Annotated in this window: 82 protein-coding genes, 3 pseudogenes and 1 riboswitch; of the genes and pseudogenes, 41 read left to right on the top strand and 44 right to left on the bottom strand. The window is 68.3% G+C overall.

The annotated features are described in order from the left end of the window. The 8 genes and pseudogenes from ABL57_RS18315 to ABL57_RS18275 form a co-directional block, all read right to left on the bottom strand. A partial coding sequence (locus ABL57_RS18315; RefSeq protein ID WP_047804922.1) for an IS3 family transposase occupies positions 1-436 on the bottom strand: 436 nt, incomplete at its 3' end. 58 nt (positions 437-494) lie between these two features. Beyond that, positions 495-1,574 (bottom strand): IS110 family transposase, encoded by a 1,080-nt coding sequence (locus ABL57_RS18310; RefSeq protein WP_047804921.1) that lies wholly within the window; start codon positions 1,572-1,574, stop codon positions 495-497. A gap of 233 nt (positions 1,575-1,807) precedes the next feature. Continuing rightward, a pseudogene (locus ABL57_RS18305) lies at positions 1,808-2,107 on the bottom strand (transposase); the annotation flags it as partial. Between the two features lie 519 nt (positions 2,108-2,626). Beyond that, positions 2,627-2,959 (bottom strand): helix-turn-helix domain-containing protein, encoded by a 333-nt coding sequence (locus ABL57_RS18295; RefSeq protein WP_047804898.1) that lies wholly within the window; start codon positions 2,957-2,959, stop codon positions 2,627-2,629. Positions 2,960-2,962: 3 nt separating this feature from the next. Next, a complete protein-coding gene (locus tag ABL57_RS18290; protein WP_082157560.1) occupies positions 2,963-4,099 on the bottom strand; it encodes a tyrosine-type recombinase/integrase in 1,137 nt (378 codons plus the stop codon). Between the two features lie 246 nt (positions 4,100-4,345). Further along, positions 4,346-5,902 (bottom strand): hypothetical protein, encoded by a 1,557-nt coding sequence (locus ABL57_RS18285; protein ID WP_047804897.1) that lies wholly within the window; start codon positions 5,900-5,902, stop codon positions 4,346-4,348. After that, complete coding sequence (locus tag ABL57_RS18280; protein ID WP_047804896.1) at positions 5,895-6,242, bottom strand: helix-turn-helix transcriptional regulator; 348 nt, start codon at positions 6,240-6,242, stop codon at positions 5,895-5,897. Before ABL57_RS18280 ends, ABL57_RS18285 begins: the two co-directional genes overlap by 8 nt. Then, positions 6,239-7,351, bottom strand: a complete 1,113-nt coding sequence (locus tag ABL57_RS18275) for a site-specific integrase (protein ID WP_053005145.1) — start codon at positions 7,349-7,351, stop codon at positions 6,239-6,241. Before ABL57_RS18275 ends, ABL57_RS18280 begins: the two co-directional genes overlap by 4 nt. Before the next feature lie 503 nt (positions 7,352-7,854). On the opposite strand from ABL57_RS18275, the gene ABL57_RS18270 reads away from it, so the two are divergent. From ABL57_RS18270 to ABL57_RS18260, 3 genes are read left to right on the top strand one after another with little or no spacing between them, the layout of a single operon-like run. Next, positions 7,855-8,961 carry a tyrosine-type recombinase/integrase gene (locus ABL57_RS18270; protein WP_238986122.1) on the top strand — a complete coding sequence of 369 codons (1,107 nt, stop codon included), beginning with the start codon at positions 7,855-7,857 and terminating at the stop codon, positions 8,959-8,961. Continuing rightward, on the top strand, positions 8,954-9,313 hold the full coding sequence (locus ABL57_RS18265; RefSeq protein ID WP_047804893.1) for a helix-turn-helix transcriptional regulator: 360 nt from the start codon (positions 8,954-8,956) through the stop codon (positions 9,311-9,313). The genes ABL57_RS18270 and ABL57_RS18265 overlap by 8 nt, the downstream gene beginning before the upstream one ends. Continuing rightward, positions 9,310-10,764, top strand: a complete 1,455-nt coding sequence (locus ABL57_RS18260; RefSeq protein WP_047804892.1) for a Fis family transcriptional regulator — start codon at positions 9,310-9,312, stop codon at positions 10,762-10,764. Before ABL57_RS18265 ends, ABL57_RS18260 begins: the two co-directional genes overlap by 4 nt. A 156-nt stretch (positions 10,765-10,920) precedes the next feature. Here the strand turns inward: ABL57_RS18260 and ABL57_RS18255 are convergent, their stop codons facing one another. Then, positions 10,921-11,613, bottom strand: coding sequence for an RES family NAD+ phosphorylase (locus ABL57_RS18255; RefSeq protein WP_053005143.1), 693 nt, complete (start codon positions 11,611-11,613; stop codon positions 10,921-10,923). 2 nt (positions 11,614-11,615) lie between these two features. Further along, entirely contained in the window at positions 11,616-12,017 is a 402-nt protein-coding gene (locus ABL57_RS18250; protein WP_047804891.1) for a hypothetical protein, read from the bottom strand. 411 nt (positions 12,018-12,428) lie between these two features. Between ABL57_RS18250 and ABL57_RS21480 the strand changes: the two genes are divergently transcribed. The 3 genes from ABL57_RS21480 to ABL57_RS18240 are packed head-to-tail and all read left to right on the top strand — an operon-like array spanning position 12,429 to position 13,642. Then, positions 12,429-12,665, top strand: coding sequence for a hypothetical protein (locus ABL57_RS21480; protein WP_062737338.1), 237 nt, complete (start codon positions 12,429-12,431; stop codon positions 12,663-12,665). Next, complete coding sequence (locus ABL57_RS18245; RefSeq protein WP_256363824.1) at positions 12,662-13,231, top strand: TraG/TraD/VirD4 family protein; 570 nt, start codon at positions 12,662-12,664, stop codon at positions 13,229-13,231. The genes ABL57_RS21480 and ABL57_RS18245 overlap by 4 nt, the downstream gene beginning before the upstream one ends. A 3-nt stretch (positions 13,232-13,234) precedes the next feature. Beyond that, complete coding sequence (locus tag ABL57_RS18240; RefSeq protein WP_047804889.1) at positions 13,235-13,642, top strand: DUF4913 domain-containing protein; 408 nt, start codon at positions 13,235-13,237, stop codon at positions 13,640-13,642. 65 nt (positions 13,643-13,707) lie between these two features. Here the strand turns inward: ABL57_RS18240 and ABL57_RS18235 are convergent, their stop codons facing one another. Genes ABL57_RS18235 through mobC form a run of 3 tightly spaced genes read right to left on the bottom strand, consistent with a single transcriptional unit; the run spans position 13,708 to position 16,381 of the window. After that, a complete protein-coding gene (locus ABL57_RS18235; RefSeq protein ID WP_047804888.1) occupies positions 13,708-14,478 on the bottom strand; it encodes a hypothetical protein in 771 nt (256 codons plus the stop codon). Between the two features lie 2 nt (positions 14,479-14,480). After that, entirely contained in the window at positions 14,481-15,995 is a 1,515-nt protein-coding gene (locus ABL57_RS18230) for a relaxase/mobilization nuclease domain-containing protein (RefSeq protein ID WP_053005140.1), read from the bottom strand. Next, positions 15,992-16,381, bottom strand: a complete 390-nt coding sequence (mobC, locus tag ABL57_RS18225) for a plasmid mobilization relaxosome protein MobC (protein WP_047804887.1) — start codon at positions 16,379-16,381, stop codon at positions 15,992-15,994. Before mobC ends, ABL57_RS18230 begins: the two co-directional genes overlap by 4 nt. A gap of 214 nt (positions 16,382-16,595) precedes the next feature. Here mobC and ABL57_RS18220 point away from each other — a divergent pair, with 214 nt between their 5' ends. After that, complete coding sequence (locus tag ABL57_RS18220) at positions 16,596-16,928, top strand: hypothetical protein (RefSeq protein WP_053005138.1); 333 nt, start codon at positions 16,596-16,598, stop codon at positions 16,926-16,928. A 279-nt stretch (positions 16,929-17,207) separates the two neighbouring features. Here ABL57_RS18220 and ABL57_RS18215 read toward each other — a convergent pair whose 3' ends face one another. The 5 genes from ABL57_RS18215 to ABL57_RS18195 all read right to left on the bottom strand — a co-directional run bounded on the left by ABL57_RS18215 (position 17,208) and on the right by ABL57_RS18195 (position 25,056). Next, positions 17,208-22,247 (bottom strand): helicase-related protein, encoded by a 5,040-nt coding sequence (locus ABL57_RS18215; protein ID WP_238986121.1) that lies wholly within the window; start codon positions 22,245-22,247, stop codon positions 17,208-17,210. A 56-nt stretch (positions 22,248-22,303) separates the two neighbouring features. Further along, positions 22,304-22,693: a hypothetical protein gene (locus tag ABL57_RS23205; protein WP_047804886.1), complete on the bottom strand. Its 390-nt coding sequence runs from the start codon at positions 22,691-22,693 to the stop codon at positions 22,304-22,306. A gap of 320 nt (positions 22,694-23,013) precedes the next feature. After that, positions 23,014-23,652 carry an Abi family protein gene (locus tag ABL57_RS18205; protein WP_047804915.1) on the bottom strand — a complete coding sequence of 213 codons (639 nt, stop codon included), beginning with the start codon at positions 23,650-23,652 and terminating at the stop codon, positions 23,014-23,016. Positions 23,653-23,899: 247 nt separating this feature from the next. Next, positions 23,900-24,436, bottom strand: a complete 537-nt coding sequence (locus ABL57_RS18200) for a DinB family protein (protein ID WP_047804885.1) — start codon at positions 24,434-24,436, stop codon at positions 23,900-23,902. Continuing rightward, positions 24,433-25,056, bottom strand: a complete 624-nt coding sequence (locus ABL57_RS18195; RefSeq protein ID WP_238986125.1) for a class I SAM-dependent methyltransferase — start codon at positions 25,054-25,056, stop codon at positions 24,433-24,435. The genes ABL57_RS18200 and ABL57_RS18195 overlap by 4 nt, the downstream gene beginning before the upstream one ends. Before the next feature lie 225 nt (positions 25,057-25,281). Between ABL57_RS18195 and ABL57_RS18190 the strand changes: the two genes are divergently transcribed. The 3 genes from ABL57_RS18190 (at position 25,282) to ABL57_RS18180 (ending at position 27,911) form a co-directional block, all read left to right on the top strand. Next, the gene (locus ABL57_RS18190) at positions 25,282-25,701 is read left to right on the top strand and encodes an isoprenylcysteine carboxylmethyltransferase family protein (RefSeq protein ID WP_238986120.1); all 420 of its coding nucleotides are present in this window, start codon (positions 25,282-25,284) and stop codon (positions 25,699-25,701) included. Between the two features lie 189 nt (positions 25,702-25,890). Next, the gene (locus ABL57_RS18185; RefSeq protein WP_203225684.1) at positions 25,891-27,171 is read left to right on the top strand and encodes an Nramp family divalent metal transporter; all 1,281 of its coding nucleotides are present in this window, start codon (positions 25,891-25,893) and stop codon (positions 27,169-27,171) included. Positions 27,172-27,215: 44 nt separating this feature from the next. Next, positions 27,216-27,911 (top strand): metal-dependent transcriptional regulator, encoded by a 696-nt coding sequence (locus tag ABL57_RS18180; protein ID WP_047804882.1) that lies wholly within the window; start codon positions 27,216-27,218, stop codon positions 27,909-27,911. Between the two features lie 39 nt (positions 27,912-27,950). On the opposite strand, the gene ABL57_RS18175 is transcribed toward ABL57_RS18180, so the two are convergent. Beyond that, positions 27,951-28,499, bottom strand: coding sequence for a DUF3093 domain-containing protein (locus tag ABL57_RS18175; RefSeq protein ID WP_238986119.1), 549 nt, complete (start codon positions 28,497-28,499; stop codon positions 27,951-27,953). Between the two features lie 14 nt (positions 28,500-28,513). Between ABL57_RS18175 and ABL57_RS22495 the strand changes: the two genes are divergently transcribed. The 4 genes from ABL57_RS22495 to ABL57_RS18160 all read left to right on the top strand — a co-directional run bounded on the left by ABL57_RS22495 (position 28,514) and on the right by ABL57_RS18160 (position 35,037). Next, on the top strand, positions 28,514-28,678 hold the full coding sequence (locus ABL57_RS22495; RefSeq protein ID WP_158041147.1) for a hypothetical protein: 165 nt from the start codon (positions 28,514-28,516) through the stop codon (positions 28,676-28,678). Between the two features lie 395 nt (positions 28,679-29,073). Then, positions 29,074-31,131: a cytochrome c oxidase assembly protein gene (locus ABL57_RS18170; RefSeq protein WP_238986124.1), complete on the top strand. Its 2,058-nt coding sequence runs from the start codon at positions 29,074-29,076 to the stop codon at positions 31,129-31,131. A 536-nt stretch (positions 31,132-31,667) separates the two neighbouring features. Then, a complete protein-coding gene (locus ABL57_RS23605; RefSeq protein ID WP_053005133.1) occupies positions 31,668-32,102 on the top strand; it encodes an integrase core domain-containing protein in 435 nt (144 codons plus the stop codon). 583 nt (positions 32,103-32,685) lie between these two features. After that, entirely contained in the window at positions 32,686-35,037 is a 2,352-nt protein-coding gene (locus tag ABL57_RS18160; RefSeq protein WP_238986118.1) for a bifunctional polysaccharide deacetylase/glycosyltransferase family 2 protein, read from the top strand. A 45-nt stretch (positions 35,038-35,082) separates the two neighbouring features. Here ABL57_RS18160 and ABL57_RS18155 read toward each other — a convergent pair whose 3' ends face one another. The 3 genes from ABL57_RS18155 to ABL57_RS18150 form a co-directional block, all read right to left on the bottom strand. Continuing rightward, the gene (locus ABL57_RS18155; RefSeq protein ID WP_053005131.1) at positions 35,083-36,069 is read right to left on the bottom strand and encodes a chitinase; all 987 of its coding nucleotides are present in this window, start codon (positions 36,067-36,069) and stop codon (positions 35,083-35,085) included. Between the two features lie 905 nt (positions 36,070-36,974). After that, positions 36,975-37,118, bottom strand: a complete 144-nt coding sequence (locus tag ABL57_RS22485) for a hypothetical protein (RefSeq protein ID WP_158041319.1) — start codon at positions 37,116-37,118, stop codon at positions 36,975-36,977. A gap of 279 nt (positions 37,119-37,397) precedes the next feature. Continuing rightward, positions 37,398-37,736, bottom strand: a complete 339-nt coding sequence (locus tag ABL57_RS18150) for a hypothetical protein (protein ID WP_139318648.1) — start codon at positions 37,734-37,736, stop codon at positions 37,398-37,400. 194 nt (positions 37,737-37,930) lie between these two features. Between ABL57_RS18150 and ABL57_RS18145 the strand changes: the two genes are divergently transcribed. Both ABL57_RS18145 and ABL57_RS18140 read left to right on the top strand, forming a co-directional pair. Next, entirely contained in the window at positions 37,931-38,209 is a 279-nt protein-coding gene (locus ABL57_RS18145; protein WP_082157557.1) for a hypothetical protein, read from the top strand. Further along, positions 38,206-39,228 (top strand): SURF1 family protein, encoded by a 1,023-nt coding sequence (locus tag ABL57_RS18140; RefSeq protein ID WP_047804879.1) that lies wholly within the window; start codon positions 38,206-38,208, stop codon positions 39,226-39,228. Before ABL57_RS18145 ends, ABL57_RS18140 begins: the two co-directional genes overlap by 4 nt. A 233-nt stretch (positions 39,229-39,461) precedes the next feature. Here the strand turns inward: ABL57_RS18140 and ABL57_RS18135 are convergent, their stop codons facing one another. The 3 genes from ABL57_RS18135 to ABL57_RS18125 form a co-directional block, all read right to left on the bottom strand. Next, positions 39,462-40,058, bottom strand: coding sequence for a copper resistance CopC family protein (locus ABL57_RS18135; protein WP_101851591.1), 597 nt, complete (start codon positions 40,056-40,058; stop codon positions 39,462-39,464). Between the two features lie 267 nt (positions 40,059-40,325). Next, positions 40,326-41,261 (bottom strand): cysteine synthase A, encoded by a 936-nt coding sequence (gene cysK / locus ABL57_RS18130; RefSeq protein WP_047804878.1) that lies wholly within the window; start codon positions 41,259-41,261, stop codon positions 40,326-40,328. A gap of 82 nt (positions 41,262-41,343) precedes the next feature. Beyond that, entirely contained in the window at positions 41,344-42,093 is a 750-nt protein-coding gene (locus tag ABL57_RS18125; protein ID WP_047804877.1) for a cytochrome c biogenesis CcdA family protein, read from the bottom strand. A gap of 81 nt (positions 42,094-42,174) precedes the next feature. On the opposite strand from ABL57_RS18125, the gene ABL57_RS18120 reads away from it, so the two are divergent. The 7 genes from ABL57_RS18120 to ABL57_RS22770 all read left to right on the top strand — a co-directional run bounded on the left by ABL57_RS18120 (position 42,175) and on the right by ABL57_RS22770 (position 49,242). Continuing rightward, positions 42,175-42,561 (top strand): helix-turn-helix transcriptional regulator, encoded by a 387-nt coding sequence (locus tag ABL57_RS18120; protein ID WP_047804876.1) that lies wholly within the window; start codon positions 42,175-42,177, stop codon positions 42,559-42,561. Beyond that, entirely contained in the window at positions 42,558-44,501 is a 1,944-nt protein-coding gene (locus ABL57_RS18115) for a cation-translocating P-type ATPase (RefSeq protein ID WP_047804875.1), read from the top strand. The genes ABL57_RS18120 and ABL57_RS18115 overlap by 4 nt, the downstream gene beginning before the upstream one ends. Next, complete coding sequence (lspA, locus tag ABL57_RS18110) at positions 44,498-45,010, top strand: signal peptidase II (protein ID WP_047804874.1); 513 nt, start codon at positions 44,498-44,500, stop codon at positions 45,008-45,010. Before ABL57_RS18115 ends, lspA begins: the two co-directional genes overlap by 4 nt. Positions 45,011-45,343: 333 nt before the next feature. After that, the gene (locus tag ABL57_RS18105) at positions 45,344-45,883 is read left to right on the top strand and encodes a TlpA disulfide reductase family protein (RefSeq protein WP_308216846.1); all 540 of its coding nucleotides are present in this window, start codon (positions 45,344-45,346) and stop codon (positions 45,881-45,883) included. Between the two features lie 176 nt (positions 45,884-46,059). Then, positions 46,060-47,706 carry a cytochrome c biogenesis protein ResB gene (locus ABL57_RS18100; protein ID WP_238986123.1) on the top strand — a complete coding sequence of 549 codons (1,647 nt, stop codon included), beginning with the start codon at positions 46,060-46,062 and terminating at the stop codon, positions 47,704-47,706. A gap of 12 nt (positions 47,707-47,718) precedes the next feature. Beyond that, positions 47,719-48,807 (top strand): c-type cytochrome biogenesis protein CcsB, encoded by a 1,089-nt coding sequence (ccsB, locus tag ABL57_RS18095; protein WP_047804872.1) that lies wholly within the window; start codon positions 47,719-47,721, stop codon positions 48,805-48,807. Between the two features lie 222 nt (positions 48,808-49,029). Further along, entirely contained in the window at positions 49,030-49,242 is a 213-nt protein-coding gene (locus tag ABL57_RS22770) for a hypothetical protein (RefSeq protein WP_047804871.1), read from the top strand. Positions 49,243-49,339: 97 nt separating this feature from the next. Here the strand turns inward: ABL57_RS22770 and ABL57_RS18085 are convergent, their stop codons facing one another. From ABL57_RS18085 to ABL57_RS18060, 6 genes are all read right to left on the bottom strand, one after another. Then, on the bottom strand, positions 49,340-49,987 hold the full coding sequence (locus tag ABL57_RS18085; RefSeq protein WP_047804870.1) for a vitamin K epoxide reductase family protein: 648 nt from the start codon (positions 49,985-49,987) through the stop codon (positions 49,340-49,342). Continuing rightward, positions 49,980-52,001, bottom strand: a complete 2,022-nt coding sequence (locus ABL57_RS18080; protein WP_053005126.1) for a cytochrome c oxidase assembly protein — start codon at positions 51,999-52,001, stop codon at positions 49,980-49,982. The genes ABL57_RS18085 and ABL57_RS18080 overlap by 8 nt, the downstream gene beginning before the upstream one ends. 5 nt (positions 52,002-52,006) lie before the next feature. Further along, positions 52,007-52,690, bottom strand: a complete 684-nt coding sequence (locus ABL57_RS18075; RefSeq protein ID WP_047804869.1) for a thioredoxin domain-containing protein — start codon at positions 52,688-52,690, stop codon at positions 52,007-52,009. 69 nt (positions 52,691-52,759) lie between these two features. Further along, complete coding sequence (locus tag ABL57_RS18070; protein WP_238986117.1) at positions 52,760-53,566, bottom strand: cation diffusion facilitator family transporter; 807 nt, start codon at positions 53,564-53,566, stop codon at positions 52,760-52,762. Continuing rightward, on the bottom strand, positions 53,563-53,931 hold the full coding sequence (locus tag ABL57_RS18065) for a helix-turn-helix transcriptional regulator (protein ID WP_047804868.1): 369 nt from the start codon (positions 53,929-53,931) through the stop codon (positions 53,563-53,565). Before ABL57_RS18065 ends, ABL57_RS18070 begins: the two co-directional genes overlap by 4 nt. 434 nt (positions 53,932-54,365) lie before the next feature. Next, complete coding sequence (locus tag ABL57_RS18060; protein WP_047804867.1) at positions 54,366-55,016, bottom strand: C40 family peptidase; 651 nt, start codon at positions 55,014-55,016, stop codon at positions 54,366-54,368. Positions 55,017-55,021: 5 nt separating this feature from the next. Continuing rightward, a riboswitch (cyclic di-AMP (ydaO/yuaA leader) is annotated at positions 55,022-55,214 on the bottom strand. A gap of 391 nt (positions 55,215-55,605) precedes the next feature. On the opposite strand from ABL57_RS18060, the gene ctaD reads away from it, so the two are divergent. The 3 genes from ctaD to ABL57_RS18045 all read left to right on the top strand — a co-directional run bounded on the left by ctaD (position 55,606) and on the right by ABL57_RS18045 (position 59,661). Beyond that, on the top strand, positions 55,606-57,318 hold the full coding sequence (gene ctaD / locus ABL57_RS18055) for a cytochrome c oxidase subunit I (protein WP_047804866.1): 1,713 nt from the start codon (positions 55,606-55,608) through the stop codon (positions 57,316-57,318). A 487-nt stretch (positions 57,319-57,805) separates the two neighbouring features. After that, positions 57,806-58,525: a response regulator transcription factor gene (locus ABL57_RS18050; RefSeq protein WP_047804865.1), complete on the top strand. Its 720-nt coding sequence runs from the start codon at positions 57,806-57,808 to the stop codon at positions 58,523-58,525. Further along, the gene (locus ABL57_RS18045; RefSeq protein WP_047804864.1) at positions 58,522-59,661 is read left to right on the top strand and encodes a cell wall metabolism sensor histidine kinase WalK; all 1,140 of its coding nucleotides are present in this window, start codon (positions 58,522-58,524) and stop codon (positions 59,659-59,661) included. The genes ABL57_RS18050 and ABL57_RS18045 overlap by 4 nt, the downstream gene beginning before the upstream one ends. A gap of 113 nt (positions 59,662-59,774) precedes the next feature. Here ABL57_RS18045 and ABL57_RS18040 read toward each other — a convergent pair whose 3' ends face one another. Together ABL57_RS18040 and ABL57_RS18035 are read right to left on the bottom strand one after the other, a co-directional pair. Then, on the bottom strand, positions 59,775-61,004 hold the full coding sequence (locus ABL57_RS18040; protein WP_238986116.1) for a heparan-alpha-glucosaminide N-acetyltransferase domain-containing protein: 1,230 nt from the start codon (positions 61,002-61,004) through the stop codon (positions 59,775-59,777). Between the two features lie 586 nt (positions 61,005-61,590). After that, a complete protein-coding gene (locus tag ABL57_RS18035) occupies positions 61,591-62,328 on the bottom strand; it encodes a thymidylate kinase (protein ID WP_238986115.1) in 738 nt (245 codons plus the stop codon). Positions 62,329-62,385: 57 nt separating this feature from the next. Here ABL57_RS18035 and ABL57_RS18030 point away from each other — a divergent pair, with 57 nt between their 5' ends. The 8 genes from ABL57_RS18030 to ABL57_RS18000 all read left to right on the top strand — a co-directional run bounded on the left by ABL57_RS18030 (position 62,386) and on the right by ABL57_RS18000 (position 69,991). Beyond that, positions 62,386-62,913, top strand: a complete 528-nt coding sequence (locus ABL57_RS18030) for a DUF3105 domain-containing protein (protein WP_238986114.1) — start codon at positions 62,386-62,388, stop codon at positions 62,911-62,913. Next, the gene (locus ABL57_RS18025; RefSeq protein ID WP_238986113.1) at positions 62,910-63,590 is read left to right on the top strand and encodes a DUF305 domain-containing protein; all 681 of its coding nucleotides are present in this window, start codon (positions 62,910-62,912) and stop codon (positions 63,588-63,590) included. The genes ABL57_RS18030 and ABL57_RS18025 overlap by 4 nt, the downstream gene beginning before the upstream one ends. A 285-nt stretch (positions 63,591-63,875) precedes the next feature. Further along, a complete protein-coding gene (locus ABL57_RS18020) occupies positions 63,876-64,841 on the top strand; it encodes a cytochrome c oxidase assembly protein (RefSeq protein ID WP_047804905.1) in 966 nt (321 codons plus the stop codon). 466 nt (positions 64,842-65,307) lie between these two features. After that, complete coding sequence (locus tag ABL57_RS18015; protein ID WP_238986112.1) at positions 65,308-66,477, top strand: heparan-alpha-glucosaminide N-acetyltransferase domain-containing protein; 1,170 nt, start codon at positions 65,308-65,310, stop codon at positions 66,475-66,477. 677 nt (positions 66,478-67,154) lie between these two features. Beyond that, positions 67,155-67,532 carry a helix-turn-helix transcriptional regulator gene (locus tag ABL57_RS18010; RefSeq protein WP_047804859.1) on the top strand — a complete coding sequence of 126 codons (378 nt, stop codon included), beginning with the start codon at positions 67,155-67,157 and terminating at the stop codon, positions 67,530-67,532. After that, a complete protein-coding gene (locus ABL57_RS18005) occupies positions 67,532-68,452 on the top strand; it encodes a cation diffusion facilitator family transporter (protein WP_047804858.1) in 921 nt (306 codons plus the stop codon). Before ABL57_RS18010 ends, ABL57_RS18005 begins: the two co-directional genes overlap by 1 nt. Before the next feature lie 61 nt (positions 68,453-68,513). Then, positions 68,514-68,675 (top strand): hypothetical protein, encoded by a 162-nt coding sequence (locus tag ABL57_RS22480; RefSeq protein WP_158041128.1) that lies wholly within the window; start codon positions 68,514-68,516, stop codon positions 68,673-68,675. 401 nt (positions 68,676-69,076) lie between these two features. Continuing rightward, positions 69,077-69,991, top strand: coding sequence for an aquaporin (locus ABL57_RS18000; protein WP_160310813.1), 915 nt, complete (start codon positions 69,077-69,079; stop codon positions 69,989-69,991). Between the two features lie 185 nt (positions 69,992-70,176). Here ABL57_RS18000 and cydD read toward each other — a convergent pair whose 3' ends face one another. The 3 genes from cydD to ABL57_RS17985 are packed head-to-tail and all read right to left on the bottom strand — an operon-like array spanning position 70,177 to position 76,308. Next, the gene (gene cydD / locus ABL57_RS17995) at positions 70,177-73,605 is read right to left on the bottom strand and encodes a thiol reductant ABC exporter subunit CydD (protein ID WP_047804857.1); all 3,429 of its coding nucleotides are present in this window, start codon (positions 73,603-73,605) and stop codon (positions 70,177-70,179) included. Further along, positions 73,602-74,696, bottom strand: a complete 1,095-nt coding sequence (gene cydB, locus ABL57_RS17990) for a cytochrome d ubiquinol oxidase subunit II (RefSeq protein WP_047804856.1) — start codon at positions 74,694-74,696, stop codon at positions 73,602-73,604. Before cydB ends, cydD begins: the two co-directional genes overlap by 4 nt. Before the next feature lie 28 nt (positions 74,697-74,724). Further along, positions 74,725-76,308, bottom strand: a complete 1,584-nt coding sequence (locus ABL57_RS17985; protein ID WP_047804855.1) for a cytochrome ubiquinol oxidase subunit I — start codon at positions 76,306-76,308, stop codon at positions 74,725-74,727. A gap of 108 nt (positions 76,309-76,416) precedes the next feature. Here ABL57_RS17985 and ABL57_RS17980 point away from each other — a divergent pair, with 108 nt between their 5' ends. The 3 genes from ABL57_RS17980 to ABL57_RS17970 all read left to right on the top strand — a co-directional run bounded on the left by ABL57_RS17980 (position 76,417) and on the right by ABL57_RS17970 (position 79,684). After that, positions 76,417-76,803, top strand: a complete 387-nt coding sequence (locus tag ABL57_RS17980) for a BlaI/MecI/CopY family transcriptional regulator (RefSeq protein ID WP_255396363.1) — start codon at positions 76,417-76,419, stop codon at positions 76,801-76,803. Positions 76,804-76,809: 6 nt separating this feature from the next. Continuing rightward, on the top strand, positions 76,810-77,760 hold the full coding sequence (locus ABL57_RS17975) for a M56 family metallopeptidase (protein ID WP_047804853.1): 951 nt from the start codon (positions 76,810-76,812) through the stop codon (positions 77,758-77,760). A 571-nt stretch (positions 77,761-78,331) separates the two neighbouring features. Then, positions 78,332-79,684 (top strand): M23 family metallopeptidase, encoded by a 1,353-nt coding sequence (locus ABL57_RS17970; protein WP_152683456.1) that lies wholly within the window; start codon positions 78,332-78,334, stop codon positions 79,682-79,684. Here the strand turns inward: ABL57_RS17970 and ABL57_RS20925 are convergent. The 3 genes and pseudogenes from ABL57_RS20925 to ABL57_RS17955 form a co-directional block, all read right to left on the bottom strand. Beyond that, a pseudogene (locus ABL57_RS20925) lies at positions 79,684-79,875 on the bottom strand (IS1380 family transposase); the annotation flags it as partial. The gene ABL57_RS17970 and the pseudogene ABL57_RS20925 overlap by 1 nt on opposite strands. Positions 79,876-79,973: 98 nt before the next feature. Beyond that, the gene (locus ABL57_RS17960; RefSeq protein ID WP_047804851.1) at positions 79,974-80,210 is read right to left on the bottom strand and encodes a cold shock domain-containing protein; all 237 of its coding nucleotides are present in this window, start codon (positions 80,208-80,210) and stop codon (positions 79,974-79,976) included. 128 nt (positions 80,211-80,338) lie between these two features. Next, positions 80,339-80,860, bottom strand: a complete 522-nt coding sequence (locus tag ABL57_RS17955) for a hypothetical protein (protein ID WP_047804850.1) — start codon at positions 80,858-80,860, stop codon at positions 80,339-80,341. Between the two features lie 41 nt (positions 80,861-80,901). On the opposite strand from ABL57_RS17955, the gene ABL57_RS17950 reads away from it, so the two are divergent. Then, positions 80,902-81,399: a DUF1990 family protein gene (locus tag ABL57_RS17950; RefSeq protein ID WP_047804849.1), complete on the top strand. Its 498-nt coding sequence runs from the start codon at positions 80,902-80,904 to the stop codon at positions 81,397-81,399. Positions 81,400-81,508: 109 nt separating this feature from the next. On the opposite strand, the gene ABL57_RS17945 is transcribed toward ABL57_RS17950, so the two are convergent. The 4 genes from ABL57_RS17945 to ABL57_RS17930 form a co-directional block, all read right to left on the bottom strand. After that, positions 81,509-81,997, bottom strand: coding sequence for a GNAT family N-acetyltransferase (locus ABL57_RS17945; RefSeq protein ID WP_047804848.1), 489 nt, complete (start codon positions 81,995-81,997; stop codon positions 81,509-81,511). A 313-nt stretch (positions 81,998-82,310) separates the two neighbouring features. Then, positions 82,311-82,655: a hypothetical protein gene (locus ABL57_RS17940; RefSeq protein ID WP_047804847.1), complete on the bottom strand. Its 345-nt coding sequence runs from the start codon at positions 82,653-82,655 to the stop codon at positions 82,311-82,313. A 134-nt stretch (positions 82,656-82,789) separates the two neighbouring features. After that, positions 82,790-83,272 carry a hypothetical protein gene (locus tag ABL57_RS17935; protein ID WP_047804846.1) on the bottom strand — a complete coding sequence of 161 codons (483 nt, stop codon included), beginning with the start codon at positions 83,270-83,272 and terminating at the stop codon, positions 82,790-82,792. Between the two features lie 164 nt (positions 83,273-83,436). Continuing rightward, positions 83,437-84,030 (bottom strand): recombinase family protein, encoded by a 594-nt coding sequence (locus ABL57_RS17930; protein ID WP_047804902.1) that lies wholly within the window; start codon positions 84,028-84,030, stop codon positions 83,437-83,439. A gap of 252 nt (positions 84,031-84,282) precedes the next feature. Between ABL57_RS17930 and ABL57_RS17925 the strand changes: the two genes are divergently transcribed. Both ABL57_RS17925 and ABL57_RS17920 read left to right on the top strand, forming a co-directional pair. Then, on the top strand, positions 84,283-84,771 hold the full coding sequence (locus tag ABL57_RS17925) for a hypothetical protein (RefSeq protein WP_047804845.1): 489 nt from the start codon (positions 84,283-84,285) through the stop codon (positions 84,769-84,771). A 61-nt stretch (positions 84,772-84,832) separates the two neighbouring features. Next, entirely contained in the window at positions 84,833-85,162 is a 330-nt protein-coding gene (locus ABL57_RS17920) for an Lsr2 family protein (protein WP_047804844.1), read from the top strand. Positions 85,163-86,261: 1,099 nt separating this feature from the next. Here ABL57_RS17920 and ABL57_RS17915 read toward each other — a convergent pair. Beyond that, complete coding sequence (locus tag ABL57_RS17915; RefSeq protein ID WP_047804843.1) at positions 86,262-86,669, bottom strand: hypothetical protein; 408 nt, start codon at positions 86,667-86,669, stop codon at positions 86,262-86,264. A 470-nt stretch (positions 86,670-87,139) separates the two neighbouring features. On the opposite strand from ABL57_RS17915, the pseudogene ABL57_RS22475 reads away from it, so the two are divergent. After that, positions 87,140-88,757 (top strand): annotated as a pseudogene (locus tag ABL57_RS22475) (hypothetical protein); the annotation flags it as partial.

The following is an 88,757-nucleotide window of genomic DNA, read 5'->3' as shown; positions in this document are numbered from 1 at the left end:
CGTAGACGAATCCGGCCCACGTGCGCACGTACGTGAAGTCGGCGACCCACACGGTGTTCGGGGCCGCGGCGGTGAAGTCGCGGTTGAGCAGGTCCGACGCCCGCGTCCCATCCTTGGCCGGGATCGTGGTGCGCACCCGCTTGCCGCGCACCACCCCGGCCAGCCCGAGGGAGCGCATCAGTCGACCCACCGTGCAGTGAGCCACCGCCAGCCCACACCGGTGCAGGTACGCGGTCATCTTCCGCCGGCCGTAGAGGCCCTCCGGGGTGCCCACAGTCGCCAGTAGAGCATCCATGACCGTCGTGTCGCTGACCGTGCGCGCGGCGATCCGCCGGCCCGGTTGCTTCCAGGAGCGGTAGGTTCTCGCGGCGATCGGCACGCCCTGCTCGCGCAGAACCGCGCAGACCGACTCGACCGCGTAGCCTTCGGACCTCATCTGGTCGATGAACCCGGCGATCAACGATTGCGGGGGTCGAGTTCCCGATGCTCCTATGTCAAGCCGCAACCTCGAGAACTGGTTCCGGACCAGGGCGATGCCTGAGGTCGATTGGTGACTCCTTGGCCTTCTCATCGGCGCGCAGAGCGGCGAAGACTCGGTCCGTGATCCTCCGTCGTAGCAGTCGCATTGCTTCGGTGTGGGTCTTGCCGCGGGCCAATTGCTTGGCCACGTAGTCCGCTCCTTCGTAGCCCAGCCTCTGCTGAGTCACCGCGGCCATGTGCAGGGCAGTGTTGATCGTACGAGTTGATGCACGCGCAGAAGGCCAACGCTCGTGGTTGCCGGACCACACCGGGATCGGGGCGGTGCCGTTGAACCGGGCGAAGGCGTCCTTGGAGTGGAAGCGCGCCGCCCCGGCAGTCTCCCCGACAATCGTCGCCGCGCCCAGCACCCCGAGACCGTCCACGGCCAACAGGTGCGGGTACTCGGTGCGCACCAGCCGCCCCAGCCGCGCCTCGAGCTCGTTGATCCGCCGGGTCAGGCTGACGATCTCGGCGATCATGTCCCCGGCGATCTCGACGACCACCCCGTCCCTGCCGGCCAGCTGCTCTTGCAGGGAGTCCAGGACGCAGTAACGGCGCAAAGCCCGGGAAGGAACCTCGATGGCCGGATCAATCTCGTGCAGGAACCACCGCAGTTTCGACTGCAGGGCCGAGCGCCGGGCGACCATGGACCGACGGTGGTCGGCCAGCAGCTTCAGATCGCGTTCCGAGCCGGCCAGCACCGCGGTCGGCAGCTCGTCCTCGCGCAGTGCGACGCGGGCGACGGCCTCAGCGTCGATCGGGTCGGACTTGCCGCGTTCCCTGGCCCCGCGGCGCATGCCGGCCATCAACCGGGTGTGCACCCGCACGACCTGGTGGCCGGCCAGCAGCAAGTCGACCTCCAAAGCGCGGGAGAGATGTCGGCAGTCCTCCACCGCTACCTTCACCGCGCCCTGGGAGCTCAACCATGCCAGGACCTTCTCGTGGCCGCTGGGCCGGGCCTCGACGGTGAGCTCCTGGAGTCTTCGCCCGAGCCCGTCCACGGCGACCAGGGTGTGGGTGTTCTTGTGGGTGTCGATACCCACGACGGTGACCATGGCTACCTCCGTGTGCTCCTCGTGCCTGATCGAAAGGCCGGACGAGCCCCCGGCGGGCACGCCTCAATCGGACGCCGAACAGCGCACGCTCCTATCAGGCCACACCCGGACCTCGCCCGGCCGGACCGGCGGGGCGGCACATCGCGGACAAGCCCACCAGGATCGAGGGCAGCGAATAAACGAGCCAACCCCGCCGGCACTTCCTACGATGACATTGACGCGAAGAAGGCTGCTGCTTTTCCCAGGAACTCGTTGTCCAGCTTCAGCTCGCTCACCTCGCGGCGCAGCCGGTCCAACTCGGCCCGCTCATCGGCCGTCAACGGCTCCTGCGCCCCGGTAGCGCCGGTGCGTTCCCGCTCAGCTCTCACCCACCGGCCCAGCAGCTGCTCCCCGACCCCCAGCTCCCGAGCGACCTCGGCGATCGAGCGCCCGGTGTCGATCACCAGCCTGGCCGCCTCGAGGCGGTACTCCGGGGTGTACTTCTTCCTCTGTCCCACGCGGGCATCCTCCCTGGCAGGCAACAATCCCGCCATCCTGGTGTCCACGAAAGGAGGCTAACCCCACTGACGGGTGGTTACGGAAGGTCTCGTGCGTCAGGGGGACATGTCCCTGGGCGATGTCCCGCAACAGCTGTTCGGCCTGTGGGTTGACGGTGAGCCAGATCCGGGCGCTGCGTGCGTTCTTCTGGCAGGTCAGGGCGGTGAACAAGGGCCGTAGCGGTGCGGCGATGGTCCCGGTGCCGTCATCGAGCACGGTGGTGAGGTCATCGGCGAGGCAGCAGTGCGCGCAGAGTCCGGTGCGCACGGGTTCGTCCTCGCGCCCGCACCGGGTGCAGCGGAAGTTGCTCGGGATCCCGGTGCAGTCGGTGCAGGCCGGGGTGCCGTCCAGGAGGCCGGGTAACAGCCGGTGCTGGGCGCAGCCGGGGCAGGTGCCGTGGATGCGGGTGGCGCGTTCGTAGCAGCGCCGGCAGATCCGCCCCTCGGGCCAGATGATGACGATCCTGACCCCGGTGCGGTGGCAGCGAACGCAGCCACCGCCGTGGGCGGGCCTGCTCATTCGGGTCGGTGGATCCGGGCCCGGATCGGGCGGATGGCGTCCTTCTTCGCGATGCCCGCCTCGGTGCCGGTCAGGCGGTGGCGGGTCTCGGTGGCGACGACGGTGGTGGGGCAGAGTTCTTCGAAGGTGCAGTCCAGGGCATCGAGCAACGCCGCCAGCAAAGTCAGGTTCATCCGCTCGGGCGTGGACCCGATCAGCCGGTAGATCTGGGAGGCCGACAGACTCACCCCGCGGTCCTGCAGGTGGGGGATCAGTTCGGAGAGGTTGTTCATCCCGCGCGCGGCCATGATCTCTCGTAGCCGCCAGGTGTACTCCACGTGCCGCTTCATCGTTCAGGACTCCTTGTCAGTGCCAGTGCTCGTCGCCGCCGCGGCCATACGTGCGATGGCCCGGTCCACGACCCGGGCCCGGTAGTCGGGGGACAGGCCGGTGTAGATGGAGGTCGTCGAGGCGTGGGCGTGGCCGACCTGCTGCTGGATGAAGAACGCGTCATAGCCGATCTCCACCAGATGGGTGACGTAGGAGCGGCGCAACGAGTGGAAGTCCAGATCCTCGTCCAAGCCGGCCTCGCGCCTGACCTCGGTGAACGCCCGGCTCAGCGAATCCGCCGTGATCGCAGCCCGGCCACGCTCACTGGGCCACATGCCCGTCGACCCGGCCGGGGCGTAGAGGGGACGGACGTCCTGCCTCCACTGCGCCACGCAGTCAACCGCCCAGCCGAACTCCGGCACGGTCAGCACGGCCCGGCGCTTGGGCGGGGACCCGCGCATGGCCTTGCCATGGCGGACGTAGACGATCCCGGCCCCGCCGAACTGCCTCGCCTGCGGATTGGTGGCGAAGTCGACCAGATCCAGGCTGCGCACCTCATTGCGGCGCAGCCCCCAGGCGTAGGCGACCTTCATGATCGTCGCCGTGCGGAACGCCGGAATCCAGCCCTTGGCCCCGGCCCGACGGATGCGCAGCACCCGCTCGTCGGCGCAGTCGAAGAGGTCCTCGAGCTCATCCCGGGTGTAGGGGCGCTTGCCCGGGGACCCGACCGTGTCCTGGGCATGCCGGGCGGTGTTCCACTCGTGGAAGACCTGCGCGGGGTGGTCACCGAAGCGGTCCCAGCACTGCTCAGCCCACCCGTAGGCCGGATCCGTCAGGTACTCCAAGAACATCCGCAGCGCGTTCTGATAGCCCAGAACCGTCGAACGGGCCGCGCCCTTGAGGGCCCGCAGCTCCAGGAAAAACTCGTCCACAATCCCCGCCGTCCACTCCCACGGATAGCAGTCGGCGAACTGACGAAACCGCAGCACCGTCGACCGCCGCGCCTCGACCGTGCCAGGGGAAAGATTCCGCGCGAACTGCTGAGCCGCCCAGCCATCCAACATCGCGACCCACACCGTCTCGGCCTCGTGGAGCACACCCGTCCCGGAGCGCAGCACACCCGGCACAGCACCGGCCGGACCCCGCGGATCGTCTCGCATAATACGCGAAAGTCTCGCATGAAACGCGAAACCCGGTCAATCGTCCACCGAAACTCCAAGTCAGAGGGCCGTTCACCGCTCGTCTTCTCCAGCTCGAGGCTTCCGTCGGGACCGCCCCCGTCTCCAAAGACACATCACAGTGGCCCGATGACGGGGGAGTCGTCCACGCTGGCGTATTCGCACTTTCCGGCAACATGACGGCCTCTGATGGGAAATCGCGTTATCCGTTTCTTCGGTGATCGCAGGTCACTGGGGCTGGTGGTGCTTCAGGTCGATGTAGTCGGACATGGGTGTGGCTGATCGGGCGGCGTGCTGGGCGATGACGCCGGGGCCGTAGCCGAGGAGGTCGATCAGGGTTCGTGCGTCGACTTCTTGGGTGAGGTCGCGCAGGGTGGCGTTGCGGGCGCGTTGGGCGTCGATGCCGAGGACTTTGAGCCTGCCGGAGAGGGTGTTCGGGTGCAGGTGCCGGCCGGCTCGGGTGCCGGGGAACAGCCACGTCGTGCCGGTATTGATGGTGTTCTGGTGCCCGGGGTCCTGCAGGTGCTGCCAGAACACCTCGGTGAGCGCTTCGGGAATGGCTGTCGGGGTGGTCCCGAGGGTGAGGAGCATGCCGTCCGGGGTGGCCGTGAGGTGTTCCCTGCGGAGCAGGACGATCTTGTTCAGGGGATGGGCCCACAGCAGCAGGATCAGCCCGGCCAGGCGGGTGGAGCTGGTGACCTGGCGGTGTTCAAGGCAGTTCCGGAGGAGCTCGAGGCGCTGCGTCTGGGTGATCATGGGCGTGGAGTGGGCGTTGCGGAAGGGCACCTGAAGTGCCCCGGTGCGGCGGTCCTGGTCGTGGTTGAGCCAGCGGATGAAGGCGCGGATGTGCTTGCGGGTGCTGGGGCCCTCGCTGAGGTAGTCGTCGATGTGGAGTTGCCGCAGTTCATCCGCGGTGACGTGGTGGTGTGCCCGGAGCCAGACGAGGAACTTCCCGGCTTCGGTGATCTCTTGTTTGGCCGTATGGGTGCTGGCCTGGAGATCGGTGTCGGGCTCGGCCGCCTGGGCGCGGATGCGCTGGAGGTGGTGCTCGGTGGCGAAGCGTTCGATGAGGTGGGCGGTGCCGTCGTCGGGGAGGCCGGCGATCCTGGTGGTGAGCCAGTGTTCGAAGCGTGCGAGGGTCTCGTTGCCGCGGGCGTCCATCATGCGGTGGTGGACGAGCAGAGCCCGGAGGTGTTCGGTTGCGTTCGAGCGGGGGAGACGGTCGAAGGCTTCGTGGGTGAGCGCCAGCTCGCGGGCACCGATGGCTTCCAGCAGGGTCCTGGCCCGGGTGCCTGGGCGCATGTAGGTGTAGACGCTCTCGGGCCGTTGGGAACCGGTGAGCACTTTGATGAGCCGGTGCAGGCGGAGGTCGTTGCCGGGGGCGAGCACGGTGGTGAGGTCGTCGGCGAGGGCGCAGCGGATGCAGCGCCCGGCCCGGAATCTCTCGGCTTCGCGAAGGCAGCGGGTGCAGGTCAGGGCGGTGGTGATGCCGGCGCAGTCACGGCAGATGGGCTCTCGTTCGGTGGAGCGGCCCGGGAGCATGCGGTGTTCCCGGCAGTGCGGGCAGATTCCGTAGGTGTGGGTAGCTTCGGTGAAGCAGGCCCCGCAGATGGCTCCGTCGGGCCAGTGGAGGCGGATCTTGGCGACCTGCTGGTGGCAGCGGTCGCAGGCGTGGGGCCCGGTCGAGCGGGGTCGGCCGCGTTTGTTCGGGGTGGGGAGGCCGGTGAGCGTGGGCGGCCGGGCGGATCCGTTGCCGTCGGTGGCCGGGCGCCAGGGGTCAGTCATCGTCGTCGTCGTCGATGATCCGGGCGCGCACGGGGCGGTAGTGGCGAAGGTCGGGGAGGTCTTCACCGGTCCCCGCACGGTGTTGCCGGACGGTCTTGGCGTCGGTGGCCGTGTAGGTGATCAGGTCGTTGGGCGTGACCTCGAGGGCGTCGCAGAGGGCGACGAGGACCTTGAAGGAGATCCGCTCCGGCTGCTGGGTCACGATGCGCCACACGGCATTGGCGGTGAGGGTGATGCCACGCTCGTGCAGCAGCTCGGCGAGGTCCTTGGCGGTGTGCACGCCGCGGCGTGCCATGATCTCGCGGACCCGCCACGTGTAGGTGATCTCGCGTGTGCTCATGGGGCTCTCCTGGGTGCGGGCAGCCCGAGGGCTGCCTCGATGGTGCGGTCGTGGGCCCGTTCCAGGGCCAGTCGCTGGTAGTCGGGGGAGGGCAGGGAGTAGATCGAGGTCGTCGCGGCGTGCTCGTGGCCCAGCTGGAGTTGGACGAAGGTGACGTCGAAGCCCGCCCCGGTGATCAGCTGCGTCGCGTAGGAACGACGGAAGGAATGCAGATCGAGACCGGACGGGAAACCGAGCTCATCGATGAAGCCTCGCAGCCGCCCGAGCAGGTGGGATTCGCCCACGATCGCCCCGGTGCTGGTGGGGAAGAGATCGCTCACCGGGTGCCCGTAGCGGGGCAGCCCGTTGCGGATCCAGTCCTGGATCATTTCCGCTGACCAGGGCCAGACGGTCAACACGGAGCGGACCTTCTTCGCCGAGCCGCGGTGGGATTTCCCCCAGCGCACGCGCAGCACGCCGTGGCCGCCGAGATAGGGCGCCCGGTTGTTGGACGAGAAGTCCACGACCTGCAGGTGCCGCAGTTCGTTGGAGCGCAGCCCCCAGCTGTAGGCCGTCTTGAACGCGATCGCGTCCCGCCAGGCGGCCACCGCACCCTTGCGCCCGGAGATCAGGATCCGCTCGACCTCCAGATCGGCCAGATCGAACAACTCCTGCAGCTCGGCCTGGGTGAAAGGACGTTTGGCCGGGCGCGCCTCGGTGGGCTGGGCGTGAGTGAGACGGTTGAGCTCGGTCACGACCTGGGCGAAGACCTGCCCGAACGACCTCGCGGCCTGCTCGCACCAGTCGTAGTGCGGATCGCAGGCGTAGTCGCAGAACAGCTTGATCGCCCCCTGGTAGGAGCGCACGGTCCCGTGGGAGAGGTTACGCACCGCACGGGCGTGGGAGAAGAAGTCGTCAGCGTCTGACATCGTCCACTCCCATGGATAGCGCCCCGAGAAGTCCTCCAGGTTCATCACGACGCTGCGCCGGGTGCGAATCGTGGCCGGCGCAAAGTCCTTCGCCCGCTGCTGAGCACCCCACCCATCCAAGACACTGGCCAGGAAGACGTCCGGATCGGGGGCTTGCCCACCGAAGGGAACGAACCGCACGTTCTCGCCGTCGTGGCCCATGAGTCGTCCTTGGGTGTCAGAAGATGCTTGCGATAGTCGCACACAGATTGCGTGTACCGCAATCATCGTCGAAAAAGTCCAGGCCAGAAGCCGAACGGGCATGGTGGGGACAGGCGCCATTCGCGTCACGCACGGCACGTCACCCTGCGGCGATCAAGCAGGGTAAGCCCTGGTCAGAAGGCAGTTGGAAGAGCGTTTGAGCTGTTACCCGGAACCTCACGATGTGCAGAAACCGCGAATAAAGTCGTTGTGACTTTACATAATCATTCTTATCGGACATAAACCCACGGGAGTTCTCGCAGCTGTTGGAACTCCCGTCTGGCCGATTTCACCCCGGTTCCGCGGCGTTGCGCGGCTGGCGGGACTGCGCCGGACGTCGGATGGTTCCCGAGGGTGTTGCCGCGGCGCTGGTGAGCGTAGATTTCCTGCATCAGATGCACGATTCCACGGTGAGGTGGGATTCGGATGGACGTGGGATTCGGATGGACGCTGTACCGGGTCAAGTGCCTGCCGTCCTAACCGACGGCAACGTGGGATTGTTCCGCGCCGACGAGCGGGTGTTCGAGGCGATGCTGGACGGGTGGCGGGCGCAGATGCTGGCCCGCGGGCTGACCTCGACGACGATCACGGCCCGGTGCGGTGTCGTGGCCCGGTTTCAGCGCTTCACCGGCACCTTCCCCTGGCACTGGGGCCCGGCGGATTTGGAGGACTTTCAGGCGCAGCGGCGCTCCGGTCCCAGGCCGATCAGTCTCACGACCTTGCGCGCGGACTCCAGCGCGGTCGCGGCGTTCTGCACCTACCTCACGACCCCGGTCTACGGATGGGCGGCCTTCTGCCAGCAGGCGTTCGGGGACGTGCCCGCCCAGGTGGTCTTCGAGTGGAACACGCCCCGGCACTCGAGCGATGACGCCATCACCCCGGGGCGCCGGGCGTTCACCCGGGCCGAGCTGCAGCGGCTGTTCGACCATCTCGACGACCACATCGACCGTGAGCACGCCGCCGGGAGCAAGCGCTGGTTGCCGGCCCTGCGGGACTCGATCGCGTTCAAGACCTGCTACGCCTACGGGCTGCGGCGCCGGGAGCTGACGATGCTCGAGGTGGGCGACTTCGGGCCCAACCCGCACGTGCCCGCCTACGGGCGCTTCGGCGCCGTACAGGTGCGCTGGGCCAAGGGCACCACCGGCTCGGGGCCGCGCCGGCGCACCGTGCTCACCGTCCCGGAGTTCGACTGGGTCGTGGGCCTGCTGCAGTTCTGGACCGGCCCCGGCGGACGGGCCCGCTTCCCCACCGCCGAGTCCTCGGAGGCGCTGTGGCCCAGTGAACGCGGCGGCCGCCTGCGCCTGGGCAGCCTCGGGGACGCCTTCGCGGGACTGCGCGAGGAGGTCGGGCTACCCCCGGAGCTGGGCCTGCACTGCCTGCGCCACTCCTACGTCACCCACCTGATCGAGGCCGGCTACGACCCGGCGTTCGTGCAGACCCAGGTCGGCCACGCCCACGCCTCGACCACGGGGCTGTACACCTCGGTCTCATCCGACTTCAAGCAGAAGACCATCCAGCAGATGATCGCCGCCCGCCTGGCCACCGGACGCGAGGAGAATCCTGATGCCTGAACAGCGCCGCATCGGCTACCGCTGGCACCTTCGCACCGTGATGGCTCAGCGCAATCTGTGGAAGAGCACCGAGCTGCTGCCGCTGCTGCGCGCCCGCGGGATCACCCTGTCGGAGAGCCAGGTCTACCGGCTGGTGACCGGCACCCCCGAACGCATCCCGGGGCGCACCCTCGCGGCGTTGTGCGACATCCTGGACTGCTCCCCCAACGACCTCTTCGAGCCCTACCTCGAACTGCGCGCCGCGGCCACCGCCAACGCCCCGACCCGCCCGCAGGACATCGGCCTCACCCCGGGCCAGCCGATCGCCCGCCGCATCCACCTGGTGCCCGAGGAGACCGACGAGTCCTCGTGAGCAGACCCCGCCCACCCAGCGACCCGGAGACCTGGCCGACCCCGTGCACCCGCTGCCGGGACCACCACGAGATCGCCGCCACCTGGCCCGACGGGCCCGTGTGCCGCTACTGCTACCAACAGGCCAAGCGCACCACCGGCACCTGCGCCTGCGGCCACACGGGCATCCTGCCCGGCCGCCTCGACGGGCGCCCCGCCTGCCGAACCTGCACCGGGATCACCCTGAACCTCGACTGCCGCACCTGCAGGACCGAGGCCGAACTGCACTCCGGCGGCCAGTGCTGGTCCTGCGTGCTGGCCGCCACCGTCGACCGGCTGCTCACCAACCCGCACACCCAGCAAATGCACCCAGGCCTGGCCCCGGTGGCCACCGCGCTGAAAGCAATGGACCGCCCCAACAGCGGCCTGACCTGGCTCCACCAGCCCCACGTCACCGCCTTCCTCACCGACCTGGCCACCACGGCGACCATCAACCACGAGACCCTCGACGCGCTGCCACCCAGCCGCACCCGCGACTACGTCCGGGCCCTGCTGGTGGCCCACGGCGCCCTTCCGCCCCGGGACGAGCAGCTGGCCCGGTTCACCGCCTGGAACCGGGACGCCATCCAGCGCCTACCCGCCGGCGAGCACCGCGAAGCCCGACGACGCTTCATCCGCTGGCACCAGACCCGGCGGATGACCACCACCGACGGCGAAACCACCCAGGGCACCTTCCTCACCGCCAAACAGACCACCACCGTGGCCATCGACTTCCTGACCTGGCTCACCAACCGGGGCACCACCCTCAGCGAGCTCGCCCAGGCCGACCTCGACGACTGGCAGGCCGGCGGGCCCACCACCCGAGAACGGGCCGACCGCTTCCTGCGATGGGCGGCCACCGCCCAGCTCGTGGACCCCCGCCTGCGCCTGCAACCCCACCGGCACGGCACCGCGGCCCACATGTCTCACACCGACCAGACCCGCGCCCTGGCACGGGTCGTCGACCACGAAGAGCTCAGCCCCAGAGACCGCCTCGCCGCCATCCTCGTGCTCGTCCTGGCCCAACAGATCGAAGACGTCGTCGGCCTGACCTGGGACCAGGTCACCATCAACGACGACCGGGTCACCATCACCGTCGGGGCCCACCCCGTCGAACTCCCGCCACCACTGGATGAACCCCTGCGGCACCTGGTCGCCGAGCCCGGCCACGACCGGACGGCCGCGCACCCCCACAGCCGGTGGATCTTCAGGGGCAACTCCCCCGGCCAGCACCTCGACGCAAGCCACCTGCGGCGACGGCTGAAGACCGTGTGCGCACCCCGAGCCGCCCGCCTGGGCACCCTCGAGGAGCTCACCAAGCTCAGCCCCATCCCGGTCCTCGCCGAGATCCTCGGCTACCACCCCAACACCATCGAACGCCACGCCACCCATGCGGCCAGCACCTACGCCCGCTACATCGCCGCACGCCAATAGCACCGTCAGAGCGGAACTCCCGCCTCATCAACATCCGTGCCTACCGGTTGGTCAGAGGGGAGTTCTCGCATCTAATGCAACTACTCGTCCCACTCCGCCTATGGGCGTCCGTCGATGCCGTGTCCTCGTATGCCGCGTCTATGCAATCTGTGCTGTCTATGCCCAGCTCAGACCGAGCAGCTCGAGGGCCTGCTGCAGCTCCGGGGTGTCCGGATGCAGGGTGACTTCATGGAGTCGAAGCAGGTGTGAGCTGATCCGTGAGTCGTGGGGTTGTTCGTAGAGGCACCACAGGGCCAGTTCGTCCCCGTGCCGGGAGGCGAACTCGATGCCGTCGATGCCTTCCTGCAGGTACAGGTGGGCGGAGACAGCCTGGGTGATGGCCCGGGCGGCACCGTTCTTGAGCAGCCCGGCGTCGAAGTCGTCGTAGCCGGCGTCCAGGGCGTCGCCGATGAACCGCGGGTAGAGGGTGGCGACGGTGTCAGCCGCACTCACCCGGCAGTACTGTCCGCTCAGCACAGCGGAGGCAGCGCAACGGGGCTCCAACCACGCGGGATCCAGGGTCCCGGGGGCCGCGGTGGAGTGATCCTGAGCGTCTTCGGGGTCTTCGTCGATCTCCGCCAAGGCCGCGGCCAGGTGCTTGTCCTTACGTGCAAAGGCCAGGACCTCGAGCAGGCACGCCAGCAGGGACTCGCCCAGGTACAGAGTGCGGAACGTCCCGTGCGGGTCGTCCCAGCGGCCGTGGAAGCGCCCGTCGGTGGCGTGCTCCCACCCACTCCAGGCCAGCGGCTCGGGTCGGTACCCGACTCGCCAGACCGGTTCCTGCGGGGCGTCGGTGATGACCAGGCTCACCACTATCCCGCCGAGGCGACGAAGGCCCGGGCCGCGGCGGTGACCTCGGCGACCGCGCGCTCCGGGTCGCCTTCTCGCAGCAGCCGGGCCGGGGCGCGGTCCCCCAGCTGCGGATTCATGCCGGTGAACCAGGCCTGAACCACCCCGGGGGCTTCGCGTTCGGCCAGTAGGGCGGCGATGTAGTAGGCATCGCGCAGTCGCTGCTTCACGGCCTCGGAGCCGGGCTCGCGGCTGCCGTCGACCCACTCTCGGACCGCTCGGGTCTCTTTCACCCCGCCGAGATAAGCCACCAGGCGCGCGCCCAGGATTTCGCGTAGCCCCTCGACGACCTGCGGGATCGACCACCGTTGCGAATCAACGTGGGCCTGAAGACCGGTGCGGCGTGCCGTGGGAGCGGTGGACATACCCCCATCATGCCCGCTCCCAGTCCAAATCCCCAGCACAATCACATATCGAATGCCACCTCACGCAGCACCTCTCGCCCCACTGCCCACGACCGTCACAGCGAAGCAGGACCGGCCAGGATCCGCCGTCGGGTCCCTCGTCCGGGTCGGGCGCCACTCGAGACGGTGCGGTCGCGGCTCTTGTCACGACCACTCGGGCCACGATAGGAACGACAGCAGGGAAGCTCCTCGAGGAGCTTCCGGAAAGAAGAGACCACGATCCTTCCGCCCCCGACTGGCGATTCGGGTCGATCACGATGACTCCCCCCCCCCCCGCGGTGTTCTAGCACCGAGAGATGATCCCGCCTCACGACCCGCGCTCTCCGGCGGTGAGCCGGCGTGGATCTGCCCCGCCGAGACGAAAGGCAATCGATGAACCCCAATGCCCGTAACCCCCGCACCTCCGCGCCAGAGGAAGAGAACGCCCAGGACCTATCCAACCCGGCCGCAGACATCTCGGACGGGTTAGTCGATGCGCAAACAGCTGAGAAGTTCCAGCAAGCCGTTGAGCAGCGTCTGAGCGAGCCGCCCCTTGCGGAAGCCGGCGCCGAGGAGCAGGCCACTGATGCTGACGGCGATAATCCGGTAACCATGGACAGTCCCGAGTGAGGCCCCGCGCCTCTGCCCTCACGTCCTTGTGCCGGTGGGCGAGTCTGCCCAACCTTTACAGCCACTACGGGTCTCGCGGCATCGTGGTCTCCACGTTCTTGCAGTCCTGGTCCCAGGGCGTGGACGTGTGGGGCGAATCCGGGATGCGCAAGCTGTTCTCCACCGCCAACGTCGTCACCTACGGCGGCAACGTCAAGGAGGAGGGCTACTTGAAGATGCTCTCGGAGCTGATCGGCAAGTACACCTACACCTCCGTCTCCTCCTCGAGGCAGAAGGACTCCGGGTCCACCTCCCGCCAGGACGCCACCGACGACATCCTGTCGGTGGCTGACCTGTCCGCCCTGCCCAAGGGTCGGGCCGTGATGTTCGGCTCCGGGGCGAAGGCCGTGCTGCTGCGCACCATCCCGATTGACCACCGCCCCTACGCGCAAGCGTCCAGGGCCTCCGAAGAGGCCCACAACCGCCCCACAGTGGACACCGTCGATCACGAGCCCACAGCGCCGGCCGCCGAGCCAGTGGTGCCTGAGCCTGCCGGGAACCGGTGGGCGGCGCTGGTGAAGGAGTAGGTCATGGACTGGGAAGAAAAATCGTCCAGTGAGGGCAACGAGGACGTGGAAGAGCAGCCTCCTGCGGAGCTGGTCTACGCGAACGTGGCGGAGTTCGTCACCGAGATGTTGGCGCCGATGTACCGGCGTCAGCTGGACCCAGCTGGTCGCTCGAACACGTTCACCTGGTGTGCCCAGTGGTGGCGGCATGATGAAGCGGTGAGCCGTCTGACGGGGCTGTGGAGGGCGTGGGAAAACCTGCGCCTGGATCCCGCTACCGGGCTGGCGGTGTGGTGGCAGAACTACGCCGACCCGACCATGCGGGTCCTCTTTGAGGAGAAGGGTCCTTTCCACGGCTGCACTCCCCGGGAGCACAGCCCCAAGGGAGTTCCACTGACTTTGGAGCCACCTCCAGAGGGCCTGTTCGACTGAACCTCACAGCGAGAGGGGCGCAACCCGTCACGGGTTGCGCCCCTCTCGCTGTTGCCCTCATGGCATCAGCCGAGTTCCAAGCCTCTTTCTCGTCCTGCTGGGCGCCCGGTGTTCTTGCGGGCCTTGGGGCCACGCTTGGTGGAGCGCACGGCCTCAATGGGAGGCGTGCCCTGGTCCCGGTCGGCGGCCAGACGTGCCCGTACCCCATCGCGGCCCTCCTCGGTGCCACCAAAGGCCGCCATGAGCTTTTTGGCCAGGTTCGCCCGCCGGTCTCCGGAGTCCCAGAGCTCCTCGGCTTCGGCAGCCGAGTGGCGGGTGTCGGCGTCGTTTTGCAGATCCCCCCGGCTGGCCTCTGCGGCGTTGAGGGCGGCCTCGGCGTGGTCACGTTGGGCGTCCACGGCTTCGCGGGCCGCGGTTCCCTGCTCGACGGTCTCAGTGCGCTGTTGCTGCGGGATGCGATCTTCCAGGTAGTCCTCCACGGCCAGCCCGTAGCGGTCCTTTACCTGAGACTCGATCCGTCCTCGCGCGGTGCGGGCGACCTCGTCGTGCTGTTCCCACTGCCGGGCCAGCCCGTAGTGGGCAGCGATGTCTTCCGGCTTGGCGTACTCCCAGAAACGGTCCTGGTCCACGGGGGCGAGCTCGGTGCGCATCACTGCTCGTTCGGCTTCGAACCGGTCTTCCAGCTCCCGTCGCCGTTGCTGCTGCTCCATCAGGCGTTGGCGCACTTGCTCGGCGCGCTGACGGGCCATCATCTCGCCCCAGCGCCCGGCCACGGCCATCACCGCCTGGAGGTCACGGCCGATCAGATCGTTCACGCCATCGGGTTGTGTGCTCATCTCTACAGCTCCATTCCGTAGTCCGTGCGGGGGGTGTGATCTACGTAAGGGTGCTCAACCGTGGGCCCCTTGGTCTCGCGCAGCGCACCACGGGCACGGGCGGGTCCGGCGTGGGAGGCACTGCGCTTAGGAGAAGAAGGCTCGACTTCCGGTAGTGGCTCCGCCACCACCGAGAGGTGCTGCCGGAAGGTGTCCACGATCAACTGGGTCTCGCGCAGTTCTTTGTTGGCCTGATGCATGTCCTGGAACGCCCGAGTCATCCGCAGCATCTGGTTCATGATCAATGCCTGGGCCATCGGGGAGGGCGCTTTCGTGACCGCCAGCAGGAACGCCGTGGTGCCACTGGTACGCAGTGGGGCTTCCAACGGGGTGGTGATCTTCAGCCCCGACCGGTGCGCCGAGCGTGCCAGCGTCCTGGCGGTGCGCCCCAGGGGTCCTTGCCCGTCCTCGGTGGCGTGCGACCACGCCGCGAACACCCCGGAGGCTTCACGAGCCGCATGCGCCCACGCCTGGTGGTCGTCCGGTGCGAGCTTGACCAGGCGCCGGCGAACCTCTTTCAGTTCATCCGCCAACCGTCGGGCGGTCACCTCGTCCAGGGCCGCACCGGGGGCGTCGGGGTGGACGATGCGGCGGTGCCGCTTGGCAGCCATCCACTCCTCGGATGCCTCTTGGGCGGACTCGGGGGTGTCGGGCCAGCGGGTCCGCAACGAGGGAAGGGTGAGGTCCTGGGCGAGCTTGCCGCCACCGAACCACAGCGGCCGCATCCCCTTCGGCGGACGCTCCGCCACGGAGTACCCGGTCACCACCGAATCAGTGCCAGCGGCGAAGCGGGGGTGCACGAGCAGGTTCGCCCGGCGCATCTGCCGCACGAACTGGGCCTCGGTGTCGGCTGCCACCGCGCACGCCCGCACGGTGCGCTCCAACGCGAATCGGGCCGGCTCCCTAGTGCTGTCCCGCCGCACCTCGCCCTGCTGCAACCACCGTTCGGAGTGGTTTCCGAGCTGGATGAGATTGAAGTCCTTCTCGATCCCACGCGCAGCCTTCTGCGCCCGGGAGAAGTCGTTGCCCCAGTTCCACTTGGTGCCGTCCCCACGGATGGTGGAGGCGACGATGTGGATGTGGTCGTTGCCCTTGGTGGAGCGCCCGTGGTGCACCGCAACCCACTGGCACGAAGCCTTGGCCCCCGCGTCGGTGAAGTCCATCTCGTCCATGAACCGCTGGGCGATGTCCGACCATTCCTGATCGGTGACCTCCCGGTCCTGGTACGGAATCGACAACGAGCAGTGCCAGATGTGCTTGGCGTCAGCGTCCACCCCGAAGGACCGCCGGTTCAGGTCGATCTCGCGGGCGATGGACACCGCGGCTTCCTCGTTGAGCTGCACGTCGTCGTGCCAGGCCATGATGAGCGGGGAGCCGTTGATCAGGTGCGGGTCGGTGTGCTCGTTAGCCCTTCCCGGACCCACGAGATACTTCATCAGCCCGACCGGCTTGTCGCCCTTGGTGATGTTCGGGATCACGGGATCAACTCTTCGATCTTGGCCAGCACGTCCGCTCCAAAGCGGCGAGCTTCCTGCAAGGTCTCGACCGTTTCGGGCAGCACCTCTCCGGTGCTGTTGGCGTGCCGAGCAATCTGGTTCACGTTGTTGGCGATCGTGGCCATTAAGTGCCGCATCTGGATCAGCTCGGCCAGCTGATTCCGCCGCAACTGCACCGCTACCGGATCGGCTGACCCGAACACCGCCTCGACCATCAGCGCCGAGGGCGAGAGCCCGGTCTGCTGCTCCAGCACCATCAACTGAGCACGCTCCGACTCGGACATCGACACCCGGACGTACTGGGTCTTGCCCTCGATCCGCTTCCGCCTCGACTTCCACACGTGGCGCGGATTCTCGCCCTCCACCACAGCACCTCCTCTCCTTGCCGGCCCAGCGCAGCGCCCCCACTTTGTGGGCCCCACACGACCAGTGTGCCACCGCAAAGGCCGCGAGGCCAGCAGCGCTGCCCTTTTATGGCACATAAAAGATAGCTTTGCTCCGCTGGGGCACCACGGGTACGAAGCGCGAGCGGAGCGTCCGTGGACAGTGGAACGCACGATGTGCGTCCGTTAACGTGGGGGCATGGCGAAGCTCACTGACCCCCAGCAGGCAGAAGAAGCAGCACAGCGGCTGCTCAACGACCGGATGGACTATGTCCGCCGGGCGATTACCGCACGAGGCGCTCTCGACGAGGCCCGCGAGGCCCTCAAAGAGGCCGAGAAGAACGATGCCCAGGCGTTCCAGGCCGCCGTCAACAACGGCGGATGGACCGCCGAGGAGCTACGCAAAATCGGGCTCGCTGCACCCGAAAAGGTACAGCGCGTGCAGCGGCGTAAGGCGGCTAAAAATGGTGCCAGTCCTTCGTCGGACAGTGCTCCCGAGGAGCTGGCGGAGTCGGCTGACACTGCCTCCTGACGGAGTGAATCGTGGCTGAGGCACTGGCCCCGTGCCCACATGGGCACGGCAAAAGCTCCCATCGCTCCGCGGCTTTTCCCGCACCCATGATGGACAGCGAGGACCCCATCCGACCACCCGACCACAGCCGGCAGGTCACCTCACGCCCGACCGTGGCACTTCCGTAGCCGCCAGCTGTGGACGGCTTCCCGAGCACGTGGTCACCACGCAACGACGGTGCCCGCTCCCCCAGTGGGGAGCGGGCACCGTTCATCTGAATAGACCTAGCAGAGCGAGTATTTACAGCTCCAAGCCGCCCTGCTGGGGACGCTGCTCGTCGTGCCGCCGCGCCACCTCGAGCGGACGCCCGGGGCCGTTTCCACCATGCCCGCCACTGCTGCGACCCGCGGTGGGAGCGTCGGGGAAGTTAATGCGCATCCGCTTCTTCAACGCCTCCAGCTCCGGATCCAAAGTCGGTTGCGGCGTCTCTTCTCCGCGCATGGCGCGCCCAATCCGTTCGACCTCCCAGCGGGCGGCTTCCAGTGCGTCCTGGTGCTTGAACGGGACACCCAAAGCTTCCCGGGCGTCGACGGCTTCCTGCCGGGCGGACTCCAGGCCCGCTTCACGCTTGGTGACTTCTTCCGGCAATGCCCGCACCTGGTTCTCCAGCCGTTGGATCATTCCGACACTTGGGTTCAGCGACGTCGCGCGGGTGACTTCAACGGCTACACCGGGGGCATCGTCGATGCGCAGCTCCACCGGTGAGGCGCTCAAGTCGGCCAGGTTCCCCGGCCGCTGCACGACCCGGATGTCGTGGCCACCGATCGCACCGACGACACCGAGGTCCGTCTCCCCGGCCCTCGGCGGGCGCGAGGTGGCGTGCGCCCCGGCCCACCGCTGCCAGGCTTCCGCCGCCTCGGTGCGCTTGTCGTAGGTGGCCCCGTTGATGGTCATCCGGAACTTCGCACCGCCGAGCTCATCAGTGGTCCGCTCGGCCGCTGCTCGGATCGCGGGGATCTCCTGCTCCAGCGCATCCGCGCGCGCCTGGGCGGCGTCCTTGCGGAATACCAGCGAGGACTGGTTGCGGTGCCAGGCCCGGTTCAACCGCTCCAACCGGGCCAGCTCCTGATCGGCCTTCGACTTCTCCAAGATCAACGGATTGCCACTGGAGATCGCCTTCACCTCGGCGAAGGACAGCGTGTTGTCCCCGACGTCCTCGATCTCACGCACGTCCAACCGGCCGCGCATGATCTGGTCGATGAACTTCGACTTCCGCTCCAGCGTCTGCCACATGAAGGTGTCGAACGACCCCTTCGTCACCACCTGGGAGATGGCGACCTCCAGGTTCTGGTTGCCTTGGCGGATGATCCGCCCGTGGCGTTGGGCGATGTCAGCCGGGCGCCACGGGGCGTCCAGGTCCACCAAGTGCACCGCCCGCGCCTGGATGTTGGTCCCCACCCCCATCCTCTGCGTGGAGCCGATCAGCACGGCGATGTCACCAGCGCGGGCGGCGGAGAACAGCCGGCCCTTCTCAGCGTCGTTCTTCGCCTCGTGCATGAACCGGATCTTCTCCGCCGGGATACCCCGCTGGACCAGCTGGTCCTTGAGCTCGTCGTAGACGTTCCACTTCTCCGTCGACGGGGTGCTCTGATCGCAAAACACGATCTGCAGCCCACCCCGGGTGGGGTGTTCCTCGCCGCTGGCCGGATCCAGGAACACGTCGTCCCGGTGCTCCTCGTGCACCTGGGCGATCAGGTCCGCAGTCACACTGACCTTGGTCTCCGAGACGATCGACCCCAGCTCCGGATCGACCAGGCGCATGTCCAAGGCGGCCTTGCGCCCATCGGAGCTGACCTTGAGCATGTTGTCCTCGGTCCGGTCCACTAGACGCGCCTGGATCGCCTCGGCCCGCCGGCCGATCTCTTCGATGTACGCCTCGAGCTCCGCAGAGGCCTCTACCGGGACCATGCGTGGCAGACGTTTCCCGTCCTCCCGCTCCACCAGATCTGGAGTAGGGAGTTTGAGGTCCTCGGCGGTCTTCACGTCGGCGAAGGTGTGGAACATCTTCAGCAGCTCCGGGACGTTCTGGAACTTCGCGAAACGCTCCTTGAGCTTGAAATGGTCTCCGCCGGCCACCGAGAGCTCCATCTCGGTCACCACCTGACCGAAGGTCGCCGCCCAGGTGTCGAAGTCGTGGATCCCGGCCCGCTCCAGCAGCTCCGGGCCGAGGTAGCGCTGCATCACGTACATCTCGGTCACCGAATTGGCGATCGGGGTGGCCGTGGCCCCGGTCATCACGCGGTCCCCGTGCTGGGATCGTAGGTACTCGACCTTCATGTGCAGGTCGGTGGCCCGGCCTGATCCTGGATCGATAGCCGCGTCTTGGATGTTCGAGGGTGTCGAGAGATTCTTGAAATCGTGTAGCTCGTCGACCACCAGGTAGTCGATGCCGGTCTGCTCGAAGGTGATGCCGGGGTCGGTCGACCGGTCCATCTTCTTCTTGAGCTTTTCCTCCGTAGCTTGGAGGCGCGCTTCCATGCGCTTGATCGACATGGTGTCCGCCCCGCTGGCTGTGGCCCGTTCGTTGGCCGCCTCTAGTTCGGCGCGCTGGCGCCCCACTTCGGAGAGGTTGTAAGCGTTCTTCGACTCCTCGGAGAGCTCGATGCGCTCAAACGCTGTACGGGTCATGATGATTCCGTCCCAGTCGCTGGCCGCCGCACGGGCGACAAAGGTGCGCCGCTTCTCGCCCTTCAAATCGGCCGAGGAAGCGGCCAGGATCTGCGCCTGGGGGTAGAGCTGCAACCACTCCCGGGTGAACTGCTCGAGCATGTGATTGGGCACTACCACCACTGGTTTGCGCGCCATGCCCAACCGGCGCAGCTCCATCGCCCCCATGACCATCTCAGCGGTCTTGCCCGCCCCCACCTCGTGGAAGAGCCCCACCGAGGGCTCCGAGAGCATCCGGGCGACGGCCGCGCGCTGATGCGGGCGCGGGGTGAAGTTCTTCACCAGCCCCGGGAAGCTCAGCCGCTCTCCCTCGGCGGTGTAGTCGCGCAGCACGATGGAGTTGAACCGCCGGTTGTACTCATCCACCAGCCCCGCCGCCCGAGCAGGGTCCTCCCACACCCACTCGCTGAAACGCTCCTGCATCAGCGCCGCCTTCTCCTGTGCAGCGGTGGTCTCGGTGGCGTTGACCACCCGGCGGTTGCCCTCGGGGTCGGTGGGGTCTGGGTCGGTGACCTGGATGCGGCGCTGCTCGGTCAGGTTCTTGAAGATGTCCCCGGCGGCCATCCGTTCGGTGCCCCAGTCGTTGCGGGCGGCGAAGACATGGCGGCTGGCTTTCACGTCCCAGGTGGCCCCGCTGATCCGGTCCACCCGCGCCGCCGGGTCTTTGATGATGTGGCGCAGGAACTGCTCGTGGATTTCCGGGGCCACCCACACGGCCCCGATGCGGGCCTCGATCTCATCGGCTCCCAGTGGGGCCGGCAGTACGGCCTCCAGGGCCGCGACGTTGGTCTGGAACCGCGCCTCGGCAGCCGAAGCGGCTCGGGCCGTGTCGAGCTTCTCCCGCACGTCCCCGGACAGGTACTCCGCCCGGGTCTCATAGACCCCCGGTTCCCCGGGCATCTCGTAGACCAGCTCCCCGAGGGACTCCCGCGCCGACGCCTCGTCGGTGCCCAGCAGCCCGGCGATGTTGGCCAGCTCCACCGCACCGAGCGTGTCGAGGGTGACGGCCAGGGCCTCATCGGGGGTGTCCACCCCGAGCACGGGCCGGCGCGGTTGTACCTGACGCTGAGACAGCAGACCGGCCGGGGCCGCGGTGCGGGTGCCCTCGTCGAAGTGCTCCAGGGCCAGCACCAGCGGTCCGAACGGGTCGTCGCCCAGCAGGGCCACCGCCGGCGGGGTGACGCGGGCCAGGATGTCCGCCCCCGCCTCGTCGTATTTACCGGTGCGGCGTTCGGTGAACCGGTTGATCGGCCCGTAGCGGTCGTAGTAGTCCAGGTAACTGTCCCGCAGCTGCTCGCGCATCGCGTCGAGCTCCGGGGTGTCCTCGACGTTGGCGGCCTCCAGGCTCAGCACGGCCCGTGCGGCATCGCGCAATCCCAGGAGGGCACGCAGTTCGGAGTGGCGGGTGCGGGCCACTTTCAATGGTGCGTGCATCCCGTCCACGGTGACCTGGGTGAATCCCTCGGCCCCGCGGTCGGTGATGTGCCCGATCTGCTCCTGCTCACCGGCCGGGATCAGAGCCGCCGCCTCGAGCTCCTGCTTCCCCGTGCGTTCGGCCATCCCGCGCCCAGCCGCCACCGCCTGCCCGGTGATCTCCGCCAACTGCTCGTGCAGCCGGTCCCCGGTGACAGTCAGGTCCTCAGCGCGCACGGTGAGCGTGGCGGAGCCGTACATCCCGTTGCCGATGGTGGGCTGCCCGAGTACCCGCTGAGGGTTCTCGAGGAAGTAGGCGTTCATCCGCCCCCGTTGCCCATCCAGCTCCACCGGGGCGGTGTCCACCCAGGACTGATCCAGCGGCTCCTCCCCGGCCAGGCGGCGGCGGAAGATCAGCACATCGGTCAGCGCGTCCGTGCCAGCAGCCCGGCGGTGGGCCCCTGTCGGCAGGCGCACCGCGCCCAGCAGATCGGCGGTCGCCGCCATCTCCCGGCGGGCCGCAGGGTTCTGCGCATCCAGGGTGAACGCGCTGGAAAGCACCCCGACCACCCCACCAGGCCGGGTGAGGGCCAGGGACTTGAGGATGAAGTGGTTGTGCATCGAATGCCCGCCCGCGTTGTGCCGGGCATCGTGCAGAGAGTTCCGGGAGAACGGGACGTTGCCCACCGCCGCGTCGAAGACCCCGCTGGGCATCCGGGTGTCGGCGAAGGACTCGGTGCGGATGGTGGCTTCTGGGTAGATGGCCTGGGAGATCGCCGCGGTCACCGGGTCCAGCTCCACCCCGGTCATCTGCGTCCCCTCAGGCGCCAGGCCGATGAAGGTGCCGACACCAGAGCCCGGCTCCAGCACCGCCCCGCCCTGGAACCCCAGCCCGCTCAGGGCGCCCCAGACCTCGGTGGCGATCGCCGGGTCGGTGTAGTGGGCATTGATCACCGTCCGCCGTGCGGCCGTGTACTCGGCCTCATCCAGCAGCTCGCGCAGTTCGGCCCGCTCGACCTCGTACTCGGTGCGGGACTCGTCGAAGACTTCCGCGACCCCACTGGCACCCCAGGACCCCCACCGGGCCAAGGTGACCCGCTCAGTCTCGGTGACTGCCCGCTCCTCGGCCTGCAAAGCACGTAGTACGCGCAGGGCTGCGAGGTTGGCCCTGAACCTCGCCTGCGCACCAGAGGGGGCCAAGTCGTCCTGGGTGCGCGGGACGAAGCGCCCAGCCGCAAGCTCAGGGCCGCCCAGGGTCAGTCCTGCTCGGCCTCCTGCCGGGCCACCTCGTCCCAGTACGCCCGGTCCTCCCGATTGATCTGCTCCACGACCCGCAGCATCTGCGTCACTCCGGACTCCTCCTCGTCCTCCTCCGGCTCCTGCTGCACCGACGGGTCCGGGGTCAGCATCTCCGCGCGCACGATCTCCTCGGCCTGCATCTTCGACGCGTTCAACCGCCCCACCTTCTCCAGGTAGGCCTCCCCCGCCGGATCCGGGCCAGCCAGCTCCATCATCAGCTCGCCCACCCGCTGCGCCGCCTCCTCCCCCAGCGCCTCGAACCACTGAACCGGATCCGGGATCAGGGCGTACTCCGCCGGCGCGGTCGTCTTCCACGCTTCCTGCGCGAACTTGCCGTACGTGTTCATCACGAACCTCCTCGGGTTCCGGGAAGAGAAAGGCATCAATGCTCAGCTGCCCCTCGACTTGTGTCCTCTTGCGGGCTCGGGCCATGGGGGATCTCCTGAGTGCTATCGGGAATCTCCCCCTCACGCTACCCAGCCATTCCATGGCCGGCTTGTAGAACACGCACCAGCAAACCCCTATTATGTTGATATGTCAACATTAAGACGTTGTGTGCTCCGCTCCTTCACACCAGCAATGGCAGCTAGGGGCGTTTCCAACGATCGAGACGGCCGAAAGCGGGATGCCGTACGGCAGCAGAGGATCACTGGTAGGACGAACGGGCTCATGGCCGTCCGGGGCGAGAGACCATCAGGGCGTGCACCCGCGAGGTCTCCCACAGCCATTGAGGGGCTTGGGCGTCGACGTAGCCGGCGATGAAGGTGAGATCGGCGAAGTGCTGGGCCACGTTGGTGTGGAAGATCGGTTCGTGATGAGCCACCCTGTTTCGCAGGTCGTGCACCCGGGCCACCACCGTCTCCAGCTCCTGCCGGCTCCGTTCATGGCGAGGCACCCCTTGGAAGCCGGCCTGGACGCGGGGCCACACGGTGGACTGATGGTGACTGGTGAGCAGGTAGCGCCAGAAGCCGAAGGTCAGTTCGGCCACGACCCGGCCAGATGTGACCTGGCGGCCACCGCGGCCGGCACGTCCTTTCGCGGTGGCGATCTCTCGCTGAGATCGTGTGTTGAACCGGTAGTACGGGTCGTCGTACCAGGCGCCGTGGGTGGAGTGTGGTGCCAGTTGGGCGTGGACGACGTTGCGCAACAGCACCTCGACATGTCCGATGAGTTCGAAGAACGCCCCCGTCAGTTCCGCGTTCCACATGTAGAGCGCCACCGTGTCCTCGGGAGCGGCGGCGTACTTGGACAGCCGATCGGTACTGACCCACCCCTCGAGCTGAGCCTGACTGGGAACGAAGGGCACTTGATGCCTCACTTCACGGTGGATAGACTGGATGGCGAAGACCCCAGAACGATCCCTGCTCTGAAAGATCGAGCACATCGCTGGGGTTTCAGCTTTTAATCCAGGCTATCGAGGTGCCGGCACATCTCTGGGATCAGGATGGCCCTACCAGCGCCTTCCTCGGTTCCCGCGGTGACGTGGAGCAGACGTGCACGATGTCCACGCTGGAACCGCAGTTGCATCACCAGGTCCGTGCATCGGAGCGGGTTCACGGTGCTCGGCTGAGCGTCAGCTGCTGGCGGTGGTGGTCGTAGTGCTGGGTGCCGTAGTGGTAGATCTCGGCCAGGCTCATCCAGTCTCGGAAGTAGGGATCCCAGTGCACCGGCATGTGCATCCCGCGGGCCAGCGCATCCTCCGACTCGGTTTTGAGCCGGGCCTGGAGAATGTCGAGGGTGCGGTCGAACCACCGGATCAGCCGCGGGCCGTGGATCACCCGGGCCGCACCCCGGTCGCTCTGGTAGTTGATGACGTGGAAAGCTCCGGTGCCGGCCTCCAGTGCTCGGGCGAAGCTGCGGCTGACCTGATCGGGCAGCCGGCCCATCAGACGCACCAGGGGCAGCAGGCGGCGCACGATGAGGTAGCCGAAGAACATGTGGAACAGCAGCTGCCCGTTGGTCCACCGGGTGCCCGACGAGGGCCGGCGCAGATCCGCAGGGGTCGCTTCGGTGACCAGGGCGTGGAAGTCCGCGCGAACCCGCTCCAGCTCCGCATGGATGGCCTCGGAGGTGAGGGGCGCGCTGTTCATCGACTCCTCCTGGAAGTGATGTCGTTGCCGGAAGCGTCCTGGGCATTGCCCGGCTTGTGAGCGATAAAGCGCAGAACCCGACCACCGAAGGACAGCCGGAGGGCGAGTGGGCCCAGGCCAGCATGGTCGAGGACTGGCCCGAAGGCTTCCGGTTCGATGAGCCGGTGCGGTGACCGGTCGGCACGGTGCACCAGAGATGCCATCGGTGAGGCCAGCAGGTCGTATCCCACGAACGCCCCGCCCGATCGCAGCACCCGGGCCGCCTCGGCCACCGCGCGTTCCCACTCGATGACGTGGTGGAGCATCAGGAAGCTCAGAACCGTGTCGAACGACTCGTCCTCGAAGGGCAACCGAGTGGCATCGGCCTGACGCGCCTGAGCCAGGGGGAACCCGGCCAGACGGTCCCGCGCGGCCTCGACCATCACCGGATCGGCATCGGTCGTGGTGAGCCGCACCCGGGGGTTGGCTCGGGCGATGGCCTCGGCCATCGCACCGCTGCCTCCACCGATCTCCAGCACATTCCCAGTGACGGGGAACCCCTGGGTCGCCCACGGAACCATCCGCCGAGCGACAAGACCCCATGGCGCGCTGCGACAGAAGGAGGCTTCCAGGGCGGACATCTTTGGCATGGTCTCCACCTTTCGGCGCACGCATCGTGTCCGCCGAGCCTAGTTCCACGATCGACGGCAGTGAACCGTCCAGGCAGGAGGTGGGGCAATCTGGCCGTTCACTCCTCCCGGGGCGGGGCGCGAGGGAGCCGGGGTCCCGTCGTGGGGCTGAGCTCAGCCGGTGGGTGAGCCCTGGTCCTCGGCGCGGCCGGACCCGCCTTTGCCCTCACCGGCACCGTGGCCGCACCCCGGCTCCCGCAGGTTTTCCCCTGGGCCGGGGCGGTCGTCACCGTGGTGGGTTTCCTCGGTGTGCTGGCCGCCCAGGCCGGCATGGGCGCCTCCTGGCGGGGGGGTGTAGATGCCACCGAGCGGACCGAGCTGGTCGCCACCGGGGCTTTCGCCGTGGTCCGCAACCCGATTTTCGCCGCGATGCTCACCACCCTGGCCGGCCTGACCCTCCTGGTGCCCACTGCGGTCACGGCAGCGGCGTGGCTGTGCCTGCTGGTGGCCGTGGAGCTGCAGGTCCGTCTCGTCGAAGAGCCCTACCTGCTGAGCACCCACCGACAGGCCTACGCCTCCTACGCCGCTCATGTCGGCCGGTTTATGCCCGGTCTCGGCCGACTCCGCCGCATATCCCTGGGCGAGCAGATCTCCTGAACCCAAGACACCCCCACTGGCTGACAGTTCCCCCACCCCAGGAGGCCAGCACCGTCCGGAGTTCCATGCCCCTGTGATCGGCTGTCGAGGCGCCCAGCCCCTCCTGCGCGCACGTCTGGGGGCATGACCAAGCCCTCGAGGCCAGGCCCCCATTCCCCGCGCCGGAAAGTTCGTATAGCTTAACTTTCTATGAGGACCGGGACCGGGCGCACCGGCTCAACAGGTGTTGCCGCCACTTCCCCAGGAGAGCGGTGGGTGCGCCGCCAACCGCTGCCCTGGTTGTTGGGTCCAGCCTTCGTGGCCGCGGTCGCCTACGTGGACCCGGGCAACGTCGCGGCGAACCTCACCGCCGGCGCCCAGTACGGGTACCTGTTGGTGTGGGTGCTGGTGGCCGCCAACATCATGGCCGTGCTCATCCAGTACCTCTCGGCCAAGGTCGGGCTGGTCACCGGATCGAGCCTGCCCGAGCTGCTGGGCGACCGCCTGCCCCGAGGCCGGCGGCTGGCCTACTGGGTCCAGGCCGAGCTGGTGGCCGCGGCCACGGACCTGGCCGAGGTGATCGGCGGGGCGATCGCCCTGCACATCCTTTTCGGGATTCCCCTGCTGGCCGGGGGCGTGATCGTCGGGGTGATCTCGATGCTGCTGCTGCTCCTCCAGACCCACCGAGGTCCCCGGTTCTTCGAGTTCGTCGTGACCGGCCTACTGGCGATCGTCACCGCCGGTTTCGTCACCGGCTTGTTCTTCGGTCCCGTGTCCTGGGATGAAGCCGTCGCCGGGATCGTCCCACGATTCGACGGCACCCCGACGGTCCTGCTAGCCGCCAGCATGCTCGGAGCCACCGTGATGCCCCATGCCATCTACGCTCACTCCGCTCTGGCCCGTGATCGCCATGGGCACTCGGTGCCTACCGAGGCCCTGCCGCGGCTGTTGACTGCCACCCGGTGGGACGTGCTGCTGTCCCTGCTCGTGGCCGGGTCGGTGAACATCGCGATGCTGCTCCTGGCCGCGGGCAACCTCGCCGGAGTGCCGGGCACCGACAGCATCGAAGGAGCCCATGCGGCGATCACCGCCGCCCTGGGCCCGGCCGTCGGGGTCGCCTTCGGCATCGGGTTACTGGCCTCCGGGCTGGCCTCGACCTCGGTGGGCTCCTACGCCGGATCAGCGATCATGGGCGGGTTGCTGCACGTGCGCATCCCGGTGTTCACCCGCCGGCTGATCACCCTGATCCCGGCCCTGGTCATCATCGCCGTCGGGGTGGACCCGACCTGGGCGCTGGTGCTGTCCCAGGTGCTTCTGAGCCTGGGTATCCCCTTCGCCCTGATCCCGTTGGTGCGACTGAGCAGCAACCGGGATCTGATGGGCGCCTTCGTGAACAAGGTGGCCTTGACTGTCGCCGCCTGGGTGGTCGTGGCCCTGATCGTGTCGTTGAATCTGGCGCTGATCATCCTGACCGCCACCGGGGCCGATTGAGTGGGCCCGGCAGCTCCGGCGCGGCACTCGGTAGCGTGGATCCCATGGACTTAAGTGAGATCACCCCGGTCGCCCAGGACTATCTCAAGGCGATCTGGTCGGCCACCGAATGGGGCGACCCGCCGATCACCACCACAGCCCTGGCGGCGCGGATGGGGACCTCCGCCCCCAACGTCACCGACACGGTCAAGCGACTGGCCGCCCAGGGGCTCGTCGAGTACCAGCCCTACAAGCCCGTCACCCTCACCCCGCAGGGGCGCGCGTACGCGGTCGCGATGGTGCGCCGGCACCGACTGCTGGAGACCTTCCTCGTCACCACCCTGGGGTATCCGTGGGAGGAGGTCCACGACGAGGCCGAACGTCTCGAGCACGCCGTCTCCGACGCGATGATCGAGCGCATCGACGCCCAGCTGGGAGAGCCTACGGCCGATCCGCACGGGGACCCGATCCCCACCGCGCAGGGACGCACCCGCCGCCCACGCAACACCACCCGGCTCACCAGGGCGAGGCCGGGACGATACGAGATCGTTCGTCTCTCTGATGCCGACCCGCAACGCCTGACCCGGTTCCGCGCCTGCGGCCTCGTGCCGGGCGGGCCTTTTCGTGTCATCGCCCAGGGAGCCAGCGGAACCACCGGTGTACCGGGGAACCAGCACACCGCGATCGATCTGGCACCGGTGGAAGCCGAGGCCATCTGGGTGACACCCATCCCCATCCTCAATACTCTCCGGAGCCACTGAGAGCTGGTCACCGGACGAGCCCCTCACAGGACGCCGGTCTCAGCCGGCGGAGAGGATCTCGACGATGCGCTCCGGATGACGGGTCGAGGTCAACCAATAAGGGGTGGGATCCACGGGATCGGTGATCTGGATGCGGACCACCGGTCCCACGGAGACGCGGAAGTTCATGTAGGCGCGGGCGTCAAGCTCGGGGCCCCGCACCCGTTGCACGGCGCTGCCGCGAAACGCTTCGGCCTCGCCCACAAACCGGCGCTCGATACGGGCCCGCCCCACCTGCAACGACTCCCCGGTGATCACGATCCCGGTGCTCGAAACAATCAACGCCACCGCAGTGCCGCCGGCGACCACGGCCCCGACAGCGGCCCCGACCCACATGTTGATCGGGGCCAGGGCGATGAGACCCACCAGACCCGCGAAGAGCACGAGCAACCACATCCACCACGCGGCCGACAGCCTCTCCTCGTACAGAACCGCTTGAGGCTCGGCCTTCGCGGGAAGGTTCTCGACCCTGGATCCGTCCGGGGAAGATCCCTGGTCGCTGCTGGGTTCATCGGGTGGGAAGGCGCCGGAGGACGCATGATGGGACATGCTGCAACCCTCTCATGACAGCGATCCCGGGGACCGGCTGTTCCATCACCCCCGGGGAGCAGAACCAGTGCGATCTGCGGTTCCTGCACCGGCCGGGCAGTCCGGCCGTGACCTCCGTGGCGCAGTCGATAGTCACCCACCGGCAGTCCGAGGTCGGCGAGGTGGAAGACCTGCTGTAGTAACTCGCCCCGCACGGTCCTGCACTCGGGAGGGCCGGCGTGTAATGGCCTTGGCTGGTGGCGCTACTACGAGGCATCCTCTGGCGGGGTGTCCCATGGCCGCTGAGATCCCCGGAGGCCATGGGGAAGAGGATCCGGGAGGTTGCCGGTTCCCGCTTGGCGGGCACTGCTGGCAAGGCCCGGTACTGGCGATTCTTGCCTGTGATCACGGGTGGCCCGGCCGGGGTACCCCGCCAGGGGAGAATGGACGCAACCCGTCGCGTCATCCAGAGGCAGGTGAAGGAGATCAGCTCATGAGTATGAGAACGCCCGAGCACACCGGGCAGGCGCGCACCGGGCAGGCGAAGCCTGGTAGTCACAGGGTGAGGCCGGGGCAGCTCGCTGCTGCCTTGGTGGTGGCCTTGGCGGTGTTGATTCTGGCGATGCTCTACAGCGGCTCGGGGGCCGCTCGTCTGGCGGCTGACCCGGGGGCGCTGGTGCGCTGGGGTCTGCCCGTGGTCGAGGTGGTGCACAACAGTGCCCTGGTCGTGGTGCTGGGTTCCCTGCTCTTCGCTCTGGGCGTCGTACCAAAAACCCGTGGTGGGTTCCGCCGCCGCACAGACGGGCGGAACGGGGGCCAGGAAGCGGAGCACCCCTTGTTCACGGCCACCATGGGTCTGGCCGAGGTGGCGTCGGTGGTGTGGACGGTGGCTGCCGTCGTGGTGCTGGTGCTGTCCTACTCCGATGTGGCGGGGGTGCCGGTGGGCGGGGACGAGGCCTACGCGCAGCAGCTGCTGTACTACGCCACGGATCTTTCCCTGGGGCAGTCTCAGGCGGCGACCGTGGTGGCCGCTGCCGTGGTCACCACCCTGGTCTTCGGCGTCCGGGCCCTGATGGGGCTGTTGCTCACCTTCGTGTTGGCGTGCACGGCCCTGGTGGCGATGGCCCTCACCGGTCACGCTGCCGGGGGCGCGGACCACATGGGGGCGGTGAACTCCTTGGGCCTGCACCTGCTGGGCGTGTGCCTGTGGACCGGTGGGCTGGTGGTGCTCGCCTGGCTCTCTCCGCAGCTGAGCGGGTCTGACGCGGGCACCGGCACGCTGCCCGCGGGGGCCGGCCGCGGCGCCGGCGTCCGGGGCCAGGTGCCGATGGCCGCGGTGGTGCTGCGCCGCTTCTCGGTGGTCGCCTTCGGGGCCTTCTTGTTGGTGTTCCTCTCCGGGAGCATCAATGCGGCGGTGCGCATCGGCTCCTGGGAGCAGCTGTTCAGCCCTTACGGGCAGTTGGTGCTCCTCAAGGCCGCCCTGACCCTGGGGCTGGGCCTGGCGGGGATGGCCCACCGCCGCTGGTTGATCCCCGGTGTGGAGGCCGGCCGTCTCACCGCCCGGCGCGCGGTGTGGCAGCTGGTGGCCGGGGAGGTGCTGGTGATGGGCGCGGTCATGGGCGTGGCCGTGGCCCTGTCGCGCACCGCCCCACCGGTGCCCGAGGAGATCGCCCCGGATGCCACCCCGGCCGAGATCCTCACCTGGTACCCGCTGCCTCCCGAGCCCACCGCCGCCTCCTGGTTCACCACCTGGCGGGTGGATCCGCTGTGGCTGGCGGTGGTGGCCTTCCTCGCCGCCGTCTACCTGTGGGCGTTCGTACAGGTCCGCCGCCGCGGGGACTCCTGGTCGGTGCTGCGCAGCCTCTCCTGGCTGACCGGGCTGGCGGTGCTGTTCTACGTCACCTCCGGCGGGGTGGCCGTCTACGGCCTGGTGCTGTTCTCCGCACACATGGTGGAGCACATGATGTTGACGATGGTGGTGCCGATCTTCCTGGTCCTGGGTGCGCCAGTGACGCTGGTACTCAAGGCGCTGGAGCCCCGGCAGGACGGTTCCCGCGGGCCGCGCGAGTGGATCCTGGCCCTGGTGCACTCCACGTTCTCCAAGATCGTGACGCACCCGATCTTCGCCGCGGTGAACTTCGCCGCCTCGATCGTGATCTTCTACTTCACCCCACTGTTCGGGTTCACCCTGCAGTACCACGTGGGGCACGTGTTCATGATCACCCACTTCTTGATCACCGGGTACCTGTTCATGCTCGTGCTGATCGGCACCGACCCGATCCCCTACCGTCCCGGCCACATGATGCGCCTGATTCTGCTGCTGGCCACAATGGTCTACCACGCCTTCGTCGGGGTGGCCCTAATGGGCTCGGACACCCTGCTGCAAGCATGGTGGTTCGCGAACATGGGCCGTGATTGGGGCCGTAGTCCGATCGAGGACCAGCAGTTCGGCGGGGCGCTGATGTGGGGGATCGGGGAGTTCCCCACCGTCGTCGTCGCCGTGGTCGTGGCAATCATGTGGGCGATCGAAGGCAAGAAGGAGAACCGTCGGGTCGACCGAGCGGCGGATCGCACCGATGATGCCGAGCTCAAGGCCTACAACGCGATGATGGCCGGCCTCGCAGAGCGGGACGAGCCCACGAGGCGCCCCTGAGCATCCGGATTTCCCCACCCCCGTACCCCCTGAGCGGAAACGCAGCAGAGCCGCGCAGAAGACAGGCACCACCCATTCGCCAGTGATGCACCCACCGGAGCACGGACCCAGCCCGTCGTTGACCCGTCGTCGACACCGGGGCTGCGGAAATTTTCAGGATGTTTGAGGCCAGCGGGTGTCAGGCGGCGGCTGGTTCTGCGGCCGGTGGTCGGTTGATCCAGGCGTCGGTGGGTTCACCCTGACCTCGAGTGGCGGCTCACGCAGATCTGCCGTTGATCTGATTCGTCCACATTCCTGGCGGCGGGGACCGGAAGTGAGGCAAGAAGGGCGCACCCCTCGGCGAAGAGGATCGGCGCGCCCTTAGCCGAGGAGCACTCCACCGCGCAGTCTGCGGTGCGTGCAGGGTGGTTGTCCCCGACTCTTGACGTTGCCCTTGAGCGGGAGCAATTCCGCTCTGGACCCTTGCCCGATCCATCCCGGGAATACGCCAAGCTTGCCCCTCGATTTTACTTCTCGTTCCAGCTGGCAAGCCAGGCATGTCCCCTCACCGCTGGGCCAAGTGGTGGTGCCCGAACGACTACTACTCAGAAGCGGCGTTCAAGACGCTGAAGTACCGTCCCGACTTCCCCGACGCGTTCGGCTCCCTCGAGGACGCCCGGGCATTCTGCGCGGCCTTCTACCGCTGGTACAACACCGAGCACCGCCATTCCGGGATCGGGATGCACACCCCCTACGACGTCCACCACGGCCGGGCCGGCGCCGTGCGAGCAGCGCGCCCAGTGTCCCTGTCCCAGGCCTACGCGGCCACCCCGGAGAGGTTTGACCGCAAGCACACCGAGCCCCCTGAGCCTGCCCGGGACCGCCTGGATCAACCGACCCGAACCGAACACAGCAATCCAACCGACGAGATGAATCAAAAGGTTGGCAGATTCCGTGGCGAATGGCCCCCGAAGGAGACAAGAGGCTGGTAGCGCCTCAGATACCGGCTACGCCGAGGCGCTCTGTGAGCTGGACGCGGGGTCACCGCCTCTCGGGTTCTGGACCCCCCCCTTCGAGGAGGGTGTGGAGAAGGTGTCTGTGGACTTCACCCAGCCCACCGAAGGCTTCTACTTCCAGGAGAGCAACCTCGACCTGCCCCTGGCCCGGCCACTGCCGTATGCGCTGCTGTCATGGTGGGCGGGGACCCGGAGAGTGGGTCGACCACGCATGGGGTGTCGGGGACTTTGCGGATTCGGACCCGGACCGCTGTCACGCATCTGCATAATCCTTGACTTTTGTGTCACCACATCGGCGGACAGATCTATCCGGTCCTGTCCCCCGATCCGGTGATGTTCTCAAAACATCAATTACACGGTAGTACATATCTCCTCTGCAAGATTCCGCTTTAGCAATCACATACTAATGCTTTTCGATGTATTTGGTGTGCATTCATACATATTCGCACTTGTGACACGATCCGTTGGACCTGGCACGCTGATCCCGTCGGGCCGTCCGGGGGGACGAGCCGATCGATTCGTCGGGGGACGAATCGCCGTCCGGGGGAATGAGTTTGCTGTGCGCCACAGGTGGGACGATCAGGATTTTCCGCGCCGTCGACAAGTCGACCGCTCGGGCAGCACCGCGGCGCCGCCGGTGTTCTACGACCCCAGCGGCAAGCGATGGTACCGCATCCTGGCCACCTTGATGGTGCTGCTCGTCCTCGTCGTCGGTATGGTGTCCTGGGTCCTGCCTCAGGCACTGGCTCAGCCCTGGGACCAGCCGCTGAACCAGGACCCCGGTTATCCGCGCGAGTTGATCGCCACCGGGGACACGGAGGACATCCCGTTGCTCGGGGACGCGTCGAATCCGTTCTCGCGGATCGGCCTGATCGAGGAGCTCGACGGGCAAACCGTGCTGGCGGATCCGTTCAGCGACGAGGTCCTCCGCACGCTCAGTGAGGAGGAAGCCCAGCTCGTCGGCGACCGCCCGTACGCCATGGAGCGGTTCGGTGAGATTCCCGACCGCCAGCTGATCATCACTTTCGACGACGGCCCCGATGCCGAGTTCACCTCCGAGATCCTCGACGTGCTCTCCGCCGAGGGGGTGCCGGCCACGTTCTTCACCGTCGGGACCAACGTGGTGAAGAACCCCGAGCTCTTCGAGCGCGTAATCCGTGAGGGGCACATGGTGGGCAATCACACCATGACCCACTTCACCTCGTGGGAGGACGGTTTCCGCAACCGTGAGGAGCTCATCGGCACCGACCGGGCCATGCGTTCCGTCGGTGGCTACGCGACTCCGTTGTTCCGTCTTCCGACCGGTGACCCGGACAACAAGGCCCTGCCCGTGCTGGAGGCCCAGCAGATGGGTTATCTGCACGTGGACTTCAACCTCGACACCCGGGACTGGGCCTACAGCCCCGGGCAGGACATCGATCTGCCCGCGCTCGACGGCGAGGGCCGCGTCGTGCTCATGCACGACGGCGGCGGGGACCGCACCGCCACCGTGGCCGCGCTCAAGGAGCTGATCACCGAGGCCAAGGCCGCCGGTTACACCTTCTCCACTTTCGCCCCCATCGTCCCCGAGGGCTACCTGCCGGTGGCCGGCACCGAACCTGCCCTGGCCGACGACGCCACCGCCTTCGCCCTGACCACCCTCATGGTCACTCCGGACGTGGTCATGGGCTGGCTCTTCTGGTTCGGCATCGGGTCTCTGACCTTAATGTCCGCCCTCTACGTGGTGCTGGCGCTGATCGGCCACCGCCGCCAGAAGCACCGGGTGTGGCGGGACATCCCCGAGGCCGACCTGCCCCTGGTTTCGGTGATCCTGCCCGTGTTCAACGAAGAACCCGTGGTCGAGCGCACCCTGGCCGCCCTGGCCGCAAGCGACTACCCGAACCTCGAAGTCATCGCTGTCGACGACGGCTCCACCGACAACACCCTGGCGATCATGCGCGACTACGCCGCACGATGGCCGGCGCTGCGGGTGCTCACCCAGCCCAACGGTGGCAAGTCCATCGCCTCCAACCACGGCATCATGGCCGCCCGGGGAGAGATCGTGGTGACCCTCGACGGGGACACGCTCTTCGAACCCCAGACCGTCCGGATGTTCGCCCGCCACTTCTACGACCAGGACACCAAGCACCCGGTCGGGGCCGTGGCCGGGCACGTGAAGGTCGGCAACCGCCGCGGAATCCTCACCATGTGGCAGTCCCTGGAGTACATCTCCGGGATCTGCGTGACCCGCATGGGCGAAGGCGTGGCCGGGGCGATCTCCATCGTCCCCGGCGCCTGCGCGGCCTGGCGCAAAGACGCCCTGCAGGCCGCCGGCGGCTACTCCCACGACACTCTCGCCGAGGACGCCGACCTCACCATGACCCTGCAAAAGCTGGGCTGGGCCGTGATCCAGGAGAATCAGGCCGTGGCCTGGACCGAAGCCCCGATGACCGTGCGCGGGCTGGCCAAGCAGCGGCTGCGCTGGACCTACGGCAACCTCCAGGCCCTGTGGAAGCACGCCGGGATGCTGTTCAACCCCCGCTACGGCTTCCTCGGCATGGTCGCCCTGCCCTACACCATGCTCGCCACCCTCATCCCGCTGGTCTTCCTGCCCCTGACCGTGCTCATGGCCGGCATCAACATCGCCGCCGGCAACTGGCAGCCCATCGCCGCCTTCGCCGGATTCGTGCTGGCCATCCACGCCATCATCTGCGTCATCGCCATCCGCATGGTCGGCGAGTCCTGGACCCATCTGCTGGTCGTGCCCGTCTACCGGATCATCTACGAGCCCCTGCGCGCCTACCTCCTCTACGCCTCCCTGCTCCAGGCGCTCAAGGGCAAGATGATCGGCTGGTATAAGCCCGAACGCACCAACAGCGTGCTGGACATCGAGTCGGTGTCGAACCGCAGCGCGGACGCGCAGCGCATCTGAGCCCGCCACGCGCGGGTCGCCGCTACTCGCTGTCCGGTGATCCGGCTATTCGTCGAAGCCTTCGCCGAGGACCCGGGTGAACTCCCCGGTCTCCTGCTCGAGTCCGCTGCAGAAGTCGTTGGCCTCGGCCGGGTCGCCGTCCTCGGGGTCGCAGGACCGGTCTCGGTTCAAAGACCAGTAGGAGATCCGCCCCACGCCCTGGTCCCGGGCGAAGCGGTTGAGTTCGGCCGCCGCCTCCAAATCGACGACCTCCCCGGGGGCGTCGTTGACCCCGATCATCGGGGTCAGGCCGATGCGGTGCCACACCTGCTCCGCGGAGAGGTTGTGGCCCGCCGCCTCCCACAGCGCGGTGAGCTGGCCGTGCGCGGATCGGGCCGCCTCCTGCGAGGCCGCCACCATGGACTGCCCCGCAGGCTTGCTCTCGCTGTAGTTCATGGTCATCAGGTTGACCCCGGCGAGATTCACCTCGGCCGCGAGCAGCTGCGCCACGACCTCCACCGGGTCCTCGTCCAGACCGTGCGGTGCCACCGGCAGCGTGACCCACACCTCCAGGGGCTCGTCCCGCTCCTCCTGCAGCCGCGCCAGGACCTCGGCCCGCCGCTGATTGGCCTCCTGGTCCTCGAGGTCGTCCATCTCGATGTCGAAGTCCACGATGCTCGCGTCGTAGCGCTCGAGCACCGCCCGGTACGCCGTGAGCAGCCGGTCCGGATCGGTGCAGGCGGTGGCCAGCTCGTTGCCGGCCGCACCGCCGAAGGAGACCACCACGTCGCCGCCGGCCTCCCGCAGCCCCGCGATCTGCTGCTCCATCCGCAGGGTCTCCTGCGCCTCGTCGAGCCCGTAGTAGCCGCCCCAGGACGGGGAGCAAGGATCCTCGGGATCGGCCACCACGAACCCCAGCACCGTATGGGACTGCCCCGCGGCTTCCGTCCCGAAGTCGAAGTACGGGTAGGACGTGGCGTTGACGTAGCCACCGAACCACGGATCGTGCTGGGCACCGCAGCCGGTCAGGGCCAGGCCTGCGGCGCCGAGCAACCCCAGAGTCAGCCTGCGCCGCAGACCCCGCCCCGAACAGCCCCCCGCGGGGCGGCGAAAAGCTGCGCCGTCATCGTTCATGTCGCGGAGCGGATCAGCGTGCAACTGACGGAGGCTGGTGACCGTGGGCCTTGGATCCTCTGTCGGCGGCATTCGAAGGGTGCCCGTCCGCCGAAGGCTCCGTGGGGCCCTCGGTGGTAATAGCAGTAGCCCTCCCACTCCGAGAGCTTCTCGGTGAACAGTTGTGTGTCGTCAATGACCCGGCCCACGAGCAGTTGATAGAACCCCTCGGAGTCGATTCGGTAAGAACGTCCCAACCTCCCGTTGAGCAGGGGTGCGCGGGGTTTGGTGTACCCATGGCCGGTGGCCTCGTCGAGGATGTGCCAGTGCAGCGCCGAGCCGAGCTTCTCACCATTGGAGGTCTGGACACGATCCACGGCGAAGGACGGCTGGGCCAGAACGTAGTCGATGAACTGGATGACGGTCTCCTGGTCGTTGCGCGGATAGGCAGGTAAGGCCCGCAGGCGGGTGCAGTCGTCGATGGCGATGTACGGGTATTACTTTTTGGCCTGTCCGGCCCGATCAGCGGCTCGATGAACTTCACGTCCATTCGCAGTTGCTGGCCGGGGCGCCGTTTCGCGTAGCGCTTCCACCGGGTGGTGTCTGTGCGCTTGTAGCGTCGAGAGGCCAGCAGACGGCTGATGCCGGCCTTGTGCAGTAACCACCAGACTCCGGAGGCGCTGAAGGTCACGTCGTGGTAGCGCAGCAGATACATCACGATCTTTTCCGGGTCGAAATGGTACTACGGGCGCAGCCACAGGATCTTCTCCGCGACTTCCACCGAGGTGGCGGTGGGCATGTGGTGTGGTGCGCTGGAACGGTCCCCTAACCCCTCCATGCCTTCTTCACTCGCAACGGCGCAACCACTTGCCGCAGCAGTGTCGGCTGGTGCCATCGTAGCGGCAGGTGGCAGAAACGGTGCCCACGATGATGATCAACGACGGACCGTGCCCGCCGCCGCAGCCAGTGGCGGCAAGCGATGCGCTCATTCCTCGAGTGTCCCGGCCTGATTCGGGCGCTGGGGGTGGTGCAGGTCGCCGCGGGCGTGGTCTGGGTGGCGAGCCTGCCTCCGGCCGCCCAGTGATCGACGCCCTGCTGTGCGCTCGACTTCACGGGGCCGAGGGGCGCCAGGTTGAAAACCCGCCCCCGGACCCGGTGGTGGCATCGAGGCGGTGGATGAATGCTCACAGGCCAGAGGAAGCGGTGAAGAAGCGGATGAACACCGAGGCCGCCACAACCACGTAGGTGATGGCCAGGAGGGTTCAGGCTTACTCGTCAGCAAACCGCATCAGGGCGACGGGGGCAGCAATGATGCCGTGGACGAGGTTGCGCACGCTCAGCAATAGGATCACTGGGAGCATCCCTGCCCACACGCTCATGCAGTACAGGCACAGGATGGAGATGGCGGAGAGCGCCTGTGGCCACCACCAGCTCACGAACACCACTCCGCCGGCTGTAACGACCACGGTGGAGTCCGCCTGTAGCTTTATCACCTCGCCGGCAAGCTCCGACACCAATCCGCCGTCTATCTTCAGCAGTCGCGCCCGCCCGCGCTGTTCTCCTGGGACATGGACCTCGTGTTGGAGGGTGAGATCATCACCGATCACGGCGACAACGGGGAGGGCCGCGACGGGGGCCCGCAGGCCGCGAGGTCGGGCTCTGGGGCACAGCTGCTCCCAGCGGGGACCCGGCTTCCTCCGCTACTGTCGAGGACGACACCTCCCGGAGCCGCGGCGCGGCCTGAGCCCGCCGCGGGGCTGTTCCGGAAGCCTGACCGAGCACCCCGAGGAGCACGACTGCCGTGGAGTCCGACCGGCTCAGATCGCTGTCCCTGCACGAATCCGAGGCACCACCGGGCGGCCCCGACAACCCGCAGTGCTCCCGCAAGGGCTGCCGCGCCGACGCCGCGTGGCGGATCCGCTGGAACAACCCGCGCATCCACACCCCCCAGCACCGCAAGAGCTGGCTGGCGTGCCCCGACCACCGCGAGGACCTCGAGAAGTTCCTCCGCGCCCAGGGCTTCTGGAAGAACACCGTCCCGCTCGGCCACGACGGGCCCACCGGGGAGGACCGGCCGTGAGCGACTACCGGTTCCTGCTCAGCGGGAAGTGGCTCGGCTTCTTCGCCCTGGCCTGCGCCGCCGCGGCGGTCTCCGTGTACCTGGCCGGGTGGCAGATGGACCGCAACGACCACCTGGTCGGGGAGAACGCCAAGATCACCCGCAACTACCGGGCCGAGCCGCTGACCGGCAACGAGGCGGCCGCGCAGTTCGCCGCCCACGACCCCACCCTCACCTGGCACCCGGTGGAGCTGACCGGCGAGTACCTGGCCGAGGACCAGGTCCTCGTGCGCAACCGTCCCCAGGACGGGCGCGTGGGCTACGAGGTCCTCGTGCCCTTCCGCACGCAAGCCGGGGACGTGGTCGTGCTGGACCGCGGCTGGATCCCCACGGGCTCGGCCGCCAACGGGATGCCCGACGAGGTCCCGGCCCCGCCCACCGGGCAGGTGAGCGTCACCGCGCGGCTGCGTCCCGGGGAGCCGGCTGTGGACCGCGGCGCCCCGGAGGGCCAGATCGCCACCATCCAGCTCCAGGAGCTCCAGGAGCGGTGGGATCGGCCGATCGGCACGGCCGCCTACGCCGAGGTCTTCGCCGAGGACCCGGCCCCGGCCGTGGCTCCCGCACCCGCGCCCGAGCCCGAGATCGACTCCGGACCGCACCTGTCCTACTCCCTGCAGTGGTACGCCTTCGCCGCCCTGTTCTTCGTGGCCTACGGCTACGCCGCCCGGCAGCAGGCCCGCAACGACGCCTGGGACCGCCAGTACGCCGCAGAGATGGAACGCCACCTCTCCCAGTTCTACGACGAGGACGGCAACTACGTGGGCGAGGGCGAGGAGGAGCTCGTCATCCGCCAGATGGAGATGGCCGACGACATGCCGGCCCACTTGAAGTCCCTGATGCGACCCAAGCCGCAGCGCCGGCGCCACCGGCCGACGTGGGAGGAGGAGGAAGACGCCCTGCTGGACGCCTTCGAGGACGGGGTCATGGACGGGACCGAGAATCGGACCATGAGCCCAGCTGCGGTCCGCGCCATGGACTAGTGCTCCGTTCCTCCAAGAAGAGAGTCAATACGTCCTGTGACCCGGTCGCGCTGTCGAGCGGTTGCTGAAGCGATGGGCTTCACGCAGTCATCCGTGCGGCAGCGGTGTGATTTCGGGGACTGGCACCTACCCCGCGTCGAGCATCAGCAAGGCCCAGGAGGACCACCACAGTCGCGGCGCCCGCCCCCAGGTCCTTCCGCGCAGGGCTCCTGCGCCAGCCCGGCTGCAGGGGTTCAGCTCTTGCGGCGGCGAGAGACCAAGACCAGAAGCCCGATCACGGCCAGGGCCGGCACCACCACGGCGGCGCCGAGGGCCCACCCGGACAGACCCTCGGAGCTCTCCTGTGCGGCCGCGTCCTGGGCTGGGGCGGAGCTGTCCGAGCTGTCAGCGGGGGCCTCGGTCGGGGTGCTGCTGAGGCTGGGGGCCGGGGTCGCGGTGTCCGCGCCGTCACCCACCTCGTAGGTGTAGGTGCCTTCGATGGGGTGGCCGTCGCTGGAGACCACCCGCCAAACCACCTGGTAGGTCCCTTCCTCGGACCCGGCCGCGGCCAGGGGCTGGACCACTTGGGAACCGTCGCGCTCGAGCGGGCCCTCGGTCACGGACTGGCCCTCGGGGCCGGTCACCAGCACCTGGTGACCGATGTCCATGATCTCCCCGCTGTAGGAGAGCTCGATCTGTTCGGGGGCGGTCTCCAGCACGGCGCCCTGTTCGGGGGAGGTACTCAGCACCTCGTCATGAGCGGCGGCGGGGACCAGCCCCAGGGCGGTCAGGGCGCCGACCGCGCTCACGGTGGCGGCGGTACGGCGCAGGGCAGAAGTGGTGGTCAGCATGGCACTGGGGTCCCTTCGGGGGTGAGGAGTGGGTGCGTCAGGCTGCGCCGCCGCACCTGGGGGGTGCGGCGGGAGATAGAGATCCGGTGCCAGGCGCGGGGAGCCATCCCGCCCGCCACCGGAGGCGTCCAGCCGAGACCGGCTCTTGGAGTCGGATCCGAGACCGGTGAGCGCCACCAGCTGTAGCAACCGGCGTCCGGCACCGGAATGCGTCATGGCGTCCCGGACGCGCAATGCTGAACGTAGCGCGGCAACCCGGGCAGGGCCTCAGCCGCGGATGTCCTCGTAGAGCAGGGTGGAGATGTAGCGCTCCCCGAAGTCGCACACGATGGCCACGATCAGCTTGTCCCGGTTCTCCTCCTTGGCGGCCTCCTGCAGGGCGGCCCACACGATGGCCCCCGAGGAGATCCCGCCGAGGATGCCCTCCTGGGTGGCCAGCTCGCGGGCGACCCGCACCGAGTCCTCCACGGTCACGTCGTAGACGTCGTCGTAGATCTCGCGGTCGAGGTTGTCGGGGACGAAGTTCGCCCCGAGGCCCTGGATCTTGTGGGGCCCGGCCTTGCCCTCGGTGAGCAGCGGGGAGTCGGCCGGCTCGACCACGATCAGGCGGATGTCCGGCTTCTGCTCGCGCAGGTAGCGGCCCGCGCCCGTGATGGTGCCGCCGGTGCCCACGCCGGAGACGAACACGTCGACCTCGCCGTCGGTGTCCTCCCAGATCTCCGGGCCGGTGGTGGCGTAGTGGATCGCCGGGTTGGCCTCGTTGGCGAACTGCTTGGCCAGCACGGCGTTCTCGGTGGACTCGACGATCTCCTGGGCCTTGTCGACCGCGCCGCGCATGCCCTCGGCGCCGGGGGTGAGCACGATCTGGGCGCCGTAGGCGCGGAGCATGACCCGCCGCTCCGTGGACATGGTCTCGGGCATGGTCAGGATGACCTTGTAGCCGCGGGCGGCGCCGACCATGGCCAGGGCGATGCCGGTGTTGCCGGAGGTGCCCTCGACGATCGTGCCGCCGGGCTTGAGCTGCCCGGACTTCTCCGCGGCGTCGACGATGGCCACGCCGATCCGGTCCTTGACGGAGTTGGCGGGGCTGTAGAACTCCAGCTTCACGGCGACGTTGCCGGGCAGGCCCTCATCCAGATGGTTCAGCCGGACGAGCGGGGTGCGGCCTACGATCTCGGTGACGTCGTGGTAGATCTTCGCCATGTGTGCTCCTCGGTGATGGTGTGGTGAATCGTTGGGTGTTGGGGGTTCGGTGCGTCACAAATTGGGGATGTTCTCCGGGGACTCAGACGGGGGTGATGAAGGTGCCGGCGAGGCTTTGGAGCTGGTAGATCCACTGCATCCAGATCCCGGTCACCATCAGCAGCCCCACGGCGATCAGCACGGAGCCGCCGGCGAGGTTGAAGGTGCGGATGTTGCGGCGGATGTAGCTCAGGGTCGTGGTGACCCAGTTGAGCCCGGCCGCGACCAGGACGAAAGGGATGCCCAGGCCCAGGCAGTAGGTGAAGCCCAGCAGGGCCCCGCGCCAGGCCCCTCCGGTGGTGGTGCTCAGCGCCAGCACGGCACTGAGGGTCGGGCCCATGCACGGTGTCCAGCCCAGGCCGAAGACCACCCCGAGCAGCGGGGCGCCGGCGATGCCGGTGCGGGGTTGGAAGGACAGCTTCTTGGTCTGCTGCAGGAAGGAGAACTTCCCGACCAGCACCAGTCCCATGAGCACCACGAACACCCCCAAGGCCCGCATCAGCGGATCCTGCCACCGCACCAGCCAGCCCCCGATGGCGCCGAAGGCCGCCCCGTAGAGAGTGAACACCGCCGCGAAGCCCAGGATGAACAGCCCCACCCCAGCCAGCACCCGCCGGCGGTTGTCCGCCCGAGTCGGATCGGCCAGCCCGGAGACATAGCCGAGGTAGCCGGGCACCAGCGGCAGAATGCACGGGGAGATGAAAGAGACAATCCCGGCGATCATCGCCAGGGGCACAGCGATGAGCAGGGCCCCGGAGTTCACCGTCTCGGCAAAGTAGCCGCCAATCGTCATCACAGTCTCCTCGGGCCAGGGGGCGCCCCGAGACTACCGCACATGACCACTGTCAACCCAAAATGAGGCTATCATCGGCCCATGACGATTTCTGAGTATGTTCCGCAGGCCCCCTGCGGGGCGTTGGATCCGGCGGCGGCATTGTTCCACTCCCTGTCCGATCCGACCCGGCTGGCCATCGTGCAACGAATGGCCGTCGGGGAGGTGCGGGTACGTGATCTCACCAGCGAACTGGGGTTGGCCCAGTCCACCGTGTCAGGCCATGTGGCGTGCCTGCGCGGTTGCGGGCTGGTGCAGGGTCGGGCGCAGGGGCGCAGCGTGTACTACTCGCTGACCCGCCCGGAGCTGCTGGACATGCTCGCTGCCGCCGAGGTGCTGTTGTCGGCCACTGGCAACGCCGTGAGCCTGTGCCCGAACTACGGTCTGGACGCCCAGCAGACCCGACAGGCCCCGGAGGTTGTGCGATGAGTGATGCCTGCTGCGCCCACGATGAGCCTGCCCACCACGAGGAAGCGGGGCCGGCCGGTTTCTGGCAGGTGAGCGAGGTGCGGTTCGCCTCCGCGGCCGGCGTGCTGCTGGCAGTCGGGTGGGCCACCCACCTGATGGACGGCCCCGAGTGGCTGGTCACCGCCGTGAGCGTGGTGGCGCTGGGGTTGGCGGGGTGGACGTTCGTGCCCTCCACGCTGCGCCGACTGGCCAAGGGCCGCATCGGGGTCGGGACCTTGATGACGATCGCCGCCGTCGGGGCGGTAGCCCTGGGCGCGATCGAGGAGGCGGCGGCGCTGGCCTTCCTCTACGCGATCGCCGAGGCGCTGGAGGAGTACTCGGTGGCGCGGACCCGGCGCGGGTTGCGCGCGCTGCTGGACCTGGTCCCGGATCAGGCCACGGTGCTCCGGGGCGGGGTGCCGGCCACCGTGTCCCCGGCCGAGCTGGTGCCGGGGGACCGGATGGTGGTCCGTCCCGGGGAGCGGGTGGCCACCGACGGGCGGATCCTCACCGGGCGCACCTCGGTGGACACCTCGGCGCTGACCGGGGAGTCCGTGCCGGTGGAGGTCGGACCGGGTTCGGAGGTCTACGCCGGGTCCATCAACGGCACCGGCCCGCTGGAGGTCGAGGTCACCAGCACCGCCGAGGACAACTCTCTGGCGAAGATCGTGCACATCGTCGAGACCGAGCAGTCCCGCAAGGGCCCCGGCCAACGGCTGGCCGATGCCATCGCCAGCAAGCTAGTGCCGGGGATCCTCATCGCCGCGGCCCTGATCGTGGCCTACGGGTTCATCGTCGGGGAGCCGCTGCTGTGGTTCGAACGCGCCCTGGTCGTGCTGGTGGCGGCCTCACCGTGTGCGCTGGCGATCTCGGTGCCCGTGACCGTGGTGGCCTCGGTGGGGGCGGCCAGCCGCATCGGGGTGCTGATCAAGGGCGGTGCCGCGGTGGAGACCCTGGGCAAGATCGGCACCATCGCCCTGGACAAGACCGGCACCCTCACCCGCAACAACCCGGCCGTCATCGAGGTCGCCACCAGTCCCGGGGTGACCCGGGAACGGGTGATGTCGCTGGCGGCCGGGCTGGAGGCCCGCAGCGAACACCCCCTGGCCCGGGCCATCCTCGCCGCCACACCTGAGCAGGCCGAGGTGACCCAGGTGGACACCGTTCCCGGGGCCGGGCTGTTCGGCACCTTCGAGGGTGCGCGCCTGCGCCTGGGCCGCCCGGGGTGGATCACCCCCGGGCCCCTGGCCGGAGACATCGAGCGGATGCAGCGCGCCGGTGCCACGGCCGTGCTCATCGAGCAGGACGGGGATGTCATCGGGGCAGTCGCGGTGCGTGATGAGCTGCGCCCGGAAGCCCGAGAGGTGATCACCCGGCTCAACCGCGCCGGGTACACCACCGCGATGCTCACCGGGGACAACACCCTCACCGCCACCGCCCTGGCCCAGGCCGCCGGCATCACCCAGGTCCACGCCGACCTGCGCCCACAGGACAAGGCGGAGATCATCCGCACCCTCAAGGAGCAGCGCCCCACGGCGATGGTCGGTGACGGCGTCAACGACGCCCCGGCCCTGGCCACCGCCGACATCGGCATCGCCATGGGCGCGATGGGCACCGACGTGGCCATCGAGACCGCCGACATCGCCTTGATGGGCGAGGACCTCCAGCACCTGCCCCAGGCCCTCGGCCACGCCCGGCGGACCCGGTCGATCATGCTGCAGAACGTCGGGGTGTCCCTGGCGCTGATCGCGGTGCTGATCCCCCTGGCACTGTTCGGCATCCTGGGGCTGGCCGCGGTGGTGCTGGTGCACGAGGTGGCCGAGATCCTGATCATCGCCAACGGGGTGCGCGCCGGCCGGATCCGCCGTGACACTGCGCGCCCGGCCGCCCAGCCCGCACCGTCCCTGGAACCGGCCGCATGAGCGACGCTCCCCCGCCCCGCACCGGCGCCTCGAGCAGGCCGGAGACCCGCCGCAGGACAGTTGTTCTGCTGGTCGGGGCGGCAGGGCTGGCCGCCGTCGACCTGATCGTCAAAGCCGTGGCCGAAGCCCGGCTTGCGAGCGGCGAGGCGGTGGATCTGGGGCTGCTCATGCTGCGCCTGCACCACAATCCCGGGGTGGCTTTCAGCCTCGGGGCGGCCCTGCCCTCCTGGGTCGTCATCGCCGCGACCGGGGCGATCATCGCCGGGCTGACCTGGTACCTGCTCATTGCGGTACCCACCCTCACCCGGCTCACCCGCGTCGGAGCGACCCTGCTGCTCGGGGGCGCTATCGGGAACTTCCTCGACCGCCTCGACGGGGACGGGGTGGTGGACTATTTGCACACCGGGTGGTTCCCCACCTTCAACCTCGCCGACGTTTTCGTCACCACCGGGGTGGTTGCCCTCCTGGTGGGCACGATGGTGCCACCGCGCACCGAGGACCACGCATAAGAGGTGGCCGGTCACCCGTCACAGCTTTTCCTACCGTTCCATGTCGGCGGGAACGGATCCCATGGCCATGAGGTGCCTACCGCATGAGCACGCCGGTGGGGGTGCCCCCCGGGCCTGGGCGAGCTCCGTCCCGGAGCGCCGACAGGAGGGGCGTCCAGGGGCTCATCAGTTTCGCTGGCCATAGTGAGTGGGGTTCGACCCGGTCATCTCCTGCCCACCTCGATCTGATCCCCTGGTGAAATGTTCGCGACCTCCCGCCTCATCCTCCCCACGGCCACGCTGTCCCGACGCCGTGTGCTTTCCCTGACCGCTCTGGGTGCCCTTGGAGCGAGCTTGACTGGTTGCGGTGCCGAGGAGGACTCGCTGGCCCAGCAGGCCAATGCCGGAGATGGGAAGGGCTACATCGGCGGGGACGGCACGGTCTCCGCATACGCCCCGGACCAGCGCGGGGAACCGGTGCAGTTCACCGGCACCTTCTTCGACGCCACCCAGGCCTCGGCCGCGGACCTGCGCGGGACCCCCGTCCTGCTGAACTTCTGGTACGCCGGGTGCGCCCCGTGCCGGGTGGAGGCCCCCGATCTGAAGGAGCTCGCCCAGCGCTTCGCGGGGCAGGTCACCTTCTACGGGGTGAACCTGCGCGACGAGCGAGCCACCGCGCAAGCCTTCGAGCGCACCTTCGAGATCCCTTACCCCTCCTTCGAAGACAAGGACGGGGACGTGCTGATGGCCCTGAGCGCCTACGTGCCCCCGCAGGCGGTGCCCACCACGCTGGTGCTCGACGCCCAAGGTCGGGTGGCGGCCCGCATCCTGGGCCTGGCCGATCGCTCGATCCTCGAAACGCTCCTGGCCGACGTGGCGGCTGAGACGGCATGAGCACCGGCACTCCACCCGGTCCCCGCCCCGGGGACGAAGAGGTCACCGTGAGCGCCACCGGCGACGCCGAGAACACTCCCGAGGACACCACCAGCAGAAATGCCCGGAGTGCTCCCTCCGGCGGGTCCGGCCAGGGTCCCGGCGATGTCGAGGTTCCGGTTCTGGGACCAGTGGGCATGGCCCGGTGGGCCTGGACCCAGCTGACGAAGATGAATACCGCCCTGTTCCTGCTGCTGCTGCTGGCCGTCGCGGCTGTGCCCGGGTCGATCTTCCCCCAGCGCATCCAGGACCCCGCTCGGGTGAGCGACTACATCGACAACAACCCGACCCTGGGACCGTGGCTGGACCGGTTGCAGCTTTTCGATGTTTTCTCCTCGGCGTGGTTCTCCGCGATCTACATCCTGCTGTTCGTCTCCCTGGTGGGCTGCGTGCTCCCGCGGGCGGGCAAGCACTGGCGGGCGTGGCGGGCCGAGCCTCCGCGCACCCCACGTCGGCTGGAGCGGCTGCCCGAACACCGGTCCCTGACCCTGGGCGGGTGCGACAGCGCGGCGGCACCGGCCCCGGACGAGGTCGTGGCTGAGGCCGCCCGGCTGCTCAAAAGGCGCGGCTATCGGGTGGCCGTACGCGAGACCGGCACGGCCGCCCCGTCGGTGGCCGCCGAGCGGGGGATGTGGAAGGAGGTCGGCAACGTCGTCTTCCACCTGGCCCTGCTGGGGGTGCTGATCTCCGTGGCCGTGGGCTCTTTGTTCGGCTACAAGGGGCAGAAAATCTTGGTGGAGGACGAGTCCTTCGTGAACACCCTGATCGGCTATGACTCCTTCACCCCGGGCACCAATTACAACCCCGATTGGCTGCCCCCTTTCTCGTTGCGCCTGGACGACTTCTCCTCCGAGTTCTACCGCGACACCACCAACCCTCGGAACTACGGGGCCCCGATCGACTTCACCGCCGAGGTCACCATCGAGGACGCCCCCGGTGCGGCCCCGCGGCAGGAGACGTTGAAAGTCAATGCACCGGTCAACGTCGACGGGGTGAAGTCCTACCTGGTGGGCAACGGCTACGCCCCGGTGATCCGGGTGACCGACGGCAACGGGGAGGTGGCGTTCGAGGGCCCGGTGGTGACGATCCCGGTCGATGGGGTCTACACCTCCAACCTGACCCTCAAGGTCCCCGACGCGCGCCCCGACCAGCTGGGCTTCACCGGGTTGCTGCTGCCCACCGCGGTCACCGGCCCGGACGGGATGCCGCGCTCGGGCGATCCGGGTCTGGCCAACCCCCGCCTGATCCTGTCCTCCTACTACGGGGATCTGGGCCTGGACACCGGTAAGCCGCAGAACGTGTACGTCCTCGACGTGGCACCGCTCACCGAGCTCAACTCGATGATGAGTGACAACGGGGCGATCACCCTGGACGCCGCGAACCCCGTGCACGAGCTGCCCGAGGGCAAGGGCACGATCGAGTTTCTGGACGTGAAGCGCTACGTGGGCCTGGACATCGTCTACGACCCGGGACGCACCGGGGCCTTCATCTCCTTCGTGGCCGCCTTCGCCGGGCTGCTGATGTCGATGTTCATCTCCCGCCGCCGCGTCTGGGTGCGCGCCACCACCGACCTCGACGATCAGGGCCGTCCGGCCACCGTGGTGGAGTACGGGCTGCTGGCCCGCGGCGAGGACCCCCGACTGCGTACGGAGGCCGAGTCGCTGGGCGAGCTGTTCACCACCCACTGGAAGGCGATCGGGGTGCGCGATGACGCCGGTGACCGCACAGAGTCTGCCCCCGAGAAGACCACGGACCGGGCCCGCCGCGGCCCCACCACCAACTGAGAGGAAGTGCCCATGCCCGTCAACGAGACCCTGGGCACCTGGAGCGAACTGTTCATGCTCCTGGCCGCCATGACCTACCTGGTCAGCTTCATCGCCTTCGCCTGGGACATGGCCCCCCACGCCAAGACCCTCCACGCACCCGGACAGACCGGCCGCCACACCGAGGCCGACCGTGCGCTGATCGGCGCCGCGTCGGCCGGCGCCGGGAACGCGCGCCCCCTGGAGGCCACCGACCCGCGGGCCGGTCTGGGCGCCGGGGACCGCGGGCGCGGCTACCGCGCCGCTGCCCGCTCTGTGCTGGCCGAGCACGTGGCCGATGCGCAGATGCGCTACACCGGGGAACGCCGCCCGGCCGCGCGGGTGGCTGTGACGGTCATGGTCCTGGGCTTCGCCCTCCACACGGCAGCTGTAGTGACCCGCGCGATCGCCGCGGCGCGGGTGCCGTGGGGCAACATGTACGAGTTCTCCACCACCGGGGCCCTGGTCGTGGCCGGTGTCTACCTCGTCTCCTTGTGGCGGCGTGACCTGCGCTTCGTGGGGGTCCTCGTGTCCGGGCTCGTGGTGATCATGCTGACCGCGGCCACCATCGGGTTCCCCACCCCGGTGGGCCCGCTGGTCCCGGCCCTGCAGTCCTGGTGGCTGGTGATCCACGTGTCCATCGCGGTGGCCGCCTCCGGGATCTTCACCATCACCTTCGCCATGGCGGTCCTGCAGCTGCTGCAGGCCCGGCGGGAGCGGACGATCCTCGCCGGGGAGGCCCCCGGTATGGGCTTCCTGGCCATGGTCCCCTCCTCCCAGGCGCTCGAGAACCTGTCCTTCCGGCTCAACGCGGTCGGCTTCGCGTTCTGGACCTTCACCCTGGCCGCCGGCGCGATCTGGGCCGAGCAGGCCTGGGGGCGCTACTGGGGCTGGGACGTCAAAGAAGTGTGGACGTTCGTGATCTGGGTGGTCTACGCCGCCTACATGCACGCCCGCGCCACCCGCGGTTGGACCGGCACCCGCTCGGCGTGGCTGTCGATCGCGGGTTACCTCTGCGTCATTTTCAACTTCGTCGTGGTGAACACGGTGTTCACCGGACTGCACTCCTATTCCGGGCTGTAAGCCCCGCGGAGCGGGCCTCCGGCTCAGCGCAGGGTGGGCCGATCGTGGCCCCCGGCCAGCACCGTGATGAACTCCCGATGCCAAGAGCAGTCCTTTCACGGTGGTTGTCCCGGCGCCGCCACGGCCCGGCGGATATCTTTTTGACGTCGCGAGCAGGATGCGCAGTTGCCCGGTCCTCACCAACTCGCGAAGGTCCCCCGTGCGGTGCGCTGCCGTGGCGTGATGGACATGGGGCTGTGGCTCCTGTTGCTAATAGTGGTGGTGCTGCTGATCGGCGTACTGGCATTCGGGGCGCTGGGCGATCGCTCGATCATCGATGGCCTCAGCGGAAGTGGATCCCGCGGCGACGGCCGACGCACCCAGTCGATCCCGCCGGAGCGCTATGCCCGCGCAGAGATCTCACCGAGGACCACCAGGAACAGCTGCACCCCCTGACGCTGAGGGGGCGGTCCCCTCCTTTGATCCCGGACAGATTTCGGCCCCGGCGCCTCTCCATCGAGAGACGCCGGAGCCGAGGTCGCTCAGGGGCTGGTCAGAGACCGGTGAAGATAGAAAAGAAGCGGAAGAACACCGAGGCCGCCACGGCCACGTAGGCGATGACCACCAGAGTCCAGGCCCACTCGGAGGCAAACCGCACCAACCGGGGCGGGGCGGGGATGATGCCGTGGGCGAGGTTGCGCACGGTGAGCAGGAGAAACAGCGGGATCATCGCCGCCCACACGATCATGCAGTACAGGCACAGGATGTAGATGGTGAACAGCGCCTGGGACCACAGCCAGATCACGAACACCGCCCCGAGAGTGACCCCTGCCTGCAGGCCGATCCAGTACCAGCGTCCGAACTGTGCCCCGGCCAGGGCGGCCATGGCGGTGGTGATCACCACCGCGAAGGCGACGATGCCGATCAGCGGGTTGGGGAAGCCGAAGAGTTCCGACTGCCAGGTGCCCATGACGCGCCCGCAGGACACCCAGGGGTTGATGTCACAACTGGTGACGTGGCCCGGGTCCTTGTAGAGCTGAAGGCGCTCGAGCACCAGGATCGCCGAGGCGACCCACCCGATCACCCCGGTCACCAACAGGACCAGGGCGAAGGGGCGGTGGCGGGCGAAGCCGGGCAGGTGCTCTTCGGCGACCGGGCCGGCGCCTGGGTGAGGGTGGGCGCTGGTGGTGGTTTCAGCCATGGTGGATGTCCTTGGGGGTTCCTCGATCAACGGTGGCGTCGGTGGTGCCGTGCTGGTGTCCTCGGGCCAGGACGGCCAGGGCCGCGGCCAGCAGGGGCAGGACCCCGGCCAGGATGATCCTGGTGGCTGCGGATTGTTGATCCGCCAGCGGGGAGGGCCCCCAGTCTCGGCCGAGTCCGGAGAACCACTCTGGTTGGATCACCGTCGGTGACAGGGCCGTGAACACCGCCCAGATCCCCAGCACGGTGGCCACCGCGAGCAGCACCAAGGCCTGCGTGCGCACCGCTCTGCGGTCCGGTGGGGCGGCCAGCGCGGCGGTAGCGAAGATCAGGCCCAGGGCCACGGCGGTGGTGTTCATCAGTTCGTGGCCGACGTGGGTGTGCAGGGCCAGGGCGAAGGCGGGGGTGTAGTAGAAGACACCCAGCCCTGCCAGGACCAGGATCCCGGCCGGGGCCGGGTGAGCCAGCAGGGCCCCGGCCCGGGAGGTGCGCCATGCGGCGGCGAGCTCGCGCGCCCCGGTGCTGCCGTCGGTGCGGGTCGGCACCAGGGCCGCGGCCAGGCGGCCGGGGGCCCCGGCGATCAGCAGCAGCGGCACCGGGAAGCTCAGCAGCAGGTGAGCGGTGGTGTGGACGCTGAACAGGATCGGGGCGTAGAGGGCCATCGCCCCACAGGTGACGTAGACCAGCAGCACCAGACCGGCCATAAACGCGGCCGTGCGCGCCACCGGCCATGGTGCGCCGGTGCGGCGCAGGTGTCGTACCCCGCCCAGGTAGAGACAGGCGGCGAGGATCGCCACGGCGATCCACAGCCAGTCGACGCGCCACTGGGTGAACCAGCCGGAGAAGCTCAGGGGCGGGGGCAGGAGGTAGCCGGTGAGGATCTCCGCGGGGGTGATGTCCGGTTGCCGCTCTAGGGGCACCGGAGTGGGAGTGCGCCCTAGGGCCACGCCCAGGGCCATCACGGCGCAGAGGATGAAGACTTCCACGGTGATCAGTCGCCACACCCGGCCCAGCCTCGGGGTGCCGGCGGTGATCGCCCGGCGGTTGAGGTACCCCAGCACGCCCAGGGCCACGGTGGCGATCGTCTTGGCGATCACCAGTGCCCCGTAGCCGGAGTTCAGCCCGTCCCAGCCACCGATCCGGTAGATGGTGTTGATGACCCCCGAGACGGCGACCAGGACGAAGGCCACCCCGGCCAGGGTCGAGAAGCGTTCCAGCACGGTCCGAGCCGTCTGGTGGCCTGCGGCCGGAATGGTCAGCAGCGGGGCGAGCAGGGCGAGCACGATGATCCCGCCGGTCCAGATCCCGGCACCGAGCAGGTGCAGGGCCAGAGCGTTGACGGCCCCGTTGTGGTCATCGACCCCGGCCACGTGTCCCAGTTGGGACAGCGGGATGACGGCGGCCAGGGCCACCAGGGCGGTGGCGGCCACCGGCACCGGGGAGCGGGCGAGCACGGCCAGGGTGGTGGTCAGGGCCGCGGTCACAGCGGTCACCGCCCACGCCTGGCCAGGGATCAGACGGGTCACGTAGTAGCCCAGCTGCCCGGTGAACTCGGCCGAGCCGGAGACCGGGGTCCCGATGGTGTCGGCGTAGCTGAGCACGATGATCGCGACCGCGGCCAGGGTCCACACCCCGGCGGCGGCCGCGGCCACCGTCATGGCCCGGGCGAAGGCCGGGTGTTCGGCCCCGGCCTGCCCCGCCCCGGTGACCGGAGTGGATCGGGGCACTACGGTGGTGGCGAAGACCAGCCCGGCCCAGGTGATGCCCATGGCCAGGTGATGCACGGTCGTGGCCAGCGGCAGCCCCCAGCGCACCAGGGCCCCGGGGTCGAGCACCTCCCGGGGCGCGGTGGCCCCGGAGGAGCCCAGGGCCATCCACAGCACGGCCAGGGTCACCAGCCCGACACCGATGCAGACGGCAGCGACGGCGCGCCGGCGCCGCCCAGCCGGCGCCGGCCTGGGAATCGTGCGGAGGGGCAGCGGCGGGGTGGACGTGTGGGGTGAGGAGGCCTTCATCACTGTCAGTCGGTGGCCGCGGTCTCGACGGCGTCCCGGAAGGCTTCCAGGGACTCGGGGTTGAGCACCTCCCCATTGAGGAAGAACGTCGGGGTCCCGCCCACCCCCAGAGCCTCACCGTCGGCGACGTCGAGCTCGATGCGCTCTTGGGTGGCCGGATCGGCCACCGCGGCATCGAAGGCGGCCATGTCCAAGCCGAGGTCTTCGGCGAAGCCGCGGAAGACCGCGCTCTGGTCCTCGCCCGACTCTCCCCACTGTTCCTGGGTCTCGAACATGCGCTGGTACATCGCCTCGTACTGTCCCTGCTGGGCCGCGGCCTCCACCGCGAGGGCGGCGTTCATGGAGTTGCGGTGGCCCGGCAACGGGAAGTAGCGGTGGACGAAGGTGACGGTGTCGGCGTATTCGGCCCGCAGCTCCTCGACGAACGGGTAGGCGGCCCGGCACCCTTCACACTCATAGTCCAGGAACTCCACCAGCACGGCTTGTTCGTTGGGGGCCTTCGAGAGCACCCGGCTGTTCTCCCGCACGAGTTGCCCCGCGTCGTCGGGCACCGCCGGGGTGGAATTGGCCCGGGCGATGAGGATCGGGATGGCCACGGCCGCCACGACGGCAGCCAGGAGGACCCACACGATGATCTTGGCCTTCGAGGGCTTCTGCTGTGGGGTGGGCGTGCTGGCGGTAGTGCTCACAGGGGGTTTCCGTTCAGTCTCGGGCAGCAGGGTGTACCAGGGATGGGAGGGGGTCAGGGGTGGAGGGTCTCACACCACCCCGGTGTGCTCAGCACTCAGGCAGCCGTCGTGAACGGTGACGTGGGCCGAGAGCACCGGGGTGTCGGAGTCGATCCTTGAGGCGTGCAGGTCGTGCACACCCACCACGTGCGGCAGGGCTTCCAGGCGGGTGCGGACCTGCTCGAGGTCCAGGCCCTTCGGGGTGGTTTCCATCAGGACCTCAATGGTGTCGCGCAGCAGGATCAGAGCCCGGGGCACGATCAGGGCGGCAATCAACAAGGACACGATCGCATCCGCCCGGGTCCACCCGGTGGTGGCGATGACGATCGCGGAGACGATCACCGCCACCGAGCCCAGGGCGTCGTTGGCCACCTCCAGAAACGCGGCCTTCATGTTCAGGTTCTCCCCCCGCCCGGAGGCGAGGATGGCCAGGCCGATGACGTTGCCGACCAGGCCGATCACTCCGAACCAGAGCATGGCCGTGGACTCGACCTCCGGTGGCTCCAACAGCCGGCGCACCCCTTCGACGGCGATGAATCCGCCCACGGCCAGCAGCACGGACGCTTGGGCGGCCGCGGCGACGATCTCAGCGCGCTGGTAACCCCAGGTGTGTTTCTCCGTGGCCGGTCGCAGAGCCAAGGTCGCAGCGGTGAAGGCGATCAGCAGTCCGGCCGAGTCAGTGAGCATGTGTCCGGCATCGGCCAGCAGCGCTAGGCTGCCCGAGATCACCGCGCCGATGATCTCGGCGACCATGATCGTGGCGGTGATGGCGAAGACCACCGCCAGCTTGCCCCGCCGCCCGATGGTGGCGTGGGCGTGGTGGTGCTCCGCGCTCATGCCGGGATCTCCTGGGTGGTGGCGTCATCGGTGCGGTCCGCAGCGGCGCACTCGGGCGTCCTGCATTGGCACACCGACTCGACGGTGAGGATGGTGCCCAGCAGATCTTCCAGCGCGTGGGTCAGCTTCGGGTCCGAGAGTTCATAGCGCACGTTGCGCCCGGCCGGCACGCCCACGACCAGCCCGCAGTCACGCAAACAGGCCAGATGGTTGGACAGGGTCTGACGGCTCACCCCGATCCGGTCCGCCAGTTCCGAAGGCACCGCCGGGCCCTGCTGCAGCTGCAGCAGCACCGCGGCCCGGGTGGGATCGGCCAGTGCTTTGCCGAAGCGAGACATCACCTCGACCGGGGACAAGATCCTCATGCACTAACCGTACAGTAGAAGCTGTATCAAATGAGATGGGGCTCCCCTGGATGATCGGGCAATGTCCAGCTTGCATTCTTACGGTGAGAGCGGACGGGGGTGCCGTCCGCCACTGCGACATCCCCGTCCCCCGAGCCATCACCGCACCCCGGGCGGCCGTCGCTCCAATGCCCCTGCCGGGCGGGAAGAGTGCTGCCCGTATCCAGCGGGAGGTGAGGCAAGGCCATGCGTACTTTCCGGGGCCGTACAGCAAGGTCGACATCCGCGCACAGATTCCCTGCCGAGCGCAGGGCGGCAGGATCGTCGCGACTGTTCAAGACTGCATCCAGGCGCGGAGTGCCCCGAAGGTTCACCGGCGAGGATCCTGTCGGGGCACTCCACACTCGATGGATGGTCCGGCAACGACCGGCCGCCACCGCAGCAGCGAGTCCGGCTCAGCGGTAGGTGTAGTACCCGTCGAGGGGCATGGCGTTGACGGAGTGGACGAAGGTGCCCTGGGTCGGGTTCAGCGCCGAGACCATCTTGCCGCCACCGATGTAGATGCCGATGTGGTTGCCACCGTTCTGAGACACCAGGTCCCCAGGCTGCGGGGTGGAAGTCGGGGTGGCGGCGGCGATCTGCTGGAAACTGGTGCGGGGCAGGTCAATGCCGTTCTGGGCGTAGACCCACCCGGTGAACCCGGAGCAGTCCCAGGCCCCGAAAGAGGTCCCGCCCCAGACGTAGCCGGTGCCCACGCCCTGCATGGCCGTGCCCACGATGCCGCCGGCGGCCGGGGCGATCTCGGTGATGGCGGTGGACTGCGGGCTCACGCTCGAGGTGGCGGCGCCCTGCTGCGGGGCCGGGGCCTGGTCGGCGGGCTGCGCGGTGACCGGGGCCTGGGTGGTGTAAGAGGCCAGATTGGCCATCCCTGCGGCCGGAGCCGCATAGGAGGACCCGGAGGCGGCGGGGATCTCGGCGTAGGCCTGGGCCGGGGCGATGGAGCCCATCACGGCCACACCAGCAGCGGCGGCGATGGCGGTGGTGCGCCCGGCGCGCGAGGTGGTCCCGGCGCGGTGGCGGGCAGTGTTCTGCTTGAAAAGCGACATGGGTGGGTTCCTCCCTTTGCCTACGAGGTGAGCTGTCGGGTTCGGGTGGGAGACACCCGGCCGTTCAGGACGCACGCGCTCTGAACGACTTAACCCCAAGGCCCCGGCACACCGGGACCGGAAATGGTTTCCCCGCTTCTGCCAAGCGATTTCTCTTCAGGAACCCCGGGCACCGGCAGAACTCGGCGATGTGCCACGGGGATGCCGAGCGGATCAGCAACCGGCACACCGTGCACAATAACAGGTCTATTACGGAACAATCACAATCCGATTCGGGAGTGTATAGATCACGTATAGAGATAATCAATATTCGATGAAGTCCTGATGCTCAGCAGATACTTATCTGGCATCTTCCCGTGAAGAGACGACGGTAAAGAAGATGAGGTGGGACGGGACGCGGCGGTGGGCCCACGGCCGCGCGGACTGAATTGTCCTGTGGTGCCGGGGAATGATGCCTGGTCTCTCATGTTCAGGGGTGAGCATTTGGGGAGATTCCTGGGAATTTCAGTGGAAGATTCACACCGGTGGGTCCCCGCTGGGTGCGCTACGGTGACCGAGGTTCGAAGTACGGGAGGCCTGAGGAGGTCGCATGGCTATCTACGAGTACACCGCCGAGGAACGTCCCGCGGTTGCACCGGTGGTCGTGCCGCGGTCCAAGGGACGGATGGTCGTCAACTGGCTCACGTCCACCGACCACAAGACGATCGGGTACATGTACCTGATCTCCTCCTTCGGCTTCTTCTGCATCGCCGGTGTGATGGCGCTGCTGATCCGTGCCGAGCTGTTCGCCCCAGGTATGCAGATCCTGGAGACCAAGGAGCAGTACAACCAGCTGTTCACCATGCACGGCACGATCATGCTGCTGATGTTCGGCACCCCGCTGTTCGTCGGCTTCGCCAACGTCATCGTCCCGCTGCAGATCGGGGCCCCCGACGTCGCCTTCCCGCGGCTGAACGCCCTGGCGTTCTGGTTCTTCCTGTTCGGGTCCCTGATCGCCACCGCCGGCTTTCTCACCCCGCAGGGCGCGGCCTCCTTCGGCTGGTACGCCTACGCACCGCTGTCCAACGCGTCCTTCACCCCGGGCGTGGGGGGTGACCTGTGGGTGTTCGGGCTCATCCTGTCCGGTTTCGGCACGATCATGGGCGCGGTCAACTTCATCACCACGATCATCGCGATGCGCGCCCCGGGCATGACCGTGTGGCGGATGGGCCTGTTCACCTGGAACGTGCTCATCACCTCGCTGCTGGTGATCATGGCTTTCCCCCCACTCACTGCCGCGCTGTTCGCGCTGGGCATGGACCGCACCCTCGGTGGCAATATTTTCGACCCCGCCAACGGTGGGCCGGTGCTGTGGCAAAACCTGTTCTGGTTCTTCGGCCACCCCGAGGTCTACATCCTCGCCCTGCCGTTCTTCGGCATCGTCTCCGAGATCATCCCGGTGTTCTCCCGCAAGCCGCTGTTCGGCTACAAGGGCTTGGTGTTCGCCACGATCGCCATCGCCGCGCTGTCGGTGACGGTGTGGGCTCACCACATGTACGTCACCGGTACGGTGTTCTTGAGCTTCTTCGCGTTCATGACCATGATGATCGCCGTTCCCACCGGGGTGAAGTTCTTCAACTGGATCGGCACCATGTGGCAGGGCTCGATCACCTTCGAGACCCCGATGCTGTGGGTGCTGGGCTTCATGTTCACGTTCCTCTTCGGTGGTCTGACCGGGGTGATCCTCGCGTCCCCGCCACTGGACTTCCATCTCAACGACTCCTATTTCGTGGTCGCCCACTTCCACTACGTGCTCTTCGGCACCGTGGTCTTCGGCATGTTCGCCGGGTTCTACTTCTGGTGGCCGAAGTTCACCGGCAAGATGCTCAACGAGCGGATCGGCAAGATCCACTTCTGGCTGCTGTTCCTGGGCTTCCACATGACCTTCCTGATCCAGCACTGGCTGGGGGTCTCGGGGATGCCGCGCCGCTACGCGGACTACCTGCCGGAGGACGACTTCACCTGGATGAACCAGATCTCCACCATCGGGGCGATGTTGTTGGGCGTGTCGATGATCCCGTTCTTCTGGAACGTGTACACGACCTGGCGCCACGGCACGAAGGTCGAGGTGGACGACCCCTGGGGGTTCGGCGGATCGCTGGAGTGGGCGACGTCGTGTCCGCCGCCGCGGCACAACTTCACCTCGCTGCCGCGGATCCGCTCCGAGCGTCCCGCCCTGGACCTGCACCACCCGGAGCTGGCGGCGGAGTCCCCGCAGCAGTCCCCGGTCGACGACGCCGCCATCGCCACCCGAGAAAGCTGACACCAGTCCCCCGCTCGCTCCACGCAAGTGGTCTGCACGACACACTCCACCAGCAACACTTTGCCCTGGCCGGGGGCATGTCCCTGCCTTCCACAGTTGGACGCGCCCTTGTGTCCACCTACCAGTGCATTGCGCTCCGACACCCGTAGGCCACCACGGACCCCGTCGAAGGCTGCCTCCAGATGTGCAGGAGCAGGGCCACGGCGCGGGAAAACCAGCCCCAATCTGGGCAGGGAGACCTGAGCCGTGTGGTTGCCACGAGGAGCCCCGCGAAGGGGCTCAAGCGCCCGTCTCCTGGTGGGTCGCCATGATCGGGGCGCCGGGAACCTCGAGATCTTCCATGACAGCGGTCGCCAACCTGGACCTGCAGACGATTGGATGCGCAATGAGGAAGGGTGAACCTCGTGAAGGATCCGTCATCTGAACCACGATCGGAGACTCCATTTCAGGGAAATCGTCCCAACCCCCACGAACCCACGGAGGCGTCATGTCCATTCCCTCTCCCGGACGTGTCCTGGTGGTCGACGACGAGGTCGACCTGGCGGAACTGGTCGTGGAGTATCTGCGTAAGGCCGGCCTTCAGGTCGCGGTGCGCCATGACGGCAACCAGGCGGTGGCCGCGGTGCGCGACTTCTCCCCGGACGTGCTGGTGCTGGACCTGGGGCTGCCGGGGATCGACGGGATCGAGGTGTGCCGTCAGGTGCGGACCTTCTCGGACTGCCACGTGCTGATGCTCACCGCCCGCGACGACGAGATCGACAAGATCGTGGGCCTGTCGGTGGGCGCCGACGACTACGTGACCAAACCGTTCAGCCCGCGTGAGCTCGTGGCCCGAGTCCAGGCCATGCTGCGCCGGGTGCGCACCCGGCCCGCCCCCGCCCCGGAGCCGGCGGGTCAGGACCAGGCGCTGGTGATCGGGGACCTGGTGGTGGACGAGGCCGCCCGGGAAGTGCATCTGGGCGGGGAGCCGGTGGCGCTGACGAGGATCGAGTTCGACCTGCTCCTGTGTCTGGCTACCAACCCGCAGCTGGTGCTCTCTCGCCGGCAGCTGGTGGAGATGGTCTGGGACACGCACTGGACCGGGGACGAGCACCTGGTGGACGTGCACATCGGGCGGATCCGCAAGAAGCTCGGCGATACGGCCACCGACCCGAAATTCATCCACACCATCCGCGGGGTCGGCTACCGGATGGGCACCGGCCGATGAGCACCACCACCTCGACGGGCCGACGCTGGTCCTGGAGTCCGTTGACGGTGCGGTTGATGCTGGCCCAGACCGCGGTGCTGGCCGTCGGGCTGATCATCGTGGTCGTGACCGCGGTGCTGATCGGGCCGAACATGTTCTACCACGAGCTCGTTCAGGCCGGTCACGCCGATGCGGCCACCGGGCTGGTGCACCTTCAGGACGCCTTCCGCTCGGTGAGTCTCACGGCCCTGGTCATCGGCGGGCTGCCGGCCCTCTACATCGCCGGGCTGCTGACCTTCTACCTCTACCGCACCATCGGGCGGTCCCTGGCCTCCTTCAGCACCGCCGCCGGTGAGGTCGCCGCGGGCAACTATGAGGTTCGGGTCACCTCGGCGAAGCTGGGCCCGGAGTTCGACTCCCTGGCCTCTTCCTTCAACGAGATGGCCGCCCGGCTCGACGCCGTGGACACCACCCGGCGCCAGATGCTGGCCGATCTGGCCCACGAGATGCGCACCCCGCTGGCCAGTCTCAAAGGACATCTGGAAGGCATCGAGGACGGGGTGGTGGAACTCGACGGGCACACCACCGGGATCCTCAACGCCCAGATCACCCGCCTGGAGCGCCTGGCCCGCGACATCCGCCAGCTCACCGCCGCCGAAGAAGGCATGACCCGGATGCAGCTCACCCCCCAGGACCCCCAGCACCTGGCGGACCAGGCGGTCGCGGCCATCGAGCCCGACGCCGCCGGCAAGGGAGTGTCGATCACCTCGCTGAGCACCGGCATGGACGTCACCCCGATCCCGCTGGATCCGGAGCGGATGGGCCAGGTGCTGAGCAACCTGCTGGAGAACGCCCTGCGCCACACCCCGCCGGGGGGCACCATCACCCTGCACACCGACCACGCCCCGGAGGCGGTCACCTACACGGTCACCGACTCCGGGGAGGGCATCAGTTCTGAGAGCCTCCCGCACGTCTTCGAGCGGTTCTACCGCGCGAACACCGGACGGGAGGCCCACCGCGGCGGCTCCGGGCTGGGGCTGGCGATCAGCAAGACCCTCATCGAGGCCCAGGGCGGGACCCTGGAAGCCACCAGCGCCGGCCCCGGGCGCGGGGCCAGCTTCCGGATCCACCTGCCCCGCCACCGGCCCAACGGCTGAGCCACACTGAGGGCCCCGGGCTTAAGGTCTGGGAACAACGACGGGCCGTGCCTGCCACCGCAGCTGTTCAGCTGCGGTGGCAGGCACGGCCCGCGTGGGGGGTGCAGTGTCGTCTACCCGTGCGAGGCCCCGGAGGATCTGTTGAGCACGAGCCGGCGGGTGCCCTTCACGCTGAGGCTGACGACCCGCTCCAGTGGGCCCTGGCCCAGGGCGCGGTGCCAGGCCACCGCGAACAGTGCCGCAACAGCCAGATTGATCACGAACCACAGGTAGGGCTGGTCGTAGTGAATCTCGAAGGACAGGCCCACCAGGTGGGCGGTGTAGAGGGTCAAGGTCATGACCCCCATCGCCGCCAGCGGCATCAGCCACGTCTCGGCCTTCCGGGCGATCAGCAACAGGGCCCCGAGCACGGCCAGGCTCACGCCCAGGCTCGCCGCGATCGCCAGCGGAGTGTTGGTGTGCGGGGTGGCGATCGCCAGCCACCACACCGTGGAGGTCGGCAGCGAGTCCGGTCCCCACACCAGCACTTCCTCCAACTCGTGCTCGCCCATCGAGGAGGCGGCCAGCAGCCGCTGGTAGCCGCCGAAGGCGTAGAGCAGGAAGTAGGAGGCGGCCTGAGCGAAGATCACGACCCCGACACCGACGACCAGCAACCGGATCTGGACCTCCTGCTTGCGCAGGTTCAACCGGCCGAGCCCCAGTCCGACCAGCAGGTAGGTCATGTAGGGCAGGGCCGGGTAGGTCCCGGTCAGCAGCAGCTGGGAGGCCGTGGCCCCGGGCTCGGTGAGCACGGTGGTCAGCGTGGGGTTGTAGTTGCTCCAGGCGGGCAGCTGATCGAGCAGGCCCTGCATCAGCAGCGGGGACACGATCCCGAAGACCGCAGCGCTGATGAACAGCACCTTCGGGCCGGCGTGCAGGAACGGGATCGCCAGCAGGAAGAACACCCCGTAGTAGATCAAGATGTTGTAGGCCGGCGGGTCCTCCGACATCAGCGTGCCGATCCACAGACCGACAGCGGCGATGAGCACCGCCCGTACCAGCAGCCCGATCCGGTCAGCGGTCATTTTCCGACCCTGGTGCGGGTGACGCCCCCCGGAGGTCAGCGCCAGCCCGACCCCGGCCAGCAGCGCGAACAGCGCTGCCGAATCTCCGGAGAACAAACGCCAGGACCAGCTGGCCTCCCCGGTCTCCTCGTTCCAGGCCGGCAGCAGATGGATGGCCATCAACCCGATCAGCGCCAACCCCCTCGCCGCGTCGATCCCCACCAACCGGCTCGTGGGCCGGATCAGTGCATCATCCAGTCCCGCTGGATCGGGTTTCTCCGCCCGTGACATCGCGCTCATGACTCCCCCTGATCGAGCCGGCCCCTCCAGGGCCGGCGAAGCGTGCGACCCGTGGCCGCATCCGAGGCCGTAGGGCACCCGGAGTTGTATTGCCCTCACGATGGGTGCTGCGCCTAAAGCTCAGGTCGCAGGACTCTCAAGTTCCCATGAAGATTGCGTGAGCCGCCGACGAAAAGGGCAGGCTCACGTACGAGCGGCACAAACGACAGTGGAGAACCGACGCCGCCTTACCGGGTTCTGCGCGAAAGATCCCACGCCGGCTGTGTCAACGCCGAGCGAATATTGACCCCTTATCACCGTTGAATCCGCCCGGCGCCCGAGGGTCAGCATTCAGGCGGAAACGACAGGCCGCCGCCTCCGCAACGCACCAAGGCCGCGCCAGTCCAGTCCGAAAGGGTGCCCTGACTCAGGGGAGGCCGAACCAGGGCACCCTCACACCACTGACCCGAGGGACTGCCCGGGGCACCGGCCGATGAGAACTGGGGGTTCTCACACTGAAAGTTATCTCTTCCCCAACCCGGAAAATAGGGCGCGCAGCCGTTATTAACCATGTTTGATGGTATCTACACACCGCCTTTACTTAAGCTCAATGATGAGCGCTGGCTCCGGTGAGTCGTGCGAGCCGGGCGAGAACCGCCTTGGGTGCCCCAGTGGCGGTTCTCGCCCGGGCCGCGCGCAGATACTCCAGCGACTCGGCATCCTGCCCGCGGGCAGGAATCCGTGCATGGGCGGTCTCGGCCGGGACGTCGAGAACGACCACAACAACCCCGCACAGCACGGTGACCGCCAACCACGGCAGCACCCGGCCCGGCGGCAGATCCCGGACCCGTCGCAGCACCAGTTGGCACACCAGGTGGCGGTTGATCACCACCAGACCGTCCCGGCGTGCGGCACGCACCTGGCAGACCAGGACGTTGACGGTGCGCACTCCGGTTTCGAACCGGTCCGCCCACCGCACCGGCACCTCCACCCCGACGCGTGCCGAGGTGCGTGCCAGCCAACGGCGACCGGACCGGTTGCGTAGCACGATCACCTCCCGTCCCGCCTGCCGCTCCGCCGCCACCAGCGCCGCGGCCGTCGTCGTCTTCCCGGCCCCGTCGATGCCCAGTTCGCCCGAGCGGGCATCCTCGTCAACGTGTTCAGGGGTGGGTGGTCGACGATCTTCCGAAGAAGGCCGTGCAGGAAAGACCCAGCACAGTGCGCTAGCGTCCTGCCCGTTCAGGAGGAGCAAGACCCTTTTTGGTCCATTGGAGGAGACCGCATGGCGGATGGTACGGACCCGGAGCGGGCGCGGCAGGAACGTGCTGCGCTGCTGGATCAGCACTGGGCGGCCGATGCCCGGGCCACCCGTAGGCGGCGGGTCCTGGCGGGAGCGGGTGCGGTGACCGCTGTCGCAGCGGTCGCAGCTCTAGTGGCCGTCGCGGTGATCAACGATCCCCCGCCCCAGGCGCGGGAGGACATCGAGATCGCCGGGCTGCAGACCTTCGGCGACCTCGGCAACTCCCATGTGGAGGCCGCGGTGGACTACGAGCAGGCGCCCCCGGTGGGCGGGGACCATGCCAGTGCCTGGCTCAACTGCGGGGTCTACACGGAGCCGGTGCCCGAGGAGAACGCTGTGCACGCCCTGGAGCATGGGGCGGTGTGGGCCGCTTACGACCCCTCCGCCTTGTCCGAGGACCAGGTGGAGGCCCTGCGCCAGGCTGTCCCCGACACCTACGTGGTGCTCTCCCCCTACGAGGATCTGGGCGCCCCCATAATGGTCTCGGCGTGGGGGGCTCAGGTGGCCGTGGACTCCCCCGAGGATGAGCGCCTGGAGCAGTTCGTGACCAAGTACTGGCAGTCCCCCGAGGCCCCGGAGCCCGGGGCGTCCTGCACCGGTGGCATCGATGCCCCCAGCCGGGTCGCGTGAGCACCAGCACCGGCGCCGCCTCCAGGAGCGTGGCAGGGCACCGGGGACGGTGGGTCCTGCTGGTGCTGGCGGCCGTGCTACTGGCAGCTGCCGGCTGGGCGGTGGGGCAGCTGAGCGCTCCAACGTCGTCCACCCCGGCGGAGGGCAGCCCGGAAGCCGGGTTCGCCCGCGACATGCAGACCCACCACCTGCAAGCGGTGGAAATGAGCTCCCTGGTCCGGGACCGCACGGAGGATCCGGAGATCCGCCGATTGGCCTACGACATCTCCCGCACCCAGCAGCAACAGGCCGGGCAGATGTACGGGTGGCTCTCCGTGTGGGGGCTGCCCCAGGCCTCGCCCCAGCCGACCATGGCCTGGATGGACGACGGCGCGCAGGACCACACGTCCATGCCCGGCATGGACTCCACGACCCCGGGCCTGGATGCGCGAATGCCGGGTATGGCCACCGCCGAACAGCTGGACCAGCTGGAGGACGCCGAAGGCCGGGAAGCTGAACGGCTCTACCTCGAGTTGATGATCCCTCACCACCAGGCAGGTGCGACCATGGCCCAGGCCATCCTGGAGCGCACCGAGAATCCCGTGGTGACGTCCCTGGCGCAGTCGATCGCCACCAGCCAGACCTCCGAGATCGACTACATGGAGGACCTGCTGGCCGAGCGCCGCACCCCATCATGATCCCCATCCGCACACCAGGATCAGCACACGTGGCCGGGCCCGTGCAAAAGCTGACGGGCTCAGACGTGAACCGGTCTCCAGGCTCGGCCCCGCTGCGCGCCGTGATCGGAATCCACCGGGGTTCTTCGGCCACCACCTCCAAGATCCCATGGAAGTCAGGGACGGGGCCGGTGGGGCACGCCCGCCCCTCTCGGACCGGTCCTGGGCTCAGGGCCCGATCAGGACCCCGGGACCGTTCTGTGGCGTGCGAAAATGCGGCCATGGCAGTCGATGCTTTCCGTGACCATGGTTGACCGCAGCGTGGAGGGCCCGGTCTGGGTTCCGATCGAGCCCCCGAGCCTGGAGAACTTCCTGGCTCCCACGATGCAACCGGTTCCGCTCATCCCGGCCATCGCGCTGGTGCTGGCTGTGCTGTATCTGGCCGGAGCAGCCCGGCTGTGGACAGCACGCCGGCGGTGGCCGGTATGGCGGACCCTGTGTTTTCTCACCGGGTGCGCGGCCACCGCGCTCATCATGGGCGCGGGAATCGAAGGCTACGGGTTGCGCATGTTCTCCGTGTTCATGTTCCAGCAGCTGACCCTGATGATGATCGTCCCAGCACTGCTGGTCCTGGGCAGCCCGGGCACCCTGCTGCTGCGGGCCACACCCCACCGCGGACCCGGCGCCGTGGTGCTGCGTCTGGCCCTGGGGGGTCTGCGTTCCCGGTGGGGCAGGTTCGCCGTCCATCCCGCCTTTTTGGTTCCGTTGTTCCTGGTCAGTTTCTACGGGGTGTATCTCAGCGGGCTGGACGACCGGCTGTTGCCCACCTGGTACGGCCATACCGGGTTGGAACTGCTGTTCTTGGCCTCCGGGATCCTGTTCACCGTTCCGTTGCTGTCGGCCGATCCACTACCGACCAAGCAGACCTACGGCAGTCGCTTGGCCGACATTGTCCCCGAGATGCCGCTGCACGCCTTCTTCGGCGTCATCGTCATGATGGCTCCGCTGCCCGTCGTGGATTTCTTCGCCACCCCGCCGGACAGCTGGGATCTCGACCCGATGGCCGATCAGGTCCTGGCCGGCTCGTTGGCCTGGTCCTACGGCGAATTACCGTCCGTGCTGATCCTGCTGTTCATCATGAGCCAGTGGCACCGCGACGATGCGCGCAAAGCCGCCCGCGACGAGGCCGAAACCGCCGTCAGGGGCACCCCGGATCTGGATGCCTACAACGCCTACCTGGATCAGCTGCAGCAGCGCACCGAGAACCGCTAGCCCCACAGGCATCAGCCGCCGACCGGAGCCGGTCGGGGCGGGCAAAGACGCCGACGCGGCCGGTCCCTGCCGTCACCCGGTGCGTGGTCCCCGGTGGTCTGCAGGACATCGTCTGGCCAAGGACAACTCCTCCCCGGGCGTAGAAAACCCGATCGTTGACCATCTCCACCGGTTCTGAACCTGGTGCACGTCCGTGGTGCTGATGGTGGCGGGGCCGGAGAAAACCGTCCGCAAGCCTCGCGGCAGGCACTGGCGACTGGAGCTGCTTCCACAGCCAGGACACAGGAAAAGGATAAGCCTGGGAAAGTCCGTCCTGGTCGGATGGAGATAGACAGGGCCCGGAGGTCCGGACCGGTGGGCGGGGGCCCGCCGGTACAGCCGAGAGAAGGAACGCACCAGCATGGTCAACGTCCACCATCCGAACTCGGGGACGCGGGGACCAACAGGGGGCTCAGAGCTCCCGCTGGTGAAGAAGCCACGGCTGGTGGGGGTCGACGCCGCCCGGGGTCTGGCCCTGCTGGGGATGTTCTCCATCCACATTCTGCCCGCCTGGGACCCCGAGACCTACGAGGTCACCCTGCAGTGGCAGCTCTTCGCCGGCCGGGCCGCGGCCCTGTTCGCCCTGCTGGCCGGGGTCGGCCTGGCCTTCTCCACCGGCGCAGGCACACCCCACCGGGGCCGGACGATGACGGCTGACCGGGTGGGGGTGCTCGTCCGGGCCGTGCTGATCACCGTGCTGGGTCTGCTCGTCAACCAGGTGATGCCGGAGGACCCGCCGGCCTACAACATCTTGATCTACTACGGGGTGTTCTTCCTGCTGGCCATCCCCTTCCTGCACCTGCCCGCACGAACCCTGTTCGTCCTCGCCGGGGTCAACGCCGTGCTCGCCCCCGTGCTGATGCAGTCCCTGCGCGACGCGCTACCGGAGATGGAGACCTACAACCCCACCATCACCGGGGTGCTCACCGACCCCGGCACCGTGCTGTCCCAGGTGCTGTTGACCGGCACCTACCCCGCGTTCCCGTACCTGACCTACCTGCTCGCCGGCATAGCCATCGGCCGGCTCAACCTGCGGTCCCTGCACGTCCAGGGCCGGTTGCTCGTAGCCGGTCTGATCCTGGCTCTGGCCGCGTGGCTGGTCTACTGGGTGCTGATCCTCCAGGCCGGCGGCTACGACCAACTGATGAGCTCCACCCCGTCGCTGAGCCACGAGCAGATCGACGAGATCCTCATCTGGGGCCCCGACCCCGTCCTGCCCGACACCACGTGGTGGTGGATGCTGATCCCCGGCCCGCACACCAACACCCCGATCGCCATCCTCTACGGCCTCGGCTCCGGCACAGCCGTGCTGGGGGCGTTCCTGCTCATCGGGCGGAAATCCGGCGCCTGGCTGCTGCCGCTCAGTGCTGCCGGTTCCATGACCCTGACCCTCTACACGGCCCACCTGCTGGCCCTGGCCGCGATGGTGCACTACGAGGTGCCCATGCTGTGGTTCCTCATCCACGCAGGCGGGGCGGCGGTGTTCGCCGTGGCCTGGCAACGCGCCTACGGGCAAGGCCCGCTGGAGCGGGCCCTGGCCCGGACCGCCGGCGCCGGGCGCGGGCTCGTCCTCACCCCCGGTCGTCGCGAAGACTGAGCCCGGACCCAGCTGCAACAGCAGCTGGTCCCCATCACGCCGGCGACATCGGTAGCGGACACCAACAACATCTCCGCCGGACACATAGCAATGCACAGCGCCTTCGACAGTCGGTCGGCCCCTGCTGGGCCACCGTTCCGGTAGCCACGACGACGTGACGCCCCGGCCCTCCGGGCCCGTCGTGGTCAGGATGCGCCCGTTCCGCCGCCTGGCAACCAGCCGTCGGAGCCAATCGGCAGGCCAGCAAACATTTCGGGTACCCGAGACAGCACACGAGGACGCCGCCCTTGACCAGCAGGGCACCTGCATAGGCCCTTCCACCGCAAGGCTGCGCTCATGCGACGAGGATGGGCACGTGCGCGGGGTCAGGGTCGGCTTGGACGAGGCGGTGAAGGGGGCAGCCCGCAGATGCGCCGCGCATGTCCGGCCAGGATGAGCCCGGGACGGACAAGGCGCACCATCCACACGACGTGAACCAGTCCGCGACGCCCGATGCAGATGCTCAAAGGGCTCAGGCCCTGGAGACTGCCGGAGACCCTGACCGGCCATCGAGGGGCTGGCGGCATGACCGCTCCGGCATCGGTTGCGCCCCTGGGTGAAGGTGGCGCTGGCCCTGGGTACCGGAAGATGCCCCATGGGATAACATATGCAGATCTAGTCAGATGTGAGGAGGTCTCATGGTTCAGGTCACCCCGCTGGAGACTTGCGTGGTCGTCGCGGCCCACCCCGACAAGGTGGCGCTGACCCGGCAGAACATTCCCGAGCACGCCGAGGCGGTGCAGCTCGCCGCGATGTTCAGGTTGTTCGGCGACCCGCGTCGGGTGCGGATCCTCTACGCGTTGCTCGAGGCCGGTGAGTTGTGCGTGTGCGACCTCTCCGCCGCGGTGGAGGTCCCGGAGACGGCGGTATCCCAGGCCCTGCGCCTGTTGCGCACTGCCGGGGTCGTCGAGAACCGACGGGACGGGCGGATGGTGTATTACCGTCTCGCCGATGCTCATGTGCGGATGCTGCTCGATCTCAGCCGCGAGCACACCCGGCACGAGGGGAGCTCCTGATGGGCGCCGGGCACAGCCACGGGCCGGCCATGCCCACCGCAGGGCACGCGGGTGGGCGCTATCGCCGGCGGCTGGCTGCGGCGTTCGCGCTGACGGCGACCTTCTTCGTCGTCGAGCTCGTCGCCGGGTTGGTCTCCAATTCCCTGGCGCTCATCTCCGATGCCGGCCACATGGCCGCCGACGTGGTGGCCCTGGCCAGCACACTGCTGGCCACCCACATCGCCACCAGACCGGACACCACGGGCCGGCGCACGTATGGCTCCTACCGGGCCGAGATCTTCGCCTCCGGCCTGGTCGTGCTGATCATGCTCGGTGTCGGCGCCTACGTCATCGTCTCAGCGATGGGCCGGTTCGGCGAGGCCCCCGAGGTGACTTCCGGGACGATGCTCGTCGTCGGCTTCATCGGGCTGGTCATCAACATCGTCTCCATGCTCCTGCTGCGCAGCGGGTCCAAGGACAGCCTGAACGTCAAGGGCGCCTACTTCGAGGTGGTGGCCGACGCCGCCGGCTCGGTGGGCGTCATGATCGCCGGCGCCCTGATCATCCTCACGGGAAATCCGATCTGGGACATTGTCGTGGCCGCCCTCATCGCGGTCTTCGTCATCGTCCGGGCGCTGACCCTCGGACGGCAGGTGCTCGCCGTGCTCGGCCAGCACGCCCCGGCCGGCATCGATCCCCAAACCGTTGCGGCCACCCTCGGCGACGTCGGCGGGGTGGCCCAGGTCCACGACCTGCACCTGTGGACGCTGACCTCGGGGATGAACGTGGCCACCGCCCACCTCGTCGCGGCCCCCGGCGCGGACCACCAGGAGGTACTCGTCGGCGCCCAGGACGTGCTGCGCGAACGGTACGCGATCGAGCACGCCACCTTGCAGGTAGAACCCGCCGACCGGCCCGGCTGCCACGACCTGACCTGGTGAAGGCAGCCTGAGACGGTCCGCCGGCGCGACGGCGACCTTAGCCACCACCGACGGTGGGCGCATGAATCTCCACTACGCCACCTCCCCGACCGAAAAGTCCCAGGACCACACCGGCTCCACCGTGCCGCTGCTGGGCTTCAGACCCGAGGCCGAGGACCTTCCGGCACTGATCGACCAGATCGGCATCTCCGAGATCACCACCACAGCCCTGAGTCTGCACTGACCTGCGGTGATCAGCCCGACCGGGTGCTCTTGACTCGTTCACCCGATCAGGCCGACCGCCGTCCCAGTCCCTACTCCTCCCCCCGTCCAGGACCGGTGGGGTGGCAGAGTCATCACCTCCCTGCCCGTCGTCCCGGCCATTTCCGACCCGATGGGCTGGCCCTCGCTGGAGCCGGACCCACCAGGGAGCCCCACCAAGGAGTCCTTCAACAGGCGGAACCACCCCTTCGCCGACAGTGAAGCGACCAACCAGCAAGGACCGGCTGTGGGATCAACACGTTTGGGCCCGTGTTCAAGAACCATTCAGCAAACCGTGGTCCTATGGCACCGGCACCCACGCCCGGACTTGCTGACCCACCATCTTGGCACTGCCGTGTCGAGCGACCTGCAGGAGAACCCCCTATGACCGACAACGCCTCGGGACCCGCTGTTATGGGATCCACCGCGCCTGCCCGTGCTACGGACACGGCCGCCCCCGACTTCCAGAATCTGGTGGCCCCGGTCCCGGATGCGGTGCGCAAAGATTCCGTCACCGGCGGGGTGACCCCGGCCCCGTCGGCCGGTGCCCGGTGGGCGGCGGAGTTCGCCGGTACTACCGTGCTGGTCTTCGCCGGGCTGGGCACGGGCATTTTCGCCACCGCGGTGATCGATTCCGCACTGGGCTTCGGGCTGGCGCTGCTGGCGGTACTGGTGGCTTTCGGACACGTCTCCGGGGGACACTTCAATCCAGCAGTGACCCTGGCGGCGGTCGTGGCCGGGCGCACTCCGACCAAGGTCGCCCTCGGCTACGTGGTGGCCCAGGTGCTCGGAGCACTGGTCGCGGTGGGCCTGCTGTGGGCGGTGCTGATGACACTGATCGATGCCTCCACCACCGCCCAAGCCCTGGGTGCGGTGGCCAACGGCTACGGGGAGAACTCCACCTCCCAAGCCGGCTGGCCCACCGTGCTTCTGATCGAGTTCGTGGCGACGACCCTGTTCGTCCTCGTGGTCCTGGGCTCGACCGCCCCGCGGGCCAACGCGGTACTGGCCCCGGTGGCGATCGGGGCGACCTTCGCCTTCCTGCTCACCATCCTGGCGCCTTTCGACGGCGGATCGCTGAATCCGGCCCGCTCCACCGGCACCGCGGTCATCGGTGGTGCTGAGAGCCTGTCCCAGCTGTGGCTGTTCTGGGTTGCCCCGTTGCTGGGGGGCCTGGTGGCGGGTCTGATCTACCGTGTGGTGGATCTGGGCCGCGCACCCCGCCCCGCCACCGTGCCGCCCGCCGAAGACGCCACAGCGAGCACCGGTACCGACACTTCCAGCGCCCCGACAGCGTGAGAAAGTCCAGCAGTCTCGTGATGTGACAGTCCTATTCACCATGACGTCCCCTCGGAGCCTTGTGGATCCACCCGCGCCAGCGCAGGCCGGGCGGGCGTCGGGGGCTGAGGACGGGTTGAGGAGAGTCCCCGGAAGGGGTGTATCCCATCTGGAGCGCCTGAGATCGGTCGCGTTGGCGGGACCGGTCAGGGAACACGCGTCAGTGACCGGTCGCCGTTTCTGGCCTGCGCATGGTCACTGGGCTGCGGTGCGGAGTGCGGGTGCACCCCTGGTAGGCGGAGGTGGACGTCTGCTCCAGTACGTTGTTCGGCGTGGTGGGTCACGAGCACGACGACGCGGTCAGACAGTGCTGAGCGCAGGTCGGAGATCAGCGCGTGGGCAGCGGGTGCCTCGAGGTGAGCGGTGGGTTCGTCGAGAAGCAGGACGTCGGCACGGGTGAGCAGCGCCCTGGCGACGGCGATGCGTTGTCGTTGGCCTCCCGAGAGACTCCCTCCGCTGGGCCCGACTGGTGTGTCCAGGCCCTGGGGCAATCCGTCCATGAAGGAGTCCAGGCCCACGCGGGTGAGGACCTCGCGCAGGTCCTCATCGGTGGGCCGATCGTCTTTCCCCCGGGCGAGCAGGAGGTTGCCGCGGATGGTGGAGTCGAACAGGTGCGCCTCCTGGGGGCACCAGGCGAAGCGTCGCCGCAGCTGCCGGGCGTTGAAGGTGGTGCTGTCGGAGCCGTTGACCTGCCATGAGCCCTCCGCGGCGGGCAAGTGGCCGAGGAGGGTCGCCAGCAGGGTGGACTTGCCTGAGCCGGAGGGACCTTCAACGACGAGCCACTGGCCGCGGCGCACGGTGGCCTGGAGGTGGCGGAATGCCGGGGCCGGCGCCTGCGGCCAGGTGACGGCCAGGTCGGCCAGCGTCAGTTCTTGGACTTGAGTCGGAACCGCCCCGGTGGGGGGCTGAGGCCGCTCATGGCGGGTGGTTGTGGGAGTGACGGCATGGACCTTGCGCAGCGACTGGGCCAGCGCAGGCCACTGCTGTACCGCATCGACCGCGCCCAGCAGCGGATCGATCAGACCCAGGGGCAGCAGCACGAGCGCGGCGACGACCGGTGCGGAAATCGTGCCTGCCGCCAGGGCTTCGGCGGTGGTTGCCAGCATCAGCACGGAGGAGAGGGAACAGGCCAGCACCACGACGGCCTCGCCCAGGCCCCGCGCCCAGGCACTGGAGCGGGCCGCGGTGTCCGCGCGCTGCTCGAGGTCATCCAGCCGGGCGAGCATGTCCTTGGCTCGACCGTTGGCGCGCAGCTCACCGGAGGCGGAGACCATCGCGGCGAAGCGGCGGATCACCCTGGAGCGCACCACGGTGAGATGGCGGGCCGCGGAGCGGTCGGCCAGCAGCGCCGCGACGGGCCCGGCGAGCAGCCCGCCGAGGACGGCGACCAGGAGCGTGGGCACCGCGATGGGGCACAGGGCCAAGACGGCGACGACAGCCCCCAGGGCGGTGCCGGCCCCGGCCATCGGTGGCAGCAGGACCCGCGGGGCCAGGTCACGGACCCGGTCTGCGGCCTCGACCAGGTGCTCCAGTGCGGCCCCGCCGGTGGCCAGGGCCCGGGAGGCCAGACCACGGGTAGCAAGCCCGGCCCAGATCCGGGACCTGAGCTCGGTGGTGGCGGACAGGACGGCGTCGTGGGTGGCCAGTCGCTCGGCGTAGCGCAGCAGGGCACGGCCGATGCCGAAGAAGCGGACGCCGACGATGGCGACCATCAGGTACATGATTCCCGGTTGCTCGCTGGCGCGCACGATCAGCCAGCCCGACAGCGTGGTGAGGGCGGCGGCGAACAGGGCCGAGGCCGTACCCAGGGCCGCGGCCCCCAGCATGCGCCAGCGAGTGGAGGCGAGGAACGCCGCGAGCTCGCCCAACGCACCACCGGAGGTCTCGGCGAGTGAAGGGTGGGACGCCTCAGCTTGGCGATCAGGCACCGACTGCTCCTCCGGGGCGGTGGTTCCTGGTCGGCGATGCGCCCCCTCCCCGCGGGGGCTGGCGGGCTGCCCCAGGAGCACTTTCTGGTCGGCGAGGGCGGTGATCTCGGTTTCGTGGGAGGCCAGGATCACGGTGGTGGTGCCGCGCAGGGCGTCGATGAGGGTTTCGACCCGGTGCGCGTTGGTGGGATCGAGGTGGGCGGTGGGCTCGTCGAGGAGCAGCAGCCGGGCCCCGGCGGTGATGCGGGCCAGGCCCCGAGCCAGGCCCAGGCGGCGCAGTTCCCCGGGGCTGAGTTGGTTCGGGTCCGCCTCGGCCAGCTCGGTCAGTCCGACTCGGGCGAGGGTGTGGTGGGCGGAAGCGGTGTCGTGGGCGTAGAGCTGGATCTCGTCGAGGACGGTCTCACCGACGGTGTGAATGTGCTGAGGCACCCAGGCCACTGCAGCCGGGTCGATCCCGTGGATGGTTCCGTCTTGGGCTTCGATGGTTCCGGCGAGGACCCCGAGCAGGGTGGATTTGCCGCTGCCGCTGGGGCCTTCGACGCTGGCGATCGTTCCGTAAGGGATCTCGGCGCCAAGACCGGATACTGCTGGGAAGAGCCGTCCTGGGTAGCGCACGACCACCCCACTGATCCGCACCATGGGTGCCTGGTCCGCTGGCGTGTCCGGCTGGGAGTTGATCGTTGCGGGGCTCGAGTCCGGTGGCGTCGGCCTGCGGATGTCGGGGGCCGGGGGCTCGGTGACGAGCTCACGGGAGCGGTGCAGGGCCGCGATGCCGTCCTGGGAGGCGTGGAAGGCGGCGCCGAGGTCGCGGAAGGGAGCGAAGCATTCCGGGGCGAGGATGAGGGCCACGAGTCCCACCAGGAGGTCGAGGTCACCGTAGACGAGGCGCACGCCGACGAACACCGCCACGACGGCGACGGAGAGCGTGGCGATCAGCTCGAGCACGAGCGCGGAGAGGAACGCGGTGCGCAGGGTCACCATGGTTGTGTGCCGGTGCTGCTCGGAAACATCGCGCAGCGCCGCAGCCTGCTCCTCGATCCGCCCCAGACCCACCAGGACGGGCAGTCCACGGGCGAGTTCGACCAGGTGATGGGAGAGTCGTTGAAGGGCGGCGGAGGACTCCTGGGCCTTGTCCTGGGAGTGCAGCCCGATCAGTGCCATGAACACCGGGATCAGGGGCACGGTGAGCACGATGATGAGGGCGCTGACCCAGTCGGCCGCCAGAATTCTCGCCCCCACCAGTAGGGGCACGGTGGCGGCGGCGGTGACCGAGGGCAGCACGCGCGCGTAGTAGTCGTCGAGGGCGTCGAGGCCGAGGGTGCCCACGGTGGTCGTGGCGCCGACGTCGTGGCCGCCCCCGGCCAGGAGGCGGGTGGCGAGTTCTCGGCGCAGCCCCCGCTTCGCCCGCCCGGCGGCGCGGACGGCGACGACCTGGGTGGCCCAGATGGTTCCGGCACGCAGCAGCCCAGCACCGACCCCGACCAGCAGAGCCCGGTGCCAGGCCGCCGTGTCATGAGCGATGACCCCGACGATGCCGCGGGCCAGGGCTTCGGCCACGCCGATCAGAGCCAGGGCTTTGAGCGCTCCGAGGAGGCCGAGGGTGAAAACTGTGGCAGCACCGCCGGGGCCCAGCGGGGGACGTTTCATGCCTGCCTGTTCCCGTCCGCGCCCGTCCCCGGCACACCCTCACGTCGGGTACCCGCGGCGAGTTTCGGGGCAACGGCGGGAAGGACGGGGTGGGGGGCGGGCAGATGGCCGGTGGTCAGGCGCCGACGGAACACCCAGTAGCTCCAGCCCTGAGCGAGCATCACCGAGGGCAAGCCGATGGCGGCCACGACGGTCATGACCCCCAGGGTGTAGTCGCTGCTGGAGGCGTTGGCCACCGTCAGGTGGTGGGCGGGGTCGATCGTGGAAGGCAGGACCACGGGGTAGACGTTGACGAAGATCGAGGTGAGGCCGCAGAACAGCAGTGCGGCGGAGCCGGCGAAGGCGCGGCCTTCCCGGCCCAGGCGGGCGCTGGTCCACCCGAAGAGCGCCGCGAGGACCGCGGCACCGACCAGCGGCCAGGTCCAGGCCTTGCCGTGGAGCACTTGAACGACCAGCACCCACACGGTGAGCGGCACCAGCGCGGCCGGGCCGAAACGCAGGAGGAACCGGCGGGCACGCACCCGGACCGGTCCCTCGGTCTTCAGCCCCAGGAAGGCCGAGGCGTGCACGAGGCAGAACCCGACCAGGGCGAGTCCGCCGAGCAGCGCGTAGGGCGTGAACCAGGCGAAGGCCCCGCCGACACGGTCGCCGTTGGCGTCCAGCGGCAGGCCCGTGGTGGTCAAAGCCAAGGCAGCACCCAGCCCGAAGGCGACCAGGAACGACCCCGTCCCCAGTGCCCGGTCGACCCACCGCCGCCACCGGTCGCTGTGGACCTTGCCGCGGTACTCGATGGACACCGCCCGGAAGATCAGCCCGGCCAGGACGAACACGAAGGGGACGTACAGGGCGGAGAACAAGGAGGCGTACCAGTCGGGGAAGGCGGCGAAGAGCCCGGCGGCTGCGGTGATCAGCCACACCTCGTTGCCGTCCCAGACCGGGCCGATGGTATTGAGCATCTGCCGGCGCTGGCGCTCGTCCCGGGTGCTGGTGAGCATAAGCATGCCCACGCCCAGATCGAAGCCGTCCAGGATGATGAACCCGATCCACAGCACCGCGATGGCGATGAACCAGAAAGTGGGAAGCAGTTCCATGTCAGGGGCCGTTCTGTGGTCGTCGGGCTCAGTAGGCGAAGGCCAGCACGTCATCGCGCCGACCGGTCATGCCCTCGGGATGGGCGGGGTCATCGTCCCGGTGGGCGAGCTCGGGCATGGCCGAGGCGACCCCGCCGCGCACGTAGCGCACGAGCAACCTCGTCTCCACCACCAGCAGGACCGCGTAGATCAACCCGAGGGTGATGAGGGAGAAAAGGATCTCCTCCCCGCTGACTCCCGGTGACACGGCAGCGGCGGTGTACATGTACACCCCGTCCACACCACTGGGGTTGGGATTCGGGACGACCACGAACGGCTGCCGGCCCATCTCGGTGAACACCCACCCGGCGATGTTGGCCCCGAAGGGTGCCAGGATGGAGGCCACCGCCACCCACATCAAAGGCTTGGAGGCCGGGACGGTGCCCTTCCGGGTGATCCACAGCGTCAGCGCCGCGAAGCCGGCGGCGAGCATGCCGAAGCCGATCATCAGGCGGAACCCCCAGTAGGTGACCTCCATCAGGGGCAGGTAGTCGATCTTCTGGCCGGCCCGTTCGCCGTACATGGGGTCCTCAGGCAGGTGGGTGCCGTAGGCGGCCTCGTACTGTGGGATGAGGGTGTTCACGCCCTTGACCTCGGTGTCGAAGTCCCCGTGGGCCAAGAACGACAGCAGACCCGGGATCTCGATGACGTTGGTCACCTGGTCACAGTCCTGGGCTCCGAGCGGGCCCACGGCCAGCACCGAGAAGCTGGTGCCGTCGTGGCAGGCCGCCTCAGCGGCGGCCATCTTCAGCGGCTGCTGGTCGAACATGAGCTTGCCCTGCAGATCCCCGGTGGCGGCGACCCCGCCAAAGGCGACGGCGGCGACCACCGCACCGATGCGCAGGCTGGACAGCCACACCGCGTGGTCGACCCGGTCCCGGCCGGGAATATCGACCCGCTCTCCCACGACCACGGCACCGGAGTCGTCGACGGTGTCGATGTTGTCCCGGCGGCGCTGCCACAGCTGGTACCAGGAGACCCCGATCAGGAACGCCGCGCCCACTGCCACGGACCCGGCCAGAGTATGGGAGTAGGCCACCAGGGCCGTGTTGTTGGTCAGCACCGCCCACACGTCGTTCATCACCGGGCGGCCGTCCACCATCTCCACGCCCACCGGGTGCTGCATCCAGGAGTTGGCGACGATGATGAAAAAGGCAGAGACCACGGAGCCGAGCACCGCGGTCCACAGCGTGGCCAGGTGCAGCTTCTTGGGCAGGCGGTCCCACCCGAAGATCCACAGGCCCAGGAAGGTGGACTCGAAGAAGAAGGCGAGCAGGCCCTCCATCGCCAACGGTGCCCCGAAGACGTCGCCCACGAAGCGGGAGTACTCACTCCAGGCCATCCCGAACTGGAACTCCTGGACCAGGCCGGTGGCCACGCCCATGATGAAGTTGATCAGGTAGAGCTTGCCCCAGAACTTCGTCATCCGCAGCCAACGCTCGTTGCCGGTGCGCACCCACATCGTCTGCATGAGCGCCACCAGCAGCCCCAGCCCGAGCGTGAGCGGGACCATCACGAAGTGGTAGACGGTGGTGATCCCGAACTGCCACCGGGCGATCTCCAACGGATCCATGGGTTGTCCCCCAAGCGTTTTTACAGTGGTGTAAAAATAGTTCTACGACTCGTAGAAATATTTCTACACCACTGTAGAACATGTGGGTCGGTCCGCTAGAATCAGCTGGTGGCAGTCAACGACTCGAAACGCGCAACCTCCTTGGGTGACCTGGAACGATCCGTCATGGAGATCCTCTGGCAGGCGGACACCCCCCTGTCGGCCTACGACCTCCAGGACCAGCTGACCGGAACCACCGACAGCGGCCGGCCCCGCGCCGCCACCACTGTGCTGACCGTCCTGTCCCGCCTGGAGCGCAAAGGCTTTGTCACACGAGAACGCACCTTCCGCCCCCACCGCTACCTAGCTGCGGCCTCCCGGGAGGAGCACATGGCCAACCTCATGCACGAGGTCCTGGGAACAGCCAACGACCGGGCCGCTGTGCTTGCACGCTTCGTCGGAGGCGTCAGTTCCGAGGAAGCACAAACTCTGCGGCGCCTCCTCGACGACCACTGAGTCCATGTGATCAGCACCTCGCTCGCCCTGGCCGCATTTGCCCTCGCCCTGGCCTGGCCCGTCCCGATCCTGCTTTCGCACGCCAAGTGGCCGACCCGCGCCCCCGCCACCGCACTGGTGCTCTGGCAGGCCGTCGCCCTGGCCGGCGGGCTGTCGATGCTCGGGGCCTTGCTCACCTTCGGTTTGGCCCCTTTTGGGCCGGACTTGGTCAGTGGCGGCATCAGCTTCGCCACCAGCTTCTTGGGAGATCAGCCATGGGGCCCGGCAAGGCCGGTGCACATCCTCGCGCTGTCCGGAGCAGTTCTGCTCGGCGGGCATCTGCTGCTGAACCTGGTCGTCACGATTGTGCGCGCCGAACGCGATCGCCGCCGCCATGCCCAGCTGGTCCTGCTTTTGAGCACACCGCTGCCCGACGCCCCCGGCACCCGGCTCCTCGACAACCCCGCCCCGGTCGCCTACTGCCTCCCCGGGGCGTTCACCACGATGACCGTGCTCTCTGCCGGGCTGCTGTCGCTGCTCGATGAGGACGAGCTGGACGCGGTGATCGAGCACGAAAGGGCACATGCCACCCAGCGCCATGACATCGTGCTGATGCTGTTCCGCGCCTGGAAGGCTTCCCTGCCCTGGTTTCCCATCGCCGACCGCGCCCACCGCGAAGTCGGGGTCCTCGTTGAGATGCTCGCCGACGACCACGCCCGCCGAAGCATCGACGACCGCTCCCTCGCCCGAGCCGTCGCCCTCGTCAGCACCAGTGGATCCGCTGCTCCCCCGCACCGCATCCAAGGCACCTGGACAGGCGCGGCCCCTGTCGAGGACGCCCGTCAGCGCATCCTGCGACTGGAAGCCACACCCTTGCCGGCGGGACCAAAGGCAACAGTCATCAGCGCAGCCGCTGCGCTCATCACCGTGCCCACCGTCTTGCTGCTCGCCCCCGGCCTCACCAACCTGATCGACTGACAGGAGTGGACCATCCTGGTTGCCACGGCACCACCTGAACCACGATTTGGCGCCGTGACACCGAGGTCTACCGCGTCAAGTGAGTTGCATCAGCGCCACTTTGCCACCGATTCAGGAACCTCGAATCAGAGGGCGGCAGCTCTGCGCGTCATACAGCGTTGCGTCCCCGCCCTACACCGCATTAACGGGAGCGAAGACGTATCCTCAGGAGGATTGTCCGTGCTCCTACGCGCACACCGATGTTTGATGCCTTCGGTCCGTTGCTTGATCTTTCCGTCGCTGCCCGCGACATCCTGGGGGAACCACGATCATGCCCCGCGACTCCTCTCGCCGCCCTGCCAAGTCCGACCTCCGTCACCGCGCCTCCTCGCCGGTGAGCGCCCTCGCCGCGTTCTCGGCCCTCGTGGCGGTGAGCGTGGCCGTCAGCTCGGGCATCACCCCTGGGACCGGCGAAGAACGAGGGGCTGCCTTCGGGGTGTCGGCGAGATCCTCGGCCTCCTCGGAGCGGTCGGACAGCGGGTGGAGCCTCTTCGCCTCGGGTCAGGAGCGGCAGCGCCCTCCGACGGCACCGTTGCGGCAGGACCGTTCCACCTCGCCCGTCCGGGACGGCGCCGCGGGCGACGGGTCCTGGCGCCAAGGCACCGGCCGGGGCGACGGCGGCCGAAACGCAGCCTCGACGGTGCGCCCGGGGAGGCACGCACCGAGGCTGTACTCGGGCGAGCTTCCCGTCAACACCCTCATCGCCCCCACCACTCCCGGGGCCGTCCTGACCGGGGGGACCTTCGGGTGGCGGATCGCTCCCGATCGCGGCGACCGCGAGTTCCACAACGGCACCGACGTCTCCGCCGCCGCAGGGCTGCCGGTCGTGGCGGCCGCCGAGGGCGAGGTGACGGCCGTGTTCTGGGACGTCTGGGGCGGCAACCGGGTGGAGGTCACCCACGCGGACGGGCTGAGGACCACCTACAACCACCTCGAGGACGTCAGGGTGGCCACCGGTGACCGGCTGGCCGCGTCCGAGCAGCTCGGTTCCGTCGGCGCCACCGGAACCCGGGTCACGGGACCAAACCTGCACCTCGAGACCTGGGTCGACGGGCAGGCCGTGGACCCCCAGTCCTTCGACTGGGTCGACGGTCTCCGCGTCATTCCCGCCTCCCGCAGCAAGTACTCCTTGGAGGTGCCCGTGCCGGCTCTCGCGGAGGACGAGACCGCCGCCAAGAAAAAGACCGCCCCGGGCGAGGAGACTGCCAAGCAGAAGAAGGCCGCCCAAAAGAAGGCTGCCGAGCAGAAGGCCGCTGCGACCAAGAAGGTCACGAAGGAGCCACAGCCCACGGCCGAGCCTTCCGCTCCTGCAAAACCCAGCCCCGCACCGACTCCTGCACCGCCAACGGCGCAAAAGCCCACGCCCCCCCAGACCAAGCCGGTAAAGCCCGCCAAACCAGCACCTGCTCCTGCCCCCTCCGGATCTTCGACCGCACCGCCCAATCCCGCACCGCCCAAACCCGCACCGTCACCGTCCGCGGACACTGGGGACGAGAAGGAACTCCTGCCCGGGGTGGCGCCCCGGATTCCGGACACCAAACGGGACACCGATCGCGACGGCACCCTCGACATTAAAGACACCGACCTTGACGGCGACGGCATCGACAACGAGGCTGACGACAACCTCGACGGCGATAAGTTCGTCAATGAGGTTGACCCGGACATGGATGGGGACGGCCTGCTCAATGAGGAAGACCCGGACATCGACGGGGACGGCATCCTCAACGACAAGGAAGAGGAGCCCATACGCCCGGCACGAATGGCGACTGCCAAACCAACCCCCAAGACTGGTGAGCCAAACGATCCTGTAGACATCACGGACCCTGCCAGGGGAACCGAGGATGCCGGGACCTCGTCGACCACCGGTGCGGTGCCAGCCCTCTAATAGACGGCCTCGAACAGCTTGCTCATCGCGCTCTGGCGCAGCAGGACCAGGTCGTCGATGCTGTCGGCCCCGGCGAGCATCCCGGCCACGAGCGAGGAAACCTTCAGCCCCGGGTTGGCGCCCTTGTCGGTGGGCACGCTCAACCGCTCATCGACCAGGTCGCGCAACCCGATCTCCTGGGCCAGGCGCATCACCGGCAGCAACCCCACCCGCTCAGGTGGCCGAGGTGTACAGGTACGCCCACCTACTCAGGGCAAGCAGACGCGACTGACCGCGGTAGGAAACTCGCCTATGCAATCCCTTCGACCCGTATCGCTCGGGCGGGATAGCCGTCCTGCTCGACCCGTTCCCAAGTGATGATTACCTGCTGGCCCGGAACCAGTTCCTTATAGGCGTTCTCCGGGCCCTCGATGTGCGTGAAATGCACGAAACACCCGCCGGAGTGACCCGAGAGGTCAACCACCCCCCAGCCCTCATCGCCGTACCACTCCCGCACCACGCCGTCGCTGCTGTAGCTCGATCCCATACCCCAATGATTCACCTCGCTGACCGACCAAAGCCATGCTGACGCCAAGGGCGACCCACATCAGTCCCCGACGTCCGCTGTTGATCTGCGCCCATCCCTGATCAACGCCTTTCCCTGAAGGTGCCGGCCTAAGTGGACCGGTCGTGCTCATCGCCGACGCGGTTCCAGCGTCGGCGGATCGCCACACCCAGGACCATTGCTCCCCCGAGAACCAGGAGGCGCGGCAGCAACTCACCCAGCCCGGGGGCCCCGCGCGCAACGATGGCCACCAGCTCGATGCCAACCAGCAGTCCCGTCACCACACAAGTGAGCAGACCCACCCAACCGCTGTCGTCACGTTCGAGCTTGATCCAGGCAATGTTGATCACCACGAAGGCCAACCCCAGCCCGACCACGGGCAGGTTCGCCGGGCCGGCAGATCCGGCCAGCTCGACCAGGGTCCCGGCGACGGCCAGACCCGCGAACACGGCCCCCAGTGCTGGGGCGCATTCCCGGCCCAGCGCCAAGGGCACGAGGACGGTCGAGTACAGCACCAGCAGCAACCCGATGCCGATTCCGGCACCGATCACGGCCCCACTCGGGGGCGAGGTGAAGTAGATGATGAATCCCCGGGCGATCAACACCGCACAAGAGAGCGCACCCAACCCCACGAGGGCTATATATAAAGCGCTCCCTTGGCATAGTGAGCGCTATGACTCTGCTCGACCGCCCACTGACCTACCCGGAGATCGGTGCCACCGCCGGGCAGTTGCCCGACGGGTACGACCATCTGAGGGTCCACCGGGTCATCGGCCACGGGGAGCCGACGTTCCACCGAGCCGCGGAGCGCCTGATGAGCTGGCAGATGCACCGGGCAGCCGGCCTGACCGTCGAGGCCACCACACCGCGCGTCGAGCAGGGCAGCCGCGTCCGTCTGCGCCTGGGCCGGCACCTGCTGCGGATCTCCTTCGGCTGCCAAGTGGTCTACGTCGTGGAGGAGGAGCGCCGGCGGGGCTTCGCCTACGGGACCCTGCAGGGCCACCCGGAGCAGGGCGAGGAGAGGTTCTGCGTCGATTGGCGGGAGGACGACGCCGTCGTGTTGACCATCACCGCTTTCTCCCGGCAGGGCACGTGGTGGTCCCGCGCCCTGGCGCCGATCAACCGGCGGCTCCAACAGCGGTACACCTCCCGCTACCTGCAGGCTCTCTAGCGCCTCCCCGACAACAGGACGGCGTACGCCACCGGAGTCCCCATCGCGACGCCGCATCCTCGCGCCAGCTCTCAGCACCGGTGGAAAGGACCGGCGCCCATGGGCGGGGTCAGCTGGGTCGTGACCGCTCCATCTCCAGGGCGTGCCAGGGCTGGCCGCCCACCTCGGTGCTGCGCACCCGCCCGGTCTCCCGGAACCCCAGGCTCTCGTACACGCGCCGGGCGGAGACATTGTGCGCGTAGACACCGAGCTTCATCACCGGCAACCCCGTGACCTCGAAGCCCGTGCGCACCGCTGTGCCGATCAGTCCCCGCCCCAGACCGCGCCCTCGAGCGTCCGGGTCGAGGAGGATGCACCCGAGCCGCATCATGTGTGCGTCGACATCGATGAGCAACGAGGCGTGACCGACCGGATCCCCGGAGTCGGGATCCAATCCGGTCCAATACCGGCGCTGATCATTCTGCAGATAGGTCTCCAACTGCCCCCGATCCAGCGGCCACGTGAAAGTCCGCCCGGACCAGAGCACCATGTCGGCCTCGGAGGGCACCCAACTCAGGAAGACGTCCAAATCGGCTGGGCTGGTCTCTCGGAGGCGCATGCCCCAATGCTAGGGACGCCCCGCCTTAGACCGGCGCTGCCGCTGACCAGGCCGCATGTTCGAAGATGAACCTCAACCGCAGCACAGTGGGTCAAAGATTGAACTCCGGATGAGGCCGTCGCGGCCGTCAAGTGATCTCCTTCCGTACGTATGGAGGCCCCAGGTAAGGTCGCCCCACGCTATGGCCGACCTGTCGGCAAGGAGCACTCACGGGTCTCGTCTGAGAGGGCGAGAGAAAGGCAGGAAGCAGACCCCGGAGTCTCGCCATACCCTCCAGCTGAGCCCGCAGAGGAATCCCTTGCCCTCCATGGGATCAAGCAAGGGGTGGATCCTCGTCGATGAACGTGAACATGACAGTCATCACCGGCCCCAAGGGATCCTCGGAATCCGTGAGCACCAAGGCCGCCCGCAGGCGGACCGGCAGGTCGAGGATCGGTTCCTCCCACGGAACGAATCCTTCCGAGGTGCCATGGACGTAGATGCCCACACGGATCTTGCCCTGCTCATGAAGCCCCACGATGTAATCAATGACGCCCTCTTCGGTGGCGGGCAGACCGTAGGCGGTGGCATCGTCCATCACGTTGGCGACCATCACCCAGTCGATCTCGTTGCGCTCCCGCAGCAGGCGCTCCAGCCCTGCATAGTCCGGGCTGCCCATCGCTGCTCCTTTCCCCAACTGTGCTCGTGGTTCCTGCGCCTGAGGTCGCGGGGCCAAGCCTGTCATCCCACCGCGACGACGCGACACACGCGGTCGTGGGCACGGTCACCCGGCTCACGGGCGCCGTCGGAGGTCTATTGGACCCAGACTTCGCAGGTCTTGCCGGTCGGTGCCCCGTCCAGGGTGAACTGGAGTCGGAGCGTCCCAGCCGCTTCCGGGGGCGGGGGCACGAACTCCCAGGCGCTCTCCCACTCGGTGCCGTCCCCGGCCGCCTGTCCGGCGACCAAGCGGTACTCGGTACCGAGCTCATCGCTGAGCACCACCCCGACCCGGTCCAGAACGGAGAACCCCGGCATCAGCGGCAACGGCTCCTCCTCGGTCATCTTGTCCTGCCGTCGTTGGGCCCAGGCCAGGCGGGCAGCCTGGAACTGGCCGTCCCGGCGCATGGTCTCGGCCCCTCGCACCGCGGCGAGGCTGATCCGTACGCCGTGGCCACCCGGTGGCTCCTGCGCATGCGGAGACAGGCTGGCAGCGAGGTCGATGCCGGCGAAGCGCACATCGATCCCGTCGCTGGTGGCCACCACCAGATCGGCAGGAGCAGACACAATGGTTCCCATGCCACCACCGTAGAGAAATCGACAGGTGTCAGGTCGAGCGCCACGCGCCCTCCTTCCGCACTGGTCAGCGGAATTCGGAAAGCACCTCAATCGACCACCGGGCCCTGCCTCGCACCCGGGCACGAACGGCATACGTATCACGATGCCCACAGGAGATGACGGTCTCAGATGGTCGTCGCTTGCGGGAGTTCCCGAATCCGCCGGTAGAGGGTGGCCCTGGACATCCCGAGGTCCCGGGCGACCTGAGTGGCCGGCTCCCCCGTGTCGATCAGCCGCAGCGCGTTGCGGATCTGGGAGTCGGTGAAGGTCTGACGCCGCCCACCGAGGTCCTTGCCGGCGGCCCGGCGCTTGGCCACCGAGTCAGTGATCCGCTCCCGCTTGATCTCCAGCTCCATCTGCGCCAGGGCCGCCATGACGGTGAACACCATCGAGCCCATCGGAGTGTGGGTGTCCACGTCTCCCCCACCGAGGTTCAGCACCCGCAGACCGGCGCCTCTCCCGCGCAGCGCTTCGGCGAAGACCAGCATGTTCTGCGTCGACCGCCCCAACCGGTCCAGCGTCGTGATCACCAACGTGTCGCCGTCCTCGAGCGCGGCCACCGCTTTGTCGAAGGCAGGACGCGACGCACGGCCTCCAGACACTCCACTGTCTACGTAGAGGTCATCGCGCCGCACGCCGGCGGCCAGGAGGTCAGACACTTGACGGTCCGCGTCCTGCTGACGCGTCGACACTCGGGCGTACCCGATCAGCTTCCCCACGTCCACCCCATCTGTCTCGCAACCAACGTTGAGTATTTGATTCTAGGGGCAAACATAAAGCACATAGTTGCAAGACTCATCGACCCGCGGAAACCCGCAGAGGTTCTCCACCGCAAAATTCGACGGACGAGACGTCTCGCATCCCTTGCCTACTAAGACACATCCCTGCGCGAGCACAGTAAGTGTGCGGGCATACAATGCAATGAATACAATGCATACTGTGTCCCGCATTTGCTGACTACAGGAGGAATCATGCCGTTCGAGGTCTTTGACAAGAGGATGACTCCCCTGGCTAAGGCGCCCAGCGTCACCATTCAGAAGCGCGGGGTGATCTCACTGAACAAGGCCGCCCACGTCCTCGTGGACAACGCTGAGACGGTGGAGCTGCTCTACGACCGGGACCGGCAGGTCATGGCCCTGCGTGCCGCCGATGACTCCTCCCCGCACGCCTATGCGGTCCGTAACGGCTCCAAGCGCGGTCCGGGTCAGGCCATCGTCTCGGCCACCGCCTTCACGCAGCACTACGGCATTGACACCACTGCCACCAGGCGCTGGAAGCCCTTCGTGGAGGACGGCATGCTCTGCGTGGATCTCACGAGTGAGGGCACGGTCATCACCGGCAACCGCACCAAGCCCGCGGCACCGGCCCAGGACACCGAGACAGCAGACCCGATGGAGGACATCGACGCCGTCGCTGCCCAGGACAACCCGGCCGGCGATGACACCACCGACGACTCCTGACCACCCGCACCCCCGCACAGCCCTGTTCTACGACCCACTCACTGATAAGGAACCCACACCCATGGCCCAGAAAGTCCAAGTGCACCTCGAGGACGACCTCGACGGCGGCCCCGCCGACACCACCCTCACCTTCGCCCTGGACGGCAAGAACTACGAGATCGACCTCTCCGACGCCAACGCCGAGAAGCTGCGCGAGGCGCTGCGTCCCTTCGTAGCCGCCGGTCGCAAGGCCACCCGCGGCGGGGGCTCTCGCGGCAGCCGCACCCGCGCATCGAGCAGCGACCCGGACACCGCGAAGATTCGGGCCTGGGCCAAGGAAAACGGATACGAGGTCTCCGACCGCGGTCGGATCCATCAGACCGTCAAGGACGCCTACTACGCCGCCCGTTGACTGTCTGCCCCCAAGGGGCCTCTGGTGCTTGTTCTGTCTTCCGCGGGGCACACCCGGGTCCAGGTCTGGTCCAAGCGCTGTGTGGAGATGTCGCTGCAGGTTGGGTTGGGTTTGCGTCTTGTCCCGAGTTGGGGGGGCGGTGTTGAGGCTGCGCTGGAGTGAGCGTTCTGTTCGTGGGTGGGCAGCGGGTTGTTTTTCCTAGTCAGGCCGGGTTGTTCATGATGCGAGACGGCCACTGGGTTTCCTGGCGCTCGGAGCGTTGGCTTTTACGCGGCTAGGCAAGTCAAGCCGGGGGGCTTGAACAGGTTCGGAGGGCGCCTCTGGGGGGAGGCGCCCGTCGTCCAGTCCGACCATGCCTAGCTGTGCGCCGATGGCGCAGCGAAGCGCCCCTGCCCTCTCCCGGGCGGGGGCGCTTTCGTCATCAACACGTCAAGAATCCCGATATGCCGATGTTTCGGCAGCCGGGGAGCAGTATGGCCGGCGGTCCGACTTTTCCTGCACGACGCAAAGGACCTCGCGCCTGACTCCCTTCTCGGCCTGCAAGGCCCGGGAAATGAAAAAGCGGGGTCTCGTGAGCGGTCATTGCGGGCAAGAGGGGCCGGGCGCAGCGCCCGGCCCCTCCCCCGAAGGCCATGGTGTGAGCACTGCACCCCCGGGGGCCCAGTGTGGACTGATCGACGGGGCGGACACCATTCCTGCTCAGGTGTTCGGTGGCATTTCCCGGGAAGTCGTCACATTAACGACACCCATGTAAACCCATGCACATAGGGCGTATCGTGAGGCCATCGCCGCAGATGGTTCGAGATCAGTCCCCCACTCAGTCTCTCCGTGTTCGGAGAGCTCCTGGTCCGGGCATTTCCTGCGGCGGTGGTGCCCGCATCCCCCGTGCGGATGACACCGGACGGGCCCTGCCGCATCCCCCGACTGGCAGGGCCCGCCCCCATCACCATCGAACACAGCTTTCCCACCGCCGACCATGCCTGCAGCTGAAAACATAGGCTCTGCTGGCCTCGGGGCGCCCCTGGCCCACGTGGCAGGTGACCGACCTCCCCAACCGAGCGCCGAAGTGCCACCGCTCAGCAGGGCGGGGACACTCCCCTTACGGCTGGGCTGTTCCCTTGCGCAGGTAGGACACGCATTGCCGGCGGATGTCGTTGAGCACCTGCAGGGCTGCCGGCAAGCTCAGTCCCAGTGCGCCGTGTTCGTGAGTGTGGACATAGACGTAGGCGCTCAGGGTCACCGTGCCGTCGTGGGGTCCGTCCCAGTCCTCCACAATCCCGCACAGGGCAGCCGGGTGGTGCTGCACCTGCCCCGGGTCGTGAACGTGGAGCAGCTCCGCATCGACGGTGAACTCTCCGTAAAGCACGGCATCGTCGTCGATGACCGTGGTGACCACCCGGCAAAGCCCACCCAGGTCCATGTCCCGGCCGGTGAGCACCTGGCCGTCGGCGACGTTGGCGGTGGTGAGCACCGCGCCCCGCGCCTGGGATGACTGGGGTGCGTCCATGGGAGCCTGTCCTTCCGCTGCACTTCTTCTGTCGATGGCAGTGGGGGGCCAGAGCCACCCTAGTGGCCCGGATCGCCCGTACTGGGGTGTGTGACGCTCCACGACCTGCCACGACCACCGCGACGCAGCCGCCTACCAAGGATTTACCGGTGCGGGCTGCGGTCCGGGGCCCGACAACGCGTCATCAGCCCCTCATTGCGAAGAAACACTGTCGGCAGGTCCCCTGATCAGGGGACGTCCTGCACCTGAGGGCTTTCTCTGGAAAGGGCAGGTGGGGCCGTATCCCCTGGTGGAGGCCCGGAACAGCACCCTTTTTCGCGTCTCATGGACGTCATATGACCCCTAAGTGACCCACAGCACGGTGACTTTTGTACAGTGGGCTACACGAAAGCAAAGTTTGCTTTCGTTACCCCCCGTTCGTGGCGTCCTTCCCCCCCGGTTGGGTTGCCCAGTATCAGATAAGAGCGATCATGAACTTTGGTAAGAAGCTTTTCGCTACCGGTACCGCGGCCGCACTGGCCTCTGGTGGTGTGTTCCTCACGGCTGCCCCGGCGTCGGCCGCGGTGGGTGACCCGCAGTGCCTGGCCGCCGATGCTGCGCTGCAGGCGGGCCTGGAGCAGGCCGGGATCGAGGCTGAGCTCGTCGATGAGCTCGAGGCCGCCGTCGACGTCGTGGTGGCCGCTCAGGCCGAGCGTGATGCCCGGGCGCAGGCTGCCCTGGACGCCGCGACCGCCCTGGAGGTGGCGGTGGCGGAGCTGGAGGCTGCGGTGGAGGCCGCCGCTGAGGTGGACATCGAGTCCGCTGAGGCGGCCCGGGACGCCGCCCAGGCCGAGCTGGATGAGGCGAACGCGGCCCTGGCGGAGGCTGAGGCCGTGCTGGAGGCCGAGGTGGCCGCCTACAACGAGGTCGTCGCCGCTGCCGAGGCCGATCTGGAGGCCGCTCTGGCCGCGCAGGTCGAGGCCGACGCCGAGCTGGCGGCAGCTGATGAGGCGGTGCTGGAGGCCGAGGCCGATCTGGAGGCCGCGGTTGCCGCGCAGCAGGCCCTGGAGGCCGCCCTGGCCGCTCAGGTCGAGGCCGACGCGGGGCTCGCACCGGCCCAGGACGCCGTGGACGCGGCCCTGGCTGCCCAGGTCGAGGCCGACGCGGCGGTCGGCACCGCCCAGGACGCCCTGGATGCGGCGGCGGCGGTGCAGGCCGAGGCGCAGGCCGCCCTGGAGGTGGAGCTGGGCGAGCTGCAGCTCGCCCTGGACGCTCAGGTGCAGGCCGATGCCGCGGTTGCTGCCGCTGACGTCGCGGTGGATGCGGCACTGGGGGTGCAGGCCGATGCCGAGGCGGCCCTGGCCGATGCCACGGTGGCGCTGACCGCGGCGGTGGCCGATGGGGACGCCGATGCGATCGCCGCTGCCGAGCTGGCCGTGGAGGAGGCCACTGCGGCCGTGGAGGCCGCGGTCGCTGCGGTGGTCACCGCCCAGGCCGATCTGGATGCCGCGGTGGTTGCTGCCGCCGATGCGGCCCTGACCGTGGGGGTCGCCCAGGAGGAGGCCGATGCCGCCCAGGCCGAGGTGGATCTGGCCGCCGGTGTCACCGCCGACGCGCAGGCGCAGCTGGACGCCGCCGTGGCCGCCGCCGCTGAGGCCGCCGCCGCGGTGGAGACCGCCCAGGCGGAACTGGCGGGCGCCGAGGCCGAGGCGCAGGCCGCCGCGGCCGCGGTGGTCGAGGCGACCGCGGCCGTGGAGGAGGCCGGGTCCGTCGCCGATGCCCAGGCCGCCCTGGAGGTGGCAGTCACCGACCGCGACGCCGCCCAGGCCGAGGCCGAGGCCGCCGCCGCCGTAGTGGCCGAGGCGCAGGTGGCCCTGGAGGACGCGCAGGTGGAGCCGGAATCGCTGCTCGAGGCTCGGGCGGAGGTGACCGCCGCCGAGGAGATCCAGGCTGCCGCCCAGGCCGAGTTCGACGCCGCGCAGGCCGAGCTGGACGCCCAGCTGGGCCTGGTGGCCGCGGTCGAGGACGCCGAGACCGCCGTGGCCGATGCCGAGGTGGCCGTGGAGACGGCCGTGGCCGCCGCCAGTTCCGCCTGGGCGGTCTCCACCG

Origin of the sequence: Kocuria sp. SM24M-10 (genome assembly GCF_001027955.1) — a bacterium.
Lineage (GTDB): Bacteria > Actinomycetota > Actinomycetes > Actinomycetales > Micrococcaceae > Kocuria > Kocuria oceani.
The sequence above is the reverse complement of the archived record's forward strand: the minus strand, read 5'-3'. Positions and strand labels throughout refer to the sequence as shown.

What these genes read in the sequence shown, in the direction of transcription:
- cydB (WP_047804856.1), bottom strand. Translation starts at nt 74,696, where the DNA reads ATGGAACTGCTTCCCACTTTCTGGTTCATCGCCATCGCGGTGCTGTGG.
- ABL57_RS18250 (WP_047804891.1), bottom strand. Translation starts at nt 12,017, where the DNA reads ATGTCCACCGCTCCCACGGCACGCCGCACCGGTCTTCAGGCCCACGTT.
- ABL57_RS17985 (WP_047804855.1), bottom strand. Translation starts at nt 76,308, where the DNA reads ATGGATCCGTTGGAGATCGCCCGGTGGCAGTTCGGGATCACCACCGTC.
- ABL57_RS18220 (WP_053005138.1), top strand. Translation starts at nt 16,596, where the DNA reads ATGGCGAAGCTCACTGACCCCCAGCAGGCAGAAGAAGCAGCACAGCGG.
- ABL57_RS18200 (WP_047804885.1), bottom strand. Translation starts at nt 24,436, where the DNA reads ATGAACAGCGCGCCCCTCACCTCCGAGGCCATCCATGCGGAGCTGGAG.
- ABL57_RS22480 (WP_158041128.1), top strand. Translation starts at nt 68,514, where the DNA reads ATGAATCTCCACTACGCCACCTCCCCGACCGAAAAGTCCCAGGACCAC.
- ABL57_RS18060 (WP_047804867.1), bottom strand. Translation starts at nt 55,016, where the DNA reads ATGTCGCTTTTCAAGCAGAACACTGCCCGCCACCGCGCCGGGACCACC.
- ABL57_RS23205 (WP_047804886.1), bottom strand. Translation starts at nt 22,693, where the DNA reads ATGAACACGTACGGCAAGTTCGCGCAGGAAGCGTGGAAGACGACCGCG.
- ABL57_RS18135 (WP_101851591.1), bottom strand. Translation starts at nt 40,058, where the DNA reads ATGCTGACCACCACTTCTGCCCTGCGCCGTACCGCCGCCACCGTGAGC.
- ABL57_RS17945 (WP_047804848.1), bottom strand. Translation starts at nt 81,997, where the DNA reads ATGCGCCTCCGAGAGACCAGCCCAGCCGATTTGGACGTCTTCCTGAGT.
- ABL57_RS18040 (WP_238986116.1), bottom strand. Translation starts at nt 61,004, where the DNA reads ATGAGCGCGATGTCACGGGCGGAGAAACCCGATCCAGCGGGACTGGAT.
- ABL57_RS18235 (WP_047804888.1), bottom strand. Translation starts at nt 14,478, where the DNA reads ATGAGCACACAACCCGATGGCGTGAACGATCTGATCGGCCGTGACCTC.
- ABL57_RS18295 (WP_047804898.1), bottom strand. Translation starts at nt 2,959, where the DNA reads ATGAAGCGGCACGTGGAGTACACCTGGCGGCTACGAGAGATCATGGCC.
- ABL57_RS18050 (WP_047804865.1), top strand. Translation starts at nt 57,806, where the DNA reads ATGTCCATTCCCTCTCCCGGACGTGTCCTGGTGGTCGACGACGAGGTC.
- ABL57_RS17915 (WP_047804843.1), bottom strand. Translation starts at nt 86,669, where the DNA reads ATGGACGCACCCCAGTCATCCCAGGCGCGGGGCGCGGTGCTCACCACC.
- ABL57_RS18195 (WP_238986125.1), bottom strand. Translation starts at nt 25,056, where the DNA reads ATGTCCGCCCTGGAAGCCTCCTTCTGTCGCAGCGCGCCATGGGGTCTT.
- lspA (WP_047804874.1), top strand. Translation starts at nt 44,498, where the DNA reads ATGAGCGACGCTCCCCCGCCCCGCACCGGCGCCTCGAGCAGGCCGGAG.
- ABL57_RS22495 (WP_158041147.1), top strand. Translation starts at nt 28,514, where the DNA reads ATGACAGCGATCCCGGGGACCGGCTGTTCCATCACCCCCGGGGAGCAG.
- ABL57_RS18180 (WP_047804882.1), top strand. Translation starts at nt 27,216, where the DNA reads ATGGACTTAAGTGAGATCACCCCGGTCGCCCAGGACTATCTCAAGGCG.
- ABL57_RS17960 (WP_047804851.1), bottom strand. Translation starts at nt 80,210, where the DNA reads ATGGGATCGAGCTACAGCAGCGACGGCGTGGTGCGGGAGTGGTACGGC.
- ABL57_RS18005 (WP_047804858.1), top strand. Translation starts at nt 67,532, where the DNA reads ATGGGCGCCGGGCACAGCCACGGGCCGGCCATGCCCACCGCAGGGCAC.
- ABL57_RS18000 (WP_160310813.1), top strand. Translation starts at nt 69,077, where the DNA reads ATGACCGACAACGCCTCGGGACCCGCTGTTATGGGATCCACCGCGCCT.
- ctaD (WP_047804866.1), top strand. Translation starts at nt 55,606, where the DNA reads ATGGCTATCTACGAGTACACCGCCGAGGAACGTCCCGCGGTTGCACCG.
- ABL57_RS18240 (WP_047804889.1), top strand. Translation starts at nt 13,235, where the DNA reads ATGGACTGGGAAGAAAAATCGTCCAGTGAGGGCAACGAGGACGTGGAA.
- ccsB (WP_047804872.1), top strand. Translation starts at nt 47,719, where the DNA reads ATGCCCGTCAACGAGACCCTGGGCACCTGGAGCGAACTGTTCATGCTC.
- ABL57_RS18065 (WP_047804868.1), bottom strand. Translation starts at nt 53,931, where the DNA reads ATGAGGATCTTGTCCCCGGTCGAGGTGATGTCTCGCTTCGGCAAAGCA.
- ABL57_RS18310 (WP_047804921.1), bottom strand. Translation starts at nt 1,574, where the DNA reads ATGGTCACCGTCGTGGGTATCGACACCCACAAGAACACCCACACCCTG.
- ABL57_RS18100 (WP_238986123.1), top strand. Translation starts at nt 46,060, where the DNA reads ATGGCCCGGTGGGCCTGGACCCAGCTGACGAAGATGAATACCGCCCTG.
- ABL57_RS17940 (WP_047804847.1), bottom strand. Translation starts at nt 82,655, where the DNA reads ATGGGCAGCCCGGACTATGCAGGGCTGGAGCGCCTGCTGCGGGAGCGC.
- ABL57_RS18275 (WP_053005145.1), bottom strand. Translation starts at nt 7,351, where the DNA reads ATGGGCCACGACGGCGAGAACGTGCGGTTCGTTCCCTTCGGTGGGCAA.
- ABL57_RS18070 (WP_238986117.1), bottom strand. Translation starts at nt 53,566, where the DNA reads ATGAGCGCGGAGCACCACCACGCCCACGCCACCATCGGGCGGCGGGGC.
- ABL57_RS18080 (WP_053005126.1), bottom strand. Translation starts at nt 52,001, where the DNA reads ATGAAGGCCTCCTCACCCCACACGTCCACCCCGCCGCTGCCCCTCCGC.
- ABL57_RS18280 (WP_047804896.1), bottom strand. Translation starts at nt 6,242, where the DNA reads ATGAGCACACGCGAGATCACCTACACGTGGCGGGTCCGCGAGATCATG.
- ABL57_RS21480 (WP_062737338.1), top strand. Translation starts at nt 12,429, where the DNA reads ATGAACCCCAATGCCCGTAACCCCCGCACCTCCGCGCCAGAGGAAGAG.
- ABL57_RS18010 (WP_047804859.1), top strand. Translation starts at nt 67,155, where the DNA reads ATGGTTCAGGTCACCCCGCTGGAGACTTGCGTGGTCGTCGCGGCCCAC.
- ABL57_RS18085 (WP_047804870.1), bottom strand. Translation starts at nt 49,987, where the DNA reads ATGGCTGAAACCACCACCAGCGCCCACCCTCACCCAGGCGCCGGCCCG.
- ABL57_RS18020 (WP_047804905.1), top strand. Translation starts at nt 63,876, where the DNA reads ATGGTTGACCGCAGCGTGGAGGGCCCGGTCTGGGTTCCGATCGAGCCC.
- ABL57_RS18290 (WP_082157560.1), bottom strand. Translation starts at nt 4,099, where the DNA reads ATGCGAGACGATCCGCGGGGTCCGGCCGGTGCTGTGCCGGGTGTGCTG.
- ABL57_RS22770 (WP_047804871.1), top strand. Translation starts at nt 49,030, where the DNA reads ATGGACATGGGGCTGTGGCTCCTGTTGCTAATAGTGGTGGTGCTGCTG.
- ABL57_RS17920 (WP_047804844.1), top strand. Translation starts at nt 84,833, where the DNA reads ATGGCCCAGAAAGTCCAAGTGCACCTCGAGGACGACCTCGACGGCGGC.
- cydD (WP_047804857.1), bottom strand. Translation starts at nt 73,605, where the DNA reads ATGAAACGTCCCCCGCTGGGCCCCGGCGGTGCTGCCACAGTTTTCACC.
- ABL57_RS18115 (WP_047804875.1), top strand. Translation starts at nt 42,558, where the DNA reads ATGAGTGATGCCTGCTGCGCCCACGATGAGCCTGCCCACCACGAGGAA.
- ABL57_RS18120 (WP_047804876.1), top strand. Translation starts at nt 42,175, where the DNA reads ATGACGATTTCTGAGTATGTTCCGCAGGCCCCCTGCGGGGCGTTGGAT.
- ABL57_RS17935 (WP_047804846.1), bottom strand. Translation starts at nt 83,272, where the DNA reads ATGGGAACCATTGTGTCTGCTCCTGCCGATCTGGTGGTGGCCACCAGC.
- ABL57_RS17925 (WP_047804845.1), top strand. Translation starts at nt 84,283, where the DNA reads ATGCCGTTCGAGGTCTTTGACAAGAGGATGACTCCCCTGGCTAAGGCG.
- ABL57_RS18125 (WP_047804877.1), bottom strand. Translation starts at nt 42,093, where the DNA reads ATGACGATTGGCGGCTACTTTGCCGAGACGGTGAACTCCGGGGCCCTG.
- ABL57_RS18285 (WP_047804897.1), bottom strand. Translation starts at nt 5,902, where the DNA reads ATGACTGACCCCTGGCGCCCGGCCACCGACGGCAACGGATCCGCCCGG.
- cysK (WP_047804878.1), bottom strand. Translation starts at nt 41,261, where the DNA reads ATGGCGAAGATCTACCACGACGTCACCGAGATCGTAGGCCGCACCCCG.
- ABL57_RS22485 (WP_158041319.1), bottom strand. Translation starts at nt 37,118, where the DNA reads ATGAGCGCATCGCTTGCCGCCACTGGCTGCGGCGGCGGGCACGGTCCG.
- ABL57_RS23605 (WP_053005133.1), top strand. Translation starts at nt 31,668, where the DNA reads ATGTCCCCTCACCGCTGGGCCAAGTGGTGGTGCCCGAACGACTACTAC.
- ABL57_RS18045 (WP_047804864.1), top strand. Translation starts at nt 58,522, where the DNA reads ATGAGCACCACCACCTCGACGGGCCGACGCTGGTCCTGGAGTCCGTTG.
- ABL57_RS17950 (WP_047804849.1), top strand. Translation starts at nt 80,902, where the DNA reads ATGACTCTGCTCGACCGCCCACTGACCTACCCGGAGATCGGTGCCACC.
- ABL57_RS18265 (WP_047804893.1), top strand. Translation starts at nt 8,954, where the DNA reads ATGCCTGAACAGCGCCGCATCGGCTACCGCTGGCACCTTCGCACCGTG.
- ABL57_RS18175 (WP_238986119.1), bottom strand. Translation starts at nt 28,499, where the DNA reads ATGTCCCATCATGCGTCCTCCGGCGCCTTCCCACCCGATGAACCCAGC.
- ABL57_RS18185 (WP_203225684.1), top strand. Translation starts at nt 25,891, where the DNA reads ATGAGGACCGGGACCGGGCGCACCGGCTCAACAGGTGTTGCCGCCACT.